The following is a 113,941-nucleotide window of genomic DNA, read 5'->3' on the forward strand; positions in this document are numbered from 1 at the left end:
GGTTATTCGGCGTTGTTGCGTGCGTACCGATCGGGGGCCGGCCGGTGACGCGGGTGCTGGGTATCGAGTTACGCCGTTCCGCGGCGATCGGCACCACCATCATCCTGGTGGTGGCGGGCACGCTGCTGCTCTTCTTCGCCGAAGGGATCGACTTCGCGACCGGGTGGATGCAGCTGGCCATGACCCAGCGCCTCTACCTGGCGGTGCTGTGGCCCCTGGCCATGGCCGCCGGCGCCTGGCAAGCCCGCCGCGAGCACCGCTCGAAGGTGGCAGAACTGTTCGCCAGCACTCCCCGTCCCGCGGCGCACCGCACCGTACCGACGCTCGGCGCCATGGCTGTCGCCGTGGTGTGCGGATACCTGGCGATGGGCGTCGCGGGCGGACTGTGGATCATCGGCACCGCGGAGTACTTCCCGGTGTCCGTCTTGGTCGTCACGGCCGTCGGATGCCTCGCGCTGATCGCGGCGGCCTGGCTCGGCCTGGCGATCGGCCGGCTGCTGCCGTCCCCCGTGACCGCGCCTGCGCTCGCCGTCGCGGGCCTGGCCCTGCTGCTGCTCATCCCCGGTGCGACACGTCCCCGCGGATGGCTGGCACTGGTGTTCTCGCCGATCTACGAGATGAACATGCCGGACGCGTACGCGACCGTACCCGGCCGGGCGAGCGCCGCCCAGGCCACGTGGCTGGCCGCCCTCACCGTCACCGCCGTGATGCTCTTCGTCTCCAGCGGCTGGCGCATCCGCGTGGCGGCACTGCTGCCGGTAGTGCTGGGCGCGACGCTGGCAATCACGGTCATGCCTCACCACAACAGGGTCGTCAACAACGCGATCGACCCGGTCGCCCGGGAACTGGTGTGCGCCGAGGGTGAACCCCGGGTGTGCGTCAGCCGGGTCCATTCCGGACTGCTGCCCGAGATCGCCCCGAAGGCTCGGGAAGCCCTGACGATCCTCGCGAAGCTGCCGGACCCGCCGGCCCAGGTGCACGAGGACACCACCACCTACGGCCCCGACTTCGCCCCGCCGTGGCAGAAGGACGTCGTCCTCTACCGCGTCGAGGCCGGCCAGAACGGGCACCTCGCGAACGAGACCCACGCCCTCGCGGAAATGGTGTCCGGGGCATTCAGCACCCCGCCCGGATGCGAGCACTACGCCGACCCGTCGGAAAGCCTCGCCGCCGCCTACTGGCTCATCGGCCGCGAGCCGGCCGCCGACGACACCTACGACCCGGACGTCATCCCCGAAGCCGTGGGAATGTGGCAGAACCTGAGGAAGCTGCCCGACACCAAGGCGAAAGCCCTGGTGGTCACCCTCCGCCGGGCCGCACAGAACTGCTCGGTCGGCGACGGCGTACTGCCCGGGAGCAAGCGATGAGGTGGCTCACGCTGTACCTGCGCTCCCGCCGCGTCCCGGTGGCCCTGGTCGCGATCACCGCCTGCACGGCGCTGATGTGGTCGCTGTGGTCGCTGTTCTCCGACAGCCGCCAGGTGGGCATGGAAATGGTCGTCCTCACGGTCCTGCTGCTGGTAGCCGGCTTGACGGCCACCCTCGGCGGCCCCGACGACGCCCTGGAGAGCACGGCGGGGATCCCCTGGGCGCCCCGCCGGGTCGCCCACCTGCTGGCAGCGTTCCTCGTCGTAGCGGTGCTGCTGCTGGTCACGCTGGCGACCGGAGCCCGTTTCGGCCCGGCCTGGCTGGTGATCCGCGACGCAGCCGGCCTCCTGGGCGTGACCGCCCTGGGCGCGGTCACGATCGGCACCGCCCGAGCCTGGTTCCTGCCGCTGGGCTGGACCCTGGCCGCGATCCTGTTCCCCCGGTCGGAACCGCTCATCGGACGCATCCTTACGTGGCAGGCGCAGGCTCCGACAACCACCGCTGCCACCGTGACGGCCGGGCTGCTCGCGCTCGGCGGACTGGTCGCCTACGCGGCCGCCGGTCCGGCCCGGCGCGCCCCCGCGGAAGCCGCCCAGTACTGAGCTCACGAATTCGTGCCACTGTGCGCCGCCCCGCAGCGCGACACCCCACCCATCGACGAACATGTGCCGCGCCATCGACTTGGAGGATCCCATGCGGCCCCATCGTTCCACCGTGCTCCTCGGCGTACTCGCCGCCGGCCTGGTGCTGACCCAACAGGCCTGTATCTCCACGGGCCGGGACATGAGGCGCCCGGTCGCATTCACCGCACCGCCTGCCGGCAACCCTGTTCTGTCGGGCCGGCGCCAGATCGTCATCCGCCCGATCCCGCCCGGCGAGTCCAGTGTCACGGGCGTTCTCAACCCGGTGGGGGACAAGTACATGATCAAGGTGGTGGAAGGTTCGTGCCTGGGGGTGGGGAAGAACGGTGCGGTGGCGGGGGAGGCGTGTGATCCGAGCCGTGCCGGGCAGCTGTTCACCATCACGCCGGCAGGTGCTTCGGCGTACGCGATCAGTAACCAGGGGGAGTTCCTGCAGATCTCACCCGGCGGCGACCTGATCGCCAAAGGTCCGCTGATGACGACGTACACCTTCACCGACAACGGCCCGGTGCGCTGATCCCTCCGCCAGGAAATGGCGTTCTCGTCCATCGCCGCTCCTCATTCGCCGCTTCTCCTGTGGGCCTGATCGCCCTCGCGCAGTGATTAGCTCACGGGCATGCCTGGGTAGATCCACTTCTCGCGCCGCGGCACATCCTGATCGGAACCCGGCTGAAGTCGGATCGACCAGGAAGGGGTTGCGGGTGCGTCAGCGTTTGAGGTCAGCCGTGGTTCGTTTGCGCCGGGGCGCGCTCCCGGCGGTGACCGCGGCCACCGCCGCGACGGTCGCCTGGCTGATCGCGGCCTACCTGATCGGCCACCCGGATCCGCTGTTCGCCCCGTCCGCTGCGCTCGTCGTCCTCGGCGAGTCCCGCGGCCGGCGGCTCCGGCAGACCACCGAGATCGTGTTCGGGGTGGCGGCCGGGGTGCTCGTCGCCGAGCTGGTCGTGCTGGCCCTCGGCCCCGGTGTCACCAGCCTCTTCGTCGTTCTGCTACTCACCGTGGGCCCGCTGGCGGCGGCGGGGGCGAGCAACACCCTCATCACTCAGTCGGCGATCTCCGGGCTGTATGTGGTGGCGGTCGCCGCACCTCAGGGTCACCTCATGCCGTTCCGCTTCGTCGACGCGCTGATCGGGGGTGCGGTGGCGATTGCGGCAACCCAGCTCGCCGTCGCCCGCAAGCCGCTCACTCCCCTCGTCGACGCGGCGCAGAAGACCTACGCCGACCTCGCTGACCTGCTCGCCGACCTCAACAAGGCCGTCGGCCACTGCGACGAGCCGGCCGCCCACGCCGTCCTGGACCGCGCGCACCAGCTGAACGACTGCGTGGAGCGGCTGCACTCGGAGGCACTCGCCGCCGGCGAAACGCTGCGGCTTCGGGTGCGCCGCCGCCGGCGCCTGGCCCAGGTCCGCGACGTGGAGCAGACCACCCACCAGCTCGACCACGTGGTCGGCAATATCTGGGTGCTGGCCCGCAACGCAGTGACACTGACCCGGTTGCACGCCAGCACGCCGCCCGACTTGACGCGCGCGCTGGACGCTTTGGCGAGCGCGGTCCGATCCGCGGGCGAGTCCCTCGCCAGCGACCTGGTCGGCCCCGGCGACCCGGACCGACACGCCGGTCAGGCCGACGCGGACGCCCTGGAGGCGGTCCGGATCGCCGCGAAGCTGCTGGAGGACGAGCCGTCCCTGCCACTCAGCATGATCATCGGCCAGATCCGGACCACTGCCGTCGACCTGCTCCGCGGGGTCGGGCAGGACGACGTGATGAGCCGGGTGGATGAGGCGCTCGGCTGGACTCCACGCTGACCGACCCGGGTACTTGGTGTCCGGCTCTCCAGCCATTCCAGGATTCCGGGCCCCGGAGCAGCTCAGGTGCGAGCCCGCCGACGGCGGCCCGAATTGTCGCATGGTCGGGATGGTCCGCCGGTGTGGGCGACCTCTTGTGCCGCAGTCGATCGGGCAAACGCGGCACGACCCTTTGGGCCGTGCCGCATTGAAGGGAGAGTCACTCGACCGTCGCCGAGGCGTCGGCTGAGACGACCGCGTCGATGACCTCGAACAGCACCGGCGGCGTGTTCTCGACGCCGTCCATCGTGACGACGGTCTTGCTGACGCCGCTGTTGTAGACGGCCACGACCCGGTAGGTGAAGCGGTCGCAGCAAGTGTTTTCCGGCAGGTACTCCGGGGCCAGCCGACGGAACTGAGGCTGCGCCGCCAGGTTGAGTGCCTGCTGGGCGCGCTGGTCGTCACTGTTCTGGTCGACCACGAAGTGTTCGGTGCGCCCGGCGAAGCCGCCGCCGCGTGTCACGCTGATCGACTGGGTCGTGGGGACGGTGGCGGCAGCAGCGGGATCGGCAGCGATGAGGGCGACAATGGCGACGGCGAAAAGGGCGAAGGTGCGGAGGATCGCATCGGTCGTGCGGTTCATCGAAATCATCCATTCTGTCTGACGTGGAATTCTGGTGGACCCTGTAAATCGCGGAGGTCGACTCTCAGAAGTCGAACACGTCACCAGTGGCGTTGAGCATGATGCAATGGTTCGAGAACGTCTCGCGATAGTGGACCGGTTCGCCCTGCCAGGTACCGACCGCAATTGCGATGACGGGCTGGTATTCCTTGGTGCAGATGCCGCCGTTGTCGTTGAATGCCGCAAGGTTGCCGTCGACCGCGCGCAGGTCGCTGCAGGCCGCGGCGGCCTCGGGGTGGGTGCCGCCGTCGGGGGCGCACTCCAGGATGGTGATGCGCGGCGGATGGGTGCTCTGCGTGGCCGGAACGACCGCGAGGACGAGGGTGCTGTCGGGTGGCGACGCCGCCGGAGCGGCGGCGGCTGGTGAGCCGGCGCCGAGCAGTGCGGCCGTTGTGGACACCGAGGCGGCCAGCAGGGCGGCGTGATGCATGGGGGTCATGGTTCCTCCTTGTGGAAGGTATGACAATTCTCGGCGGCCCCTTTTGTGGAAGTCCCGCCGGGTCGATGCCGCGAGGGGGCATCGTGCGAAGTGGATTCGACTCCACCGTAATTCGCTGGAGCTCGGGCCGTCAACTCGATCACTCCATTCTCAATTTTCAAATGCGACGTTCAACGCGGTGGGTAAATGCGTCAGGGGCGTGACCGGCGGGAGTTCAAAAGTCCTTAACAGCAGGTCGACGGAGTGCGTTAGGTCGCGTTTGGCGGAATGCTGCGACGGTAAGCGAACGCCGGCGGCCTGCGCTGGGCCGACGGCCCCCTCGCCGGAGGGGCGTTCGCCCTCGAGGGTCGCGGTGACCATGTACTCCGGGCACCGACCTGGTCGGCCGGAGTCCTCGCCTGGGCCGCGAAGCGCTCCTCCACCCGTGCAGAAGACCCTGGTCCGTCGCCTCGCCCCCCCGCGCTGATCCCCGCCGCCTTCATCGCCCGGTGGAGGTCTGCGCCACGGCGTGGGGTGTGCCGGCCCGTCGCGGTCGGCGCGCCGGACGGAGACCAGGCTGTCGGGTGAGGTGCCGGCGGAGTTGCGGCAGCCATGCCGACCCGCGCGGCAAGTCGGGCCGTGCTTGCCTGCTCATGCCGTTGACACACGCGCACGAAGAGGACGGCCGCTCCGGCTGACCCGATGCGGCGCAACGTTCGGATTCGTCGAGGGGCACGGGCCCCAGCAGGCTGGCGGATCCGAGAGGGATCCATGCTCCAGGCCAGTCCGCGGGCAGAACACCCGATCTGGCGGCGGCGAAGAAGTCGACATCCAGTGCTCGGGGACTGCGCCACCTGCTGCCGCAGGTGCCGCGGTGGTCGGCGTCGATTTGCCCTGCCCGCGCGGGATGCGCGTACGATGGGGTCGTCGCCCGGGACCCCGGTGGCTGTCCTCCGCCGCCGTCGAGAGCGCCGAGACTGGCGTCTTCCGAGCCGGCCCCTCCCACAAGCGCGAAGCTCGACGATCGCCCACCTCCCGGGCTCGGACGCAGGCGCCTCCGTTTCCGCGACGCCGAACCTGGCTCACCCCAACGCTCGGGGCTAACCGGTCCAGAGCACGCAGGCGGCCCGGGAGCGCCGTTCCCCTCTCAGCCGGCTAGCTCAGCACCTGGGCGGTCGCCGCAAACAGCAAGGACAATGACATGACTGCACCCGCGTTCGTGGACAAGGCCAAAGTCACAGCGGATCTGCGCTTCCGGCAACTGCACGCCCGAGCGGACTGGGTCGACCGGGAGTTCCCGGAGCTCATCGACACGGACAAGAACGCCTCGCTGCTTCGGATGCTCGGTATCGATCCGGGCACGATGGCTCCCGGCGCAGCGGCGGGCCGGTGCACCGGTCGTGACAGCGCCGGGCCGGTCGCATGAGGGCCGGACCCGTTGGCAGCGGTTGGTACGCCCTGACACGCGTGGGTACTCCCCTGGCAGGTAAGCTGACCACTCGCGCCCTCGTAGCTCAGGGGATAGAGCAACGGTTTCCTAAACCGTGTGTCGTACACCACGATGCCCCAGGACAGCGGCGAGGAAGCGTCTGTGAGCAGGCGAAATAGGTGATCGTTGATGTTCGTCGGTGATCGTCCTGGCGCAAAGATTTCCCTTGCTAGTGGCACGCCCGTGGCACGGGCGACCCACCGGCGGTCGTCGCTTCGCGCCGGAGCGCGCCCCGCTGGTACCCTCCCCACATGGCCCAGTAGCTCAGGGGATAGAGCACCGCTCTCCTAAAGCGGGTGTCGCGCGTTCGATTCGCGCCTGGGCCACCACATGCGCCGTGGCGGTCGAAGTCGACCTCGCCCGCCAGCGGCAGCGGCTTGCCCGGCTTAAGCAACTGCTCGTCGACGCGCCAGCCGCCCTAAGATCAACGGTAGGAAGCGGCACGTCTTGGTCGACATGTTCGGCCTGCCGATCGCGGTGCTGGTCACCCCGGCCGACATCCGAGACGGCGCCGCCGCCCAGGTCCTGCTCGTCGACTGCCGCCAGGACAACCCGCAACTGGCGATGATCTGGGGCGACAGCGCCTACGGCGGCGACCTCATCACCTGGGCCGAGACCGAACTCGCGATCACCGTCAAGACCGTCAGACCCCCACCCGACCAGGTCGGATTCCGGGTCCACCCGAGACGCTGGCGGGTCGAGCGGTCACTGTCCTGGATCACCCAGCGCCGCCGCAACGCCCGCGACTACGAACGCCGCGCCGACTACTCCGCCGCGCACATCCTCTGGGCGTTCGTCCTCGTCATGAGCCGCCGCTCACCCGGTCCCGCCCTCAACCCCGCCGACGCCGACAGGACCCCTGACAACATCAACAGCCGCCGGCTGCGGTTCGAACGCGTACGCATCCGCGTCACCGTGACGCGGAAACGAACGCACCAAGCCGCAACATCAACACTCCGACGCCCTGACCTGCGGAAATCGGTTCAGTAACAAGCTCTCAGTGCACGGGCCTCGCCGGCGATATAGCCAAGCGGGCAGTTTGGGCCCGGCGGTGGAACGCATTAAGGCGTCCCGTGGCGGGACGGTGGCGCAGGGAATGCGGCGGAGTTGACCGTTCGAGTGATCAGTCGATGGACTCGAAGAAGGCGATGAGCGCTTCCGGTGTGCGGGTCTGTTCCGGCAGTGGTACGGGCTCGGGTCCGTCGTCGCGCATGACCATCGTGGGGGTGCCTTCGGGTAGCAGGCTGAGAAACCAGGCGATGGTGTCGGCCCAGTCGGCCGGGGTGCCGTCGGAGAGGGCGAGTTTCCCGCCGGCGACGTACGTGCCGTGGCGTTGTTGGCCGTCGTCGAGGCGGACGTCGAAGTCGAGGACGTCGTTGCCGGTGACCAGGGAGGTGCGTCGGGAGGCAATCATGTCGGGGAACCGCTGCCGCAGGTACGTTTCGACGGTGGGCAGGCTCAGCGGCCAAGGGTGCTCAGGTGGGGCGCCGAGGTAAAGCTTGCCGTGCATGAGGTCCTCCGTACGGCCAGAACTCGTGGGTTATGGCACGTGCCGCACGTCGCTGGGCACGTGATGGGCGGCGGCCAGGTACTGCCAATAGCCGACCGTTGCCTCGTCGTCCGTGTCGATCTCAAGGTACTGGACGTGGTTGGCCGGGTTGGCCACGGCGCCGCCGTAGCGGATGACTTCACTCTCGTCGTCTTCGATGACGAAGCTGGTAGCGATCTTGTTCTCGGTGAGCCCTTCCAGGGTGCGGGGACTGCAGCCGGGGTTGCGCACGTGTTTGGCCTCGACGATCGCGCCGTCGGTGTCGCGGTACCCGTCTGCCCAGATCGGGACGCCGTTGGCGCCGAGCATCTCCCGCTCGGGTTGCCCGGCGACTCGTACCTGATACGCGATGTCGTCGGGCTTGCCGTAGAGCGGGTCGCGGGTGTTCAGGGTGGCGGCCCACGCTGCGGCGGCGGCTTGCTGCGGGGGGCTGTAGGGCGGGAACGTGCCGCTTGGCGGCCCGGGCGGCAGCGGGGGCACGGTGGCGGGGATCGCCGCCGGCATCCCGGCGAGGGCTGGCCCGGGTGCTGCGGATGCGCTGTCGGCGGCGCCGACCACGACCGCGGTGAGGGCGCCGGCGGCGAGGAGTTTCGCCAGGGCGGCTTCGATGACGGCTTCGGCCTCGGCGACCGCCGCGGCGGCGGCGAGCTCGGCTTCGGCCGCTGCGAGGGCTTCGGCGGCGAGTGCGGCGTCGGCGGCGAGTGCGGCGTCGGCGGCACCTGCGGCGGCGTCGGAGCCGCCGAGGGTGAACACGGTGAGCAGAACGCCTGCGGTGGTGATGACGCCGGCGGCGACGGCGAGGGCGATGAGGGTGTGCCGGCAGGTGTCGATGGCGTCGGCGTACTGCTCGCAGATGCGTTGCATCTGCCGGCAGCCGGCCGACAGGTTCTCCATCAGCGGCTGGCCGGCGTCGACGATCGTGTTGCCGGACGGGTTCGCCGCCCACACCTTGCGGATGTACCCCTGGTAGGCGGTGATCGTCGCGCCGGAGCAGTACACCGGGATCGGGCTCGAGTGTTGTTCGGCGTTGCGCTGCGCGTCGTCGATCAGATCGGCGGCGTGCTGCCACACCGCGGCGGCGTCGCGCAGCTTGTCCGGGTTGCCCTGTGGCCAGAACTTGCCGATGACCGGGATCTCGTGGATCTCGGCGCTGCCGGTGATCATGGGTAGGACGGCGGCGACGTTCTGCGGCTCGCAGTCCGGTGCGGGCGGCGCGGCGAAGGAGCTGGTGTTGATGCCGGGCGTGAGTCGGGCGGCGACGCGGTCTTCGGCGGCGAGGTAGTCGACGGCGGTGGCCAGGAGTTTGCTCGCGGTCACGCCGATGGCCTGACCGGCCGAGCTGATCCCCGACACGATCGTGCGCGCGGCCGGCTCGTACTTGCCGGCGAAGGAGTGCGCGACGGTGTCGTCGCCGGCCATGCCCGCGGAGTTGTGCAGGTCACCGACAACGCCGGACGCGATGGCGTATACGTAGTCCTTGGTGCCGACCATCTGTACCGAGGCGCGGAACATCACGTCCGGGACGACCTCGTAGCCGCCTCCTGGGGGATCGAGCATGGCGCCAGGGTATCGAAGACCACAGCGGCTACCGCTGCGCCGCAATTTGCCGCCGGTTCGAACTCCGTGGCCGCCTAGGGCGGCACCCCTCGGTCGGATTCCGGCTCGGCCGTACACAGTTGATCGCTATTCGCCGCTTGCGAAGGAGTTGGGGTGCGGGCTACCGCTGCTCGGCCGGTGCGCAGTTCGAACGAGTCCTTCGTCGGCGTGGTGTTCTTCGGCGCCGAGCCGGACTTCGCATGGCAACGCTCGTGGGAGTTCCGCCGTGCAGGTTCACCGGGCCGGAACCGCGGGTGACGCGGTGGCCGGCCGGCGGAGGATCTCGCCATACCCGCACCTGGTGGTACCGCCTGGTCAACGCGGCCCACGACAACGTGATCGAGGACCTGTCGATCGGTGGCGTCGAACGGCTGCTCACCGAGATGGGCTACGACATAGCCACGCTCGTCGACGTCCCCCGCCCCGGCACTGCCGCCAGCCCGCCGGCCAGCGAAAGCGCCTGAGCTGGCCCACCCGGCGGGGACGGCTCAACGAGCGGCCTGGGCGCGACCCACCGGCACACCCCCAGGGCCATCGGTCAGTCGCTGTCCAACGGCTGCGCGGCCGGATCGGCAGGCGGTGCCGGGGCGGGCGTGACGGGCTGGTGGAGCCAGGCCACCATCCGACTCCACCCACCGGCTCGCCCCAGAAGCACCCCGCCGTACCCGACCATCGCCAAGCCGACGACGGCTCCCGCCACCCCCGCCAGGATGTTTCCGTCGTCCACCACTCCGACGGCGCCTCCGACGATCGCTAACCCGGCGACGAGGTGCGCCATCCCGTGCAGGACTTTTCCGTCGCGCAGCAAACCGACGACGGCCCCGATGATTGACAGCCCGGCAAGGACGACCGCGACCCCGATCAGGATGTCCCCGCCGCGTAGAAGCGGGACTCCGGCCCCCGTGATCGCCAAGCCGGCAAGGATGACCGCCACCCCGATCAGGATGTCCCCGCCGTATAGATATCCGACGCCGGACCCGACCATCGCCAAGCCCGCGGCGACGAACGCCCCGCCCCAGATGTCCCCGCCACGCAGCAACTCCACGCCAACGCCGACCATCGCCAAGCCGAGGACGATGACCGCGATCCCGCACCAGATGTCCGCGCCGCGCAGCCAGCCGAGGCCGAATCCGACCTCTGCCAAGCCGAAGACGAGGATCGCGATCCCGCCCCAGATGTCCCCGACAGGCAGCCAGCCGAGGCCGAACCCGACCGCCGCCACGCCCGTACCGATGAGGCTGGCACTAGCGACCAGGCGGAATGCCGTGTCGGCGCTGGTCACTGTCACGGCGGCGGCCAGAGTAAGGCCCGCGGCTGTGCCGGCGGTCGGTAGTGCCCATGTTCGGGACAGGAATAGGCTGGCGATCGCGATGGTCAAGGCGAAACCGAGCAGCGCGCGTACGCTGTAGCGGACCAGACGGATCTGCGGAGGACGCTGGCGGAGCCAGACGGCTGCTGTTACGACGCCGGCTACGGCGAACAACGCCGCGACGACCAGAAAGCCTTTGTCGTCGGAGAACACGTTGATGCCGACGTTGACGGCAAACGTGGTGAGGCCGCCGGCCACGGCGCTCAATGCGACGGTGACCTGCCCGACCTTGTCCAGCGGTGCCCGGTGCCGACCGCCGCCGGTTGGCTGACCCTGGGTACCCATACCGCTACGATGCCCCATCACCGGTTGGGCCACTGCCTACCGTGGCTGCTCGGCGCGCCGAGCAGGGGCCTGACCAACCCGCCTAAGTGGAACAGGGGGAGAGTCAGCCACTGCCCGGCTGCACTTGGGCTCGCCGCTACCGGCGATCACCGCTCCTTGCGGCGAGCCTGCGATCAGTCGGCCCGGCCGCGGCGTCCTGCTCACCATGACCGCTCCCCGCTGACACGGCGGTGTCGGTGAGTTTCGGCTCCACCGCGCCGAGCGGTTCGAAGCCCGTCGACGGCGGGCCCACGCTGCGCAAAGCGGGCACGCCGTCCAAGACCTGCACACGGCGCCGCTGCTTGATCGAACTACCCGGCTGTAGTTCGACCGCATCCCTTGGCGCGAGGTAAAGGTGCAGGTCACAGTGGGTGAGTGAGTGGGCCAGGTCCGGCCGCGAAGACGGAAGCAATGCGGCAATGGATGTCATCCGCACCCATCTGACCGGGCCGCCCCACCACCACGATTCACATCAGGCCGGCGCACCTGACCGAGCGATCGCGTACGCCGCTGAAAGCTGCACCAACCCGGGCACGGCGAGCATCGCCGAGAACATCCGGATCGTGGGCCGCCGCGACGCGAGGAGCATGGTCGGGCGCCTGCGCAGCTTCGAGGTCAACGTGTTCGGGCGCTTGGAGAGTATCGCCCTCCATGCTTTGCACGGCATGGGTGGCGTCGGCAGAACATGCGCTCCGAGCGGTAAAGAGCCAGCTCAGGGCCACTCCAGCTCCGGCAGCGCGTTGCGCGGCGACAGCGGGTGGCGAGCGGCGCGGCCGCCCAGTGATGTCTGCCATATTCCGACCGAGCCGGTCCTCGGCCGAGCGGTCGGCGCGCCTTTTGCCGGAGAAATATCCGCACGGACGGAACATGATCGAAAGCCTGTTTGACGGGCGGTTGGCGACTAGGGATCTAGCGCTATCGACAACGTCATCGACTTGCTCCTCCAGCAGGCGTCAAGCCCACCTTGACGCATGCCTAGTAGAGGTGCGCTCACGTTCGCGATGTTCTAGGCCGGACATGGCGATAGCCCTCTCCGCTAGGAATCGGAGAGGGCTATCTACGTCCTGTCGTCGCCCAGGTGAGGGAACAACGTGGCAGGCGTTCGTGCAGGTCAGCGACCCCTCAGGGTCGCGACGTGCTCTAACCATCATGCCACAGACGCACCGTCGGTGCGTAGTGCGGCGCAGCTTTCAGTATCACATTCCTGCTCAATTCGAGTGTCATGTCCAATGAGATCGGCCTTGTCGGGGCTTTGTTTAAGTCAGGTGCGTCAAGTTCGACTAGACACGTCATACGTACACTAGAGCTATTGGATTAGAAGTCTCTAAGGCATCTCAAAGGTTCGCCCATTCCGCGAACCTCACTCAGCCCATGTATTACATACTGGTTCAGGAAGTTGGCCATAGGTTATGGCCGACTTCGACTTGCGCCGTTTCGCCGACATGGCACAAGCCGAGCAGGCGGAGCGACCCCGGCCGTGCTGTGCTATAGCGCACGGACGGCGCTTGACCTGCACCGATGCGGTACGTACCGCATAGGTCTCATGCGGGTGCGGCGTAGCGGAAAATCTCCGTCACGGTGACGGGGAATTTGTACTCCCAGGGCACCGCCGGCGCACCCCGAGCTTGATCAAGTTGCATAAGTGGTTGAGCGTCCAACTAGGACGGTCCGGACGCGTTCTGTTTCCGATCATGACTGCGACCATTCGGCACGCGACTCGCGAAACACGCCACCCCGCGCGCCACGGAACTGGTCCGGTTGCGGTTACTATTGTCGACAGTCGGGTCCAACCCGTGCTGGAGCTGATTCAAGGCCTAGGAACCTTGAGTTGAAGTGCGTTCCGGCGTGGCGCGGACCAGATCAACAGCCCAGGTGAGGGCAGGTTCAACTAACAACAAGTAGCAGGGAGTTCGTGATGGAAGAGTTCTCGTTCAGCTTCAAGGCGTCGCACGCGATCATCGGCTGCATCATCGTGGTGGTGCTGGTTGTGACCGGGAACTGGCCGCTGTAGCGGACTGTCCCACCGGGCCCGGGCGCCCTTGGCAGCCTCCGTCCGTGCAGGGCGGAGGCTGCATCCCTCCTGCAGGACCCGGTGATCGGGGAGATCGCGAAGGCGCATGGTAAGAGCCCGGCGCAGGTGATGCTGCGCTGGCACCTGCAGCAGGGCCGTTCGGTGATCCCGAAGTCGACCAAGCCGGCGCGGATCGCGAAGAAGTTCGACGTGTTCGACTTCGAGCTCACCGACCAGCAGCTCGCCGCGATCGACGCCCTGGACACCGGCAAGCGAGGCGGCCCCGAGCCGGAGGCCATCACCCTCGAGGCCGGCCGGCCGATCCCGGAAGCCTGATCCGCCCGACCCCGCTGTCCCACCGGGGGGCGGGGCCCTTTCCTCACCCACGACGACACGGAGGAAACACCATGCGTACCGCCAAGCTCGGTGCACTCGAGGTCGCCCGGATCGGGCTGGGCGCGATGGGGATGTCGCACGGCTACAGCGGCGCCGGCAGCGACGACGCCGAATCGATCCGCACCATCCACCGGGCTATCGACCTGGGTGTCACGCTGATCGACACTGCGGAGATCTACGGCCCGTACGTAAACGAGGAACTGGTCGGTCGGGCGTTACAGGGCCGCCGCGACCGGGTGGTGCTGGCCACCAAGTTCGGGCTCGTCTCGCACGACGGCCGCGTCCCGGGCGGGCTGGACAGCAGCCCGAGCAACATCCGCACCGCGGTGGAAGGGTCGCTCAAGCGCCTCGGCACCGACCGCATCGACCTGTACTACCAGCACCGTGTCGACCCGAGCACCCCGATCGAGGACACCATGGGCGCCCTGGCAGACCTCGTGAAGGACGGCAAGATCCGCTACATCGGTATGTCCGAGGCGTGGATCGACACGATCCGCCGCGCGAGGAGATCCTTCCTATTCTGCGCGAGCTCGGCATCGGGCTGGTGGCGTACTCGCCGCTCGGCCGGGGTTCCTTACCGGCGCGCTGCGGACGCCGGCCGACGTCGACAAGCTGGACGACAGCGACTTCCGCAAGAACCATCCGCGCTTCACCGGCGAGAACTTCCAGCGCAACCTGCGCCTCGCTGATCAGGTACAGGAGGTCGCCGACCAGGTGGGCGCCACCTCGGCCCAGGTCACTCTGGCCTGGCTGCTGGCCCAGGGCGACGACATCGTGCCCATCCCGGGCACCAAGCGGGTAAGCCGGGTCGAGGAGAACGTCGCCGCGGACAGCGTCACGCTCACGCCTGCACAGATCGACACCCTCACCGCGCTGCCGGTGGCGGAGGGCGGTCACCACACCGACGAACAGATGAAGGTGATCGAGCGCTGAACCAGGGCAGGCCGGTCCCTCCGCCGCGGACCGGCCTACGACGATCGTGTCGCCGGGCCGGGCGTACATGAGCAATGCGGTCAGTCCGTCGCGGTCCGGAGGTCGTGTACGCGGCGAGGATGTAGTTGGGGTGCGCGGGCCTGGGCACTGTGGACAACCTAGCCTGGACGGAGCGTGCTGGGCGGCGAGCCAGGCGGCGGCCTCCTCGGGGTGCTCGACCCGCAGGACGTCCAGCTACGCCTCCTCACCGCTTGAGGACAGACAAGTGGTGCGAAACAGCGATGGCTCAGTGCTCACGGGTGTGCCTGTGCTGGGGATTTGGTTGGGGAACCGGCCGGGATTTGCCGTCCGAACCCGGGATGCGCTGGGATACGGCTGAAGCGTTTGGGCAGCTAAGTGGCGCTATCCGGGGCCGGGGGAGACCGGGTAGGGCCGCGCCGGCGAGTGGTACCGGTCAGCCACGGCACCGCAGTAGGGAAACGCTGTTCGGGCCGAAGAAGGACTCGGTGTCCGTGCGGACTGGGCCTCGTCCGCGGGCGTACCAGACTGTGGTCGGCTTGGAGAGCTGGAGGACGGCGTCAGATGCCTGCTTCGCCTCGTCGGCTTGAGCCGGATCACCATTGAGATACGCCATCTTGGTGATGGCGACGGAGAGGCCCACGACGTCGGTGAAGGTTCCGGCGGGCACCCGGATGTCCTGGCGGGGAACCGGCGAGACGTTCACCGAGAGCCGCATCTTCAGGTTCTGCTGGCCCGGCGCGGCGATCGACCGGATGATCGTGCGGCCGGTGGCGTTCCTGGGTTTCAAGGTGAGGTCCATCGTCGTCGTGAGATCCCGCCCGGCGTCCAGGTCGGCGAGCACGGGATAGACGGTGAAGCCACCGAACGTCACGGTCATCGATTCCTGGAAGGGCACGCCGTTGACCGGGGCCAGAAGGCGGCCGTCCTTCGCCAGGACGTACTCGTACGTGTGTGACTCCCTCTGCGGCGAGTCGTCCGCGGGCAGACCGCCGTGGACGACTGTCAGCAGGTCGTTTCGCAGGCTTAGGTGGAGCCCGTCGGCGCGCATGGCCACGGACGTGACGCGCTGCGTGAGGGTGGTCCGGGCCGAGACGTCACCGAAGGTGGCCGTCGACTCGGATGTGCAGGTGCGACCGGCCCGGGCGGTCGTGAAGTAGTCGGCCCAATGGCGCCGGTGGGTGTCGAGGCCGTCGAGCCATGCGGACACCGTCCGCTTGATCGTGTCGACGGCCTTGCCGTTCGACGGCATCAGCCGATGGCTGCACGGCGCTGCAAGGTTCGCCTGGATGATGACCGCTACCTGGCTCCGTGAGGCGCGACCGGCGATCACGTCGTTCATCGTGGCGTTGTCGAGCAGCGCCTGACCCCCGGCGAGCAGCCCGGCCAGGGCGGGGGTGTTCTTCGTCGCCGCGAGTTGCAGCAGGCGGCTGTCGGTGACGGAGCAGGTGATGTCGGCGTGCGAGAGGAGTGTGCCGTCCGCGCCCTCGACGGTCGGTCCCGACCCCGGGTAGCCGACCTGGGAGAGGTGGTCGACGATCGAGTCGCCGGCCAGGTTCACCGTGTACAGGTGGAAGCCGAGGATCGTGCGTTCGATGCTCACGCCGCCGTCGATCTGCAGGACCCGGGCGGTCTTCGGCAGGTAGGGCGGCGCGGATCCGCACTCCTTCGGGAAGGTGGACCCGCCGTGGTGCGGGCCGAGACAGTGGGAGCCGTCCTTTCCCGGGTCCGGCAGCGGGTAGTCGGCGCCGGGCACGAGCCGGCCCACGTCCGCCTTGATCCGGCCGAGAGACGTCCGCGCCAGGAAGGAACCCCGGTGCGGGGTGTCGATCGTGATGAGGCCGGCGACCCGGTCGGCGACCGGCCGCCCGCCGACGCTCTTCGCAGCGGCGTACCGGACGGCCAGCCCGCCCATGGAGTGCCCGATCAGGATGACTTTTCCGTCGCCGTGAACCTTGCGCGATGCCTCGGCGACGGCGTCGATGTAGGTGCCGAGGCATTCCGCGATCTCCGCGTCTCCGGCCCAGTTGTCGGCGTGGGCCGAATAGTCGAAGGAGTAGACAGCGACCCGGGACGGCAGCGACCGCTCCAGCTCCTTCCTGATGGCGGCCATGCTTGCCGGGCCGGCCGTCCAGCCGTGCACCAAGATCACGGGATGCTGGAACGCCGCCGGCGGGGTGACCTTCGTGGACGCCCGTGAGCACTCGGCCGTGGCTGCCCGCGCCCCAGGCGCCGGCGCCGCCGCGCCTGCGACGACCAGGAGGACGGTGAGGAGGGTGCGCATCCACCGGTTCACGACGCCGGCACCGTCTGCGCGATGATCCATCGGCTGCCGGCCTCCACCAGGTAGAACTGCCACTCATGACGGCCGCCCCGCGCGTCGACAACCGTGCCTTCCACCGACGCGGTGCGATCCGTTCCCACGGCGAAGGTGGCCACGTCGAAGGCGACCGACCGCAACCGGTGCAGCTCGGCGGCCGTCGACGGCGGCACCTTCGCGTCGTGGGGCACGACCACCGCGCGTGCGACCTGCTCCGGGCTGCCCGAGAGCAGGTCATCGGCAAGCCGTTGTCCCTCCACCACGGTCAGAGCGGGTGGTAGTGGGCGCTCCGGGGGTGCGGTGGCGGTGTGCGGCGTACGGAACCACCCCAGCGCCACCAGCGGTGCGGCGACGACGACGATGCCCAGCGCCACCCACAACGGCCACCGCCGGCGCAGCGGCTCCCATTTGCCCCACATGTCCTGCGCAACGCGGGGGTCCACGGCCTGTCACTGGTTGTGGCCGAACGTCCGAGCCACTTGTGGATCTTCGGCCACCGTCTCGAGGGAACGCTGTCGTGGTCAAGACGGTATTGTCTCCGCTATGCGCCGCAAATGGGGACTTATTGGCGCGGGCGCCACGGCGCTGACGCTGGTCGCCGGCTTCGTGACCTACAACCGGGGAACCGAGCACGCCGCCCCGCAGGCCGCAGCTGGGGCACCCTCGCGGGCCGGGGGCGTCATCTCCGTCGAGGTTGCGCCGGAACGACCCCTGGCGGTCGACATCCCGGGTGTCGGTGCGATCACCGGGGATAAGGGCACGTTCAGCCGGCCGGGCACCGTCGAGATCCAGCCGCGGAGCGCGGACCTCTCCGCGACGACGGGCGTGACGACGGCTGGGAGCGGCCTCGACGTCAGCTTTCACGGCACCGCCTTGAGACGGCCGCTGAGCCTGACGTTCGATGCCGTACCGGCGCCGTCGCCCGGAGCCGTTCCCGTCGTCGCGCACCAGGGGGAGGACGGCGCCTGGGACTTCATCCCGGCGCGGCGCCTCGGGGCGGGCAGAATCGCCGTCGACACCTCCCGCTTCTCCCTCAACGTGCCAACGTGGATGGATCCCGGGGCCTGGTGGGACGGGCTCACCGCCAAGCTGGCCTCTGCGGTCGGCGGGCGTACCGCACCGCTCACCTGTTCCGGTGCGCCGGACTGGTTCCATCTGGACACCGGTCACAGCGACCTGGTGCACATCTGCGCGAAGACGAACCACACCACGGAGGGCACCGAAGTCGCCGAAGTGCAGATCAAGTCCAACCGCGGCGTGTCGGTCGAGGTCTCCGTCCCCGGCGATCCCGCGTACGTCTGGCAGGAGGGCGCGTCCTGGTCGTGGCGCCAGTGGACGGCCAGGCACCTAAGCTTCGACGCCAACCGGACCGTCATCCTGCCCGCCGGCGCCACCATGACGGTGGGTTATCCGCGGGGCTCCATCGCGGAACACGAGTTCTTCGTGTCAGGGACCACTCCCAAGGCGGTGGGCGACACGCTCGTCCGCGAGGCGGTCGAGTTCCTCATCGGCAAGGTCGACGTCGTCGCGGTCGCGTACACCGAAGCGAAGTGCATGACGGGGCTCTCGATCGGTCCTGCCGGCGTGCTGGTCGAGGTCCAGGATTTCCACGAGTTCCTGACCTGCTGGACCGGCGCACTCGCCGAAGAGCTCAGCAATCGGGTCACCGCCGCCAAGCTGGTGTCCGAGATGGGCGCCGGAGATGTCGACACAGTGGTGTCAGGGGCCAAGGCGGCCGGTGCCCTGGGTTGGCTGGTGGCGCTGTGGCCGGTCTACCAGGTCACCTTCGGCAACATCGTGGACAAGCTCAACGAGTTGTTCAGCGAGGGCCGCAGTGCGAAGGTCACCTTCCGCATCGATCCCCGGACGGCACCGCCGGCCCCCGATGAGCCGCAGCGGACAGGCGGACAGGCGGAGGATCCGCCGTCGGGCGGCGGCGAGCGTCATGAACCGCCCGGCGACAGCGGCGGGCAACCGCCGCCTGTCACCACCGCCCCCGCCCCCGTACGGGCGGAGACGGTGGGCGGCACGACGCACACCTGGACCAACTACCTCAACGCAGGTGGCGACGCGGGACCTGTCATCTCCTCGTTCACGACCGTGGACATCTCGTGCCGCCGCCAGGGGTTCGCCGTGCAGAACGGCAACACGTGGTGGTACCGCATCGCCTCACCCGGCTGGGACGACAGGTACTACGCGTCGGCGGACGCCTTCTACAACAACGGCGCCACCAGCGGGCCCCTGCTCGGCACGCCGTACGTCGACGAAGCCGTGCCGCTCTGCTGACCCGCGCCGCCGCCGGTCAGGTGCCGGTGGCGGCCGCGAGCGGCGGGTGGAACACCTCGATCCGGTTGCGGGCCGCCGTGCTTCGCCTCGTACATGGCCTGGTCTGCGCTGTGGATCAGGCCGGTGGGGTCGGTGGTGGCCGCGTCCGCCACGGCCACGCCGACCACGCTGCCCACCCGGACGGTACGGCCCTGGATCTCGTACGATCCGGGCGATCCGGGCGATCCGGGCGACCAGGCGCCGGGCCACGGCGACGGCCTCGTGCTCGCCGGCCAGGTCCGTGCAGAGCACGAGGAACTCGTCCCCGCCGAAACGGCAGACCACGTCGCTTCCGCGGGCCTCTCCCGCAACCGGCGGGCCACCGCGCAGAGCAGGGCGTCGCCCGTCGCGTGGCCGTGCGCGTCGTTGATCAGCTTGAAGCCGTCGAGGTCGATGAAGAGGACCGCGAGTTCGCCGCCGTGGCGGCACCGTTCGGCCCGGGCCCGCGCGGCCCGCTCGAGGAACAGCGCCCGGTTGGGCAGGCCGGTCAGCGCGTCGTGCAGCCGCTCGTGGGCCAGCCGGGCCGAGCGGGCCAGCGTGGTGGCGCCCAGCGCAGCCATGCAGAGTACGGCCAGCGCGCAGCCGCTGAAGATCTCCCAGGCGAGCCGGCCGGTGGACTGGATCGGCTCCAGCAGCACCTTCTCCGGCGCCACGAACACGACCCGCCAGCCGTTCTCCGGGATCGGCGCCGAGCGGAAGTAGTCGCCGCCCACCGTGCCCGACCCGGCGGCCTGCACCCGGGCGGCGAGCTCCCCACCGGGCAGCGGGCGCCGAGGTCGCCGGCGGCCGAGGACGCGATCAGCAGCCCGTGGGCGTCGACGATGAACGCGTGTCCCGCTCGGGTGCCCAGTGAGCTCTGCAGGAACCCCTTGGCGAAGACGTCCAGGGTTTCGAGGGGGGTGGCGGCGAGCCGCACCCGCCGCTGGCCCGCGGCGGTGAACGGTACGCCGAAGATCAGTCGCTGCGTCTCGCCGTCCTGGACCAGGTCGCCGAAGACCATCGTCGAGCGTTGCTGCGCCCGGGCGCGTACCGGCGCGAACATGGCCGTGCCCGGCGCGCTGCGCAACTTGGCGGGGCGGGCGCCGAGCACGGTCCCGTCGTCCGCCACCACCGCGCTGAACGTCATGCTGGAATCCCTGTCCAGGGCGGCCTGCACGGGCCTCACGTCGCCGCCGAAGGTCTGCTAGGCGTTCGACCGGTTCTGCTCGGCGCTGGCCGTGAAGGCGTCGCTGGTCAGCTGGGCGGCCACCTCCGCGCGGTCGGGACGTCGCGCGCCGCTGGCACCGCGACGTCAGCTGCTGCCGCTGGTCGTTTCGATGTCGGTGCGTCGCCCCGGGCGCTGCAGGTCGGCGATGAGCTCGTCGGCGAGGGTGATTGTGTCGTCACCGGGTTCCGCGTCGATCTCGGCCAAAGCGCGGTCGAGGGCACCCAGAACCTTCCGGCCGCGGCCGCTTCCCGCGTTACTCGGCGGGAAGCTCCGCACGCGTTGGGCGGACACGCGAGCAGTATCTACCGCCTGTGAATGGCGCAACGTGCGACGTCGGCGCTGAGCCAGATGTTGCCTTGGGCCAGTACGGCAACCGGCGCGGGGAAGTCGGCGCCACTGGTGATCTGGTAGACCCGCTGGCGGCTGAGCTTGCCGCCGAGCCGCTTGTGACTCGTGGGCGCCCATGAGCCCGATCGCCTTCTCCGCCATACCCATGACTATAGTCAAGCGACTATGGGGCCGGGGGAGTGGTGCGCCCCTTCGGCACTCCGGGCACTGGCACCGGGCCCACCGGTACGCCGACGTCGTGTTATGCCGGACCGCGGGGTCCCGACTCGTGATCGCACGTGTGGGGAAAAGACCGGGCGCCGGTGGTTGACGACGCGGCCCCGAGCCGAAGCGGCAAAGGCTTAAGCGATCTGTCGTCCCTGGCACCGCAAATCCTTCGGAGAACCTGGACGAACGCCAGTGCGCCCAGGGCTCGCAACGACCGCGAGCGGCCTTTTCGCCCGACATGCGCCCGCTGGCGGACCGGCATTAGTGGATCTTGCAGGAAGCCTTGCGGATAGTGATCTTGGTGATGGCTTAATGCAACAGAGCCGCCGGGGCGACCCGCGGAGGCAGGGGCGTCGTCGGCTCAGCGGAGAGAATCCGGCACACTACGCGGGTGCGACTTTCGGCGAAGCGGATCGCGGTCACCTCAACTCTGGTCGGGATGGCACCCGCGACATGGTGGATGTTCTTCGCGGATGGCCCTGCTGACTCCCTCGTTGATAAGGCGAATGTAGTGGGAGCACTGTTCGGTGGTGCTGGGCTTCTCGTTGCAGCGATTGTGGCCCTATGGCCCCAGGATCAGCAGGACCACCAGTTGATATCAGATGATCAACTGGGCGCTTCCTCGGATCATCTCGCGAGAGTGACCCTGAACTATTGGCGTGACCAGGCGAGGATCAGAGGTATTCTCGCCCCGGTGCCGGCAGCGGTCCGATGGACATGGGCCGCTGGTGACGTTGCAGTGCCAGCCAAGGACCTGCGGCTGTCGAAGGGTCGGCCGTTCACGCAAGGCGAAGTGACGGCTCTACGTGAGCGACTCTATATGAAGCTGCCGGACAGCCGCGCACGTCTAGTCATTTTGGGTGCTCCGGGATCCGGAAAGACCGGCGCAATGCTGCTTCTTCTGATTGATGTGCTTGAGAACCCTGAGATCGATGCAGTCCCGGTTTGGTTGACACTCGGGAGCTGGAATCCCCGGACGCCGCTTCTCAAATGGGCCGAGTCGGTCCTGATCCGAAATTATCCAAGCCTGGTAGCGGCCGAGCGCGGCGGACGCCGAGTCGTCCGCGAATTGTTGAACGCTGGAAAGGTTGCCTTCTTCCTGGACGGTCTCGACGAAATGCCCGAGAGTCACCGTAGCCGCGCTCTCGAGGCTATCGATCGCGAATCAGGCAGTCTGCGGGTCGTCCTGACAAGTCGTCCAGCCGAATATCGGCACGCCTTGCAGGGTGGTCGGATCTTCGGCGCCGCCGTCGTGGAGACCCTCCCGCTGGACCCCGCGCAGGCACGTGAGTTCCTCCTCCGTGAACAATTGAAGGAACGCCGTTCTGCATGGGAAGAGGTAATTGCGCAGCTGAAGCTGCGACCGGACAGTGTTGCTGCTCGAACCATGGTTACGCCGCTGGCGTTGAGTCTCGCACGGGACACCTATAGCGTCGCCGGCGATCCGCGCGACCTCTTGGATGAGAAGCGCTTTTCAACTAGTGAGGATCTTCTTGCTCACCTCTTAGAGAGGTTTCTCTTCCAGGCATATCCTGAAGATCATCGGCGGCGCCATGTGATCCGGTGGCTGGGTTGGCTCGCGCATCGTATGGGCAGTCGCCGCGACCTTGCTTGGTGGCTGATCCCGCCAGCATTGCTGGTGCGTCGGACGCCACGGGCTTTGACTCGGGTTCAGAAGGCTCAGTCGGACGAGGGTGCAGCGCAAGCAAAATCGCTTCCGCCCGACCAATCGCCTTCCGATCCGGCGGCTCGGCGCCTCAACTTGGCCACTGTATTCTCAATTGCCGCCCTTGCGTCGATAGCGGTGCGAGTCGTGTCGTTCCAACAAATCAACGGTATCGCCTTTTCCCAAGGCCCCGTAGGGGCAGCATGTGGCGTAGTTATCGGCGCCCTTGTCGGGAAGATCCTTGACAGTTCCTCGAAAATCTGGACTCAACCGCTCGCGGATTCCCCGGCGGTTACTTCCGAGGAAGCCTATCGGTCTGAACGTCGGTATGAGATTCAGGCGACGTTGTGCTGCGTCGCGATTCTCGCCCTGATGGGACTGTCGTTTGGGTGGTTTTTTGCCCTCCTCTTCGGTTCAAGCTGTCTTCTCGCCTACGCCTACGGCCCTGCTGTCGCTCTATGGATCATGCAGGCGTCAATGTTCCTACGTGGGCATGGCTGGGTCGACTTCATGCGCCTATTGGGTGACGCTCAAGACAAACAGCTACTGCGTCAAGTTGGCCCCGTATACCAGTTTCGCCACGCCGCACTTCAGGACTATTTAAAAGGTGGAGCGCGAGAGGCCGGGAAGTGGGTCCGTTGACGTACTCTTCGGACGCGATCATGTCGATCTGCGAGGTGCGGTGATGGTGAATGGTGAAACGCCAACCGGCGGTCGTCACTTTCTCGCCCGGCAGTCATTGGGTAGACAGATTCTGCCAATTCTGCGCCGCGTGGTGGAGCGACCGCTCACCTCGTACTACCTACTGCTGGCGAGTGCAGGAGTTCTGCTGCTGATCAGTTCAGTTGTAGGTGACACGTCGGGCGACGGTTGGAAATACAAGTTCCTCGCCATCCCGGGCCTGCTTGGCTTCTGGATCGGCCAGCGGCTGTCGGAACGCACGCTGCGCACCATTGGACCGCTTGTATTGGGTGCCGCGTTCGTGTCGCTGGCCTTACTTGACCTCATCCTCGCGCTCGCTGCTCTAGGGATGATCAGTTCGCCCAAGCTCGGACCGTTCGAGGCTAAGTCGGTTGCGCTTTACATTGGGCCAACGGCGATTCAACCTTCTGAGTTGGTTAAGCTCGGCCTTGCGCTTTGGGGCGCCAATGTCGTCGCACAGAAGGGAGCATCGCTGCGTTATTGGCGCGAGTTGTCCATGCCGCTTTTCCCGGTAATCGGCCTTTGCTTCGTGCTGGTTGGGTACAACGATCTCGGCTCGATGGCGGTGTTGCTGGTGCTTGTCGTCGGACTGCTCTGGACCGCCGGCGTTCGGCTGCGGGTCTTCGGTGCGATGGGTGTACTCGGCATGGCCGGCGTCGGTCTGCTGATCGCTGCCGCTTCCCGGGGCACTGCGACCGACTCGGTGCCTGAGTCGAATCCGCAGCTGGAAGAACTGGCTAGCTTCTTCGGTCGGCCTGAAGATTGTACGGCGCAGTCGTGTGGTCAGCTCGCTGCGGCCCGTTCGGCCATGTCCGACGGAGGTTGGTTCGGTCACGCGTTGGACGACAGGAGCGCTGGGGTCATCGACGCCAGTGCGGCGCACTTCGTTTTCGTGAAGGTCGCCGGACACCTTGGCGCGGTTGGTTGCGTGGTGGTGCTGGCCCTGTTTGCGTTGCTCGCGTACACGGGATTCCGGATCGCGCGGCGAGTGGATCACTCGTTCCGTCGGCTCTGTGCAGCAAGTATTACAACCTGGCTACTCACACAGGCTGTGATCAACATAGGGGGAGTGGTCGGCCTGCTACCGTTCGCCGACCAACCGCTGCCGTTCGTCTCCGGCAATGGCAGCGAGCTCGTGGTCACCCTCACCGCGATCGGGATTCTCGCCGCGATTGCCCGCTCCGAGCCAGAGGCAGCCCGTGCTTTGAACGCCCATCCGCCCGCTCCGTGGGTACGGCTGGTGTGGGCACCGCTTCCTCAGCTTTCCCGTCGCGTCAATGGCCGCATTGGTGACGCATCCTAAAGGAGCGGGTCGCAACTACGCGTGGAAAGCTACAGGCCGTCGACCTCGCGCTGACGCTCTTCCATGTCGGCGATGAATTTGTCGACCTGGGAACGCCGGAAGCGGACGTATTTCCCCACTCGGAAGCCCAATGGCCCTTCGCGGTTACTGCGCCACTTGCGCACAGTTGCTGGAGGCACTCTGAAAATTTCAGCGACCTCTTCGAGAGTGAGAAGTTCTTTGTTGGATTGCTTGTCGGCCGCAGATGGCAAGGTAATCACCGTTCACCCATAATGCGAGCTCATTGATGAGCCGGTTGCAGAAGAGGCGCGCTGGACGTGGGTCACGTCGGCAGGTGTGATTCTGTCCCAGGGAGCGTGTCCCCAGAAGCTGTCTAAGGCTAACCCGAGTCTTTCATTAGGAGGAGGTGCATCCTCCACGTCGCTGCCCCTACCTCTGCGCCGGCGTGGGCCGAGACAGCCTCGGACAGCTAGCCAACCGTGCGTGAGTGTGGCGATGCTCAACAGGCGTCACGATAGCTCTGATGTCGTTCGACGCTGAGCACCAATGTCAAGTGCGGACCGGCCGTTCGGCGGCGGCGGGAGAACGGGATGCGTCGCCTGCGGGCGCTGATCAGTGGTCCGTTCGGGATAGGACGGACAAGAACTGCCTCATGGGGATCGTGTGAAGCCGCAACCGAATATGCTACTAGCTGCGTTGGCATGGCATCGCGCCGAATGTGCCGTACTTCCCATTAGAGCCGACGGGAGCAAGGCTCCGCTTGTCTCCTGGCGACGCTATCGAGAATCTCGGGCCGAAGAGGCGCAAGTACGGGCGTGGTTCGCAGGTAAGCCGCCCGGCCTGGCTGTCTTATGCGGAGCGGCGTCGGGCAATCTCGAGATGTTGGAGCTGGAAGGTCGCGCGGTCACGGAAGGGCTTGGGACTCTTATTGTCGACTTGGTGAAAGCAGCGAACCTCGACGACTTATGGCGGCGGCTGACGGTCGAGGGCTATACAGAGCGAACTCCGTCCGGAGGTGTTCACATCCTCTATCGGGTTCACGGCGAACGAGTAGGCCACAACCTCAAGCTTGCTCGTCGACCGGCCACTGATGCTGAACTTGCCGTCGATCCTGACGTGAAGGTGAAGACGCTTGCTGAGACTCGCGGTGAGGGCGGCTACACGATTGTGGCCCCGTCGCACGGCACTGTGCACGAAACGCGTCGGCCTTGGACGGCTATGGCGGGCGCGACACCTGGACGTATCCCGGCCATCTCGGCTGCCGAGCGTGCTGCGTTGTTGCAGGTGGTCCGCTCGCTCGATGCCATGCCGGCCGTGCCCCCGCCGTCTGTTAGGCGTCCAATGTCCGGCACTGGGCACGATGATGCGCCCGGTGACGACTTCGAGCGGCGAACCGACTGGAGCGAAATTCTTGAGCCCGCCGGCTGGGTCCTGGTGCATGCCATCGGTCGTACCCGGTACTGGCGACGGCCAGGTAAGCGGACGGGAGTGTCCGCGACCACGGGACGAGCTGACGACCGTGACCGCCTGTTCGTCTTTAGCAGTAGCACTGCTTTCGCGAGCGAAACACCGCTCACCAAGTTTCATGCGTACGCTGTCTTGCACCATCAAGGTAATCACTCCGAAGCTGCGCGCACACTACGACGGACGGGGTTCGGCGCTGCGGCTATGGAGGGCGGTGTAGAGCGCAACCCAACGGCGAATGGGCCAACACCGCAAGGTAATAGCGCCGCAGGAGTCCTCAAAGAGACGGCACCTTCGCCTGCGGCGTGGGGCCCGACGGAAGATGGCCTTGCGCGCGCCTTGGTTGCTCACCACGGTCATGAGCTTCGGTACTGCCCGCAGCGAGGGCAGTGGCTGCTGTGGCGCGGCCATCGGTGGGTGTGGGATGACGCCGAGCGCCATCGCGAGCTTGTACGCGAGCTGGCTCGCCAGCTGCCCACAGCCGGTGGATGGCGACGGTTTAGGGCGCAGGCGCTTTCGGCTGGCGGAGTGTCCGGGGTCGTGCGGCTGGCACGTTCCGATCCGGCGGTTACTGTGCCGTTTGCGGCGCTGGATGCGCGACCGTACGAGATCAACACACCTGCCGGCGTCGTAGACCTGCGTACGGGTGGGCTGCGAGCCGCTGATCCGGCCCTGCTGCATACCCGCTCGACGGCTGCGGCGCCGGACTTCGAGCGCCGGTCGGAGGTCTTCGACAAGTTCCTGCACGACACCTTCGGCGAGGACGCGGACCTGGCCGGATACGTACAGCGGCTGCTCGGGGTGTCGGCGATCGGCAGTGTGCTGGAGCAGCTGCTGCCGTTCGCCGTCGGGCCGGGAGCGAACGGCAAGTCGACGTTGCTCGAGGCGGCTATGCATGCCCTGGGGCGGGGCGAGGACGGGTACGCGCGGGCTGGAGCGTCGGAGATGTTGATGGTTCGCAAGCACGCTGAGCATCCCGCGGAGTTGGCGCAGCTGTCCGGTGCTCGTCTGGTGGTGTGCGCCGAGCTCGATGAGGGGCAGCGGTTCGCGGAGGCCCGGGTGAAGCAACTAACGGGCCGGGATTCGTTGTCGGCGCGGTTCATGCGCCGGGACTGGTTCACGTTTGAGCCGAGCCACACGTTGTGGCTGCTCGGCAACCACCTGCCGATCGCCCGCGCGGGCGGTCCGGCGTTCTGGAGGCGGGTGCGGGTGCTGCCGTTCAATCGGGTGGTGCCGCCGGAGCAGCAAGACAAGAAGCTGGGTGAGCGCCTGGCCGAGGATGCGCCGGTGGTGCTGGCGTGGATCATCGCGGGCGCCGCCGCGTATCACGAGGGCGGGCTTCGTGAGCCGGCATCGGTGTCCGCGGCGACCGCGGCGTACGCGCGGGATCAGGACACGGTGGGTCGTTTCGTCGAGGAGCGGTGTCGTGTGCAGGCTGGGGCGGCGCATGTCCGCACGGCGGTGGGTGTGCTGCGGGAGTCCTACGAGCAGTGGTGCGAGCAGCTGGGCGAGCGGCCGGTGTCGGCGAAGCGGCTGACGCAAGAGCTGCAGGGCCGTTTCGCTGTCGCTGACGCGCGAGGCAGCAAGGGGCAACGCTTCTACACCGGCGTGGCGCTGCTGAATGGCGAGGACGGGCAGGGTGCTCTGCCGGTCGCGTCGTGATCGTCGACGCCAGGCGGCTGCCCGGTCGGGGTGACGGGTGACAGATGTGCCGCGTTTTCCCGGTTGAGTGCTCTACGCGCGCGGGCGCGCGTGTACGTGGTGCGCGCGCGTTGCTGGTGAACTGGATCCTGGGGTTGATCTGTCACCTGTCACCCCGTGGGCTACTGTCACCTACCCGACATCCGCTCTAGTGATAAACATCGATAAGAGGTGTTGTGCGTGTCGTGGATCTTGCACGAGGATGGCGGTCATGGGGGGTTCGCTCTACACGCGAGGACTGCACGCACTCGACCGGGGCACGTTCGCCTATCTAAGTCCGCCGGGTACGTGGGGTTGGAGCAACTGTGGGCTGGTGGTCTCCGCTGACCGGGCGCTGCTGGTCGACACGCAGTTCACCGTGGCGCTGACCCGGGAGCTGCTGGACGCCATCGAGGCGCAGTGTCCGGGCGTGGTGATCGAGACGGTGGTTACCACGCACGCGAACGGCGATCACTGCTGGGGCAATCAACTGCTCAGTGACGCGGAGGTCATCGGCTCGGCCGCATTGGCGCATGGCCTAGCTGACGAGGTGCAGCCCGAGCAGCTCGCGGCGCTAAGCGGCCAGGGTTCGCCGGACACGCCGCTTGGCGACTACATGCGCCGGCACTTCGGCATCTTCGACTTCACCGGCGTGCGCGTCACTGCGCCGACGCGGACTTTCACCGGTCGGCTGGAGGTGCCGGTGGGGGACCGTGTGGTCGAGCTGATCGAGGTCGGCCCGGCGCACACCGACGGTGACGTGATCGTGCACGTACCCGACGCCGGGGTGCTGTACGCCGGGGACATCCTGTTCATCGACGGGCACCCCATCATGTGGACCGGGCCAATCGACAACTGGATCGCCGCCTGCGACCTCATCCTGGCCACCGGAGCAGACTGCATCGTGCCGGGGCACGGCCCGGTCACCGACCCGGCCGGCGTGCACACCTTCCGGGCCTACTTGGAGTGGGTGGCGCAGCGCGCCGAGCAGGCGTACGCGGCTGGACTGTCGTACTGGGAGGCCGGATCTCCGTCAACGATCCCACCGGCGTATGCCGGGTGGGGGAACCCGGAGCGTTTGGTAATCACCATGGCGGCCGCCTATCGGGCCCTCGGCGACGGTGCGCACGATCTCACGGAAGTTCTGGCGCACGCGGCGGACGCGGAGCCGCGGAAGGTGTCGCGGTAGCTGCCGCGATCAGTCTTCGGACTCGATCGGGATCAGCATCATGACGCGGCTACCGGGTGCGCGCATCGGTGCGAACGCGACCAGCTCAATGGGCTGCACCTTGCGGTGCAGCGGCAAGTGCAAGGAGCGGCAGTCTCCGTCTGGATGCGGGTAGGTCAGCGGCTGCTCCTTGAACCGTCGGGCGTCCGGGTTCAGCTCCAGGATCTCGTCGATGACGGCGGCGAGGCGCTTGTTGTCCGGGGCTCGGGCCTGAGCGAACTGCATCTGGGCGAACATCTGCGGCGCCCAGTCCGTGTCCCAGCGGTGCAGTTGGGTGCGGGCCTCGGGGAACGTGAATACCCACCGCATGATGTTGTTCTCGTGGCCGGCCACCCACGGAAACCACTTGCGCATCTCGCCGTTGTACGCGACCAGGTCCCACGCTTCGTCGCTGACGTAGGCGGGCCAGGGCTGCGCCTCGAGGATGCGCCGGATCGTCGGGGTAGAGCGCATCGTCGACTCGTCCGCGGCGGCAGCGAGCGCATGCCCGGTGGCGAGGAAGAACAAGAGGCTCTTCTCGGCGGGGCTGAGTCTCAGCGTGTACGCGACGCGGTTCAGGAAGTCGTCGCTGTAGTTCTGCGGCAAACCGCGCTCCAGGGCGCTGTACCAGCCCACGCTGCAGCCGGTCAACGTGGCCACCAGTTCCTTACTGGCTTGCCGGCGGCGTCTCGTGCGGTGGTAGTCCAGACCTGGGAAGGCGTCTTCGGGCTTGAGCCGGAGACGCCAAGCCTTGACGTGGCGAGCCAGTTCATTCGGTTCGGACGTGGGCCGACGTGGCGTCGCCGCGCTGCCCCTGTACGCAATGCGAGGTGCCGACGGGTGCGGACCTGAGGTTCCGGTAGTTTCTGGCGCTGTCATGGGCGGTTTTCGTCGGTGACGTGTCGTCGGTTCGAATTCGTGTGACGGTCAACTTCGTATGCCGGTCGCAAGGTGCAAAGCCTCCCCGGATTTACTTCAGCCTTCGCTGTCCGCGCTCTCGCTCCGCTATTGACTCGCTCCTACTGGAAGGTCATGCGTCGCTGGCCGCGGCCCAGGATCCGCAGCGGCAACCTGCTCATCAGTTGAAGCGGCGGATCCTCCTGACGCAGCGCAGTCCACGACCGAGCTTCGCCGTCGTGGGGGTCAGGTACGTCGGGCGGACCACCATCCCACGGTGAAGACCCCGGCGGTGCGAGCGGCGTCCAGCGCTTGCTTACCGTTCCTGATGAGCTCGCCGGATCTGCCTTCGTAGGTCATCCAGGACTCGGGCGCCTCGGTGCTGCCCATGCAGAGTTCACCGGCGAACTCGTCTTCGGCGTGCGTGACGTCGAAGCCTGCGCTGCGCATCATCGCCGTATACGAGTCGAGGGTGCCCATGGGCCGCGCCAGGCGGAAGTGTTCGCAGACGGGCTCGATCAGCGAGGCGATGTCGTCGGTCGTCTGGTGCCGGCCGTAGGGTCGCTGGATCCAGTCGAGACCGACGAGCCTGCCGCCTGGCTTGACGATCCGGTGGGCGGCCTTGAAGAAGGCCTCCTTGTTGGACAGGTGACAGACGGACTCCATGAACAGCACCGCGTCGAAGGACTTGGAAGGCCACGCGGCCAGTTCCTTGTAGTCCTCATCTCCGACCGTCACAAAGGCGGTTAGGTCGCTCACCCCGCGCTCGGCTGCCAGCCGGCGTGCGCGCACGTTGAGGGACTCCGTGTTCGATAGCCCGACGATCGTCGCTCCGGTCATGGCGGCCATCTGCACGGCACCGCCGCCTGCTCCCGCGCCGAACTCCAGCGCGCGGCTGGCCGGGCGCAGTCCTGCGTGCTCGGTGAGTCGGCGAAGCATCGCCGTGGCGGCTTCCTGCGGGGATCCGCCGGCTTTCTGGACGGCCCAATCCCCGTGGAACCAGGTGTCGCCCATCATCGCGATGTAGGCGAGGGCTGCCGCTTCTCCGTCCGGGCCCTCGTCGTAGAAACGCCGTACCAGTGACTCGTGAGTTGCATGGGCCGTGCCGGCCCTGCTAAGCGCATGCATTTCTGTCCAATTCGTTTTACGGCTGGATTGGGAATGCGACCTCGATCACACCAGGTGGTCTTTGGTGCCGACTGCAACGGGGCAACTACGGGCAAACAACGATCCTTGCCGATGCAGCGGCCGGGATGCATCGCCATGACGGGGTAATCAGCGACGCGGTGGTTACCTACTTCGGGGTAATCTCCGTCGATGATCGCCGGGGAGATCAGGGGAAATCTGCCGCTGGACATCGGGCCGTTCGTCGGCCGTGACGCTCTACTCAAGAAGGTCTGTCGTCTGCTGAGTCATGTCCGGTTGCTGACCTTGACCGGCCCTGGCGGTGTGGGCAAGACGCGTCTTGCCCTGCGCGTCCTCAAGCAGGAGTCAGCCGACAGCGCTTGGATGATAGACATCGAATCGGTGGCTGCTCAAGCCGACCGCAGCCCGGCAAGCTTATACGCTCACCTGGCTTTGGAGCTCGGTATTCACCGTAATGGTGTCGCCGGGCTGGACACCATCCTCGACCATCTGCGTGGCCGACGGGTGTTGCTGGCGCTGGACAACTGCGAGTCACTGGTGCCTGAGGTCAGGGCGTTCGTGCGGGCGCTTCTGGTGGCGGCGCCGCACGTGCGGATTCTGGCGACATCGCGGCAGGTGCTCGGCGTGGAAGGCGAGCACACGCTGGTCGTGCCGCCGCTCGATCTGTCCGCTGCGAGTCAGCTGTTCATCGAACACGCCGCCGCTGCCGGCGCGGATCGCAGGGTCTTGGGCGCCGACCCAGGTGTGGAAGAGCTGTGCGCTCGCCTTGATGGCCTGCCCCTGGCTGTCCGGCTGGCCGCGGCACGGATGTCCGTGCTGTCGGTGGGCGACCTGCTCGAGCGCCTCGACGACCGGTTCCACGTACTCAAGGGCATTGAAGGCGTCGTGGCGTGGAGCTACGAGCAGTGCAGCCATGCCGAGCAACGCCTTTGGGCCGTGGCGTCTGTCTTCGCTGATGCCTTCGACTTGGAAGCCCTTACGGCGATCGCCGCCGGCGCAGGCATGGATCCTCTGCAGGTCATGGACAACGTGGCCGGGCTCGTGCAGAAGTCGGTACTGACGGCGGACACCTCCACCGCCACGACCCGCTACGCGATGCTCAACACGGTGCGTGAGTATGGCGAGCGCAGACTCGCGGATGCCGGTGACGTCGAACGGCTGCGCAACCTGCATTGCGACTACTACCGCGATCTGGTCGCTCGCGCTGCCGCGTCGTGGCTCGGGCCGGCCGAGCTCGACGTCATGGCGGCTGTCCACCGGCAGCTTCCCGATATCCTGGCTGCCATCGAGCACGCCTACGTTGGAGGCGACCTCGCGGCGGCCAGGGCGATCTGCCGCGATCTCGTGCGGTGCCGGGCCCCGTTCTTCTTTGGCTTTCTGGAGCTGGTGAGCCAGCACCTGCACCGCGTGATCGACGCTTCCGCGGCCGCGATCTCCAACCCGGTAGAGGCCGCTGACGTGGCAGCGGTCGCCGCCATGGCCGGCTGGATCGCGGTGACTGTAGGACGCGCTGATGACGCCGACAAGCTGATAGCCGCCGCCAACGACATCCTGGAGCAGTGGCAAGTGGGCGCGATTCCCCCGCTGCTGTTCGCCGAAGGCGGCCGCAAGGCGCTCGGCCTCGGTGTGCGAGAGGGCTTCGGCATGCTCGCCGCGGTCAGAGCGCTGTTCAGTGGGCAGGAGGACGCGGGGGACCGGCATATGGCCACAATGACGTGGGCCATGGGCTTCGCCTTCGCAGGTGAGCCGGACGCCGCCGTCGAAGCCACTGCCGAATATCTGCGGCAGGCCGAGGCGGCGCAGGCTCCCTGGGCGACCTCCTGGGCGCTGTGGACCTCCGCCCTGTCAGCCTTGCAAGCCGGCGATCTCCGTCAGGCCTCGACGTATCTTGATCGATGCCTGATCTTGCAGAGCGACATGGATGATCATTGGGGCCAGACTTGGTCTATCGAGCTGGCAGCCTGGGTCGCCGCCGCCGGGCTCGAGCGGGCCGCGAAGCCGCGCGATCGCGCGCGGCGTGCCGCGTGGCTACTCGGCGCCGCTCAGGCTCGTCAGGACAAGATCGGCGTGCTGATGGCAGGCCTCAAACCCTTCGCGGACCGGCGCGCTCTCGCCCACGAGCAGATCGCACGCGTCCTGGATGAGGTCGCCACCGCTGCGGCGTCGGCTGATGGCAGACGTGCCCATGCCCATGCGATCCGAGTGGCGCTCGGCGACCCGATGCCGCGCGGCCCCCGAGCGGTCATGCGTGACGGATTGACTAGACGCGAACTGGAAATCGCCGAGCTGGTAGCCCAAGGCCACACCAGCATCGCGATCGGTAAAGAACTCCACATCGCCTCGGCGACCGTGGACGCCCACGTGAAGCGGATCCTCGCCAAGCTCGGACTGCGCAGCCGCAAAGCGCTAGCGGCCTGGGTGGCGTCTCGCCAGACGTAGACCCGTGCGGTCTCGGTGAGCCACGCGATTGGACCACAGCTCGTGGTTCATGGGGCGGCGTGCGCCTTGGCCGCCGCTGCATGAAAAGCGTCGCAATGCACGCAAAGCACTGCCTTAACTCGACAGTGACAATGCCGCAATCGCAGTGTGTAGTCAAAGATCGTCAGCGCGTGCACGATGTTGACTTCGTCGACGCGAAGCCGTCCTCCCAGGACGGCATGAGCCGCGAACCAACGGCTCTCACCCACCGCGTCCTGTGGAGAGGAAGTCATGACTCGAACGGCGCTGGTCATCGGAGGAAGCCGCGGCATCGGGCATGCCACCGCACTGCTGCTTGCACAGCAGGGACATCGCGTGGCGATCACTTACCGCGACGCTGCACCGTCGTCGAGCCTGATGTCGGTCCGCTGCGACGTCAATGACCCGGAGACGGTGGAAGCGGCATTCGCGGCGGTCGAAGAGGAGCTGGGCCCGGCCGAGGTGGTCGTGATGAATGCGGGCATCACTCGGGATCTGCTTCTGGTGCGGATGGCCGAGGAGGAATTCGCGTCCGTTGTCGACACCAACCTGACGGGAGCCTTCCGTATCGCCAAGCGCGCCACCCGGGCGATGCTGAAGGCCAGGTGGGGACGGCTGATCTTCATCTCGTCGGCGGTGGCGCTGCGCGGTGAAAAGGGACAGGCGAACTATGCGGCCTCCAAAGCAGGATTGGTCGGCTTCGCGCGTTCACTGACGCGCGAGCTCGGCAGCCGCAACATCACCGCGAACGTTGTCGCTCCCGGCTACACCGAGACGGACATGACCGCGTCCCTGACCGACGCGCAACGTGAGCACATGCGATCACAGATCCCGCTCGGCCGCGCAGCTCAGCCTGAGGAGGTCGCGGCGGCGGTCGCTTTCCTCGCCAGCGACCAGGCCGGCTACATCTCCGGGGCGGTGTTGCCCGTCGACGGCGGCGCCGGCATGGGTCACTAGCAATCCCAGCAGGGCGCTAGCCAAGACACATCACCATGGGGGAGAAGGGCGTGCTGAACACCCGCGACCAATCCACATATGTGACGGGCGCCGACCGAACGGAGCGCCCGCGAGCCGGAAGGACGAGATTCCGCACGGAAGGGGGCGAAGCGATGGAGCCGGCCCAAGCGCAAGCGCACGACGGGTCGGAGGCAGCCTTCACCTTCGGTCGATGCCTACGCCGTGCCCGCATGGCCAAGCAATGGTCGCAGCTACAACTGGCGCACCGGATGCGTGAGGTCGGGGCCGGGCACCATGGCGCTGCCACCATCGCCTCCCTGCTGATCATGCTCAGCAAGTGGGAGAACGACCGGAAGCATCCCAACCAGTACAACCTGCATCTGCTGGCTGCAGCGCTGGACATCCCGGTGGAAGGCCTGCACCTGCCGGTCGATCCCGACTTCGTCTTTTAACAGCACGCGCGCCGGTGCAGCAGCCTGCGACATTCTGCGGCGGCCCGTGCAACCTCAGCGGCCCCCAGCAGTGCCAGCGTGCTCAGGATGCACTCCGCTGAAGACGCCGAGCGCCCATACCAGAACACCGGCATAGACGTGCAGGGCATCGGCGAACTCGACCAGTCGATTGACGCCACCGACATCGCTCACGGTCACGGTCGCGATGTCGTCGTATGCCGACGCTGGATCGCCCTGCATGCGATCGGTGATCAATTCGCTGAGTGTGCGCCGGGCATGAGCCACGGTCTCGTTCTGCTCCGACGCCACCCGGTCGTCACCATCGCTGCTAAAACGCACCTCCGGCAGGTAGTGGCCCCACGCGGCAATCACATCGGACGGAAGAATGACACTGGAGCCCGGTGGCGGCGGCATCTCATCGGTCACTACAGCCTGGGCGACCTGAGTGGCATAGACCGCGTAGACCGTCGCGGCCCGGGCAAGCACCACGATGGCCTGTTCGAAATGCTGATCGGTGAGGCGCTGTAGATCGGTGAACGCTTGCGGTGCCGGCGTGCCCGCGCAGTCGGCGGCGCGTTGGGCCTCCAGGATTGCTTCGATTTGCATCCCCTGGGCCGATACGGCTTGCAGGTAGACAGCGGACTGGTTGCACGCTGTTCCCATCGCGATGAGCGACCGGCGTACGTCCGCTGGCAAGCGCACCCCCATATGCCGCTGCAACAGCTGCTGCGTGGTCACACCCATGCGCGCCCGTCTCCTGTCAGTCGGCTGCCCGATTCGCACGCCCCGTGGCGGCATCCCGTTCGGTTGCAAGCTGCATATCGGGCGGCGCGCCGCGCGTCAAGGCGGCGCAGCAGACAGCCCCGGACAGCCCCAGACAGCTACCTCGGCGAGGCAATCTCGCGGAGGGTCGAATCCGTGGTCGACGTTTCCCAGACTGAAGGCGCTGAGCAATCCGGCGCCCTTTCCCAACCTGGATCGCGGGCCGAGTCTCACGCACCGCTAGCCCGCCCGGCTCACCTGCCAATCCCGGCCTCGAGCCTGGCCAGACTGCCCCGGCACCGCCGCAAGACACTCGCCCGGCTCCTTCTCGTCCTGGCATGCCGACGTGCCGAGGCGACAGCGCCCGACGCAGCTACCTGACCACTGCGCTCCATCTCCGCGTCGCTATCCCGCGGCGCTGTCTCTGCGAGAGGTTGCTTGCTCATGCACCTGCGTTACCTCACGGCGTGCCGGCTGGCCGCGGCCCCGATCGCCGCGGCAACAGCTGCCCCGGCCTCGGCCTCGCCGACGCGGCCTGACATCGCAGCACCCACCTCCGGCTCCGCAACCATCGGCATGTCGGCTAACCGCATCACCGCCGGTCGCAGCGGCATCGCTGCGGCGGCCGCGCTGGCGGCTGGACTCGGCACTTTGCTGATGTTCACCGGCCGGCGCGGCGCCGAAGCTCAGCCCGTACGCCCCGCGCGGCGACGTCCGGCGCCGGTCCCATTCCTCACCGCCGCATCCGCCAACGACCTCCCGTACGCCGACGGGCAGCAGGTGCTGCCCGATGCACCGATCGACGAGCACCGCCACCACAAAGGGACCGGTGTGGTGGTTCACCCACGCGCCCCACTGCCGCTGTTCGACAGCTCAGGCCGCCCCTTCGCTCTAATCCGGCCCGCACACCCGGGCGGTGAGACCTGGCTGCCCGTCATCGAGCAGCAACCCGGGTGGCTTCGCGTGCTGCTGCCGGCGCGCCCCCACGGCGTATCCGGCAGGCTCGACGCCACCCGCGTCACGAGCGCAGCAAGCCGTCACGAAATCCTGGTCCACCTGGATACGGCGCGACTTCAGCTGCTGCATGACGGCCGCCCGATCGGCACCTGGCCTACCGCCACCACCCCCAGCACCGGGCTTCCCACGGGACGCACCTTCCTGCTCGCCATTGTGCGCCGCACACCCCACACGGCCCCGATACTGCTGCGCCTGGCCACCCACGGTCGAGCGGACCAGCCGGGGCTGGCCACCATCTGCCCCCAGCCCACGACAGGCGCGGAGCTCCACAACGATGCCTGCATCGGTGTGCCCGCCGCTGCGATGACCGTCCTCGACGCCGTCGCACCCGGCTGCCTCGTGCGCATCTGCGTCCGCTGACCTGCCCCGAGGGGCCCAGCCCACTCCACGATCACTCAAGGAACGCCCATGCGACTCGATCCGTTCAGCGAGCCCTACAGCCGCGATCCCGCCGCGACCTGGCGGCGCATGCTGGCCACCTCAGCATCCGTCAGCTACGACCCGGAGCTCGGCATGTGGCTGATCGCCGGGCATGACAACGTCCGCGATGTTCTGTCCGACACCATCCATTTCAGCAATGCGAGGACTCTGGTCCCCATCACGCAGGTCAGCGCACCGGCCGGCGCGATCCTCGCTGCACTCGATGCCCCGGCCGTGGCCGTCACTGCCGACCCGCCGCAGCACCTGCGCACCCGCGCGATCCTGCGCGCGCTGTTTCCCACCACGGCCGTGCGAGCGCAGCAGCAATGGGGAGCGCTCATCCAGGCCCGCGTCGACCGCCTGGTCACCGACCTGGAGCAGCAGAGCACCGCGGACCTGATGCATTTCGCCGTGCACCTGCCGCTGTACGTCATCCTCGACGTCCTCGGCCTGCCCCTCACCGACGCCGCCGACGTGCGCGCCTGGACCGACGACTTCTCCCAGCTCGCCTGGGGCAACCCCACCCCCGACGCCCAGCTCGCGTACGCCCAGTCGACTGTCGCGCTGTGGCGGTACTGCGCCGACGCGGTCACCGCTCGCGCCGACAGCGGTAACTACGGCAGCGGGCTGATCGGTGACCTGCTGCGCTACCGCCACAACGACGACGCCCACCTCACCGTCGCCGAGATCGCCGCGCTGGCGCTCAACATCGTCGGCGCCGGCTGGGAAACCACCGCCGGCGCCCTCGGCCACGCCCTGGACCACGCCCTCACCGAACCCGACCGATGGGCTCGGCTGGCCAACGACGAGCACTCCCTGAGCCTGCACGTCGAGGAAACGCTGCGGCACAGCCCTGCCATCGACGGCTGGCTGCGCTACACCACCACCGAAGTCACCCTCGACGGCGTCACCATCCCGGCCGGGAGCCGTTGCCTCGTGCTCATCGGCGCCGCCAACCATGACCCCGCTGTCTACGACGAGCCCTACGCCTTCGACCCGCTGCGGGTCCGCGCCGGTCAGCACCTGGCCTTCGGCGCCGGCCCGCACTACTGCATCGGCGCCGCCCTGGCCCGTCTCGAACTGACCACCGCGCTGCGGACCCTGGCCCGCCGGCTGCCCGACCTCACACTTGATGGCGGCTTCCAGCGACAGTTCACACCCAGCGCAGCGTTGCGCCAGCACACAGCTCTACCGGTGCAGCAGCGACCGGCGCGATGCCCCGTGGCCCGCCACAGCTCTTGAGGCACGGCCACGCCGCGGCGAATGTCCGATCGACGACATCTGATCATGCAGTCGTCAGGGCCGAAGCGATGTCGACGGATGCGCTGGACGCTGCGGCGGAGGAAAGCAGACTTGCCGTTGTGCTATGTGCTTCGACACCGACCACTGCACCAGGCCTAGCTCGCGGAGATCGGCCAGCAGCGGAGCGACATGCCGGTCGTAGATCATCGGCGCACCCTCAACCGGACGGCCCGCTACCCCTTCGGCCTTCGGGGCGCGCGCGACCGCATCCCCGCGTCTGAGGCCGTCCCGGCTCGTTCAAGGAGCGGAGGTGACAGCCCAACCCCTTTCCGCCTTTACGGCCCGCGCAACATCAGGTACGAATGACAGCGCAGCGCAGTCATTGCGTGACCGTGCGCTGACTGGTGTTCGCTGTGCGGGGGAGGGCCAGCTTGAACGATCAGCAAGGCGCGCTACCACTCATTCTCGAGATCGTGGACAGCCCCGAGGACGATGGCGCCGAGGCCCAAGCAAACTTCCGCTTCCAGTGTGAGGTCATCGCCAGGTGGTGCTACGGCCTGCTCGACCCCAACGGCCCCACCGCTGTGGTTTGTGAACACCACGAGGACTTCATCGTCATGTTCGGCGACGGCAGTCTCGACCTCGCCTCCGTCAAGCACCGCGGCCGCAACCGCGGTACCTGGTCAATCGCTGACCTCTGCGGCGAAGGGGGCCTGACCCACCTGTTCGACCGCTGGCTCGCCGTCAGCGCCTCCGGCCGGACCATCCGCGTTCTGCACGTCAGCAACGCCGGCCTGACACAAGGCGACGGCCAATCCGCTGAGCTGTCGAAGCTCTGCGATAGCCCCCAGCGCGATCCCGCTGACCTGCTCGGATGGGCCAAGAAGCTAACCCGGCAGTTCCTCATGGTCGCCCGCCACAAACGCACTCCCTCCATACCCCAGCGCGAACCACCAGCACGCGCGGATCTTCTCGATGATTGCGACTCGCTCGTGTCCGCGGTCAGCCGCTTCATCGCCATCCTGACGTTCATCGCCGTGCCCCACCGCGACGACATCGCCGCCAGCACCATCGTCGACAAGCTGCTACCCCTGCGCCAAGACCGGGGATGGGGGACCCACGAAGGTCAGCGGTACCACGAAGGCGTCGTCGCGCTCGTCGAGAAGACCGCCCGCTCGTTCGGCAAACGCCGCCTCGACCTGGCGCAGCAGCTTATCGACCTGGCGATGTGGCCAGCCGCCGCCGAACGCGAAGAACGGCTCGCCAGCCGGTTACTCGATCAGAGCATCCTCGAGACAATCACCATCAACGAGCTCGACGTCCCTCTCGTCCCGCCAGGAGAAGCCTTGCTACCGGCACCGGGGGGCGCCGACCTGCGCCGCAAGATGAACGACGGCCGACTCCCCGTCACCGCCCACCGCCTCGCCGAGCGATGGCGCTCCGCCTGGTACACCACCCACCGCTCCCGCCTGCCCGACCTGCCAGGAGACGCCTCCGTCATCTTCCAGATTGAGACCGAAGTCCTCGAGCAAGTCCTCGACGCCCAAGACGCCGTCACCCGATCCGGCGCCACACCGTACGGGCCGGCGCTCTTTCACCACCTACGCGACAACATCCGCGTCTCCGCGTTCCGTGACCCACCCCCGCTACGCATGAACGACCAGCACGCACTGGGGGTCGCCTTCGAGCTCAGCGAGCAATGCGAGTTCGACTTCCTGGCACCCAACGAAGCCGGACCCGACAACCCAGTAGGAACCACGGAAACCAGCCATGCCTGAACGCGACCGCCGCACCCGCGCGCAGCTACGCGCGCGCCGCCAGCGAGCCGCAGCCCACGCCATCGCCGCAGAAGCAGCCTTCCACCAAGCTCGCGTCCTGCTGCTCGTCGCCGCCTTCTCCGGCCGCACCCGCGGCCTGCGCGCCCTGGCGCGGCTTTCCCGACTGGACTTCCTGCTCCGCTTCCCGCCCGTACTCGAGTTCATGAACCTCGACGGCCACCCCACCTGGCCAACAACAGCGGCCACCGTCCCCGCCGAACGCCACGCCACCGACATTGCCTTCGCCAGCTCACGCTACGGGCTCTGGACCGACCGATACACACTCATCATCGGAGCGCTGCTCAGCAAACAACTCCTCAGGGAAGTCCCCGGCCGCACCCTCGAAGTCATCGCCACACCGGCAGGCCGCACCGCAGCAAGCGAACTGGCCGCCACCACGGAATGGGCAAGAACCAAACACCGCGCCGACTTCCTGCATCAGCGACTTGACCTACCCGCCGCCCGTCTCGATCAACTCCTGCGACCGGCCATCGCCCGCATGGAGACCGCCCTGCTCAAGGTCGGCACATGAGTAAACGCCTGCGAATCCGATCCATCGAGATCCACACAACCAGCACCAGCCGCCGGTTCACCTTCGACCGGCCGCTGACCGCCTTGATCGGCCCCGTCGGCTCCGGCAAGTCCAGCCTGCTGATGCTCATCAAACACGCCACCGGCGGGCGCGCAGCTCTTACCCCCGCCGTACGCCGCCACGTCACCCGCGTAGTCCTCGACATGCAAATCGATGACACCCGCCTCACCCTGGCACGCAACATCCCGGACCCGGGCGGGAACATCGAGCTCGTCGACCCGACCACCCACGACACGGAAGAGACCCTGCCCGTCCGAAGCCGCGACGGCGCAGAGACCATCTCCGACCGCCTCCTTCACCTGCTCGGCATCCCTCACGAACGCATCCCCACCCGCCGACGCGGCGCCACCTCCGACACAGTCGCCATCACCTTCCAGAACCTGATGGCGTACCTGTACGTCGAAGCCGTCGACATCGACCGCTCCATCGCCGGGCACACCGAGACCTACACCGACCGCGCCCGCCGCGCCCTGTTCGAGTTCATGTTCGGCCTCAACGATGCCGAGCTGGTAGCCCTACAACGACGCGAAGGGCAGCTCAACACCGACATCACCAACTACAAGGCCGAGGTCGCCGCCGTCGGTGCGTTCCTCGAGCAGACTCAAACACCGGAACAAGACGGCATCGACGAAGACCGCCGCAACACCCTGGTCCGCCTTACCGAACTCCGGACAGCGCTCGACAACATCACCTCCCAGTCCGCCGCCACCGGCGCCACAGCCGACACGCTCTACGCCGACATCGACCGCGCCGCTACCGAAGAACGCAACCTGCACCTCGAAGCAGCCCGCCGAGCCGATACCGTTATCGCTCGCCAAGCAGTGCTCGCCCAGCTCGAACTCGACCACCTACGCGCGCAGCAATCCAACGTGGCCGCTCGTATCCTCGGCACCCTCGAGTTCGCGGTGTGCCCCCGCTGCCTGCAAGACCTCGACCATCGCCCCATCCCCGAAGACCATTGCCGCGTTTGCCTGCAACCCGACCCGCCGGGCCTGGCCGCCACCGAGGTCGACGACGAAACCCGAAACCGACTGCAGATCCAGATCGACGAAACCCGAGCCTTGCTCGCCGCAGACCGAACAGCAGCCGAACGGGCAGCCGACCTTGCCCGGACCGCCCGACTGCATCTGAGCGCCGTCCGGCAACGCGTCGATGCCATCACCCGCGACCGCGCGGCCCCCTTGCTCAACCAGACCGCCGAACTCAGCGCGAGACATGCCACCCTTCTCGCCCGCCTCGGCCGCCTCGACGAGATGACCAACGCGCGGGAACGATTCGCCGACCGCGAACGACGACTTCGCACCGCAGAAGCTGAACGCAAGACTGTCCGAGCCGACATCAAGCAGCGCAAGCAAGCCATGAGTGACGCGCACGCCCGCGTCGGCAAGTTCAATGAAGCCTTCAAACGCGAAATCACCATGATCGGCGTCCCCGGCGTCCAGGAAGCCTTCGTCAGCACCGACGACTACCTGCCCCGCGTCAACGGATCCGTCTTCCATGAGATGCAGGCTTCCGGCGGAGGCATCGCCACCGCCGTACACGTCGCCTACAGCCTCGCCCTGATCACCGTGGCGCTCGACGACAACGAGATCCTCGTACCGTCATTCCTCATGATCGACTCTCCACAGAACGCCATCGGGCAAAGCCCAAGCGACGTCGAACTCAGTCAGCACATCTACGAACGCCTCATCAACATCACCGACGCTGCAGGCTCCCGCATCCAGCTGATCATCGCCGACAACAGCCTCCCCGCCCCCTCGAACCGAGCGAACTGGAACAGCATCCACACCATCAGTTTCGGCTACGGAAACGACGCCATGATCCCCGGCGTGTGGCACGCCGGGCCGTCAGCGGCCACCAGAAGAGTCGAGGACTCGGCTGACGACGAATAGCTCACGACCTCTCCAGGGTTAGGTGCAACCGGTGGGATGTCCGGAGCGCACGCTGGGGAGAAGCTGCCCCTCGACGTTGAGCAGGCGGCAGACCGCGCTATCCCGATTCGTGCTCGTCGATCATCAAATGTGGTTTTCGACTGCCATCATGACGTGATGGCCTCTCAGGGAGACGGCCCTTCGCCGAGGCGGCGTAGCTAGGCGTTGACGCTGCAGGTTGTGACCGTTGCGCTCGGCGTGGTCGTCAGCGCGGCCACCAACATAGGAACCGGCTTACCGTTACCGACTTGGCTGAGAAGGGCCACCGTAAAACTCATTGCTCGTACCAGCATGTCGCCCCCGGCCGACTCGGGATCGCACCCGATCGTCACATACCGTGACCGCGATGCGCCGTGTTGCGGCGATGGCGTCGAGGTGAAAGGCCATCTCGATTCCAAATAGCTGCACTCTGCAGAACGGAACCGATCCGGCGCGCCCCCTCGACGCCATATAGCCACGCACCGGCAACTGGGTGGAAACCCACAGCGGCGGCGTCCTTCTGTTCCGGCGGCGACGGCGCAACTCCCTATCGCGGGGACAGCGGTAGACAGGGCCGGTCAGCTTCCGGCCTCCTGCACGCCACGGCATTGTCGAATACGTAATCGACAGGCAGCCCCCGTCATGCGATTCGCGTGTGAGAGGGACATGACGGCCGACGGATGTGCGTCCGAAGGGGCGCCGGTCGTACCGAGAAGTGTGAGCTCATCCGCCTGGAACGGCGTCATGGTGCATGCCCTTTTCTGAGCTGTCGATTGCCGGCCGGACCCCGCTGGCTGATGCCGAGCTGACCACGGCGGCTGCCCCCATCAGCCGCCGTGGTCGGCCGTGCAGACCGACACGTCCTACGTCCGGGAGATGCATGGTGCTGTCCTTGTCCGCCCCGGCTGCGCCGGACACCCCGATGAATGCGCCGGGTGTAGCTGCTCGCCATTCGCTGCCTCTGGAACACGGCGGCGAGGGGCCCGACTCGCATGCGGCGGCGTACGACTTGCGCGGCCGGGAACCCGTGGCGGCGATCTCTGTGCGAGCGCGTCCGGTGCCGCACGAGTTCGGCCCGCCGGACGTCGCGGAACGGGTGTGGTTGGGCGCCGCCGCCCTGAAACCGGCAGCGGTGGTCGCGGTGTCGTCGGCTGACGGAGGCGTCGGCCGTTCCACGCTGGTCGCCGCGCTCGGCGGCCTCCTCGCCCTCGCCGTGCCAGGTCCGGTCATCGCCGTGGACATGCACCCGGTGCCATGGGGTGGCCTCGTCGAACGGGTCGGCCGTTCGAGCGCGGGAACGATGTGGGACGCCGTCCGCGACCTGCACACCCTGGCCAGCCGCCGTGAGGTCGCGCGGTGGACCCAGCGGAGCCCGTCCGGATTGCTCGCACTGGTCGGCGAGGCCGAAGGGCAAGGCCGTCGCCCGCCGCGCCACGACGAGGCGGCAGCGGTCGTCGACGCCCTGCGCCGGCTCTATCCGCTGACCGTCTGCGACGTTATGCCCGCCCTGATCGCCGGGGTGTGGCGCACCCTCGCGGCCGCGCACGCACCGGTGCTGGTCGCTCGGGCCACCACCGACAGCCTGCACCACACGATGCGGCTGGTCGCCCATCTGCGCGCCGCCGGGTATGGCCGGGTCGCCGACCGCGGCGTGCTCGCGGTCGTGGCGAGCTCACCGGCCACCGACCGCGGCGTGCGCGCCGTCATTCAGCAGGCCGCCACATCGGTTCCGGCGGTGGTGCCGATTCCCTTCGATCCGCAGCTGGCCCGCCCGGAACCGATCGACGTGCGCCGCCTGCGCAAGCCGACCCGCCGCGCCTTGGTTCAGCTGGCGGACGCGGTAATCCAGCGATGCGCCGATCCCCGGGCCGAGTTGCCCGTCGGTGCAGGCAAGGAGCGTTCGTGATGCTGACAGCTGCGACAGCGTGGCTCGCCGTGCGGCTACCTGCCGCAGTTCAGGAGGTCCTGGCAGCGCCTGCGCCGACTCCGGCGCCGTCGAACGGCCCCGGCGGCTTCGACTGGAAGCGCGTGCATCCCGACGGCTCCGCAATTCCGAAGTCCGGCCTCTTCTACACGATCATGAACGCTGTCATGTGGCTCGGCATCGTGGCCGCGTTCTGCGGCCTGGTCGCCGGGGCTATCGCCTTCGGCGTCGGCCCCATTTTCGGTGCCCACATCGTGTCCGACCGCGGCAAGAGCATGATGTGGCGCAACGGCCTCGTGGCGATCATCGTCGGCTCTGCCACCGCCATCATCGCCGGGCTGCTGGTGCTGTGACCACGGCCAGGTGCATGACCCGGGCGGCCCAAGCCGGTACCGATCCCCGCGTTTCCCGCCGGACGGCCATCGCGCGCGGGCTACTCCTTCTTGCGCTGACGGTCCTGATGCTGGTCGGCGGGGCGGTCCGCGCCCATGCGGCTCCCAGCCCGAGCCCTGCACCGTCGAGCCCGGTCGTCGACGCCGCGTGCGCGGCGAAAGCACCCGGTTCGGTCGTGTGGTGCATGCCGTGGGCCGTGCACGTCAACAAACCGACCGAGCAGGGCCGCTCGCACTGGGTCACCCAGTGCAGTAAAGCGACCAGCGACGCCGACAAACAGTCATGCGCCGCAGCGTCGATCACCTTGAGCGGCAACCCACGCGACGGGACCGCCTCAGTGCTGATGGACGGCCCCAGCACTGGCGCCGGCCCTACCGGATTGATCAATTGTGCCGCGCAGCTCCCTGCCGGCTACAGCCCTGAGTCCCACACGCAGCCGACGGTCGACCTCAAGTACAGCTTTTGCCAGCAGCAGGTTTCAACGTGGGCCGCGCAGCTGTACGACCCGGACCCGAAACAACCGGACTGCCCGATCACCGACGTCAACTGCAAGGTGCAGCATGGCGCCCAGGAAGCGCTGGCGACCGGGGTGCGCACCGGCATTCAAGGGCTCGTGGACGCGGCGGTGCAAGGCGTGGTGTTTCTGCTGTCCAAGCTGGCCAGCTGGGTCTTCACAGTCACCGCGATCTCGTCGCCGGACGCTGCGTTCTACTCCACCTACAACTCCCTCGCTGGCGTCATGGTAGGGCTGATCTTCATCTTTTTCGTGGTCTCCACGATCATCAACGGGCTGCGCACCACCGCGGGGCCCAGCCCGGTCGCGTCGCTGGGTGGCCTCGTGCGGGCGGTGGTCGGGGTCACCTTCGCCGGCGGACTGGCCTACTCCATCGTCGCGGCCTGGGACCAGGCCACCAACGCGGTCATCGAGGCGAACGCGCGTAGCCCGTACGACCCGTCGCTGCTGGTGACCAGCTTCAGCAACCTCACCGGCGGCGCCGGGACCGTGTTCATCGCCCTGCTGCTGGCCGTGCTGGCGACCATCGGCTTGCTGCTGCTGTTCGTGATCATGCTGTTCCGGGGGCTGCTGGCTACCGGCGCCGCGCTGTTCGGCGCGGTCGCGATGTCCGGGCAGGCCATGCACGAGACCCGGCACTGGGGGCGCCGCTGGTTCTGGACGGTGAACGCCCTGGGCAGCAGCAAGTTCTTCATCGCTGAGCTGTGGATCTACGGTTCCCGGTCGGCGTACGGGTCGGACGACCTGATGAACGCGCTACGCGGGGTGCTGCTGATCTGGCTGATGGTGGTGGCGCCCTGGATCCTGCTGCGGCTGACGACGCTGTGGGACGGATACCTGTCCGACGTCAACGCCCACGGCATCCTGTCGAGCGCCGGGGGCCCGCTGCAGCTCGGCGCTGATTTCGTCGACGGAGTCCGCGGCGGCGCCGCCGACGCCAGCGGCGGTGGAAGTCCGGCGTCCGGTGCCGCCGGGGTCATGGACGAGAACGCCGCGAGCGTGCCGACCAGCCCGGTCGAGACAGCTGAAGACGCTGCCGGAGTTGGTGAGGGCACCGGCCGGCAGATGGGCGACGCCGCGTCGACCGGTGCCGACGGCGGGAAAGTCGGGGAAACCGCCACGGACGCCGGCAGTGAGCAAGGGCAGGACGGGGCCGGTGAGACCCGGAACGGCGAGGAAGCCCATGGCATTCAGTCGGGTGCGCACAGCGCGCAGCATGACGTGGCGTCCGGACGGCTCACCGCTCCCGGCGATGCCACCGGCTCTCAAGGGTCGCTGCCGGTAACCCCAGGCGGGGCGCAGACCGCCGACCCGACTGGTGGCATCACCGGCGATCTCACTGGCGTCGGCACCGGCGGCGCGGGCGACAGCAGTGCCAGCACTGGTGCGGATCCCAGTGGAGCAGACGCCGCTAGCTCCCCAATGCCTGACGTGGCCGGCACGCCGTCACCTGCTGCGGCAGGCGCCTCCTCGGCGGGTGAGCCATCAGCGGCCGCACCGGCAGTGGGACCGGAGACCCCACCGCAGAAGAACTCGTCAGCTGACGGCGAGCAGTCCGGCGGTCGCTCGGGCGCTCAAGCGGGCGGCGGCGAGGGCGCTGCTGCCGTTGCCGCCGAAGTGCCCATCGTGCCGATCTAGACCAATCGTGACGGAGAGAAGAACCGATGAAGTTCCAGTTCCCGCCGCGCTCGACGCGCGGAGCGGTCCTCGGGTTCGCCTGGTCCCAGATCGCGCTGGTTATGGCCGGTGTCATCGCCGCCGTCGTGGCCCTCAACCTGCTGGTGGCCGGGCACCGCGGGCTCGCAATTGGAGCGCTGGCGTGCTGCGTACTGCTGGTGACGGTGGGCCTGCTGCGGTTCAAGGGCCGCCGGGTGACTGAGTGGGCTCCCGTCGTCATCGGAGCGCTGCTGCAACGCCGTGCCGGGCAGAGCGAATACCGCGGCGGCCCTTACGCGCCAAACAGCGTCGAGCAGTGGATGGACCTGCCCGGCCCGGCCGCCGCCTACGTATGGCTCACCGCGACCGCGTCGGATGGCACCACACAGATCGGGCTGCTGCACCACCGCCGCGAGAAGACGATGACGGCGGCCCTCGCGTGCTACGGCACCAACCTCATCCTGGCCGACCGCGACGTCCAGGCGCAGCGGCTCACCGACTGGGCGCAGCTGCTCAACATTCTCGGCAGTGAGTACGCCGACGCCGGCCTGATCCGATGGTCGGTGACCTCCCGCGCGGTGCCGGACACCGGCAACGCGGCCCAGCGGTTCCTGGTGAACCGGGCCGTCGACTCCAGCAGCGACGCCTACCGGTCGCTGGCGCAGCTGACCGCGGCGGCGGCGCCGGCGGCGCAGCGCCATGAGATCTACCTGTCGGTGGTGTTCGACGTCGCCCGGCTGTCCGGGGAGATCGCCCAGGCTGGCGGGACGGACGCGGCGATCGCTGCGGTGGTGCTGGACCGGCTGACCGGTATCGAGTCCGCCGTGATGGAAGCCGGGATCACCACCGGGGGCTGGCTGTCACCGCGCGCGTACGCCGCCGTCATCCGTACGCAGTTCGAGCCCGATGATCAGGAGGTCGTCGACCTGCGCGCCGGCACCGCCCCGACCGGCGGTCCGACCGCGGCGGGAGTCGAGCCACGATTGGCGGGGCCGGTCGCCGCCCGCACGGTGGGCTGGAACACCTACCAGCACGACTCGGCGTACTCCCGCACCCTGTGGGTGGCGCAGATGCCCCGGCAACTGGTCGCCGCTACGTGGTTGAGCCCGCTCTACATGCGCACCACCTGCCGCCGCACGGTCACCCTGGTCGCCCAGCCGGTCCCTGCCGCGGTGGCGCAGCTGGCCACCCGCCGGGAGAAGGTGTCGCGGGCTGGTGACGAGGTCACCAAACGCAAACTGCGGCTGGTCCGGACTGCGCGGGAGGATGACGAGGCCCGCGCGGTCGAGCAGATCGACCGGGAGCAGGCCGCCGGGCACGTGCGGTACCGGTACGCGCTGCTGATCACCGTCACCGCGCCCACCATGCCGGACCTCGACCGGGACGTGCGCTCAGTGAAACGGATCCTGTCGCGCGTCGGATGCGAGGCCATCGTCCTGGCCGGGGAGCAGGACCAGGCGTTCGCCGCCGGGGCGCTGCCGTTGGCGCGCGGGCTGAAGCCCGCCCGGGGGTGGTCCGCGTGAGCCGCCGGGTCCTGCGCCGCCAAGGCTCCCTGGCCGACCGTATCGAGCAGCGGGCCGCCGCCCGCGACCTCGCCCGTGAGCAGGCCGCACTGGAGCGCGAACAGCGCACGCTGGCGCGGCAGGAGGACCGGCTGCTCGGTCCAGTGCCGGTCGACCGGCGGGGCGCCTATGGCCGCACTGCCGGGCGGGTGTTCTGGCAGATGCAACTACCGCCGCTGACCACCACCTCCGCCCAGCTGTGCAGCGTGTACCCGTTCGTGTCCGACCCGGGCCTGCCCGTCGACGGGCCGCTGATCGGCCTGGAGGTCTACTCCCGCAGCGCGTTCACCTTCAGCCTGCACGAGCTGTACCGGGCGAAAGTCATCACCGCCCCGAACATGGTCGTCACCGGCGAAATCGGCTCCGCGAAATCATCGCTGCTCAAGACCCTGGCATTCCGGGGTATCCCGTTCGGCACTCGCTTCTACGGCACCGACTACAAGGGTGAATACGAACAGCTCGCCGCCGCTGCCGGCATCGCCCCGGTGCGTATCGGCCCCGGCCTGGGCGTCATCATGAACCCCCTGGCAGGGATCCGGCGGCATCCGCAGCAGACCGAGGCCCAATGGCGGCAGTTGCAGCGCTCACGCCGGCTGCTGCTGCTCGAAGGACTCTTGGAGATCCAGCTCGGCGGACCCTTGCATGAAGCCGAACGCTCGCTGGTGGAATATGCCGTCGACGCCGTCACCCGCGAACACGACGCCTCCGCCGATCGAATGGCCACCCCCACACTGAGCGTGGTCCTCGCCGCCATGGGAAAGCCTGAGTTGTGGGCGCACCGCCTCGACGGGCTCCATTACCCCATCACCGTATTCATCGATGATTCCCGGCGCGTGCGTCTGGCCATGGAAAGGCTCATCTCCGGAGCACTCGGCGGGGTGTTCGACGGCCCGGTCGCATCCAATGCCCGCCTGGACTTCACCCAGCCCGGGGCAATCCTGGACCTGCGCACCATCCGCGCCAGCGACCAGCTGACCGCGATGGCGATGACCTGCGCCCAGTCCTGGCTGGAGACCGAACTATCGGCGCCGGACGCCCCGGCGCGGGTGTGCTTCTACGATGAGTTCGCGCTCATCGCCCGCCACCTGCCGCTGATCCGGCGCATGCGCGAACAGCTGAAGCTGGCCCGGGCGCTGGGCATCGCCAACGTCCTGGCCTTCCACCGCTTCAGTGATCTGGCGGCGTCCGGATCGGCCGACTCCGAACAGGTCCGCATCGCCCGCGGCCTGATCGAGGACTCCGGCGTGCGCGTCTCCTACCGTCAGGCCGCCGGCAGCCTGGAACAGGCCCGCGAGTTCCTCGGCACCTCCGACGTCGAGACCGACCTGATGCGCTTCCTGCGCCAAGGCGTCGGCCTGTGGAAGATCGGCACCCGCTCCTTCGTCGTCAAACACCAGCTGTCCCGGCTGGAGACGGCGATGGTGCACACCGACAGCCGCATGGAAACCGACGAGCCGGCCGCACCGGTCGACGGCGCCGACTACGACGCCCGCCTGGCCGCCGCCACCGACGGAACGGCCGCGTGATGGCCCGCCCGCCGCTGTCCTCACCCGGGTACCGCCCACCTCGGCAAGGCCGGGCCCGCGCCGACATCCTCGGCCGGCTCATCCTGCTCGTGCTGTTCGCGGTCGTCGCCGTGGTCGGGGTGGTGTCACTATGGGCGGCCGGTCAGCTGTCCGCCCTGCTAGCTCACCATCGGTGGGCGGACAGCACGATCGGGCAGGCCCCCGGGATCGTGGTGCGCCTGACCGCGCACCTGAGCCACCCCGGCGATGCGTGGCCGGCCACCGCCCACGCGGTCATCGGCGGGCCGTGGCTGCTGTATCCGCTGTGGGCACTCACGTTCTTCGGCATCCTCGCCGGGATCGGCGCACCGGCGCTGCACCTGGCCAAGACCCGGATGCGCCGCAGCGGCTTCGCCACCCACGCTGACCTGCACCGGACGCTGACCGCCGACGCGGTCCGCAAGCGCGTCGGCGTCGTGCGTCCCGGCCTGGCCATCCTCGACTCCGACGACGAGCTCACCCGGGCGACCAAGACCGCCCGCCGCCAAGACCCGCTCGAGGTCGCCCGGTTCCTCGGCACCGACGCCACCAGCGGCCAGCCGCTCTACCTGGCCAACGAATACACCCTGCTCGCCGCCGCGGTGCCGCGCTTCGGCAACAAGACCACCCGCTACGTGATCCCCGCGGTCGCTGACGCCCGTGGCGCGGTCATCACCACCTCGACCCGGCTGGACGTCGCCGAGATCACCTACGACCGCCGGGCCGCGATCGGCCCCACCTACATCTTCGAGCCCCAAGGCGAGATCCGCGGTGTACCGCGCATGGCATGGTCGCCGATCGAAGGCGCCGATGACCAGATCGTCGCGATGCTCCGGGCCAATGGTTTCGCCGCGGGCTCCGGCATCGGCGACGAGAGCGTGGAGAACGGCAAGTGGTTCCGCGACCAAGCCGCCACCATCCTGCGGGGCCTGCTGCACGCCGCCGCCCTGGACGAGCACGCCACCATGCTCGATGTCCTCGCCTGGTCGCAGAACCCGGCCAATTCACGCCCCGAGCGGATCCTGCGCGCGCACGGCGTCGACGCGTGGGCCGACCGGCTCGCCCGGCACCGCGAAACCAGCGGCCGGGCCCGCGACACCATCCAAACCGTCGTCTCGGGCGCCCTCGACGCGTTCAACGACCCCCGCGTGCTGACCGCCTGCTCACCGCCGCGCGGCACGCAGTTCAAGCCCATCGATTGGCTGCGCGAGTCCGGCACCATCTACCTGGTTGGCACCCGCGACGCCCAAGCGTTGATCGCGCCGCTGCTCGCCGCCTTGAGCGAGGACATCCTCTACCAGGCCAAACGCCTCGCCCTGACCGCACCGGGTGGACGGATCGAACCGACGCTGTACTTCATCGGCGACGAGATCACCAACATCGCGCCGCTGCCGTCATTGCCGTCGCTGATGAATGAGGGCGGCGGCTCCGGCATCGCCGTCAGCGTCTTCGCCCAGAACCTGCATCAGCTCCGCGAACGGTGGGGCGATAAGGGCGGCCGGGCTATCGCCGACTCCGCCAGCGCCCGGCTGCTCATCGGCGGCAGCAGCGACGTCACCGGCATGCGCGACGCCCAAGCCCTGGCCGGACAGGTCACCGACATCACCTCTAGCCACTCCTGGGGAAGCGGCCGTGCCTCGATCAACGAAAGCACCCGCCGCGAAAACCTCCTGGATCTGGCCGACCTGCGCACCCTGCCCGAAGGCCGCGCGCTCGCCCTGGTCGGCAACCTGCCCCCGGTCGAGCTCGCCGTACCGGCGTGGTGGGAACGCCCCGACGCCGGCGAGCTGACCGCCGGCCGCGACGCCTTCCGCCGACGACTCGCCGAGGCCGCCTGATGGACGCCTTGGACTTCCAGCTGCCCGACGACCCACCGGCGGACATGGTCGCGGTCGCGCAGCTCGCCGCGACCGTGGCCCGGCTCGCCGAGGCCGTCGACACGCTGCACCAGCAACACCTCGCCCTAGCCGACACCGTCGGCCGCAGCGCCAGCGCCGGACCACGCAAGGCCCCGCAGAGCATGCCGTGGCCGCTGCGCTGGGCCGAGCTCGACCGCGACGCCGCCGCGCAGGCGTGGGCGTGGCTGATCGACTGGGTCGACTGGGCCGTCGACCGCTACCAACTCGTCGAAGAAATCCCAGCCTGCTGGTACCAGCACCCGCCACTGATCGAGGAACTGTCCGCGCTCGCCGCCGCCTGGCACACCGCGTACGACGACACGGCGTCGGCGGACGGGCCGCTGCTGTGGCACGAACGCTTCGCCCGCGCCCGGATACGGCTGCGCGACTTCGACGACTACACCCGCTGCCGCAACGGCACCCACAACGACCGGCACCTCGACCTCAACTGGCCCGACGCCTGGCGTGAGGCCGCCCTGCTGGTCGCTGACGCCGACCTCGCCGGCCGCCCGGGCGCTGCGCCGGCCGGTAGTCCGCAGGAGGTGACGTCATGACCATGCCCGCCGAAGTGACCTCGGACGCCGCCTGGGACCGCCTCAACACCGTCCTGCGGGCCATGTACCGCGACGTCGACGACCTCTACCAGCGCATCACCGACCCCGAAGCCGATGAGCGAACACCGCAGCCAGAGGAGACCGAACCCGTGAGCGACTTGGACGCCGAATACGACGCCGAAGACCACTACCGCGCCGCCGAATACGCCGACGAGGAACGCGAGCGCCTCGACGGGGAGACCGACGGCCGACTCGACGGGGACTACGACCCCGACATCTACGACGACCCCGGCCTGGAGCACTGATGCCCGGCCACATCCTCGCCCACGGCGGCGACGTCACGCATGATGCGGCCACCAGCCGCATGGCCGGCGGCGACTACCTGAGCTACCTCGACATCCTTCGGGCGCTTGACGGTCAAGGCGCCGCCGTAAACAGCGCGTTGCTCGAGGCACACACCGCCTACACCAGCGAGCAGCGCCAGACCGCGCTGACCACTCTGCACGGCCAGCTGCGTGACATGGCGGCCACCGCCAACGACGCCCTCGGCAAATTGGCCTGTGAAGGGTGAGGAACCGGCATGATCCGCCAGCGAGTGGCCCTCGTCTGCGGATTCGCCGTCGCCGTAACGGCGGGCTGCAGCCGATGCTGACGCCGCCCTACGCCCAGCTGCTCGCGGACACCGATCCGGCGCACGTCTCGGCTCACGTCATGATCGGCAGCCCACGTCTGGTCTCGGCGGACCCGGCCGTCATGGTCGCCGACGTGCCCACCGACGCTGGGCCCACGCGCGTGACTGTCGCCAGCAGCGGCGGTCGGTGGCTGATCGAGAACGCCCGCCCGGCGCCGGTGCCATGACGAAGCCCACCCGACTGGCCGACCCTGCTGACCCTGGGGTCGCGTCGTCAGGATCCGCTGCCTGCACACCCGGCGGCGGCCATGAGTAGCCGCGTTGTCGCCCTGGTGGCGGGCGCCTTCCTGCTCGTCGGCTGCTGCCTCGCCGGGCCCTTGCTGGTGCTGACCACCGTCAACGACGAGTGCGTCCCCGCGCCCGCTGCGCCGGCAGTCAGCAGCCAGTCCAATGGGCAATGGGACGCCGAGCAACTGGCCAACGCACGCACGATCGTCAGCGTCGGCGCCGAACGGCGCATCCCGGCCCGCGGCCAAGTCATCGCGCTCGCAACCGCCATGCAAGAGTCCGGGCTGCGCAACCTCTCCGGCGGGGACCGCGACTCCATCGGCCTGTTCCAGCAACGGCCCAGCCAAGGCTGGGGCACCCCGGCCCAGATCGGCGACCCCGTCTACGCCGCCGGCAAGTTCTACGACAAACTCGCCACGATCCGCGGGTGGCAGACCATGCCGCTCACCGAGGCCGCGCAAGCCGTCCAAGGCTCCGCCTACCCTGACGCCTACGCGAAGTGGGAAGACGACGCCACCACACTTAGCCAGCAGCTCGGCGTCACGGTCGGCAGCGCAACCGACTGCTCAGCCACCAGCGCGGCGATAGCGCAGCCGGTCACCCGCAACCCCGACGGCTCCTGGCCGGACGAAGGCTGCACCATCCGACCCGACCCGACCACCGGCTCCGGCTGCCTGACACCACGCACCTTGCACCTCGTACAACAGGCCGAAGCGGCCGGGTTCCCCAAGCCGGGCTGCTACCGCGTCGACGATCACGGCGAACATCCCAAGGGCCGCGCCTGCGACTTCATGATGACCTCCGGCGGCGAAGCGTCCGGAGCCCAGAAAGCCCGCGGCGACGCGATGGCCGCATGGGCGGTCGCCAACGCCGATCGCCTCGCCATCAAATACGTCATCTGGTTCCGCCGGATCTGGACCCGCTCCGAAGGCTGGCGCGCCTACAACAACCCCTTCGGCGGCGACGACCCGAGCGGATGGCACACCAACCACGTCCACATCAGCGTCGAGTGACCGCCGGCATCGGCCGTCTACAGGCAACCCTACGGAAAGGATCACGACCATGCACCTTCCCACAGCGAGCCATCGACCCGCCCGGCACACCCGGCGCCTGCCCAGCACGGTGGGTGGGCTTGACGACGCGCACCAGTTCTGGCCCACGCGCAGGCTGGCGGACTGGATCAGTGGTGACCACCACCGCCACACCAAGACCCAGCCCCAGCCCCAGCCCCAGCCCTACCCGCCACCGGTGCTCGGGCCGGGAATCGGAGTTTCGACATGAGCCAAAAGCTGTCGGGTATCGCCGACCTCACCGCCGCCGCGGCGGCCGCGCCGCCGGGCACCGGAGGCAACGACGACGGACCGGGACGACTGGATCGCATCGCCGCGCTGTGCCGCACCGCGAACTTCGCCCGCCACCACCTCGAGGTCACCGTCCTCTACGACGCTCACCTGACCTGGACCAGCTACGACGTGTTGCACCTGGCCGTTATGCACCGCCCGGTCGACACCGGCGTCGTCGCCGCCTTGGCCCACGTCTCCAAAGGTTCTGTCACCCGCTCCGCGGCCGCCCTCATCAAACGCGGACTGCTGCGCCGCAGCATCCCCACAACGGACCGCCGCCGGTCCCTACTGGCACCCACCGCGGCGGGCTGGGCGCTCAACCAGCAACTACGCGCTCAGCTCATCGCCGAGCTGAACATCTTGCTCGACACCGACACCGACACCGGCGCCGACCGCCACGACATCACCGTCCTACGGCACCTCATCAGCGCACACCACCGATGACCCTCACCTGGCAGGAGCCCTCGCATGATCATGTACAACACCCTCATCGGCGTCGCCGCCGCAGCGGCGCTGATCCTCGTCCCGCGCTACTGGGCCTGGCTGCGCAACGAACGCATGCCCATGCCCCTGGTGCGCGCACCGGCCGACCACAGCGGCTGGGCCGCCGCGTTCGGCGTCCTCGGCGTCCTCCTGACCGGGCTCGGCGGCGCCATGACCATCACCCACCCGCTCGCCGAAGCCAAGCCGTACATCGACACCGTCTTCGGTGAGCCAGCTCTGTTGCTCGGCGTGCTTCTGCTGGCCGCCGCGTGGCGGATCAGCCGGACCGCGTCGTCCTTCGCCCCCGACCGGCTTCCGGACGCGTTAGGGCCCGTCGGCATCATCGTTTTCCTCCTCGGGCTCGTCATGACCTGGTGCACCCTGGCCATCCTGCGCTTCGACGTCATCAGCGCCGCACCCGCCGAAGAACCTGTCACCGGGCTGCTGCACCAGCACCCGGCCATCGAGAACACCTTCTTCGCCGTCCTCTACGGCGCTGCCGCGCTGGGCTGCCTGCTGTTCCCCTTCGCGGCCCGGCCCGGCAGCCACCGAAGCTGGCAGGTCCTGTACTGGGCCTGGACGGTCGCCGGCATCGGCCTCGCGCTGTTCTCCGCGATGAACTTCTACACCCACACCGGCATGGTCGTGAACCTCACCGACGGCAGTGGTTACCGGTGGTAGGGCCCGTGACTTCTGCGCATCCACCCGGACGGCGGCGACTCATGGCGACCTCATCTTTCACCGCGGCTACCCGCGCGGCCGCGGCCGTGCTCCTGGCGTTTGCAACTGGCGCGTGCCGTGACACAGGTAGCACCACCCAGCCCACGACTAGCGCATCGACGTCTGTGGTGCATTCCGACGGGCCGGCACCGAGCGCCACCATCGCAGCTCACTACGTCAACCGGCGTGACGTATGCAGCGCGCTGGACCACACACGTCTCACCCGCCAACTGGGCGTTGACGCTGGCAGCCTGGGACAACCCCGATTCAGCGACACCAGCTCCTCTTCGATCGCAACCTGCAATCACCAATACGGGGGCGCTGGGATGCGTAGTTTGATCTCTCTGGAGGTCATGATCAGCAAGGCCAGGTCGGCGCAGGCGTTCTACGAAGGGATGCGAGGCGCCCAGCAGAGGTCGACCGCGGTCACCAATGTGCCTGGGCTCGGCCAGCAGGCCGCCGTCTACACCGACCCCACCATCGGCCCACATCTGCTGGCGTACGACGGCAACCTCTATCTGAACATCGCGCTCATTCCGGTGAACAGCGCTGTCACCGAACAGGTGGACACTCAACGCCTGCTCGTTGCCTGTGCGCGAGATGTCCTCACCACACTGCGCCAGCCATGAGAGCAGCCTCGGCCGTTCCGACGCACCTCGCCGGAGCGGCCGAGGCATGTAGGTTCGGCCGCTCGGTCCGCCCCGCCGAAAAGGTGACGCAGTCTGTCCCGGTCGTTGCGATGATGCCGTGTTGTGATGGGCGTCCTCTCGGCGCTCGCCCGCACGGTCCTTCGCGGCGTGCTGCCCTACTCTGATCTCCCGCGACGCATCCGCGTTAGATGCAGCGCGCACAGCCTGCGAGGGCAGGGTCCGCCGCGACGTCGCCTGATCCCGCGGACCTGACCTCATGGAGCATGTGCGAAACGGCGGAGGACCATGCTGGCCCGCGGTCAAGCCGACGGTCGTCCACCAGCTCGGGGATCATTCAACGGCCCGAGCGCCGGCCCAGAAATGGACGAGTTGTCAGCCGGGCTCGGGCTCGTTCGACTCTCGGTGCGTGGCGGGACCCTCGTCCCGGTTCCCTGCATCGAGACTCCCAGCGTCTGCGTCGTCCGGGTGAGAACGGCCCGGTAGTGCACGGTCCTGGGCGGTCGCGGAAATCCCGGTGGTTAGTCGGTCGACATTCACCGAGAGGGCGGCGATGCTGGCGTGAAGCGCTTCCATCGCCTGGGTGAGCAGGGTGTTGTAGAGGTAGCCGGGCCCTTGTGCGCGGTTCGTGGTGCCGCCGTTGAGCGTATAGAATGAGGTCGACGACAACGAGTTCTGAGCACTTGGGCTCTGGATTTGGGGACCGCGTTCGCCTGTGGGTGGAGCGGTCCTGTCGTGTGTCAGGGAGAGTTCTCTGCCGGTCGCGGCGTCGTGGATGGTGGCGACGCTCGCGACCCGGCTCCACCATTGCGGTTCGTCGAAGACCAGGGCGCGCTGGAATGCCCAGGCGGTGACGTCGGGTAGCCACAGGGCGGGTTGGTGCCGGTCGTCGACGTGGTGCAGGCGCATGCGGGCGTTGATGTGCTGGCCGCGGACGAGTCGCCGGTAGGTGGTGATGTCGGGCAGATCGCTCGGGTTGATCTTTCGGCCTTTTAGCTGGGTGTCGAGTTGCTCGCGGGGGCTGGCGCGGGTGTCGAACACGACGTCGCGGACCTTCTGGTCGTTGAGCTGGCGCAGTAGTTGGGTGAGGGCTGCTTGGCGGGCGGCTTCCTGGTGATCGCCGAGGGGCGCTTGGGCGATCATGAGGGTCCAGCCGGCGTGGGCTTCGGTGGTGTCGAGCATGTCTTCGATGGGTTGGATGTGGCCGCGTCGGTAGAGGTCGCTGGCGTGGAATTCTGCGTGGGGGCCGGCGGCTTGGCGGGCGGCGTCGATGACGTCGGGCAGTTCGTCGGCGTCGACGAGGACGGCGGCGAACAGGTATGCCCCGGGATGCTGGTGCAGCCGGATGAAAGCTTCGTCGACGAACGCGACGGGGTGCGTGCTCATGCCCGCATCCGGCTACGCCGGCTGGCCGGCGCCCATGTCGAGCGGGTCATGCGGTCGAGTCTGGGCGTTTCAGGCATGGTCTGCCTCCGGCTCGGAGCGGTCGGGGGGTGCGCCGAGGTCGGGGTCTTCGAAAACGCGCTGGCGTGTGGTTTCGGCGTGTGCGGTGAGGTGCTCGGGCACGGGCCGGGCGTGGGGTTGCGGGCGGGTGGCGTCGACGGCGTGCACGCGCGCCGCGGTGACGCGCACAGTGTCCGCGAGGCTGCTGGCACCCTCGGCGAGGTTCTGCGCACGGCGGGCGGCCTCGGCGGCGGCGGCAAGCCCGGCGTAGCGGGTGGGTAGCGCCTCGTCGTACCAGCGGGCCCAGCTCTGGTGCCGGTCCTCGAGGTCGTGTACCCGGTCGCGGACGGCCTCGATGCGTCCGCGGGCGGAGGTGAGCCGGTCTCGTAGTTGGTCTACGGTGATGCTGGCGCGCAGCGCATCGGCGCGGGCCTCCTGGTGGCGGATCGCGGCCCCGGTCTGCAGGGGACCTGCGTGCCACCACCGCGGCTTCAATGCGTCGGCGTGCCGGCTCGCGGACGCAGCAGCGGTCTGCGCGGTAGCCAGGTCGACGCGAGCGTCGCGCAGGTGATTCTCGGCGCCGACGAGCTGAGTGTGAGCCGCGCGGAGCTGCCCGGCGACGTAGGCGGGAGCGTTCTGGTCGGCGTCGCGTTGCGCGGCGATGAGCGCGCGGAGCTGCCCGTCGGTGGCAGAGTGGATCTGCCCGGCGAGCGTGGCAACGCCGAGGACGGTCTGCGTGCGCTGCCATGCACCCCATCTACCGACGTCGCGGGTCGAGGGTTCGGGACCGCTCGGGTCGTCGCCGGTGATGCTGTAGCGATCACGGTAGGCAGCGACGACGGCGGCGCGACTGGTCCACTGGCGGCGCCGGGCCTGATCGTCGGGCCACGCTCCCAACGCGGTGGCCCAGGTGGGTTGTTCGGCGGCAGCCTGCTGGGCGAGGGCGTCGATTCGGGCGTCGCAGATGGCCGCGACCTGGCGCAGGGCATCACCGATGTCGGCGTCGACGGCGGGTACGCGCTGGGCGTAGGTGCCGGCCTGGGCGGGACTGAGCGCGACAGCCGGGTCGGGCTGCAAATCCTGGTATGCCTGATCAATGCGCCAGGCAAGCACCGCGGCGGTATCGCGCGCGCTGGCAAGTTCGCGTTCGGACACGACGGCCGCGAGCACCTGCGCGGGGTCGTAGCCGGCGGCGGCCAGGGCGTGCAGGCGGCCAGCAAGGGCGGGCATGGCGGGATCTGCGGCGAGGTTGTCAGCGACTCTTCGTCCGGCCACACCGCGCACGACAGCGGTGTACTGGTCGATGCTGGCGCGGGCGGTGAGGTCGTCGTAGATGGGCCCCCAGTGCCGCAGAGCGTCGGCGTCGGCCCACAGAGTTTGTTCCGTTTCGGTGGCGGAGCGGTCGATGCCGTCGTCGCGCAGGATCCCGGTGAGCACGGTGATCCCGGCGGTGGCCGGCGCCAGTGGGTGGGCTTCGGGGGGTTCGTCGGCAGTGACGACCGCAAGCTGGTTGAGGAGCCGGCCGCGGGTGGCCATGACGTAGAGCCGGGCGCGGGTGGTGGCCTGGTCGACGATGGCGCGGGCGACGTCGACGGTACGGCCCTGAGCGGAGTCGACTGTGGCGGCGTAGGCCAGCTGGACGTGCTCCGCGACGTACTCGGCAGGCAGCGCGGTCGTGGCGTGGCTGGTCGGGTTCTCGACGAGCAGGGCGCCGTCCGGGCCGAGTTCGAGGATGCGCCATTGGGTGCGGTTGGCGACGAACGCGTCGCCCGCTTGCAGGGTGCGGTTGTTGCGGCGGGTGACGATCAGGTCCCCGACACCGGCGTGGTTGCCGTCGCCGAGGGTGACAGTGGGCCCGGCCTGAACGATGCCGGCCCGGATGAGCAGGCGCCGGGCTTGGGTGGCGATGTCGGCGGCTTCGGCCTGGGTTTCGACGAGGATCAGGCTGCTGCGGCCTTGCAGCACGTCGGCCGACCAGCCGTCGAGGACGTGGTTGATGAGGTCGGCGCGGTGTCCAGCGATGATGCGGCCGCGGCGGTCGTACTCGGCGAGCACGGTGGTGTCGCCCGCGCGCAAGCGCAGGGAGGCCGGCCCTTCCCACGCGTCGGTAAACCGGCGAACCTCGCGCAGCTGCGTGGTGGTTCCGAGGGAGGCGAGGTAGCGGAACATGCCGCCGGGCCCGATCGCGGAGATCTGCGCGGGGTCACCGACCAGGATCAGCTTCCCCTTAACGGGTTCGAGGAGCTGGCTGAGGCGGACCAGGTCCAGCGTTGAGGCTTGCGACGCCTCGTCGATGATGACCCACTGACCTGGCTGGAAACCCCAGTCGGTTGGTGTGGTGCCTTCGGGCGGCATCGTCTGGGCGTGCAGCCACATCGCGATGTTCTCGGTCCGGATGCCGGGCTGGTCCCCGTCGCGGGTGGCAGCAGCGAGGACGAACGCGGCGTTCTGCCCGACCGTGAGGCCGAGCACCGGCACGCCGGCCTCGCGCGCGGCAACCCCAATGGCTCGCTGCAGATAGGTCTTTCCGGTGCCGGCCGGCCCGACGATGCCGGTGACCCGGCGGGTATCGCCGACGGCGAAGTGCAGCGCGGCGCGCTTCTCATCCGACAGGTCAAGCCGGTCAGCAACCGCATCAAGCAACCCCCGAGGTGCAGCCGTGGCGCCGCGGCCGGCGGCGAAGGCGACGAGCTCCTTCTCCGCGGCCAAGACCGGCTCGGTGGACAACTTCAGGTCGCGGTGCCGGCTGTAGATGCTCTGCCGATCGGAGCCGCGCACCAGCGTTTCGCCCCACTCCAGTAGCGCGGGCGGGGTCAGTACCCGGAGCCCGACGGCCCGGGTGCGGACGGCGTGGGCGGCGTAGCGCTGCACCTGCCGCCAATCGGAGCGGCGGTCCGAAGTCGGGCTGACGTGCAGCTGCCGGCCAATGGCCAGCTCGAGATGGTCGATGCTGAACACGGCGCGTTCGGCGCTGAGCTCGTCGACGGCGCGTTCGACGGCCAGGTGCGGCAGCCGGCGGATCGCGGCCGTGACGACCGGTTGCCGTTGTTCGTCGTGGTCCAGCGCGAGCCGGACGGCTGCAGCGTCCAAGTCCTCGACGCGGAGGCGCGCGCCGGCGCGGTGCCGTTGCGCGAGCCGGATGACCTGCCGGGACTGCTGGTCGATAGGGTCGAGCGTGCGGCCTGCGGCGATTCGGCGGACGTCGGCGGTGGTGTCGAATCCGGCCCGCTGGTCTTCGCGCCGCCACCGAGCGACGGCTTCGTCGGTCGATTCCGGGCCGGCCTTGGGGCGGCGGGTGCGTAGGGTGGCTTCTTGCGCGGAGCGCCGCCACCGTCCGATGGGGATCCGTTCGCGGCCGGTGCTGGTGTCGCTGTGGCGTTCGTCGAGCTCGTTCTCTACGGCGGTGCGTCGCTTGGAGTAATGCAGGATCGTGCGGGGGTCGAACCCGACGATTTCGCGTATCGGGGAGCCGGCGCGGGCGGCGAACCGTACGCCGAGGCGTCGGCCCAGTTGGTGTTCGACGGCGCGTTCGTAGGCGATGCGGGCGCTGATGGTGGCCTGGTAGAACGCTCTGCTGTCCAGTGCGAGCCACGTTGCGCGGCCGTCCCGGACGACGCGGACCTTGGAGCTGACGACGATGTGGGAGTGCAGCTGCGGGTCTTTCTCCCGCGACATGCGGTGGTCGAAGACCGCGGCGGCGAGGCCGTCGGTGTCGACCTGCGCGATGCCATTGGTGCCCAGCCGGGTGAACGCGCCGTGCGCTCGCAGGTGTTCCAGGGCGGCGCGGACGCCGTCGTGATGTGACGCCATCACCTCGCGCTTGACCTGCTTGTCGCCGAAGGCCCAAAGCAGGCTGACGCTTTTGACGGGCGAAACTGTGACGTCGAATCCGGCGACAGGGTGTCGTTCCGGGGCTGTCCAGATCCGTAGCCAGACCTGGGCGATCTGCTCGTAGGTGGCGTCGGCGGGTAGTGCTTTCCACGCATTCTCGACGGCTGCTTGGCGGGCGTCGTCGTCGAGTGCCTGGAATTTGCGCCAGAGGCGGCCAAGCTGTTCGCCGGTGTCCGGGTGCCGACCTTCGCCGATGAGGTTTTGCAGCTGCTTCTCGGCGACCTGTCCGTGGACGCCGAACAGGAATTGGCTTTGGCCGGCCCACCAGCCGGGCGCCTCACCGTGCGCGTTCGGATCGGCGTGGTAGGCCACCACTGCGCTGGGCGCGGCGGGCCGGAAGTCATGCCGGCCGGTGGCCACCTGCTGCGTCAAGTAGGCGATCCCGGCCCCTGGGGAGATGCGGGTTACCGAGAGCATGCCGCCGAGCGTAGGCACCCGCGCAGCGCCTTTTCGACATTGGAATGCCAGGGGGTGTGCTAGTTCTGAGAAGGGGTTAGGGGGGTGACCTGATATCTGTGCTGATGAGAGATGGTGTGAGCAATGTTGAACGATTGGGTGACCATTTACAACTAACATTCAACGATTGCTAGGTGTGGAGGTCTGGCCTTTGAAATAGGTAACGTGGTTGCTATGGCTAGCAAGGGAACGAACAAAGCTATTGAGGCGCTGCAGCGGCGGCATGAGGCGGAACGTGCCGCGTTGAAAGCGGCGACGGATGCGGGGGCGGCTGTCCGCTTGGCGCAGGAGCGGCGCGCGGCGGAGCTCGCGCGACTCGATGAGGTGGTGGCGGATGCGGAGCGCGGCGTGGATGTGGCGTTGGCGGTGCTGGCGTCGCTGATGGCACCGGATATTGCTGCGGTCCTGACGGAGGAGACACCGGCGCGGGTGCGGCTGGGTCAGCAGCGAGCATCGGTTGACGACGTCAGTGCGCGGGTGGGCGAGCTGACCGACGGTGCTCCGGTGGTGCGGCGCCGGGGCCGTCCCCGTGGGAGCGGGCGGCCCGCGTCAGGTGCTGATTCGGCCGGGGTGACTAGGTCGGTTGGCGGCGAGGGCGCGTCAGGGGCGGTGACGGTGGCGGCGAGTCCGGCAGTGTCGGCAGGTGCGCCGCCTAGCGATGGAAGATGAGGGCGAGTATGAGCAGGGCGGCGGTGAGGGCGAGCCCGGCTCCCACGACGGCGACGATGGGGCCGATCCGGGCGACGCGGCGTCTCCACTTGTCGTCATTGATCAGCGGCATTGCGTCTCCTGTGTGGATGCGTCAGTGAAGACTAGGCCGTAGCGTCCGCAGATCGCTTCGATCCGCTGGGCCGTGGCGGGGTGGTCGCGTTGGTCCGGGCCGGTGAATGGTTCGATGTCGGCAGCGAGTGCAGCGAACTCGTCGATGCCGAGAGTTGTCATGAGAGCGGGATCGCTGGGCATGGTGGGCTCCGTCTCGGCGGTGGTCGTGGTGTTGAGGCGACGCGCGGAGAGGGTTAGGCTTGTCGCGGCCTTTCTACCGGCGTTATGCGTCGGTGTGTTGGTCAGCGTTGGCCGGCGGACTTGCCCGTACACCTCTTCGGAGGTGTCCCCGAGAGGGGCCGTCGGCCTCTCAATTTTCGGCTCGCTGCGGTGGTGGTACGGCCGTGGGCGGGCGGCGCGGCAGGCCGTGTCGGCGGGCTCGATGCGCGTCGGCGCGGTATACGCGTAGCGACGTTGCCTGCGCGGGCAGGTGTTCGCTTAATGCGGTGATGCCCGGGGACCGTGGCGGTCCCCGGGCATCGGTGCGTTTAGAACGGGCAGGGGAACGCGTCAGTGTTGGCCGCTGGGGTTGCCGCTGCGTACAGGATGCCGAGAACGGCGGGGGCCTCGCAGATCCCCTCCCGCTTCGCGTCGGCGGTGAGGGTGGCGCTCATGTCGTCGGGCACCTTGGCGTACATGCTTGCCAGGTCGATCGCGGCGGCCGGGTCGGTGACTGCACGGAAGTCCGTGCCGATCTCGAAGGTGGGCGCGTCGAACTCGTTGTCGTCGGCGGTGAGGTAGACGTGCGTGAAGAATGATCCGAGCGGGCGGTCCCATCCAACGATGACGCAGGAGACGGTGTCCGCGTCGAGCGGGGTGAGGTCGTGACGGCTCACGATGTGGCTTCCTTCTGTTGTTGTGTTGATCAGCGTCGCCAGGGTTTGCCCTCCCTGGCTAAGTTCCATCTTACACCATTTATCGACTTATATCGATAAACGACAAGTGGTTCTCGAACCTTTTGACACTTTCTTTTGGCGCGCCGAAAAAGTGTTGTTGCAGCTAGCGGCGATGGTTTCGCTCTTCGGCATTTTTTCGGCCGCAGGCGGCGAGCTTGCTCGCCCGGTTGTGGCCGACGGGAGCCAAATTCGGTGCGGGGGTTTCGAGTAAAAGATTGTGCGGGGTTTGCATAATGTTTTAGGAGCCCGTAGCGGATTTGGTGGACGGCGGGCGCAACCTACACTCGTGGCGCAGCCAGTGGCCGAAAGGATGCTTTCAAAAGCAGCGCGGCCGCAGGCCGCTTCCGGTCTACCGGGCCGTCAAGGCCCGGCCGGGTTGAGCGCAGCCGCGGCAGCCAGTTCGAGCGTGCGCCCGGTTGCCGGCCGGCACGGGGGAGGAGCCGAAGCTCCTGCCCCCACCGTCGATCAGCGGTGACCGTAGTTCACAACCGTGCGGTACTCGCGGGCGTCGCTCGGGCTGGCCGGGTCGAAGACCTCCTTCTCGCCGGCCAGGACGAAGCGGCGGTGGTGACGGGTGACACGGGCGTCGCGGCGCTGACGGCGGTCGGCGTAGGGCAGGTCCTGGTACATGGCGTCGCCTCCTGGCGGGCAGATCGAGGTGGGGCGGCTGACGGCGAGGAGCCGGGCTGTCGCGCTGACGAGCCGGGGTGGGATCGGCGCGGCCTGCCGGTGGCAAGCCGGTCGTCGGTCAAGAGATCTTGGAAGCGCAGCGTCCACAGCGTTGGTGGGTATGGTCCGCTGCGCTTCCAGGATGTTTTGCCGGGCTTGCCGCCGCCGGATGAGTCGGTCATCGCTTCGGGCTGGCAGACGCGGCCCGGTTCCACACCGGCTGACCGCATCGAGATCCCGTCAGGTGGCAGCCATGATCAGGGCGGTCCTTCGCCTGCCGGCAGTGTCGCGTCCGCGTCACCCCCACCACCGGTGCTCGGGGGGCCAGAAGGAGCCGGCTGACGTGTCCGGCAGACCGGGCGACCGGCGACATATTGCACGGCCGGGCTGGCATATGGCGGAGAGCTGGCTTCTCACCTGCCGGTGCGCGGGTCTTAGCTCGGCGGGCGGCCGTGCGGTGCTGGCCGTGCCGCAGGGTCAGCCGATGTGGCCGCGTTGGTTTGCTCGGCGGCGCAGCTCGCGTAGCGGTAGCGGATAGCTGATACCAGCGCACCGCTCCCGGAGGATGGCGACGTCGCCGAGCTGTTGTCGGCGTACGGCTAAGAGTGCAGAGCCGCGTACGCCATCGAGTACACAGCGGCATCGACGCCAGCAAGTTCAGTTGCGATGAGCTGGCGGTCGGGCGACCGCCAGCGCACGGGATCACCAACTACAGATCGTGACGTTCGCCGGTGCAGGGCCGCATCCGGATCTGCCGATGGGAACGCATGTGATCATGGCGGACCGACCGAGCGTCATTGGGTGGCGAAGCCGGCCAGGATGACCTCGACGGCACGATCGATTACGGCTGCCGGGACTGGCGTCGCTGGGGTGGTGTGGGCTAGGCCGCGAATCAGCAGGTAGAGCTCTTCGACACCGACGTCCGGACCGACGCTGCCGGTGGGCCTGGGCGCGGTGCAGTGCCCCGCTGTGTGCCAGCCGGCCCGCACGGCGCCGCCGCCCGGCCGGTGAAGCGACGGACGGCGGCGCGGTGGCCCTTGGGGTGGCCCGGCCGGTGGAAGAAGCGGCGGGGTGGCGATGGTTAGCCCGGCCGGTCGTCTCCGTGGGGCGGCGGAGCGGGATTACGGACGGATCTTGGCCAGCACCGCCCGGGCGTAGGCGTCCTGGCCCTGGGCGTTGGGGTGGAAACTGACCTGCTTGGCCCGCGGTGGGACGGTGAAGGTGAGCTCGGCGCCGTTGAACCAACGGGAGCCGCTGCACAGGCGGTGATCGGTGAACTGGGCGCTGGAGTCGGCGTAGTCGATAGTGACGGTGGAGCGGGCGCGCTTGAGGGCGGCGTTGGCGTCGCGGATGCTGGAGCGGATGTAGGCGTCGGCGGCGTCGGCGAGGTCGTTGAGCCATTGGGCGTCTGCGTAGCTGATGTAGACGCCGACGCCGCCGAGGCCGGTGCCGACCTTGCAGTTGACGCCGAAGGTGCGGTAGCCGAGGCGGGACGTTGCGAACATGCGGGGATAGCTGGCAACGACGAGCTGGCCGCCGGCGGCCATCTTGTTGGCGACGTCGAAGTAGACCTGGGCGAGCTGCTTCGTGGCGCCCGCGCCGAGGCTAGGCACCGGGATGCCGGTCCGGAAGCGGTCCATGCCCTCCTGCGCCAGGCGGTAGCCGGCGCTGCCCTTGTGGCGACAGCCGTGGTCGGACTGGTTGTTGGCGACGTCAATGACGCAGGCCCGGATAATCTTGGCGTAGTTGCCGTCGTTGCCGCCAATGGAGAGCGTGGCGCGGTAGGTGTGGCGGTCGACGTAGGACAGCTGAGCCGGCTCGGCCGTGCCGGTCACGGCGCTGTAAGTCTTGTTCAGGCCGTACAGGTTGTCGACCACCGCGCCCGAGCAGGCCACAAAGTCCCAGCTGTCGACGGTCGGGCCGACCAGCTTGGCCGCGACGTCGTGGGCCCACGACGTGCTGGAGCGGTGGCAGCCGGTGGTAGAGCCGGGGACCTTCGGGTCGGGGTAGGTGGTGCCGCCGAACTCGGACTCCTCGGCGCCCTCACCGGAGGCGAAAGAGTCGCCGAGCGCGACGTAGGTGCGCGGGGCGGGGCCAGTAGGTGTCTCGCCCGGTGTCGGTGTTGGTGTAGGCGTTGCCGTCGGAGTGGGGTTCGTGCTGGGCGTGGGCGTCGTCTCGCCGGCCGTGAACGTCAGCTTGACCGTGTACGTGAAATGCGACGGGTTCGCCGCCCGGGTGAAGACCCAGGTGGTGCCACTAGGACGCTGCAAGGCGAAGTAGCTGTCCCCGGAGAGCTGGACCGCCCCGTCGTTCTCGCCGAGTGTGAAGTCGAAGACCGACCCGGCGTTGCGCACCGGGGTCGTGTAGGTCTGCGCGGCGCAGTATCCGGTATCGCACAAGTAAAGCGAGTCGTCGGACCCGCTCGTGAACATGATCCACCGCGGGTCGTAGTCCCCCGCCGGCGTGGTCGTCACCTCGACAGTGAGCGTCCCGGTTCCTGGCATCGTCATGGTGTCGACGTTGGCCGCCGAGGCCGGCGCGGCCAGAGCCACCCCAGCCAGGATCGTGGCAGCCGCCACGACCACCGCCAACAGATATCGAACGCGCTTCGAGGACGGCGCCACGGCAGCTCTCCTGTCCGGTAATCGTCAGATGCCACCCCTAGTCGATAACAACACCGCGGATCTTCGCCATCGGACGACGGCCCGGCCCGGCCGCCCAGCCGGCCGAGCGCAGGACATCGAATCACCCGACGCGGACATCACCCGCCGCCGTCGCCGCAACGATCGGCCGACCCCGAAGGCGTTACGCGGTCCGACCGGCGGCTGCCGTGCAGCCGCCGGCAATCAACCGAACCAGCTCTGACTAGGCGTGCTCTTCGGGCCGTCTTCGTTGTTCCGCCATGCGTCGGACCTGTATGCGCTCGGTGGCAGCCACCAGAGAGCAACCTGACGGCCCACGAGGATCATGGCTCGTATGACGGCTAAGGGTCTCGAACAACCCTTCAACGCACCACGTGGCTCGCTCATCATCATCTGTGGGCTACTGGGCCGTCGAGCTGCTAACGCTCGCTCATGCCGCACCGCGTTCGGAGGTCTCTTGGCGGCCGTCTCGCTAGGTACGGCCGGTGGCCGCGGCGGACGCGCGGTTATAGCCGCGATCCGCGCGACAGCCCACGTCCATCGACTACTCAGCGTGAGTAGCGGACGTGGGTCGTTGGGCCGTCCGCCGTAGAGGCGTGCCGAGTGCTCCCCTCCCGGGCCTCTGCAAATTTGGCGTACCTGGCTCTGCAACGGAACCCGTACGCCGACAGCTGTTGACGCAGCTTCTCCTCCTCGGCCTCGGCGCGGGCATATCGCTGGGGCGCCACGTGCAGGAGGTGAAGCCATTGGCGCTGCCCGGCGCGCACGCAGCCACCGAAGCAGTTGAGCCGTTCTCCAGAATCCGGCTGTCTCATGAGCCATTGGGGTGGAGCCGTTGCAGCGATTGATGTAGCCCATCAGAGTCCTGGCTGGTGACCTCGGGGATCCGGCCGCTCGGTTTGGCTCAACGAGCGGTGTGCGAATGCCGGATGAGGCACGATTTGGTCATGACAGGAACACCTCAGCCGGCACCGGCACCCACACCGGCGGAAGTCATGCGGACGATCCTTGCAGCAGAACCGCCGCCTCCCGAGCGGTTGATCTACCTGCAGACGATCGCTGCTGGGGCGCCGGAGTGGGTGTTGAGCAGCGTGATCGAGGCCGCTATTCCCTGTAGTGGAGATGAACTCGGAGGCTTCAGCACACAGGCCGTTAGGTGGGCGGATAGGAATAGCGGTGGCGAGCCTTGTCCGTGGGGAATTGACCCGACACCTGGTGGTCCAACGCGAGCAAGGTATCGCATGACCAGCGACGTTGCTGCCGAGGTTCCGTAGGGTCCGGAGCGTTGTGGGCTCGCCCGTCGAATCGTCAGAAGGGCTGTTCGCTCGGCCTAGAGTCGACGTCGTTCGTGAACGGTTCCCAACGGCGTGCTCGTCGAGGTACGCCGTGATGCGGGCGGTTGCCTGCTCGCGGAGGTGCGTGGTCCACCGGCATGCGGTGCTGGACGTCCCGCCAGGTTTTCGCAGGATTGGTAGGCCAGAGAGACCGTGGCTGCGGCGACGACCTCCGGGTCGACCTGGCCGGGGTAGGGCTGGAAGTGGTAGGTGTCGACGTGCCCGTCGCGGAAGTCGATCGGGCCGGGCCGGTCGCCGTCGCGATCGTGCGGATAGCGGTAGGCGACGCTGGCGAGGTCCTCCTTCCACAGCATCTGGCCGGTCCTATCGGCCTCGCCTGGTGGGGTTATCTCCCACGCGATGGCGGCGGTCAGTAGCAGGTCGAGGTGGTCACGACTGACGATCCAGGCGCTCATCGGCGATCCTTTCGTTCTGGGTGAGGCGCAGCTCGATGACCGCGAGATCTGTCTTCGCGCGGCGCACGAGACGTGGTGGGCTGCGATTTCGGCGTCCTGGTGGTGGAATGCATCGGGGCGTTGCCCGGCCGGGTGTGAACCGGCCGGGCAACCGGCGATCACTACGGCCGCAGGGTGGGGGTGGCCAGCTCGGTGGTGTCGGTTGCGACGGTGAAGCCGGTCGTGATCCCGGCGCGCAGGGCATAGGCCATGCCGGCTTCGTCAGCGGTCTGGTCCTTCAGCTGCTCGTCGGTAACGGTGAAGGTGACCGTGTACGTGGTTACCGGAAGTGGGACCTCGTCCAGCGCGTAGGTGTCGATGAGCTCGCGGTACAGGCGGCGGTACTCGTCCCAGTCATAGCCGAGCTCGCAGGCTTTCTTGATCGCCCTCTTTAGGCGGGCCTTCGTGACGAACGGGTCGACGCCCTCGGCCGCGGTGAACCGCTCGGCGACGGCATCCTGGGGGCTACAGAGTTCGCAGGACGGGTCGCCGCATCCGCCGTCGGACGTGGAGCGGACCGGCTTAAGTGACAGCCCGTCGTTCAAGGCCTGCTTGGTGATGTTCTCGGCGGTCGAGCACCAGCCGTTGTCGCGGGCGTGTCGGCGGATACTGGCCAGGACATCGGACAGGTAGACCGACCCCTCCGGGGCGGCCGGCCGCCCCTGACCGGCGGGGGTCTGCTCGGCCGGGGTGGCGGCCACCGTCTGGTCGATGACGTTCTCAGTCATGCTGAGTGCCTCCATCAGGCTAAATCTGATGCGGCCCGCCCTGCGGATCGAGTGCTCCCGGCGCCGGGGGCCGCGCTGACGGGACCGGTCAGAGCCCGCACATGGGCCGAGGGGTGCAAGCCCCGATCGAGTCAGAAGATCTTGGCGTCGAGCAACGCGAGACGGTGTGGGCCAAGATGTTCTGCCGGGGCTTGCGGCCCTGGCCTGGGTGGGCTGACCTCGGGTCCCCCAGCGAGCGGCTCCAGACGCCCCCGGAGGTTCGCTTGCTGGGTGTGCGCGATGTGCAGCCCTCGAGGCTGCTGCTGCCTGGACGACGGGGCAGAGGGTCGGGCAGCCGATATTGCCCGCCCGCCGGTGTCAAGGCTCCTCCGGCAAGCGACGTGGTGTCGTGGGACAGTGAGCGCGGTCATCGCGTTGTCCGCCTGTGGCCCGGGCAGTCACGGCTGAAGCGCCGCGGGCAGGCGCGCCGCGGGCGGGGGCGCTCCGTTGGCCCGGTGGGGTGCGCCAGCGCACCCCACCGGAACTGTGGGAGATCAGTGCAGCGAGAGCAGGGCGAGCAGCGGCGTCTTCTCGAGCACGGCCAGCGCGGCGACGTGCGCGGCCAGGAGACCGGAGATGTGCACCACCGGGTGGCTCAAGCGGCGGGCCGCGGTACGCAGCGGACCGCTGGCGGTTGCAGTCTGCTCGGTGGTGGTGACGTCGGTGTTGTCGTTCATGGCGCTGCCTTCCGGAGTGCGGATGGGCGGCGTCGCCGGTTCGCACCGGGGCTGCCGCGCTGACAGGACCTGGGGGACCGGCGCGGCGGCGGCTGGCAAGCCAGCTGTTGGGCGAAAGATCTTGGAAGCGCAGCATGGGAGGCGTGCCGGGAAGATCAGTGCTGCGCTTCCAAGATGTTTTGACGGCTTGTCTGACCGCTGATCGGGTCGGTCATCACTGAGGACTGGCGAACGCGGTGGCCCGGGGTTGCCACCGCGTTCGCCGGCCAGTAAGTCCGGAGTCAGGGGGTCGGCGGCACGCCGGTGACCAGCTGAGCAGTGCTTCGGCGCTGCGCCGGGCGCGCCTTTCGCGGCCGTCGCCTGTCCTGAGGTTGAACCGAGGGATAAGCGGCTGTGTGCTGCCGCATGAGCCTCGCCACGGTGACGTCGGCATAGGTGGACGGTCGCACCTACGCCGGGCTGGCCGGGCAGCTCCCGGAGTCAATGGGAACGGTCGGCCGTGTCGCGAGGGCCCATCAGGTGCCGTCGGTGGGCACCGGGTCGTCGATGGGATGTCCTGGCCATCGGGCGGCGTCGGGCAACGTCGCTGATTCGAGGTCACTGTCGGACTCGTCGTCGAACCAGGAACAGGACGGGTAGATGTGTTCGGTGCCCAGCTCGGCGTAGACGGCGCCCTCGGTCGGCGTTGCGGGACGGCTGCTCGCCGCCATCCCGGACTGCAAGCAGCCTGACCCCTATCGCAGTGCGATCGTCACGTAATGCGTCTCGCCGTCGTCCAAACGCACACCGAGCCGCCAGTAGAACCCTGCCTGTTCCTTGTCGGTCCTCCAGTTGTACTGCCACCGTCCGTCGGTGGACCGGTAACTCGTACCCGAGTCGGTCGGAACGCTGTAGATCGTTTCGTCCACCGGCAGGGTCATGGCGGAGCCCCTGACGGGAGTCAGCCAGATCGGAGGGGTGACCGGCTGCACAACCGCCCCTGCGACATCGGTCAGGGAGAACTTCGCCGGCACCACGGAACCCGCTCGGAAGACGCTGACGCCGGCTCCGGCATCCCCCTCGGGGTCGTCGATCGGTTGCAGGTAGCCGCTCCACGGGTAGACGACCTTGTAGCGAACCGTCATGGTGCTCTGGTTGCCGAGCCGGTCCGTGGCCGTGGCGGTGACGACGAACGTACCGACACCGTTGGCATTGCCGCCGTTCACGCTGACCCGGCAGTCGCCTGCGGTTCCCACGCCGGCATCTGTAGCGGAACACGTCGGAACGGGCGGGGCTTCACCGAGGAGGTACTTGTGACCATCCTCGACTCCGAGCACGGCGATCTCCGGGCCCACGGTGTCGATGCCCACCTCGACAGAGGCGGTCGAACAGTTCCCGGCGATGTCGCAGACGGAGCCGGATGAGATCGAACGCGACGAGGAAACAGTGGTCGGCGGGGGCACGTTCGCCTCAGACACTCCTGATCCGCCCTCGTTATCCTTCACGTTCCACGTCACCGTCACCGGCGCGGCGAACCAGTCAGTGTTCCCAACGTGGAGAGGTTCGGCGGTGAAGGAGGCAGTCACCGTCGGCGGAGTCTCATCTTTCGGCAGGTCCACCGGGTCGGACGGCGGGGACGATCCGATGCCGTTGATTGCGACGACGGTGAAGGAGTAGTCGACCGTCGCGGTGAGTCCCGTGATGGTGCAGGAGAGAGCGCCCTCGGTGGTGCAGAAACGGCCACCGGGTTCGGCAGTGGCTCGGTAGCCGACGATCGGCAGATCCGACGCCGCCGCCAACCAGTGCAGCGTCACCGAGGTGCCATCCGACGCGTCACGCTCGACCTCGAGGTCGGTGACCGGAGCGGGCGGCGTACCAGGAGTCACCGGACCCGTCACACCGCCGGAGCCGCTCTGCCCGCCCGGCGTCGGCGTAGGACTCACACCAACGGCATTTCGAGCCGTCACCGTGAACGTGTAGTGGACGCCGTTGGTGAGACCGGTGACGGTGCAGGACAGCGCATCGGCGCTGTCGGTCGAGCAGGATTGCCCGCCGGGATCGGCCGTGACGGTGTAGCCGAGAATGGGGCTGCCCCCGTCGGCCGGCTTGAGCCAGGTGAGTGTGGCGCTGTGGTTTCCCGGTGTCACAGAGGTGACTGTCGGCGCGGCCGGCACATCAGCGGCTGGTGTCGGCGGCGCTCCGAAGCGGAAATTGTGCACGGCCCCGTCGGCCATGGCGAAGGAGAAGTAGCCGGGCTCCTCGCCGGAGTTCATATTGACGCCAGGGGGATAGATGCACACCGACATTCCCCCGTCCTCCACCCCTCGAACGGTCAGGTCACCCTTGTCATCCGTGTAACGGCCGAAACTGATCGTCCTGAGAATCCACCGGTAGGCGCCTGAGTCGCGGTAAACACCCGAACCGTAGAAGCCCGGCTCGCATCCGACGAAAGCGCCATACATCGGTTTGCCGTCGACGTCCGTGACATGAAGCGTGCCGGTGACCGTGCGCGGGAGCGTGACATCGATCGTGGGATTCTCCGTGCCGAATCCCGGATAGCCGCCGACCTGAGCCGTGAGGTACGTGGCGCCGGGGCCTGGCAACGGGGCGAGCGCCCGAAGGGCACACGCGGTGCAATCGCGGGTGATGGAGAACGAGCCGTCCTCCCCGGTCACTTCGTAGTCGGTGTACTCCCAGGGGAAGAACGGGAGCCGCGTGATCTCCTGGAGAATGACCTGGGCGCCTGCCACCGGATCCCCGTCGGCGTTCCGCACGGTACCGCTGATCGTCACCGAGACGGCGGCTGTCGACGCCTTCGCGGGCATGCAAAACGTCGCCAGCAAGGCAGCGATGGCAAGCAGGATGAACCGAAATCGACGAAACAGAAGCCGGCGACTGCCCGACGGTGATCTCATGGCTTCCCCTTCGGTGCGCGCGCTGCTGTTATGGTTCAGAACGGTACGTCTCTACCGCCTACTATTGCGACGAAACACCCGCGCAGAGCGGATTCCCCGAGAGAACCAGACAGTTTTCAGCGGGCAGCGGCATTCGGCCGACCCTGAATGGATTACCGTGCCCCCGTAAGAACCCACTCGGTCCTCCGGATCAGGGCTTGAAGCGGACGGCACCCGGAGCGCAGAACATTGATCCTGCCAGCACCGGTTCGCCTTTGAGGGACAGGCCGTCAAGGAGCGCCCTACCGCGCAACGGCTCACCAAGGTCAACCTGGCCAGCGACCTGATCGTTGCCTTGGCAATGTCCGTACTCGTTCGGCTTGGCAGCGACCGTGAACGTCACGATCACTTCGGCCGGAGCTAGTGCAATCCGCCTGGTGTGGCGGCAAGGTCACCGTGGCGGTCAGCGGCCGGGCAGCGCGCCCCTTCCCCGCCGCCTGCACGGTGAGGCACTGACGTTTCAGCCGGCCTCGTCCGACGCCGAGGCCGGCGAACTGGTGACCGCGCACGGTGCGGGCCAGGGCGGACACGTGCTGCAGCACCTCGTCGGGCGGTAGGTCCAGGGCGGCGTAGGGGCGCACGGCGGTGCGGATCTGCCCCATGACGGCCGCGCAGCCACGCCGCGGCCCATGACGTCGCCCATCACGAACGCGGTACGACGCCCGGGCAAGCCGATGACATCGAGTCAGTCCCCGCCGGCTTCGGAACGTATCGTGTTGGCAAAGGTGCCGGCGAAAGGGAAGCTGCGTGGGAGAATGGGTGCTATGCCACCTACCGCGGCCGATTACGAATGGTTCACGCAGAGCGAAGATCGTGAAATAGTAGAAAACTACTGCTTCACATTCATGAAAGGATTATCGGCAGAGGAGCTAGTAGATCGCATCGGCGGGACAATCGAGCAGGAACTGCGAGGATTCGAGCAGATCTGGGAAGCATCAATGGAGGCAGAGGCGCCCGTCCTTGCGATCACCTCTATCGGTGAATGGGTCATGATGGTGGAGTGGCACACGCTGATTGGCGGCTCCAAGTCCACCGCAGTACCCCTATCCGCAAATGCAGTGCTCATCTCACACTTCAAGAGTGTGGATCTTGACACCTCCTTTTCTTATATCGTAGATCGAGACCTGCAACTCTCATTTTCCCCGACAAACCCGACGATGAGAAATGGCAGTCGGGTAGACGACTTGACCAGTGCAATGGACTCAGCCGGCTTCAGCCTAAGCGACGAGTCCGAGGCCGCAATGGCGGTTTACTCTGAAGGCGCCGCCTTCGCGCTGGCCGAATTGCTGTCTGGAGTTCACCTATCCGCCGAGCTACTCGACAATTCAACTTTTAAGTATGTACTCGTTCCGGATGCATGAGACGGCCCTGGTGATTCGGGTCGCGGGTTCAGTGAACTCAACCCGCGACCCGAAGCACGGTAAATCTGAGCTAGGGCGTGTTTACGAAGTACGGATCCCAGTCCAGGATGCGCTGACCACCCAGGGAGCGCGCATTCGAGAGGAAGCGGGCCAGTTCAACAAAGCCTCCCTTTTCGTTGTCTTGTGCGTTGATGAAGCATCGGCTCCACCCGGTGTACCCAATTTGCCTCTTACTCCCCATCTGGCAGCCGGCCTGGGTGCGCCAGTAGCTGTCGTTCGGAGCGGACATTGCTCCATTCCAGGTAGATGCCATCGGGTACTCGTCGCAAGATTTCCCCGCAGGCGCGAGCTTCGCGATGGAATCAGGGCAAGCCCGGTCGCGATTCAGCTTCTTACGAGCCTGGTCGTACATCCTGAACAAGGCATTGTAAGAAGAACACGAACCGTTTTGAACCTTGCCACACGTCGGCTTACCAGGCAATCCGCTGCGCTGCGCCTCCCTGATGTGCCACGCGAGACTCGGTCGTGACCCGTTGAGCGGGTAGTCGAGCGTGGGAATGTAATTCGGAACTACGCATCCTCGGGACGTACCCGTGCGGGTCGCGTTATCACACCGCACCCAGTTCGAGCCAAAGGTGTGGATCCCGAATTGCACGTTGGGCACCACGGGGGAGATGAAGACGAACGTCATGTTCGCATGCATGGTATATCTCGGCCGGCCCACATTGCTTTCGAGGTGGAGCGCGTCGACGTCCACGTTCAAGCGAGCCTTCGCGCCCTTATAGAAGACGGAACCGCTTTGCGGATAGAAATGCGTCCTGCAGGAGTTGTCGCACCAAGTGCCGGTGAGTGAGGTGATCGCTGCGAGAGTGTTCCCCCACGCCGCAGTGGTCTCGAAGTACATGCGATATTCCCACTGGGCCTTGACGGGATTCAGTGCAGCGTAGCGGTAGACCGAAACCGTGAAGCCGCCCACGAGCGTTTTGCCCAGCCAAGTATTCACCGGGATGATGTTCTTGTAGCAGGCCTCATAGCGATTGATCCGCCATACCCCGCCGCTGCCCCAGCAGATTCGCGGGGAGGTATTGTACGAGGACTGAATCGATACCTCGCCATCCTGCGTGGCCGCTAGCCGTTCGGTATCAATCGCATCCGATTCCGCAATGTCCTGTGCGGTGGGAAGGGTGGCACAGGCCCACGCGGAGCCGTCAGCCGGGGGCGTCTTTTGGGCGCATTCATCGACTCCGTCGACGGGTGTCGTCGTCTCGGGCTGCACGATGATGGCCGGATCGTCGTCCACGGCGGAGATGCTGGCGACTGGCTCTTCCGGCTCGTCCAGGTCGACCTCATCGCCTTCGTCGTTCGTCAATGAGTCGTTGACGGCCGTCGGGAGGACATCTCCGTCCTGGGACACCGGCTCGGCGCCTGGCACGTCGGCAACGTCGGACGGCTCCACGAACTTGATGTCCCCGAGAGTCGGCGCACTGTCGTCGCTCGTGACCGGCATGTCAACGCTCGCCATGTTCGCGCGAACCGTGAATTCGCACCAGGATGACCAGACCGTCTCCCCGGCCGCCTTAACGCGCCATTTGTAGGAATCCCCGGAGGTCAACGTGTCCTGGGGAATCACCACTGCTGCCCGAAGACCTGCAACGTCACCGCTGCTCTCCATGCCAAGCGGCAGGCCGTCGACCGTCGCGTACTCGAAGCTGGCGTTGATCGTAGAGATCGTAGGGTGCGAATACGTCGCGAACAGTAGCGGGGTCAAAGTGTTCACCACGGGCCGGCTGGCTCCGCTGACACAGCTCGAGTTCGGTTGCGTGCCGTCGGCCTTGACGTACACGCCCCGGCTGGCCAACGTCGGAATTAGCCCCACGGCCGTGAAGCTGTACGCGTTGACCGGAGACAAGTTCCCAACCCTGTCCCGCGAGCGCACATACAAGGTATGCAGGCCCCCCGTGGGCGGGGTCAACGCAACCGACGCAGCACCACCGATACTGCTGGCGTTGACGACAGTGGCGGGCGGGTTAGTGTCCAGCCCGTACTGGTATGCGGCGACGTCGCTGACGCCGTTCGCGCCGAAGCTGAACGTTCCGGCCGTTCCCGCAGTGGCGCCGACGGCGCCCTGCGGGTAGGCGGTTGACGAAACGGTGGGTGCTTTGTCGGGGGCGAGTGTGTCGACGGTGAATTCGCACCAACTGCTCGGGGCGGCCGAGACGCCACCGTCTGCGGCCAGCCCATATGCACGCCACGAGTAGGTCTTGCCGTCAACAAGCTGCCCGGCTGGAACTGTGCTGGAAATGGTAGAGCCCGAGACGCTGACCAGGTTCGTGGATGTCTCGCCGGCCTTGACACCGCCGGTCCACCATTCAAACCGCGCACCGACGTAGCTGTCATCGTCGGATACCACCGCCTTGAGTGTCGGCGTGGTGGTGGCGATGTACGGTCGGGCCGTGCCGGTAGTGCATGCCATGGCGGGGTTCGTGGACACGGCGCCAACGGTCGGCTTGTTGTTGTAGGTGACCGTCACCTGGGGCAGCTTGGTGGTGTCGGTGTAGTCGGTCGAGTAGAAGTTCTTCGCCGCCGCTGGGTCGGCCTCGTTGCTCGCGCGAAGCCCCATGTGGCTGACGTCGTAGCCGGCGTCAGCAGATCGTTGGAAGAAGCCAGCCAAGTCGTTCATGTAGACCCGGCCGCCGGCGATGCAACCGTTGAGTCCGCTCTTCGTTGCCGAGGAGGCGTCGTCCTTGTACCGCCACTCCGGCTGGTTGGTCCACCGAGTGGAGGTGTTCGCTCCACCGATGACGGTCCATGCCTCCCAGATCTTGCTTGTGCACGAATTGGAGGCCGAGTTCCACAGGCTCAGCGAGGCTGAGGTGATGTACTTGCCCTTGAAGGCTGAGGTGTTCCAGTTGAGGTACGCCCGGGCGACCTTTCCACTCCAGGCACCGATTTGCAGGTAGGGCGTGGTGGTTTGGTCCGCGGTGAGTCCGTCACGGACCCAGGTGTCGTAGGTGTCGCCATTGGTGGCGGAAAGGGCGGGGTCGATCGTAACGGGGTAGACGGTGTTCGGGTCGGTCAGGAAGTTGGTGTCCGGGGTGAGCGCGAGGTCGACGCCGGAACTCTCGATCGGCGTGGGCCTACCCGTCGTGCGGGAAGCGTTGCGGTGCCGGGCGCTGATGCCGACCCGTCGCTTGACAGCGGGCTCTCCGGTTACCTTGTCGGTCCGGGCATCCCACATCAACGGCTGTGGCGATGCGGCTACGACCTGCTCATTGGAGTCGAGCAGCGCGAGCCCACCGTCTTTGTCCAGCTCGTGCGAGACAGCGTCTTCCGCGGTGATCGGCATCGTCAGCTTGGCGACCTGCGATGCAGCGGAACGCTTCTTGACGATGTAGAAGCTCTCGACGCCCTTAGGCGTGGCTTCCACGACCAGATCAATGTTGGGCTTGATGTTGCGGTAGGTTGCCTTAGACCCACTCAACTCCGGCTCTGGCAACTCTCCTTCGAACCCCATCGCAACATCAGAGCCTTCGGACTCCAGCGTGGCGAGGGCGTGCAGTCCAACGTCCTCGGTAGCACCGGACAGCCTGAGCTCATTGGGGTGAGCGACGGGCGCGACGGAGCCGTCCGGCTGACGCACGAGGGTCAGGTCGATCGGCACCCACTTGTTGTTCTTGCGAGCCCGGACGGGGGCGCTGCTCAACTCGACACGGATCTGTCCGTTCGGCAGCGCCCAAGATTGCGACGTTTCCGAGGTCTCAGCGGCGATCAGAACCGGGCTGCCACACCGCGCAGCCATGGCAGTGGCTGCACTCTCGACGTCCTGCTCGTTCGTGCAACTGGGCGCTGGCGCTGGCGTTGCCGTGTCGGCGGCTGATGCCTCCACCGGCGGCACCGCCAGGACCCCGGCGATCACCGACATTACCGTCGCCCCGGTCAATGACCGTGACCTTACGGCTCTCATTGAGATCAGGCCCGGCAGAAGCTGCCTACGTCCTAACACGTTGGTCCCGTTCTGTAGATGACTAGAACGGCACGCGTCACCAGCTCAAGAAGTCGGCCGCGCGCCGGTGTAGCCATCGGCGCGGGCTCATCCGACATCAGACTCTTTACAAGAACTTGAAGGTCGGCGGGTAGGACGGCATTCCAACCGCTACGGCCGACGGTGACCCGCCCGACCGCAGACGGAAGTGGCAGATGTGATGGATGGGAACGGAGGAAGGATGATGTCCCCGAAACCTGCTCCAGATCCGGCTGCGTGCCGGGATACCACCGAGGAGGATAACCGTCTGCGAACGTAGCTCGACTGTCCCGTGGAAGCGACTCCAGAGCCATCTCATCGGCTTAGGGCATCACCTTCGTCCCACGTGGGACCTGAGACCAGCGGATCAGCATTCAGCTATCGTTCTCATCCTGCACCACCCTGTCACCGGACCATCGGTCCGGTCGCGGACGCGAGGGTTCTACTGAACGAAACGCTTAAGTCCCTGCGATGCAGCCCGATGGAGAGTCGTGTTCTTACGCCAGGAAGTGCGTCTGTGCGCCGCATCGATAGCGGTTGTACTGCTCGCTGGCTGCGACCCCAATGCGGCGAGTGTCCCAGCACCGTCGCCGTCTCAGCATTCCGTGCCTGTCAGCAGCCCGGCATCGTCAAGTCCTGTGCCGGGACAATCTGTGACCGACGGAACCTGCGAAGGATCCCCGACGAATTCTGCAAGTCCGAGTCCCTGCCCCGATGGGGTTCTGCCACCAGACAACATAGTTGTTGACGAGCAGTTCTCGGCTTCTCGCCGTCCCTCGAGCTAATCCCGGGGCCCTGGCTGCGGGTCACCACCCAAAGTCCGTACCGTCATTGCCTAGGTCGATCAACATGCCGGTGTGCGCGGCACATCGGGAGTACCGCATCCGGAGCTGTGCTCGAAATACCAGCCGCGGCGACAGGTCTCCACCCGTACCCGGACCGGCGTTCCTCAGGCGGCGGATCCCGGGACTGACGGCCACGCCTCAAACGGACGCTGTATCGGCGTAGGAAATTGCACGTGGACCCAGGCAGGTGGATGAAGCCTCCTTCACGACGGCAAGGCCGGTCCGCGTGCGCGGACCGGCCTTGCGAAGTGGGTTGGTTCAGCGGTGATGCGCGAGCTGCGGGTCGGTGACGACGTCGGGCCAGGCGTCGGCGGCGATCTTTTCGCCGTGCGGGCTGACGACCAGGTCGCCGCTGCGCTGCGGGCGCGGTGCGCTCGGGGCGGGCGTGCTGCTCGGCAGGGCCACGATGTCGGCCGGCGTGATGTTGATGACCGGCTCGTCGCTCTGGTCCAGGTACGGGAAGAACTTCTTGACCATGACGAGGACCTCGGTGCCGGGTCGCAGGGAGCGGGCGAGCAGCATCTGCTGTTCGTCCCAGCAGGTCACCTCGAACTCCATAGGCGCGGTGGAGACCCACCGGCCGTCCTTGCGGTAGCCGGTGCGGTGCAGGATGCGGAACTTGACGAAGGCCCGCCCGCCGCTGTTGGTGTGGCCCTGCTGGCAGCGGCCGCGAACGGTGCCCTGGATGAGACTGGTGAAGATCTGCTTCGACGGTTCCTGGCTCATGACGAGAACTCCCCGGGATGATCGACTGGTCGGTAAGAGACCCCGGGGCCGGCTGTGTGACCGGCCCCGGGGAGGCGGTCAGGCGGCCTGCAACTCGCGCTCGGCCTCGGGCTCGGCGGTGGCGGGATCCCACGCGTCGCCGGCCGGGTGGTCGCTGGGTACCGGCAGGGCTCCGGTGAAGCGCATGGACACCGACACGTTCTCGGCGGTGACTTCCAGGACGCCGCCGGGTGTGCCGTCCTGGCGGGTGAAGGGCCACACGTTCAGGTCGTCGCGGGCCTTGACGACCACGGTGTCGCCCTTGCTCAACTCGGCGCATCGTTCGGCGAGCTCGCCCCAGACGGTGACCTGGGCCCACATGGGGGTCGTGTCGACCCACTGCCCCTCGGTGGTGCGGCGGCGGCGGTTGTGGGCGACCCGCAGCCGGCACAGCGTCTGTCCGCTGCCGGTGATGTCGAGCTCGGGCTTAGCGGCGAGGTTGCCCTCGAAGGAGAGGGTGAATTCCGACATGTGCTTGGCTCCCGTTCAGATGGTGCGGTGCGGCCCGTGACGCGGCTCGGATTGGGTGATCCGGGCGCCGTGGTGCCGCGCTGACGGGGCCGGTCAGAGCCCGCACGTGGGCCGAGGGGTGCAAGCCCTGTTCGAGTCAGAAGATCTTGGCGTCGAGCAACGCGAGACGGTGTGGGCCAAGATGTTCTGCCGGGGCTTGCACCCCTGGCCTGGGTGGGCTGACCTTCGGGTCCCTCAGCAGCGGGACCAGCGGACGTCCACGCACCGCCTCAGCCGGGATGCCGGGACCGCCACGCGTGCACCTGGCGGAGCAGCTGTCGTTGCCCTCCCGTGTGGGCGGCCGGCCTGCGCTGGCTCGGGCCACGCACTGCAGGCTCGGCACGTCGGTCGAGTGGCGGGTCGTCTCGCCGCCCGCCTCGAGAGCGGGCGGCGTCCTACCGTTGTCCAGGTCGAGGTGAGTACTTCCGATGGGTGACGGCCGCGCTGGCGTCAGCTGTGCGGTCCCGGCCAGGTGTGAACCGGTGCTTTCCTGACACGACGTGCGGCGGCACTCTGCCGGTCACCGAGACGCCGAGGATGACGCAGCCCGGCTCGCCACCCGGACGACAGCGTGCGCTGGACCTCGGCGCGACCCAGTCCTGTGCTCAGGGCGGCTTCGGTCAGTTCGCGTCGTACGGCCGCCTCGTCCATGGGCGTGTTCGCTGCCAGTTGCCCGAGCCGGAACGCGGCCCGGTTCAGCGCGTCGTTGCGGCCGCCGCCGCTGATACGCCGACCGCCGCTGATCATCGGCCGTGGCGCCCGGCGCACACGTTCGGCTTCTCCGTCGAGCGCCGCCCGCAGGTAGCGGTCCAGGTCTGCGATCGGGGTCGACGGCGGACCGGCGGGTGCCGGCGGTGCAGGTAGCACCAGGGCGCGCAGCTGCGGTGGACACTCGGGCAGGTCGCCGTTCTGCCAGGGCTGCTGAAACGTGTACCGGGTGCCGGTGTGATGTAGCGACGGTGGAGCGACGACGAGACCGCCTCGGCCGCGCCAGTCCACGCCGGGCAGGACCGCGACCCGGCTGGGCAGCTCGTCGGCGGCGTACCACAGGTGCCACCCGGAACCCGTACGGATCAGCGGCCCGGGTGGGCGAACAACGTCGAGCAGGTCGAGCACGACGCGTAGCCCGGTGTTGGTGTCGATGTCGCAGACGTCCAAGGCGGTCCCGGTGACCAGGCCGATGTTCGCGTGCGGCCACCGTGACCACCACGACCGGATGACCTGCGGCTGCCGGGAGGCGTCGTGCAGGCCGCGACGCACGCGGGGATGCTTGCCCGGCGAACCGCAGGCCGCGCCGGCTCGGCAGCTGCAGACACCGCCGGCGTCGGGAGTGTGCAGGGGCAGCACGGCGATACCCGCTGCGGCGTAGCCGATCGCCGTGGCCACGAGGTCTGCCGTCGTGACCGGCGGTCGTGCGGTTCCGCCGTCAACCGGTTCGGCCGGTCGGAACGCGTTCACCGTTCACCTGCGCAACGCTGGCTCGCTCGCAGCTCGGGATACACAAGCCGGTCCCGGCCAGCAGTGATGTGGCGGTCGGGTGGGCGGCGACCGGCGAGCAGCTGACGTGGTGTCGAGCGTGCAGCACGCGGGGGTGGGCCGGCGAGGCGCACGTGGGACACGACGGTGCCGTAGGGCGCGGCGGCGCAACGGTGACCCGACCGCGGCGCTGGCGCCGAAGGCGGATCACAGATGCCAGGTCTGCGTGCGAGACGAAGAGGGTGAGACACAACGGCTCCTCGGGGGTGACGGCGGTGCTGGAGGACCGCGGAGGTCCGCAGGTCGAGGATCGATTCGCCTGCTGGCCCGCCTGGAGGACAGAGGGTGGTGAGTGGTGGAGGCCGGGTTGGTCACGGTGACCGGCCGCGGTCACCGTGACGCGCGGGCGTGCGGTGGCAGCACGCGCGCGGTGCTGCTGCGGCGGCTGCAGCGCGGGCGTGCCGCTTCCGCTGGTCGGCCGACGGCGGCTGGCCTGCGGCTGGAGTGCGTAGCGCGGCGGTCGTCGCGAGCTTCTTCCCAGTGGGCGGTTAGGGCCGGGTTATCCAACGACCGGGCTGCGGGCCGTCGGCCGGGTGGCTGGGCTGGTGGTCGTGCTCGATCACCGTGGCGTGGGGATGGCTCGGCTGCCACTGGCCGTCTGCCGCGCTCACGGCGTGGCAGCCCTCGACGGTGCAGTGCCGCGTGAGGGGGTCGAAGACGATGCCGTAGTGGCCGGCGTCGTCGGTGCTGACATACAGCGAGAGCGGTCCGTCGGGGTGCAGCACCCGGTGGGTGCCGGGCGGTGCGCTGATGAGGGCGGTGAGTTGCAGCGACCAACTGGCTGCGGCGTCGCGGTAGAGGTCGCTGTTGGTGCCGTACGCGTCGGCGAGCTTGACCAGGTGGTGCTGGCAGGAGGCGACGGTGGCGGTGGCGTCGCGGCTGATGTCGAGGCGCACCAGGTGGGGTTGGGTGTCGATGGGGTTGAGCAGCGGGGTGGGTACGGCCGGGTCGTCGTAGCTGGCAGGCAGCAGTGCGGCGAGGTTCATGCCGGTGGAGGTCGCGGCGCCCCACGTGTAGGCCCGATCGGTGACGGTGGTGACGATCGCGGTCCATTGACTGACCGGAATCGCGTAGTTGCTGCGGTCGAACCGCGCGTTGTTGTGGTGGTCGCGGTACGTGAGCCCCTGGCCGGTCAGCAGGGCGTCGAACACCGCAGTGACGACGGCGTCGACCAACTCGTGCGGGCCGGACGCATCGCCGTGGATCCGCTCGCGAACGGTGGCCAGCTCGCTGTCTGAGAGAGGACGCCGGACGGCGGTGAACGCCGGCGGTGAGGTGGGTGTGAACCAAGGGTTCATGGCGCAACTCCGAGGAAAGAAGACCGTCCGGCACGTCAACGGGGACGCAGCAGACGGTGGGTGGCAGACCTTGGTGGGCGGGACAATGGGATGCGGCCCGTCGCGGTACAGGCATCGCAGGAGGCCGCCGTCGAACAGGTCGGCGGTGCATCGGCTCTCGGCGTCAATGCGCAGGAGATCCGAAGCAGAGGTGTTAGCGCACAGCGCTCGCCAGGCACCCCGGGCAGACACGGCCCGGCGGTGCGGTGCTCGCGCGCACAAGGTCCGGGCCGGGTTCTCGGATGGACGGCGGAGAATCGCCGGGTGGCGGCCGGGGGCCTGTGCGTCTGACGGTGCTCAGGCAGTGGCCGCAGGCGGGGCCGCGCTGCATCTCCCGCGAGAGATGCAGCGCGGCGTCTGTGTCAGGCGGCGGCGGAGATTGCGCCGAGCTCGTACGGCTCTCCGGCGCCGTCGGAGGTCTGGGCCTCGTTGCGGTCGAGCAGCACCTCGATCACCACGGCATCCGCCTCCTCGTCCGCCACCTGCTCGTCGGCCGCGAGGACGTCGACGATCTCGTCCTGCTCGCTGGCGTCGGGCATCTGCGTCACGTCGGTGACCGGCGGGGTGTCAGGGATCTCGGCTTCCTCATCGTTGAGATCCTTGATCTCGCGGTCGCCCTCGTCGTCTTCGTCGGCGACTGTCGCTGTCCACCCCCGGCAGAGCTCCTGCTCGTCGTCGGTCAGGGGGTACTTGCGCTGACGCAGCTCGTCGTACCAGGCGACCGCCGCCTCCTTGTCGATCCACATCCGGTGCGGCTGGGTGGTGCCGTTCAGGTTCCACTCCAGCGCGCAGATGTACTTGGCGACCAGGCTGCGGCGCAGCCTGTCCTCCCCGGCGCCGGCAAGGGTGTCGTTGTCGGAGCCGCCGAGAGCCCGGTACAGCTCGTCTAGGTCGGCGGAGCGACCCATCGCCTTGCCGAGGGTGGCCGTCCGCAGAGCCGGCACGAACAGCGCGCGGGCGCCCTTGGCGGTGCCGAACTTCTCGACGATGAACTCGCGGCGTACCGTCGCGGCTAGCGTGAGGCGCTCGAGTCGCTCCTTCTCCTGCTGCTCGGCGAGTTCCTTGGCAGCGATCTGTTCCGGGCTCAGACCGCGGTGCGCCGCCGAAATTTCCTTGCGGCGGCTGTAGCCACGTTGTGCCGGGTCGTCGCAGTACACGACGGCGCGCGCCTGCCCGCCGTCTTTCTCCACGAAGGCGTGGAAGCCGGGCTGGGCCTTGACCGCGTCGACGTCGACCGGCTGGCCGTCGGCGTCCAGGAGCAGGTCCGCGCGTACGGCGGTGCCGTCGTAGCCGAAGCCGCGTGGTTTGGGTGTCACGTCGACGCTCTCGAGGACCAGGTGGGCCTTGGCCACGTCGCGGTTGCGGGCGTAGGCGCGCTTGTCCCGCAGCCGTGACAGCTCGTGCTTGAAGTCGTACTGGTCACCCAGCTTGTCCAGCAGCTTGCGCTGGGCGTCCGGGTCGTCGGCGAACTCCTCCAGCGCGAGCGCCTGGTCCAGGGTGAGAGTCCCGGCGTTGAGCGCGCGCTGCGCGGTGGACGGCAACGTGCGGGCCTTGATCGCGGTGCGGACTTGACTAACATCGGTGCGGCGGGCGTCGGCGATCTGCTGGTCGCTGAGGCCGAAGTCGAGCAGCATCTGGTAGGCCTCAGCCTGCTCGATGCCCTCCAGGTCCTTGTGGTGGTCGTTGACCTCCAGCATCTGCAGGATGAGATGGATGTCGTCGTCGGTGTCGGCGATGAAGCACGGCAGGTCGAAGCGTTCGGCCGCGATCGCCGCGTTGCGGCGGCGGAGCCCGTCGACGACGGCGAAATGCTCGACGGGTTCGGCGTCCTCGACCGGCTTTCCGTTGGCGTCGACGGGCGGGAAGAACCCGATCGAGCGGACGACCAGCGGGGCGCGGACGCCGAACAGGCGCACGGAGGCGATCAGGTCGTTCAGGTCACCCATCTGCGTGCGCTTGAAGCCCTGCGGCTCGTGCACGTGGCGGGCGTCGAGCAGCCCGGCGCGGAACGGCAGTTGCTGGCCGTCCTGGCCCGTGTTGAGGTGCACCGGCCCGTCGACGACCTCGCCGATCAGCGCGGGCGCAGCCGCGACCAGCTCGGTGCTGGCGACGGTAGCGGGCTCGCCGGGGGCGGCGACGTCGTTGTCCGCAGCAGTCTCGGCGGCCGTGGTGGTGTCGTTGATGACGGTGGCCACGATGGAATTACCTCCACAGATAGAGCTGTGATGAGCTGCGCTCGGGCGGGCGCCCGAGCGGTGCTGGCCTGATCCGCCCCGGGCCGGCCGATCGACGTGAACCCGCAAAGGCCCACCCCGGCAGTCACATCGGCGGAGTAATGGCTGGTAGGGGTGGGCTTGCGGGGCGCGGCGCGGGCGGCCAGGATCAATGGCCAGCCCCGTCGGCACCCGCTCCGGTGCCAAGCTGACGAGACAACCGGCCCTCGAAAAGTCGTAGTTGGGGTTGGCGCCGCCGGTGACGGCAGCGGCCCAGGCGATGCGCGCGTTCAGCGATGACAGGCGTCAGCGAGCCGCGGGGCGGCGCAGACGGTGCGCGGGCACACGGGTCCGTACGACGCTGGTCACCAGCCTGGTCAACCGGTGACCCGGTCCTTCGCGGACGGCGCGCTTGCAGGCCACGGTGGCCAGCGCGTGTTCGTCGCGCCGCCACGCGCACCAGGCGGCCAGGGTCGCCGGGCCGCAGGCGTAGCGGTCCGGGACGCGGCGGGTTACATCCAGCCACAGATCGCGTTGCCACATGCACCCGCACACGGCGTCCCACGCCGTTTCGAGGATGTCGCGGTGGGTCAGGGCGAGCGCCAGCGGCGCCAGCTGCCCGGCCGTGAGGCGCTGACCGCGCTTGGCGGCGGTCAGAACGTCGTCAAGCAGCCCGGGTGCGGCGGCATCCGGCGCCAGGGCCGCCACCGCAGTCTCCGTCTCTGCCTGCGCTACCAGGTCGGGGGCGACCAGAGTGTCCAGGTCCTGCCGCGACGGTAAGGCCACCATGCCGGCGTATGTCAGCTGCGTGGCGACCGCGCTGGTGGCCGGATCGATGTCCATACCGCGGCTGGCCTGGCACGAACAGCTGTCGAGCAGACACACGCACCGAGACCCGGTGACCCACAGCAGCGTGTGCAGCGGCCAGAACAGACCAAGGATCCGGCCGATCGTGGTCAAGACGGGCCGTATCGGCGGTGGGCCGTAGCCGATGAGTGCGACTTCGGCGAACGGCTCGGCCGGTGCCTGCAGCATCAGGTGCTCGCTCAGCGCCTCGGCCGAAAACCGCAACGGTTCGGCGGCCACCCCAAGGATGCGCCGATCCGCGGCGAGGTACACCGCGACGATCTCGTCGCCTGGGTGGTAGCCCAGCAGGTACGGCACGGCACCCAGCAGGTCCTGCGGGCTGCGGGCGGTGGTGTCAGGTGACGGATCGGTCATGATCGTAGGCGCCTTTCAAACAAGAGAGCTCGGGCGTGCGCTGCGGTGCTGACACCGGTCACCGGCGTGGGAGGCGACCGGCTAGTGGAGGGCTTGGCGTCACGAGAAGCGGCGTCGGCATCGACGTGTGGCCGTGTGGCCGGGTGGCCGGGTGGCCGCGGGCATGCTGGTGCCGCGTGGCGCTGCTGGCGCGGCCGGGCGCGCACACATGCCAGCCGGTTACGGCCCGTCGATAGGGGCCGGCTCAGCGGTGTCCGGCCTCGGCGGTAGCGCGCCGAGCACCCGCACGGTGGTAGTGGCCCTGATCGGCTTGTCCTGCGGGCCCCGCAGATGCGGCCGCACGACGATCCAGTCCCGCAGCTTCCGGCCCGGCCCGTATGGCTGGTGACGCCAGTGCGGCGCCACCCACCAGCGGTAATCTCGCTCGGACTGGCCGCTGACGCCGGTGTGCTGCGCGGGCGCAGAGCTTGATCGCGTACCGCGGATCCGCACCAGCGCCACGTCGGGTTCCGGCCGCTGCGCACGCCGGTAGGCCCGGCGAATCGACGTGTCGACCTTCGCCGGAGTGGTTTCGGCGAGCCGCTGGCGAATCAGCCGCCACGTCGTCAGCAGCGGGGCCGCCGGGTGGGTGGCGGTGACGGGCTGCCCGGGGCGCAGCGTGACCGCGAACGCGGGGATCAGCCAGCCCACCTCACCGCGCAGCTGTTGCACGGCTGCGGGTGCGAGCCCGTCGCCGATGCTGCGGTAACCGACGAGCTGCATCGCCTCGCCGTGGCTGCTCCATGACGCGGCCACGCAGCGGCGGCGGACGTCGACCGCTTGCGCCCATGCGACGAAGCCGTGCGCGGCCGGCAGATCACCCGGGCGAATCCCAGCCGCGGCAAGACCTGGGCGGCGTTGCGGGTCAGGACGGTGAATTCCTCGTCGATCCAGTACAGGCGGGCGATCGCGAGACTGGCCGCCAGCAGTGCGCGCGCCGCGTTGTGGTCGAGCCCGAAGGGCAATCCGACATCACCGGCGGTCAGTTCGGCCAGTCGGTCACGGACTTTCGGCAACGTGGTTGCCGGCAGCGGGACGGCGTCCCATTGCCCGTCGGCGGTGAGAGCACGGCCGGGCCGCAGCGTGGCGAGGACCTGTCGCAGCATGGCGGCCAGGTGCGCCACCACCTCGGCGGCGAAGGTCATGCCGTGCGTCAGGATCCGGTCCAGCAGGCCGGCAAGGTTGCGGGCCTCGACCAGGGCGGCGCACTCGACACAGGCCGACCAGCGGGTGCCGTAATCCCGTATGACGCGGCCGTGCGCAGTGTCGACTTGGACCAGGACCCGCTGAGTCGTCGCGTATACGAAAAGGATCTTGGGATCGGTGCAGAAGTCGCAGACGTAGGCGGTCTCGACGGTGTCGGCGGTCACCGGCACGGGCGGGTGGTCTGCGTCCTTCCAGATCGGATGCTGGTAGGACACGATGCCGGAGGCCAGCTCGGCGTAGCGGTCGAGCGGGTTGCCGCAGGTGCCGCACACGAACCGCGGCGCCTGCACGTCGGCGGTCAGGTCTGAGCCGGGTGCATCACTACCGGAAGTGCTTGGCGTGGCGGTGGACGTCGGGGGAACGATGCGCCGTCGAGCCGGCATGGACTACCTCCAGAACGCACGACAGGGCGCCCACCGATGCGGTGGGCGCCCTGCAATGGCCAGCGGTGAAAGCGGTGAGGGGCAGCTACCTCAGGCTGCTGCGGCGGCCAGGCGCAGCGCTTTGGACGCGGTGGTCTCCATCCGGTAGGCAGCGTCGGCGTCGTCGATGCTGCGGGCGACGGAGGTGACGGCCTGCATGATGCCGCCGGCGCTCAGGTCGGCGCCGGCGATGAAGTGCGCGAGGATGGCGTCCTGCTGGTCCTGGGTGTAGTGCAGCTGCCGCGAGACAATATTGATCGTGGTCTCCGGCTTGCGGATCGTGACTCCGGCGGCGCGTTCCAGGTCGGCGACCGCGCGGGCGACGAAGTCGACGTTGAGGTAGTTGCGGATCGTGTCGACGGTCTGTGACGTGATCAGTGCCAGCAGGGCCTTCATCGTCTCCGCTGACGGGTCGACGATGCCGTCGTCGTCAGTGATGCGGGCACCGACGTGGGTACGTCCGACGGTGCCGCGTTCGACGGTCTGCCCGTTGGTGCACACCTCGATGCGCAGCCACGGCGCCAGCGAGTAGCGGCCGTAGCCGGTCTCGGAGTTCTTCAGCAGGAACCCGCCGGAGATGATCGGCAGGTCGCTGCCACGGCGCCCGTCGAACGGGCTGCGATAGTTGCGCAGCAGCTCCGGGGCCATGACCTGCACTTCGGGTGACACGAACCGCACGTACATGCGACGGTCGGTCAGGTCGCAGGACGCGATGTTCACCGCAACGCCGGCCTTCTCGATGCCCTTGATCGCGGCCATCAGGACGTCGAGGTTGTCGATGCGCAGGTACCGGTCGGACAAGAAGGCCCGGGCGGTGCCCTCACCGCTGCCGATGCTACGGCGCAGGCAGCGCACCAGGAACCGGCGGTCGTCGCGCTCCAGCCAGCTGTTGATGTTGTCGTCCATTAACGGCACGTTCTCGCGCGCCATCCGGCGTAGGTAGTCGACAGGGATGGAGAGCTTCGCGCCGACTCCACCCAAGGCCACGTCGGAGAGCCCGAATGTGCCCGTGGCTAGATCTACGCCTGTCGAGGTGAGTAGCGGTGCGGTGCGCGGGATGATCAGGTTGCCGTTGTCCGCGTGTAAGGTCGCGGCGCCGGCGATGACGTCGACCGACCGGTCGTGCTGATCGCGGAGCCTGGTGATCAGAGTGTTCATGCCGATGTGGCGATTGGGTGCTACGGCGAGCGTCGGTTGAGCCATCTGGATGGGCCTTCCGTGCAAGGCCGCCACCGGCAACGGTGACGGCCGGCGGGTACGCCCGCCGCAGGCCGTGGTCGGCGGGGGCGGGCGCGTGCTGGCCCGCGGTGCCGGGGCCGTGCCCGGCCGGCCGGAGCGGCAAGGCGGCCAGGACGAGGAGATCTCTGGCCGAAGGCCAAGATGTTCTCGGACCGCCTTGCGCCCGGTGCCGGGTCGGCCATCGTGCCCCGGCCAGCACCGCCGCCCCTGCCGGCAATCGGACCGGGAATCGTGGACTGCCGAGGAAGCGGTGATCAACTCGAAGGTCGAGGGGTTTGCGGACAGGGGGCGTGTTCGTTCTGCCGTGGAGTGGTGAGCCAGCTGGTGGTATCGCCTGCGTTACATCGCCCGCCTTGCAGTTCGCTCTCGGGTGCCGCCGCCTCAGGACGGGCGTGGCGCTGATTCGCCGAGACTCCAGGTAGCGCCGACACGGGCCGGGTATCGACCGGTGCTCGCGCGGTGGCCCGGAAACCACGGTGGTGACTGTTCGTCGGTCCGCGCGCGGCGGCGCAGCACGCGGCTCGGGCGACGTGCGGTACCTGCCGGACAGTCGATGTAGCGCTCCGACAACAGGCGGACGAAGTCGACGTCCGAAGCGAAGGCGACGTACTCCCCGTTCACGACGGTGCCGCCGAGCCGGTCGCAGCACGACACGGACACCGGGTACCAGCCGGTCACGGCGTAGGTGACGACGTGGCCGCAGGACAGGTCAAGCTCGAATACGCAGCGCCGGTGCTGCTCGCGGGGGCCAGCCGGCGGTGGGGTGTTAGCCGTCGCGTGGTCGGCGTCGTGGCAGGGCCGGCAGATCGGCCCGAGGTTGGTGTCGTAGCCGGCGTCGCAGGTCTCGCACACGATCCGCAGGCAGCTGCGGCATTCGCCGGAAGCGGTGGTGCCCAGGTCAGCGTTGCAGAATCCGCATGAGCCGGTCAGGCAGGTCGTGGTGTGCTGCCCCAAACGGTGGCGGTGGCACGGATGCTCAGTCATGGCGGCCTGTGCCGGCAACGGCGGAACCGTGGTCGTCTCGAGGCGGTAGCGCGTGGTTCGCGGCGGGTACCGGGCGCGGCCGGGCATGGCGGAGAACGCGGGGGCCGGTCATGATGCGTTCCCGGTGAGGTCGGCTGCGGTGCGCAGGAACTCGCGGTACGCGTGGTCGGCGATGTCGACGACCACGGCGAGCACCTTGCGTGGCAGATCGTCGGCGTCACGGAATGCTTTTGGGATCAGCTGACCGGAGGCCACGGTGATCTGGTCATTGATGGTGACCATGACCAAGAAACCGCCGTCGCGGCAGTCACCGCTGACGGTCGCCTCGATATCGACAGCGGTGACCGGTGCCGCGACGAGCAAGATCTGCTGTTCGCAGCAGTGGTCGATGAAGGTCGCGACGTCCGTGCCGAAGTCACGACCGGCGGGGTTCATCAGCGTGAACAGCGCCGGCATCTCATCAGGGTCAGCGGCGTTGGCCACGAGCTGATCCAGCCGGGCCAGATCAGCCCAGACGGCAAGTCCAGCATTATCCGAGCGCACCGTCCGGTTTCCGGCGCGCCGCCGTGCAAGCGCTGCGCGGACAAGGTCTCTGAGGAACATGCGTTGCTCCTAAGCATCAGTTAGGGCGCCCACCGCATAGATGAGCGCCCCGACGGGCGGATAGAAGGGTGGAGCCGTCGGCTTCACCAGGGCGGAGGAAATGTGGGCTCAGTTCGTGTGTCGCCGCGGGTTGTAGAGCTCGATGGCGGTGTCGACGGCATCCGGGTCGGGGAGGCCGGCATCGCGCAGGTCATTGACCGTCCACGCGAGCCGCAGCACCCGGCCGTAGGCCTGCACGCTCAGTTGGCCGGCATCGAGCAGCCGCCGCAGAGTCTCCGTGGCCGGCGAGGGGGTACGGAACGCCGGTCGTCTCAAGACGTCCTTCGTGACTTCCGCATTGTGGAGAAGCTCGTCCGGCCCGAAAACGGCCACGTGCGGCACGCTTCCGGCGATACGGCAGCTAGTTCGTCGCGCGTACGTCACGGGCTTGCCGACGAGGTGCCGGCGGCTGGGGGTAGGTCATGCCCGGCTCGAACAACGTGACCATGCCGCGCTGCTTGGCCTGGTAGAGCGCGATGTCGGCGTCGGTCAAAGCGTCCGACCACGAGGTGGTCGTTGCCGCGTAGGCGATCCCCCCGCTGCCGCGAACCTGCACCGACCCGGTGCGACTGTCGGCGATGATGGCGGCCACCGCTTGCGTCGCGATCTGCAGCGCCTTCGATGCGGTGCAGTCGGCCAGGATCAGCGCGAATTCGTCCCCACCGAGCCGGCCCGCCCACCCGTGGTGCCGTGACGCGAGTTCGGCCAGGCGCGCGCCGAGCGCGCTGAGCACCCGGTCACCAGTGGGATGTCCATGTTCGTCATTCACGGCCTTGAAGGTGTCGAGATCCACGACGATCACGAAACGTCCATGGTCGTTGCTCGCGGCGTACGCCTGCTCGAGCCCGTCTCGGCTCAATACGCCCGTGAGCCGGTCGTTCCAGACACGCTCGGCGAGCGCGTCGTTCTGTCGGCGAAGGTGGCGGATGGTGGGCGTCGCGCCGAGCCGGCCGGCGAGCGCGCCGCCCACCGCCGCTGCGGCAAGGCCGGCAACCAGGGTCTTACGCATGAAGAAAGGTCCCTTCATGGTTGAGCCGTCTACGTGGAGCCGACCAAGGGGCCGAGCACGTTGGATGGCAGAGACACAGGCGCCAAGCGGTGATTGCCTTAGCCTGACTGCTTGCGGGCAACGGCGATCACGCCCGCGGAGGCGGATATGACCGCCGCCCGCGTCACTGCGGCTGCACCTCGAGGTCGACGAGGCGACGAGCGCGTGCTGGCGCCGCAGGCCGAGGCACGGCCCGGAGCAGGCGGCCAGGCATCAGGAACGAGAAGATCTCTGGCCGAAGGCCAAGATGTTCTCGGACCGCCTTGCGCCCGCTCCGGGCCGTGCCATCGTGCCTGGCCAGCGCCGCCGTCCGCCTCCAGCGGCCCCGGCCGCCACGGTGCGCGCTGCTGTCACGGCGGCGCTCACCGGTCATCGATAATTGCTTCGCGCCGCGCAGCCTAGGCTGCGGTCTCCGTGGCCTGCCACGCGCTGAACCGACGGCCGGCAAGTCGCTTCAGGAACGTCGGCGGGATACCGGTGATGTCCCGCGCAGGCCCGCGACCGGCTGCTGGTTTGAGGGGCGCCGACGATGCTTCACGAGATCTTCCCAGGGGTCAACCGGTCGCGGCACGGCATGCAATGTGACAGCGGATGCCTCCGGCGGGTCGGCAGCCGCCGGCTCTGGTGTACCGACCGGATCGGATGGCGGGGATATCCGTAGGTCGGGTGGGGGTCCGCTGATCGACGCTGGAGGTAGGAGCGTCTCGATGGTGCGGGGCCGCCCGGCGCGGCCTCGTCCCTGGGCTCGCAGGGTGACGGTGTGCTGGCGCAGCCGGCCTCGTCCCTGGCCGAGCCCGCTCCAGCGTCCGTCCAGCCGTTCGATGGCGAGGTCGCAGCCGTTCCACGCGGTGGTGGGCAGCAGCACGCATCCCTTCTGCCGGGCCCTGCTCATCAGGGCCCGGGTGACAGTGTCCGATGTTTGAGCCGGTGCGGCGACGACGACCAGGTCCACGCCGTCGATGAGGGCGCTGACGACGGTTGGCCAGTCGGGGCCCGGCTCGGGTATTAACGCCAACCGCTGCAGCGGGATGGTGAAGTCCTGCCCGGCGGCCAAGGCGCCGAAAGCAGGCAGGCCCACGACGGCCGCCCAGGCGCCCTGCGTCATTCCTGCCATCAGCAAGGTCATCACCAGCGATGTCGAGCCGACCGCGGCCACGGTGGCGCCTCGGCGAATCCCGGACGGCCAAGGAAGCAGCGGGGCGAGTTCGGGAACAATCGGCAGGATGCGCGTGGCGTCCAGTGCGGTGAGTGCCGCATCGTCGGCAGTGCGTACGAGGTCGCGGGCCAATGCCGTGTTCTCGCGGTGCAGCCCGGTGGCGTTGATCTCGTTCAGGACACGCCGGACGTCGTCGACGCCGTCGATGCGGCCGGACTCACGCCACCCGGAGCGGTCGGTAGAGACATGATGACCGGTCACGGCTGTTCCCCTCCAGGCTGTTCGCGCCGCGAGGGGAAGGACGCGGCTGGCTTGACACGAGGCTGACTTCGCAGGATCAACGACGTTCGAACGCATGTTCTAGTGCATCAGCTTAGCGGGACCTGCGCACCGGTCGCGCCGAAACCATGCCGCGGGGGGTCGAGACGTTTGAGCCCCTGTCGTGCCAACTGGGCCCGCCTGAGTTGCTTGGGCGTCTTCTCGTCGTCGGCGAAATCGACTTTTCCGCAGGTCAACGCCCCGTTGGGCTCGTTACCGTCGGAGGTCGTCGGGTGGGAGGATCGTGATGCTGCGCTGGCCGGTGGAGCCGATGCGAGCGGCCGGCGTCGCCGAGCTGCCTGCCTCAGCTGCGGCGCTGGCCCGGTTCGAACCGAAGTGGGATGGCTTCCGCGGACTCGCCTGGATCGGTCAGGACGGCGTGCGATTGCAGTCGCGTCACGGCCGCGATTTGAGCCGATTCTTCCCCGAATTGTGCGCTGTGCTGGCTGATGAGCTGTCACCGGGGGTGATCCTCGACGGTGAACTGGTCATCTGGGATCACGCTCGAGGGCGAACCTCGTTCTCGCTGTTGCAGCAGCGCTTCACCGCCGGGCGCCGTATCGGGGCCGTGGTGGCGCAGCATCCGGCCCATTTCGTGGCTTTCGACGTGCTGCGCGACGGGCGCGGCCGGGAATTGCTCGATCAACCGTTGGAGGCACGGCGGCGTCGGCTGCAGCGTTTGCTGGCCTCGGCGTGCCCGCAGCTGACCTTATGCCCGCAGACCGGCGAGGAGAAGATCGCACGGTCTTGGCTGGCGGACTGGTCGTCCTCCGGTATCGAGGGGCTGTTGGTCAAGCCCTCGCACAGCGGATATGACGTCGGCAAGGCCGGCTGGATCAAGATCAAGGCGCGGCACACCGAGGAATACGTGGTCGCCGGAGTGACCGGCAGCATCGAGCAACCGCACTCGCTGCTGCTTGGCCGATTCGACGAATGCGGGGTGCTGCGCTTCCTCGGCCAGACACACCGCGCGCGTGCCGACCAGCGGCGCGAGCTGGCCGGACTGCGGCCGATGTCGTTTCGCGGCGACGGCTCCGGGCACCCATGGCCCTGCCCGCTGCCGGCAGGCTGGACAGTTGACCTGGCCGCGCGTCAAGCGCTGCCGTACCTGCCAGTCGAGCCGATGCTGGTCGTCGAGGTCGAGGCTGACATCGCCCGCGACGGCCCGTTTGCTCGCCTGCGGCACCGCTGCCGGTTCCTGCGCAGTCGGCCAGACCTGCGCGCCGACGACGTCGCCCGAATCCGGTACGAGGCGCCCGTCGCGGTATGAGGTGGGTGGCAAGGCGTGGCCGGCTGTGGCGGCCGTCAATAGCCCAGCTAGGGCCCGATAGCTCGGCTGATCGCGGTGATGCACCTAGAGCGTGTTTGAGAATGGCGGCGTTACGGGAGGGAATGCGGTGCGTACCGAGTGGTGCGGCTTAACGGGGAGCGCTGTGCGTTACTCCGGCCTGTCCACCGTCAAGGTCGATCACGGTCTGCCGATGCTGGTCAGTCCACGTAAAACCGAACGGATCCATGCTGACCCGGGCTGACCCATCCCAGCGGAGCCCCTTGCACCCCCGTACCAGGTCATCACCCTGGTAGGCGGCATCGAAGTGTTCGCTGCGAACAATCAGCTCGCCAGCAGCGGTGACAACCTCCACGTGGACGTGGCCGAGTCCGTCGTCGGAGATGCTGGCCACGGCGCGAGCCCGGTGTCGCCGATCCGGCGCCGACTTCCACGGGCCTTCCGACCAGTAGCGAAGACCCCTCGCCTCGACGTGGTGTAAAGCGCCGGTGAGCACGACCGGATCCCAGCCAAGCGCCTGGGCCAGCTCCAAGACCCCGTAGTGCACGATGCGCAAGCTCAGCCGGCGCGCTTGGTCGGTGGGCAGCTCAGCGAAACCGACCGGCACTTTGACCCATCCATTCTCCTGAGAGCCGGAAAACCGGGCGCTGACTTCCACCATGTCCGCGAGCGGAGCGTCCAGCGCCGGCCGCGGACGAGGCGCCGCGTACGGGTCGGCGTTCAGTCGCATGATTGACGCCCTTGCGACCAGCGCCAGGCCCGGCAGCGCTTGGCTGTACGCCTCGCAGATGCCCCTACTGATCCGGGCGAAGGCGTCCACGTCGGGGTCGTCGTCCCAGGGCCGATCCGCAAAGCCGGTGTCCGGCCACACATGTACCTGGCGGAACTTCGGCATGCATGCACTTTAAGGGGCAATTCGCCTGGCTTGAACCACCCTCGTCGGCGGGTCATCCAGCGCCTAGTCGTCCCAAACACGCCCTTACATCGGGGCGGTGCCCCCGTCGGCGAGCCACGAGACACCCGCGATGACGAGGACCCTACGGACCTGTCCGTGTGCACCGGTCACCGAAAACGCGGTGTTGGTGGCCGCGGCGGCCTTGTAGCCGGTGATCAGTGCGCCAATGGCGGAGGAGTCGATAAAGTGCACGCCGCTGAGATCGACGTGGATGGCGCTGGTGCCGGCCGGATCGGCTTCGGCGAGTACGAGGCTGGTCAGCTCGTTGACGCAGCTGAGGTCCAGCTCGCCGCGCAGCGACATGGTGCAGGTGCCGCCGCTGCGATACTCGACGTGCTGCCAGATCGGTGTGATGGTCTCTCGCCTCTTTCATGCTGACGGGAGTCACGATGCGCCTGCAGCGGTGCCGGCAGGTGGCACGCCGGTCAGGAGAGCTGTTTCTATCGGTAAGGCGGCGGGGCCCTGGCTGCGCTGTTCCGACGTTGCGGGCCATTGGAATCCTCGGGTGGTCCAGCGGTCGATAGCTCGACCTAGCAGGGATTCAGTTGACGTCTTGCCTTCTTTCCTCCTTCGCAGCGTGGCCTGATGCGGGGTGCGTGGGCAGGCACGAGGGAGTGAAGTGTCGTGTCAGCAAGCGGCGCGGATGAGGTGGGCGGCGTCGAGGACGTCGTCAACGACGGCGTCTCGAGGTGTGGGTCGCACTGAGCCCAGCGACCGTAGCCGGTGCGTACCAGGATGGCGCGGGCGTCGCGGCGTTCCCGAGAGTTGCCCACCCCGGCCTCTGCACATTTGGTGTCCCTGGATCTGCACCGGAGCCCGTACGCCGACAGCTGTCAGCGACGTCGGCGGTGGTGCTGTCGATGACGTGCTTCGGTTCCACGATCGGTGTCGCGTTCAGTCTGGGTGTTCCGCTCCCTGGATCGGCGATCCACTTCGCTGGGCGGATCTGACCACGTTGGTCAGCGCGTCGAGATGCGAGCAGTGTTCGATTACTTGCCTATCGATGTCATCGAGGGGTCCGTATCCCATGAGGAATGCATGTTCGAGGTCGGGGCGGCGGATCCAGGTGCGGGTGGCGAGGCGGACGAGGTCGCGGGCGGCGAGGTCGTACCGGGCGTGTTCGAAGTCGATTGCGCCGATGCTGATGCTCGTCGGGTTGCCTCCGCCCATGCGGTGCTGTTGAGTTCCGGCACACGCTGTTGGTGTATCTGGCGTCGCGCAGAGCAAATTGCGTGGCGTGTAGTCGAGGTGGCAGGGAACGGCCGGGATCGGGCCGAGGTTGGCGAGGGCGTGCAGGTGGGCACGGATCTCGGCTCGCCGTGTGGCTGGAAGCAGGGTCTCCGCGAGGGCGAGCCAGTATTCGCCGCGCTCAGCCAGCCAACATGGCAGATTGGGCTCCGTGCTGGGAGGGCCCGCGGTGTGTAGACGCTGCAACAGTTCCCCGCTTTGCCGGTACGCCTCAGCTTCCAACCCGGGCGTGAGGTGCGAAACTGCGAGCGGTCGACCGGCTAGCGCGCTGATCACGATCGCCGGCGGGTCGTCACTGTATGCAAGGAGCCGCGGTACCAGGTCGCTCAATGCTGGAGCCCAATGGCGGTAGGCGTGGACCTCTTGGCGGTGGCGGTCGGAGCCGCGGTGCACTTTGACGATCACTTCGCCGACGGCGGTTACGGCGCGAAGGACGACGGTGCCGTTGTGGCCAGCGTGGAGGGAGCGCGGCTTGGCGTCTGGGTCGAGCAGGCGCCGGCAGAGGTCGAGCAGCACGGCGGCCTGGTTCATGGCTGTGGGCTGGTGAGGTGACGGGTGTCATTGTGGGCGGCGAGCATCCAGACTCGCCGGTCGAACCGGTTGACGTGCTGTTGCCAGCGCGTGATGCCGGTGTGGTCGGTGACGAACCCGAGTCCGAGTCGGACCTCGGCCGGCAGGCGGTGGATGAGGACGTAAGCGGCCTCGATGGTCTCGCCGTGCGCGGCGATGAGGATGCGCTGTCCAGCGTGCCGGTCGACGATCTGCTGCAAGGCCCCGGTTGCCCGCTGAAGGTATTGGTTCCAGGTCTCGGATCCGGGGGCGTAGGGCTGGTCCGGATTGTGCTGGGGTGGCCCCCCGAACGCTGTCTTGACCTCGTGCCAGGTCCGGCCGTCCGCGTCGCCGTGGTCGGGGCCGCGAAGTGCGTCGAGGATTGTGGCCGTCAGGGATAGGGCTCGGCTGATCATGTCGGCTGTTTCGCGGACGCGGCGGCGTGGTGTGCCGTAGAACGCGTCGAAACATCGTGCAGCGTGTTCGTCGGCGAGGCGCAGAGCAAGTCGTTGCACCTGGTCGCGGCCGCGCGGGCTGAGACCGGTGCAGCCGCGTTCACCGCCAACAATGCCAGTGGCATTGTTGTTGGCTTCGCCGTGCCGCGCGAGGACGAGTTCCGTGGTGACGGCCACGGCGACCTCCTTCAGGGGCGGGCTGTTGGGGTGGGCCAGGGGCGTACGGCGGGCCAGGCGTGCCGGTAGCCGTTGCGGTGCAGGTACCGGGCGGTGAGCACGTGGTGGACCTCTGCGTAGCCGGTGAGCTGCCGGGATGTGCACGAGTCGGCGGGGCCGCCGGTGGTTTCGACGCCGTGGGTGTAGGCGGTCAGCACCGGGTCGATGTGCTGGTGAGGTAGAGCGCCGTAAGTCATGGCGGTAGAGACGACGAGTTTGGCCAGGTCATAGCCGAACGGAGCGAGAGTGAGGTCGTCGAAGTCCACCAGCGCCGGCCCGGACGTGGTGAGCAGGAAGTTGCGCAGGTTGGCGTCCTTGTAGAAGGCCGCCGGCAGGCGACCGGGGGTCACGTCCAGATGCCCGAGAACATGGCGGCGGCCGGTGCAGAAATCCGGGATCATAGTGCCGACTTCGGTGTCGAAGGGCCGGTCTAAGCGTGCGGCGTGCAATTCGCGGGCGAAAGCAGTGCCGTGCAGCCGCCCGAGGGCGGCGGCCAGCTCAGGCAAGTCGGCTGGTTCGGGTAGCCGACCCTCGAGCCGTTCGATCATCAGGTGGGTGGCGGTGCCGGAGTACAGGTGAGGCAGCCGCACGCCGCTGTCGAGTTGCTGCAGCCACCGCAAGTTCGCTTGGGCGGCGGCGCCGCGGGACGGGTCGGTGTAGCGCTTGACGAACACCGCCGGCGTCATGGGCGGGCCGCCACGAGGTAGGTCACCGTGGAGGTTGCCGTGACTGCCGTGTCCGGGAGCTGGTCACCCAGGGCTTTGGCCAGCGCAGCCGGGTCGGCGGTCAATTCAGGGGCGAGCTGGTACTTGGGGCAGGTGGTGACGTACTCGGCGAGGTGGTCAGCGCCGGTGAATCGGAAGCTGTGGTGTTGGTCGATCCGGCGATGCAGCACCAGCCCGGCTTTCGACAGGACGTTCTCCGCGTTGCCGCTGTGGAAGCTTTGGTAGAGGCTCGGTCGCCGGGTTGCCTCGTGGTCCAGGCCGCTGGCGGCAAGGGCGGCATCGATCTCGTGGTAACTGTCGGCCGACTTGGTGGTGACGATGACGGAGCCGCCCGGCGTAAGGATGTCGGCGATCTCGGTGAGCGCTCGCTTAGGGTGCGGTGAGTGGTAGAGGCAGAACGCTGCCACGGCGAGGTCGATGTCGGACATGATCCCGTAGAGCCGGTGGAAATCGGCGGGGATCAGCGTGACCTCGCGCTTCTGGGCGTGTAGCCGGTCGGCGACGACCGCCAGGAGGGCCGGGGACTGATCCACGGCGATGATCGCCGCTGCGGGGTACTGGCGAGCTAGTCGCACGGTGGTAGTGCCTCGTCCGCAGCCGATGTCCGCTACCCGGTTCGGGGATGGGTGGGCGGCTAGCGCCAGCGCCGTGATGGTGGCGGCAGCATCCGCGCCGGTGATCTTCGCTCGGTGCAGGGCGCTGGTGCGCTGAGCGAGCCGGTCAGCAACGGCGTAGAGGGCGCCATGGATGAGGGCCGGATCGGTGAAGGGGGCGCTCGGGGTGGACAAGGTCGCCTCCACAAGTCGTAGGGGTCAGGTCACGCTGGTGGTGTCGATCTGCTTGAGGAACTGGTTGGCGCGCCGGCGGCTGGTGAAGCGCAGGTAGCGCACGTGTTGGCCGTGCTCGGTCAGCAGGGCATTGACTCGTGGTCGCATGCTGCGGCGGTAGCCGAGGATGTATTTGACAAAGGACCAGGTGATGCGGTCGTAGACGCCGTCGGCGTGCTGGCCACCTCGGTATCGCCAGCGACGTTGGGCGATGCCCCAGAGACAGGTGCGGGCGGGCAGGTCGAGGAAGATCACCGTATCGGCGCGAGATAGCCGGATCGGCAGGGTGGAGGCGTAGTTGCCTTCGATGATCCACCGGTCGGCCGCGACCAGTTCGTGCTGTAGAGCGGCGAACTTGTCCTGCGGTAAGGCATTCCAGCCTTCGTCGTAATACAGGGCGTCGAGGTTGGTGACGCTCAGCCCGAGCCGGTCGGCGAGGCTGCGGGCGAGGACGGTCTTTCCGGAGCCGCCGCAGCCGATGATGGCGATTCTGTCCATGGGCGGCGACGGTAGTCCGCGCGCAACGCGGGTGGGTGGAGGCAAGCCGGGCATCAGCTGACCGGGCGACCGGATAGGCGGGACAGCTGCCAATCGATGACCTCGAGTTGCCGGGACAGCCGGAACAGGTCCAACCGTCGCAGGCAGGCACTCAGTAGTTCGACGTGCCGGCTCGTGCCCACGATGGCAGACAGCTCGGTGATCTTTCGGGCGGCGTCGGCGCCACCGCTGACGTGCAGCTCGGATGGCGTGAATCGGCCCGCATCACGAATCGTGTCGGGGGTCAGCGGCAGGCAGCCGGCCAGGACCGCTTCGAACAGGCGTTGCGTCATGTGCCCTACCTGCGCGTATCGGTCAGGTAGAAGCAGGATCGTGGTCACCGAACCGCGGTACAGGGATTCCACCTCAGCGAACCGGATCCGGCCGCGGAAAGTGACCGCGGGCCATCGGCTTGTATGGGTCCATTTGCCGGCGACCAGGTGCTGGTGCACGGCAGCGGCGGGGACGAGGTACCGGTCGAAGGCGGCGTCGCGGTCGTACTGATTACCGATGTAGATCAACGGTAGGTCCCGAGACCGGGCAGCCAGCGCGCGAGGGTCGGCACGGTCGAGGACGGTGTCGCTGACGGGGAACAGCAGTGTCGTGGCGCGGGGCGTGGGGTGCAGCGCCGGTTCACACACCGACACGTGCGCGGTATGGCGCAGTGGATCGTGGGCCGGCACTTGTCGGTCTTTGTCCCACAGCAGCGTCGGGACGCCGGTGTCGGTGTAGTGGCGGAGGATTTGTTGTTGGCGGTGCAGGTCGCAGGTGTGCCCTAGCGTGCCGCATTCGGTGGTGTTACGGCCCGGGATGGGCCATCGCCACTCCAGGAACAGGACATCGATCTCAGGCAGTCCGTGATCCCACCGGTAGGTGCCGGTCAGGTCGACTCCGGCCTCGTCGAGGTCGCGGTTGGCCTGAAGGAACACCACCTCGTGGCCGCGTTCGCGCAGGCCGTCGATGAGGACGCGGCGGTGACTGCGTCCTCCGTCGGGGGTGTCGGTAATGCCGTCGCCGAGAAAGCCCCAGAAGCTATAGCCGATCAGCATTTGGCCACCCACCAGTCTTCCAGCAGCAGCGCGTCCAGTCCGCTGTGGGTCAGGCAGTCCAAGGCCATGTCGGGGGTGCCGCAGATCGGTTTGCCCTTGACGTTGAGCGAGGTGTTGATCAGGACGGGGTGACCGGTGATGGCGGCGAACTCGGTCAGTACCTCGGCCAGGAACGGATTCGCCTCGGGCGTGACGGTCTGGACTCGGGCGGTGCCGTTGACGTGCACGATCGCCGGCATCCCTTGACGGGTCAAGTCGGTCACGCCCGAGGCGATGGACATGTACGGGGCCGGCTGAGGCAGCGTGAAGTAGTCCGCTGCCGCCGCACCGAGGACGACCGGCGCGAATGGGCGGAACGGCTCGCGGAACTTCACCGTGGCGTTGAGGCGTTCCACTACGTCGGGTAGCAGGGGCGAGGCGAGAATCGATCGGTTGCCGAGCGCGCGGGGCCCTGCTTCCAGGCTGCCGTGGAACAGGCCCACCGTGAGCCCTTCAGCGAGCTGGATTGCCAGGTGCTTCGCCGATCCGGAGAGCCGGTGGGCGCTCAGCCCCGGGCGGGGATGTTCGGGCAGCCTGAGGTGGGGATAGTCGGGGCCGAGGTAGCAGCGGCCGGCGACTTCGCTGGCAAGGTGGCGGGTGGTGTCGAGGCTGGCCGACAGTGCGGCGCCGATCGCGGTGCCGGAGTCTCCAGGGGCCGGCGGCACGTGCACCTCGTCGAAGATCCCGGCTTCGACGATCTTGCCGACGGCGACGCAGTTCGCGGCGACCCCGCCGCCGAGGCACAGCAGCCGCAGGCCGGTCACGTCGCGGGCGCGGCGGGCGAGGTGCACCATGACCTGCTCGGTGCGTTCCTGCAGCGCGGCGGCCAAGTCCGCGTGCACCTGGTCCACAGCGGCGGCCGGGTCCCGGGGAAAGCAGGTGGCGGCGGTGAAGTCGGCGCTGACGCGGGCGTACCCGGAAGTGAGCACTCGCAGCGGGAACCAGCGCGGGTCGAGGCCGAATCCGCGATCGGTGAGCGGGATGGCCTCACGCATCAGGCTTCGGAAACGGGCTGGGTCGCCCAGCGCCGCGAGCGCCATGACGGTGCCTTCTTCATCGCCGCGGCGCCAGCCGAGGTGTTCGGTGACCGCCCCGTAGGCATAGCCGAGCGAGGCAGGATCCAGGATGTCTTCGGCAAAGGTGACCCGGCAGCCCCCGCCGCCGAGCCGCAAACCGCTGCCGATGGTCGTGGTCTGCACCTCGCCGAGACTGTCGACCACCAGCAGCGCGGCGGCGTCGTAGCCGCTGGAGGCGAAGGCGTACAGACCATGGCCGCGGTGGTGCAGCACCGGCGCCACCCGGGCGCGCGGGAACCGCGTCCGCAGCTGGGCTGTGCGCGTGAGGAACCGGTCATGGACCTTGCGGAAGCTGTCCGCCCGCGGCTGCGCCCGGTCCCGCGTCACAGCCGTGTGCGCGTAGGTGCCGGTGGCGGAAAGGGCGTCGAGGTAGCGGCGGCCGTCGAAGTTGTACGCCACCACGTTGACCGCCGTGGAGTCCAAACCGGCGCTGTCGAGCAGCCATGCCACAGCTTGTTCTGGGAAGGCGGCGGTGTGCTTGTCGCCGGTGAGGCGTTCCTCCTCGGCGAAACCGACCAGCTGGTTGTCGACCAGCAGTGCCGCGGCGGAGTCGTGCGTGAACGAGCACAGGCCGAGCACCACCTTGGCGCCGGTCATCGTGCACCTCCCGCCGCCGCGGCGGCCAGCTCGGCCGGACGCGCGAGGTGGACGTACCAGCCGCGCAGTGCCGCTCCTAGGTCACCGGCGATCTCGGCTGCCAGGGCTCTCGCGGTGGGCCGGTCCCCGGCGACCCACCGGCGGTAGCTGGCCAGGACGACCGCCATGTCATGCCATGGAGAATCGGCGCCCGGGCGCAGGCTGCCGGTCACCACCGCCGTCAGGAAGTCGGTGAACTCGTCGGGCGGCGCGGCCAGTGCCGCCATCGTCGGGGATGGTGTGACCACGGTGGCGGCTACGTCGGCGGCGGCCTGGAAGTGTTGCGCGTACAGGTGCAGCGAGTCGACATGATGGTGATAGGTACCGAGCTCTACACCGAGCCACCCAGCCATGAGCTCCTGCAGCATGGTGGCGGTGAACAGGTCATAGGGCAGGCCGAGCCACACGTCGTTACTGCGCATGGTGGTGTGCATGTCCAGCCGGCCGCGCCGGACGAAGAACCGGTAGTTCAGCGTGCAGGGCACATCGCGGTGCCCGAGGGTGTCGCGTTGCGGGTCGTAGAGCTGGATGACGGCCTGACGGCTGTCCGGGTCTGCTGCCAGGAGCCGGCGGACGTGGTCGAGCTGGTCGACCGTGCCCTGCCACCGCCGCATCCGCGGCCCGTACGCCCCTTGCAGCCGCCCGTGGTCGGTGTATCGATGCAGCGACCGGTTGTAGGTGAAGATCCACGGGTCGTCGGAGCCGGACAGGATCCACAACGCCTCGGCCACTGCGAACGCCGGGTTCAGCACCCGTGCCGCCGGCACGGCGATGAATCGGCGTCGCGGTTCGGTCAGCGTGAGATGCGCACCGAGCACCTCTGTGGTCGCCATGCCCCGCGGCGCTGCACGATGACCTTGCGCGAGTACTTCACGGCACACCGCCGCATACAGGTCGTTCGCCGAGTCGGCTGTCAGGACGAGCATGCCGGCGCCTCTTGGTCCTCGTTGGTCGCTAGCGGTGGCGCATAGGCGCGTAGCAACTCAGGGGGAAGCTGACGCAGCCACTGCGCTTGTCGCGTCATCCCGGCACGCAGGTCGGTGCGCGGCCGATAGTCGAGGAGGATGCGGGCGAGCGTGGGATCGGCGGCGGTCGCCGGTACGTCGCCGGCCTGTGCGGGGACGGCGGTCAACGGGACCGGATTGCCCGTGACTTCCCGCGCCATGCCGATGACCTCGATCATGGAGACGCTGGAGCCACCACCGACGTTGACCACCGCGGCTGGTACGTCGACGCGGGCCGCTGCCAGGGTGGCCTTAACGACGTCATCGACGTAGGTGAACTCTCGCCGCTGGGTGCCGTCGCCGAAGATCGTGTACTGCTGCCCGGTCAGGGCCGCCGTCAGAATCCGACCGATCGCCATGTCCGGTCTCTGCCTGGGCCCGTACACGGTGAAGTACCGAAGGGCTGTCACCGACAGCCCGCTGTCCGGTCGTTTCGCGTAGGCCAGGCAAAGTTGTTCCCCGGCGAGTTTGGTTACTCCATACGGTGACATCGGCTGCGTCGGGTCGTTTTCACCGCTCGCCGCGTTGACCTGGCCGTACACGCTGGAGGAGGAGGCGTAGACAAGCTTGGGTACGTCCGCCTTGGTACACGCGCTGAGCAGTCGCTGGGTGGCGACGACGTTGGCTGCGACGTAGCGCTCGAACCCAGTCCATGAGGACCGTACGCCAGGAACCGCCGCTAGGTGAAACACGCATTCGGCGCCGCTCACCAATGTGTCCAGATCTGTGCGGCATAGATCGCCCTCCACCCACGAGAAGCGTGGGTGAGCGCGCACGTCGTGCAGATTGACTCGGGCGACCGTATCTGTCGCTGGGCTACGGCGATCAACGCCAACGACTTCGAAATCGTGGTCAAGAAGGCTCTGAACCAGGTGGGAGCCGATGAAACCTGCCGCACCGGTTACCACAACCCTTGATCCTTGGGCGGAGATGCTGGTCATGGATTCGGCTGCCTTTCCCTGCAAATAAATCGGTGGTCGGGGTCAGGGGCGGTCATGGCTGGGGAGCCTTTCTGGAGGTGGAGTCCACGGGCGCACTCGAGCGCGCCCACCGGTTCGTCGTCGTCGCCGAAGGCGCGTTCGGCGGGTTGCACGATCCCCCGCCCGCGTCTGGGTGTCGGTGTGGCTGGGCATCGCGGTCATGGCGCGGTGCCGGGTTTGCGGCCGACACCGGCGTACGCCGCTACGTGCCATTTGAGAGGCGGTGTGCTGCTTGGATCGGGTCGCCATTGGCTAGCGACAACAAGGCCTGGTGCGACGAGGTCGAGGCCGTCGAAGAAGCGTTCCACCTGCTGGTGAGTGCGGCTGGTGAAGTCGCCGCGGCCAGGAATGTCACCACTGATGAGAGCTTCGGCGGTGTCCGGTGGCAGGAGTTCGAGGCTGGCGTGTGAGAGCACGAGGTAGCTGCCCGGAGGGAGCCGGTCCAGCAGGGTCGTCACGACGCGGTAGGGGTCGTCGTGTTCGGTGAGGAAGTGCAGGACGGCGACGAGCAGCAACGCGACCGGTTCAGTGAGGTCCAGGGAGGTCTTCAGGACGGGGTCGTCGAGGATGCTTCCCGGATGTCTGAGATCGGCATCGATGTACTCGGTGCGGCCCAGCGGTTGGCTGGTGAGCAGCGCGCGGGCGTGCGTGAGGACGATGGGGTCGTTGTCGACGTAGACGACACGCGAGTCGGGGGCGTGGTGTTGGGCGACTTCGTGGGTGTTGTCGGCGGTTGGTATACCGGTGCCGATGTCGAGGAACTGGCGGATGCCGGCCTCGGTGACCAGCCAGCGCACCGCGCGTTGCAGGAAACGGCGGTTCTCGATCGCGGCAGTGCGGATCTGCGGGAAGATTCTTTCGATGGCGTCGGCGGAGCAACGGTCGGCTTCGAAGTTGTCCTTGCCGCCGAGCCAGTAGTTATAGCGGCGCGCGGAATGCGCGACATCGATGTTGAGACCGCGTGCTGGCGACTCGGGGGACATGGAGACGACCTTTCCGGATTAAGGGATGGGTGGTGTGCCGCTCACTCGCGCCTCGCTCACCGCCGGGCGAGCGGCACACCGTTGGCGGGGCCGTCCGCACGGGGGTTGCGGACCGGACCCGGAATGGTCGGCGCCAGGGATCAGCGCCGAGGCGCGGGCGCGGGCGGATCGGCCACCGGACTCTTCTTACTTATGCGCTACACGGGGTCAGATCCGCTGATGTCGGTCAGAATGCTGCGGTGGCGAGTTCGCCGATGGTGTGGCGGACGGTGCGGGCCAGGTACGGCATGACCGTCAATGCCGAGCGCTTCCCAGCACGTTTCGGCACATGGTCGGTGATGGTCAGCAGGATGGGGCCAGCTTCGGTGGCGTTGAACGGCATGAGCAGTTTGTGGTGCAGGTTCAGCGCCCAGGTCAGGGCGCAGAGAATGTCGGTGTTCAGGTCGTCGGCGGGGCCGTCGGAGTAGACCAGCCGGCGGTTGAACTGCCCCCGAGTCCACGAGGCCAGGCTCGGGTCGACGAGTTCGTAGCGGGCCGAGCGGAAGGTGCGGCGTTGCGCCACGAGGATGTCCGCGGCGACCATCGCGGCGACGGTGCGTTCGTGCAGCCGCTGGAAGGGGTTGCGCGGGTCCTCGGGTAGGTCCGGGCGGGCGGCGTGCAGTACGTCTTGCAGGCTCGCGGCCGGGGTGACGTCCAGCGCGGCGAGGATGTCGGCGGTGATCGGATCGTCGGCGGCCTCAGTTCCACCTTCGACGTAGATCTTGCCGTCCTGGATGGTGAGCCAGCGGTGCAGCATCAGGTCGGTCAAGACAGCTGCGGCCAGCCCGATGGCCAGGGCGCGTACCTCGATCAGGGGGCGTAGGTCGCGGTGGTCGTGGGCGAGCAGCCACAGTTGTTCGCGCATGCTGGTCAGCTGCCGGACCGTCATCATGACGCCTCCGTGATCGCGCGGAGCCGCTGGTGGGTGCCTCGGTAGGGTTGCGCCCCGTCGAGGAGGCGCTTGTCGATGGCGGCGGCAATGGTGTAGTCGGTGTCGACGACGTTGCCGATATGCGCCCGCCCGGCCTGCGACAGCAGTTGGTAGGCGTCCAGCTGGTCAAGGCCGGTCAGGTCGGTGACCAGGCCGATCAGGTCGGCGTGGGCCGCCCGGTAGGCGTCCTCGAGGGGCCTCGCGACCCCAATCGACATCACCTGCGTGTCGGTCTCCAGGCGCGGCCATGCTGTGCTGACACTCGAGATCACGTCGACCACGAGTACGACGTCCATCGGGATCTCCACCGCGACCCCGCACAGTTCCCCGTCGCCTTGGCGGGCGTGGCCGTCACCGATCGCCAGGTGGGCGCCGTCGGCGTTGACCGGCAGGTAGAGCGTCGTGCCGGCCTGCAGCAGCGGGGAGTCGAGGTTGCCGCCGTGCGGCCCGCAGACGATCGACGCCCGAACTTCGCCGGCTGCTGGGGCGACACCGACGGTGCCGAGCATCGGCGTCAGCGGCAGGTCCACGCTGTAGTCGCTGCTGCGGGCGGCGTATCGCACCGTGCGCCGGTCATGGTCAACGGTGTACTGCCACACCCGCTCCTCCAGCGGCGGGTGCAGCATCGCCGTGGTGTGTGTGCCGGTCAGCGCCCCGAAGTGCGGGAACGTGGAAGAGAAGCCGATCGTGCTGGCCGGGGTGAGGCTGATCAGGTGCAGGGCGAGGGTGTCGCCGGGCCTAGCGCCGTCGACGTGAAACGGGCCGGTGACCGGGTTCAGGTATGGGAACTCGCAGACCTGGCTGGGCAGGTCGTCGACGGTGCGGACCTTGCCCGCGAAGCAGTCCCACGTGCGCACCCGCACCGGGACACCCGGTGTCAGGGTGGCGATGGGTTCGCGGCCACCGAAGGTGTAACCGACCGTGTCGGCGGTCGCGTCGATAAACACCCGCTCAGACATGGCGGGTCACCAGACCAGTCCTGGTGCTGTCATCCTCGCTGGAGGTGTCGCCGTCGAGACCGGACAAGTGCGGGCGACGCCCGGTCGCGATCAGCATGAGCAGGATCAGCACGCCGAGCGTGAGCCAGGCCAGGCCGACGCGCTGGGCAAGGATGTTCGCGTGGACGATGATCCCGACCAGGATCGTCACACCCAGTACGGGCAGGATCCACTGGCGTAGCGCCGGCCCGGCGGCGGGGCCGAGCTTGCGGCGGCGGGCCAGTACGGACAGGTGGACCACGATGAACGACAGCAGGGCGCCGAAGTTGACCAGGCTGGCCAGCAGCGTGATCCCGTCCGAGCGCGACGCCATATAGAGGCCCAGGGCGAGGGACACGGCGGCGGTGAGCAGGATGCCGTTGGTCGGCACCGACCGGGTCACGGACACCTTCGTCAGAAACGCCGGCAGTTGCCGGTCCCGGGCCATCGCGTACAGCAGCCGGCTGGTGGCGACCTGGGCGACCATGTTGTTCGCCAACCCCCAAGCCAGCGCTGTAGCGAGGGCGGTGAGGGTGGCCAGCCACGGCCCGGCCGCGACGCGTGCGGTGTCGAAGAACGCCGTACCAGCCGGATCGCCGTCCGCGATCAGGGTGGCCGGGTCCTCAACCAATAGGGCGGCGAGGAAGGTCTGCGCGATGAACACCAGACCGGTGACCCCCAGCGCAGCGATCATCGCGCGGCTGACCTGCTTCGCGCCGCCCTTCGCGTCTTCAACGAGGGTGGACAGGGCGTCAAAGCCGAGGAACGACAGGGTCGCCACCGATGCGGGAGTCGCCAGGACACCGAGCTGGAACTGGCCGCTGGTGTAGATCGGCTCCCACGAGAATCCCCGTCCGCGGCCCATCGCCAGCGCGACGACCGCCGCGACGACATAGATGGCGAGGATGATCAGCTGCCCGGCAAGGAAGATGTTGTTCGACAACCGGGTGGACTTGATGCCGAGCAGGTTCACGCCGGCGTTGACGCAGACGAAGATGACAATCCACGCCCAGACCGGCACCGCGGTCAGGATCGAGTTCATCGCCATCGCCGCGATCAGCGACAACAGTCCCGGAACGAGGACGTAGTCGAGCAGGATCGTCCAGCCCGCGAGGAACCCTACCCAAGGTGCGATGGCCCGCCCCGCGTAGGTGTAGACCGAACCGGCCATCGGGTAGGCCTGCGCCATCACCCCGTACGACGACGCCGTGACCATCATCGCGACCATCCCGATGAGATACGCCAGGGCGACCATGCCGGCGGAGGCTTGGAACACCGAGCCGAAGATGCCCATCGGGGCAATCACGACCATGTAGATCAGCCCGTACACCACCAGATGGCCGAACCGCAGCGTGCGTCTGAGCTCCTGGCGATATCCGAACCGTTCCAGGCTCGCCGTGCCGTCCAGGGTCTGCGCAGCCATCAGCGTGGGGCCTTTCTCTGCGAGGGGGAGAAGATTGGGGTGGGAATGAAATAGGGATTGGCATCGCGTGCCAGCGGGCGAGCCACGGTGCCAATCGGTCAGTTAGCTACGTGAGCCTGATCCTGCACAGAGACTTTCAACTCGGGCGTGTGCGCGACCCGACCGCAGCCGAGACACCAGGTACTCGCTCTCTTCGCCAAAACGAATCCACCGACGACGCCGGCCAAGAAGGCGGCAAAGACAACGGCGATGATCATCGGAACTCCTCCCGTCCCTGTCCTGGGGCGACTCAACGACAGTCAGGCGGCGTGATCCGATGTCCTCGGGGCCTGCCTTCAGTGAATGACAATGCTGATGTGCGGGCCGACGAGGAACCCGATCGGCCGATCAGCTTGACCCGTCGGCCCCTGATCGGCTGGACCGATCAGTTCCGCCGATGAAGTGCAATCTCGAGGGTCCCTCTGCGGACATCCAGCGCTATCCTCCGGATTACTCACAGCGGAGAGCGGGGGTGTTCATGAACGTCCAGCCAGGCTTCGAGGGCCCTGTCGACCCGACGGTATGGCGGGAGCGCCCCATGCGGCTAGCGTTGGCTCGCCGTGATCTTGGCGCTGTCTTTCGCCTTCTGAGCCGACGTGGCGTCACGCAACGTCAGATGGCAGCCCTGACGGGGCAGGCCCAGTCTGAGATCAGCGAGATTCTCGGCGGACGACAGGTCATGGCCTACGAGCTTCTCACTCGCATCGCAGACGGACTTGGCATTCCGCACGGCTACCTCGGGCTCAGCTATGACCCCGAGACGTCTGCAATCCTTGCCGCAGCAGCCGGCGGGTGCCCCGAGAGCGATGACGTCGACACAACACGCGAACTGATCGCCCACGCCGCGCAGGTCACGATGGGCGCTGCTCGGTTCGACGTAGAGCACTGGTCGTCTCTTGTGCCGCAGGAACAGACCCCAGGGCGGCGGCGAATTGACACCGTAGACGTGGAGCAGCTGGAGGGCATCACGGAGGTCCTGCGGGCGTTGGATGCCCGCAACGGCGGCGGATCATGCCGAGATGCGGTGCTTGCGCAGGTAGCCTGGGCCCAACGGGGACTTCTCGGGGCGGAGTGCGCTGACGACGTTGACCGCCGCCGCCATCTTGCGATTGCTGACCTTCACAATCTCGCCGGCTGGGTCAGTTTCGACATCGGTCTCTACTCTTCAGCAAATCGCCACTACCAGCGCGCGCTGGAACAGGCGAGCCATGCGAAAGACGCTTCGCTGGTCGCCAACATCCTGTATCGCATGGGACGGCTTCACCTGCACCTGGTCGATACGGTGCCGTCGGCAGTGCGGGCAACGCAGGCACGGCTAGCGCTAAAGCTGTTTCAGCTCGGGCAGATCGCCGCCCAGGAGTCCGGCTGTGAAGTAACGGTCGCCATGCTCTGCACCAATGAAGCTGCTGCGTACGCCGCGCTGGGCGACGAGCGGCAGACGCTGCGGTCCCTTGGCCGCGCCCAGGACGAGTTCGCCCGCGGCGACCTTGCGACCGCAGCGAAGTGGGTGCGCTTCTTCGGCGTTGCGGATCTCAACGCCACTACTGGCGTCGCTCATGCCGCCTTGGCCGATCACCTGCCGGACCGCCGTCGAGACGCCATCGAAGCCCTGACCAGAAGTCTCGCTAGCCGGGGCGCGGACGCCGCAAGAAGCCAGGCCTTCGAGCTCACGGCCTTGTCGAGCGTGCACCTTCTCGATGGAAACTTCGGCCACGGCGCGGCGCTGGGTGATCAAGCTGTGGCACTCGCCGAGCGTATTCGATCGACGCGAGTCGTGGACCGGCTGCTGCCGCTGCAACGCTTGGCGCGACGCTACGCAGGCAACTCCGACTGCCGGGAGCTCAGCACTCGGATCGCGGGACTGCGCGCCGCATGACTACCGTCAGTCGCATGGCCGATGGCACCCTCAGTCCAGCCCGACTCAGCACCGTGCTTGCGGAGGTCTGCGCCGCAACAGGCATCGACCCCAACGACGCTGAATTGATCAAATTCACCAACAACGCAGTCTTCCGGCTGCCCCGCGCGGGGGCAGTGGTGCGGATAGCGGGGTCGGCGGCGGTCGAGAACCGCGTACCGAAGGTCATCCAAGTGGCGACGTGGCTCGCCGAACACGACGTTCCCGCAGTAAGGCTCCTCCCCGGTGCCACGCAGCCGGTGACAGTAGCCGGGCAGCTGGCGACAGTGTGGGAACTTGTGCCGTCAGTGGGGCCTGCACCCACTGGAACCGACATGGCGCGACTCTTGAAGCTTTGGCACGGACTACCGGAGCCGAAGTTCACTCTTCCGACGTGGAAGCCACTCGACTCGATCAGGGCCCGGCTCGCCGATCCAGATCTACTACCGGCCAACGAGCATTCATTCTTGACTCGGCGCGCTGAGGAGATCGAAGCGGAACTCGCTCACGTGCAATTCGTCCTTCCTCAAGGCCCGATCTGGGGCGATGCCTTCCTCGGCAACCTGATTCCAGGGCTGTCCGGTCCAGTCTTGTGTGACTTTGACGGCTCCGCGTACGGTCCGCGGGAGTGGGACCTGACGCCAATCGCCGTTGGAGCAGTTCGCTTCAGCTATCCCAAGGATGATCATGCTTTGCTCGCCAAAGCGTACGACTTCGACGTCATGACCTGGAACGGCTTCCCGGTTCTCCGCCGTCTTCGAGAGCTTCAGCTGGTCACAAGCGTTATTCCGGTACTCCGGAGCAACCCTGGCCTGCATGAACAGTGGCGGCACAGGTTCGAGTCGCTTAGGAGCGGCGACCGATCCCGCTGGACTCCGTACGCGTAGCCGCGCCGCTGGAGAATCGAGCCGACTCTTCGTCCGTGGTGCTGTTCCTGATCGCCGTTGCGGAATTCGTCGGGAGGTTTGCCGGACACCGCAGGACGGGTGAAAGGCCGGCGGCGTGATGCCGCCGGCGTCACCCGGCATCTCCGCTGCGGTCGATGCAACTCCGGGCAGCGGCCTGGTGCTCGGCCAAACCGTTCCTCGGAGACCTCGTACAATGCCGCTGCGGCCGCCGGCGTGAGTCGCGTTCAGTCCAGTGATTCGGCTGGCTCGCCGGTGTCCGTGAGGCCGAACGCCCGGATTAGTTCTGCGCCGCTCGGGTCGCCGACCCGCTCCCGCAGAGGGATGAGGAGCGACACGGCTAAGGGGTTACCGTGTTCGGCGGCTTGCCGGTACAGCTGTTCGGCGCCGCTCGGGTCGCCGGCCTGCTCCCGCATCTCGGCGAGCCTGACGAGGGCGTTGGTGTTGCCGTGTTCGGCGGCTTGCCGGTACAGCTGTTCGGCGCTG

Annotated in this window: 101 protein-coding genes, 1 tRNA gene and 1 pseudogene; 46 read left to right on the plus strand and 57 right to left on the minus strand. The window is 68.0% G+C overall.

All coding sequences use genetic code 11. The annotated features are described in order from the left end of the window. The 4 genes from ACIBO8_RS09860 to ACIBO8_RS09875 all read left to right on the plus strand — a co-directional run. The coding region (locus ACIBO8_RS09860) for a hypothetical protein (protein WP_396114768.1) at positions 1–1,367 on the plus strand (1,367 nt) is incomplete at its 5' end. Then, positions 1,364–1,969 (plus strand): hypothetical protein, encoded by a 606-nt coding sequence (locus ACIBO8_RS09865; protein WP_396114769.1) that lies wholly within the window; start codon positions 1,364–1,366, stop codon positions 1,967–1,969. The genes ACIBO8_RS09860 and ACIBO8_RS09865, both read left to right, overlap by 4 nt. A gap of 61 nt (positions 1,970–2,030) precedes the next feature. Continuing rightward, entirely contained in the window at positions 2,031–2,525 is a 495-nt protein-coding gene (locus tag ACIBO8_RS09870) for a hypothetical protein (RefSeq protein WP_396114770.1), read from the plus strand. Between the two features lie 208 nt (positions 2,526–2,733). Then, a complete protein-coding gene (locus ACIBO8_RS09875) occupies positions 2,734–3,813 on the plus strand; it encodes an aromatic acid exporter family protein (RefSeq protein ID WP_396114771.1) in 1,080 nt (359 codons plus the stop codon). A gap of 199 nt (positions 3,814–4,012) precedes the next feature. Here the strand turns inward: ACIBO8_RS09875 and ACIBO8_RS09880 are convergent, their stop codons facing one another. After that, positions 4,013–4,435 carry a protealysin inhibitor emfourin gene (locus ACIBO8_RS09880; RefSeq protein WP_396114773.1) on the minus strand — a complete coding sequence of 141 codons (423 nt, stop codon included), beginning with the start codon at positions 4,433–4,435 and terminating at the stop codon, positions 4,013–4,015. 64 nt (positions 4,436–4,499) lie between these two features. Further along, positions 4,500–4,913: an SSI family serine proteinase inhibitor gene (locus tag ACIBO8_RS09885; protein WP_396114774.1), complete on the minus strand. Its 414-nt coding sequence runs from the start codon at positions 4,911–4,913 to the stop codon at positions 4,500–4,502. Between the two features lie 1,180 nt (positions 4,914–6,093). On the opposite strand from ACIBO8_RS09885, the gene ACIBO8_RS09890 reads away from it, so the two are divergent. The 3 genes from ACIBO8_RS09890 (at position 6,094) to ACIBO8_RS09900 (ending at position 7,371) form a co-directional block, all read left to right on the plus strand. Further along, positions 6,094–6,318, plus strand: a complete 225-nt coding sequence (locus ACIBO8_RS09890; RefSeq protein ID WP_396114775.1) for a hypothetical protein — start codon at positions 6,094–6,096, stop codon at positions 6,316–6,318. Positions 6,319–6,634: 316 nt separating this feature from the next. After that, positions 6,635–6,710 (plus strand) — tRNA-Arg (locus ACIBO8_RS09895). Positions 6,711–6,804: 94 nt separating this feature from the next. Next, a complete protein-coding gene (locus tag ACIBO8_RS09900) occupies positions 6,805–7,371 on the plus strand; it encodes a transposase (protein WP_396115598.1) in 567 nt (188 codons plus the stop codon). A gap of 133 nt (positions 7,372–7,504) precedes the next feature. On the opposite strand, the gene ACIBO8_RS09905 is transcribed toward ACIBO8_RS09900, so the two are convergent. Both ACIBO8_RS09905 and ACIBO8_RS09910 read right to left on the minus strand, forming a co-directional pair. Then, positions 7,505–7,891, minus strand: a complete 387-nt coding sequence (locus tag ACIBO8_RS09905) for a hypothetical protein (RefSeq protein WP_396114776.1) — start codon at positions 7,889–7,891, stop codon at positions 7,505–7,507. A gap of 30 nt (positions 7,892–7,921) precedes the next feature. After that, a complete protein-coding gene (locus tag ACIBO8_RS09910; protein ID WP_396114777.1) occupies positions 7,922–9,487 on the minus strand; it encodes a restriction endonuclease fold toxin-2 domain-containing protein in 1,566 nt (521 codons plus the stop codon). A gap of 293 nt (positions 9,488–9,780) precedes the next feature. Here ACIBO8_RS09910 and ACIBO8_RS09915 point away from each other — a divergent pair, with 293 nt between their 5' ends. Next, positions 9,781–9,990 (plus strand): hypothetical protein, encoded by a 210-nt coding sequence (locus ACIBO8_RS09915; protein WP_396114778.1) that lies wholly within the window; start codon positions 9,781–9,783, stop codon positions 9,988–9,990. A 74-nt stretch (positions 9,991–10,064) separates the two neighbouring features. On the opposite strand, the gene ACIBO8_RS09920 is transcribed toward ACIBO8_RS09915, so the two are convergent. Beyond that, on the minus strand, positions 10,065–11,213 hold the full coding sequence (locus ACIBO8_RS09920) for a hypothetical protein (RefSeq protein ID WP_396114779.1): 1,149 nt from the start codon (positions 11,211–11,213) through the stop codon (positions 10,065–10,067). Between the two features lie 425 nt (positions 11,214–11,638). Here ACIBO8_RS09920 and ACIBO8_RS09925 point away from each other — a divergent pair, with 425 nt between their 5' ends. The 4 genes from ACIBO8_RS09925 to ACIBO8_RS09940 all read left to right on the plus strand — a co-directional run bounded on the left by ACIBO8_RS09925 (position 11,639) and on the right by ACIBO8_RS09940 (position 14,559). Further along, the gene (locus ACIBO8_RS09925; protein WP_396114780.1) at positions 11,639–12,106 is read left to right on the plus strand and encodes a hypothetical protein; all 468 of its coding nucleotides are present in this window, start codon (positions 11,639–11,641) and stop codon (positions 12,104–12,106) included. Between the two features lie 1,205 nt (positions 12,107–13,311). Next, the gene (locus tag ACIBO8_RS09930) at positions 13,312–13,566 is read left to right on the plus strand and encodes an aldo/keto reductase (RefSeq protein WP_396114781.1); all 255 of its coding nucleotides are present in this window, start codon (positions 13,312–13,314) and stop codon (positions 13,564–13,566) included. A gap of 71 nt (positions 13,567–13,637) precedes the next feature. Further along, positions 13,638–14,315 (plus strand): aldo/keto reductase, encoded by a 678-nt coding sequence (locus ACIBO8_RS09935; RefSeq protein ID WP_396114782.1) that lies wholly within the window; start codon positions 13,638–13,640, stop codon positions 14,313–14,315. Then, positions 14,239–14,559 (plus strand): aldo/keto reductase, encoded by a 321-nt coding sequence (locus ACIBO8_RS09940; RefSeq protein ID WP_396115599.1) that lies wholly within the window; start codon positions 14,239–14,241, stop codon positions 14,557–14,559. Before ACIBO8_RS09935 ends, ACIBO8_RS09940 begins: the two co-directional genes overlap by 77 nt. A 454-nt stretch (positions 14,560–15,013) precedes the next feature. Here ACIBO8_RS09940 and ACIBO8_RS09945 read toward each other — a convergent pair whose 3' ends face one another. Then, positions 15,014–16,903 (minus strand): esterase/lipase family protein, encoded by a 1,890-nt coding sequence (locus ACIBO8_RS09945; RefSeq protein ID WP_396114783.1) that lies wholly within the window; start codon positions 16,901–16,903, stop codon positions 15,014–15,016. Continuing rightward, positions 16,870–17,340 (minus strand): hypothetical protein, encoded by a 471-nt coding sequence (locus tag ACIBO8_RS09950; protein ID WP_396114784.1) that lies wholly within the window; start codon positions 17,338–17,340, stop codon positions 16,870–16,872. Before ACIBO8_RS09950 ends, ACIBO8_RS09945 begins: the two co-directional genes overlap by 34 nt. Positions 17,341–17,440: 100 nt before the next feature. Here ACIBO8_RS09950 and ACIBO8_RS09955 point away from each other — a divergent pair, with 100 nt between their 5' ends. Continuing rightward, positions 17,441–19,183 (plus strand): hypothetical protein, encoded by a 1,743-nt coding sequence (locus ACIBO8_RS09955; RefSeq protein WP_396114786.1) that lies wholly within the window; start codon positions 17,441–17,443, stop codon positions 19,181–19,183. Here the strand turns inward: ACIBO8_RS09955 and ACIBO8_RS09960 are convergent. Next, a complete protein-coding gene (locus ACIBO8_RS09960) occupies positions 19,111–19,959 on the minus strand; it encodes a diguanylate cyclase domain-containing protein (protein WP_396114787.1) in 849 nt (282 codons plus the stop codon). The genes ACIBO8_RS09955 and ACIBO8_RS09960 overlap by 73 nt on opposite strands. A 162-nt stretch (positions 19,960–20,121) precedes the next feature. Here ACIBO8_RS09960 and ACIBO8_RS09965 point away from each other — a divergent pair, with 162 nt between their 5' ends. Next, positions 20,122–20,409, plus strand: coding sequence for a hypothetical protein (locus ACIBO8_RS09965; RefSeq protein WP_396114788.1), 288 nt, complete (start codon positions 20,122–20,124; stop codon positions 20,407–20,409). Between the two features lie 104 nt (positions 20,410–20,513). Here the strand turns inward: ACIBO8_RS09965 and ACIBO8_RS09970 are convergent, their stop codons facing one another. Both ACIBO8_RS09970 and ACIBO8_RS09975 read right to left on the minus strand, forming a co-directional pair. Beyond that, on the minus strand, positions 20,514–20,720 hold the full coding sequence (locus tag ACIBO8_RS09970; protein ID WP_396114789.1) for a hypothetical protein: 207 nt from the start codon (positions 20,718–20,720) through the stop codon (positions 20,514–20,516). Between the two features lie 11 nt (positions 20,721–20,731). After that, positions 20,732–20,918 (minus strand): annotated as a pseudogene (locus ACIBO8_RS09975) (DNA-binding protein). A 457-nt stretch (positions 20,919–21,375) separates the two neighbouring features. Between ACIBO8_RS09975 and ACIBO8_RS09980 the strand changes: the two are divergent. Together ACIBO8_RS09980 and ACIBO8_RS09985 are read left to right on the plus strand one after the other, a co-directional pair. Further along, positions 21,376–23,292: an NACHT domain-containing protein gene (locus ACIBO8_RS09980; RefSeq protein WP_396114790.1), complete on the plus strand. Its 1,917-nt coding sequence runs from the start codon at positions 21,376–21,378 to the stop codon at positions 23,290–23,292. Between the two features lie 43 nt (positions 23,293–23,335). Beyond that, on the plus strand, positions 23,336–24,655 hold the full coding sequence (locus ACIBO8_RS09985; RefSeq protein WP_396114791.1) for an FtsW/RodA/SpoVE family cell cycle protein: 1,320 nt from the start codon (positions 23,336–23,338) through the stop codon (positions 24,653–24,655). Positions 24,656–24,684: 29 nt separating this feature from the next. Here the strand turns inward: ACIBO8_RS09985 and ACIBO8_RS09990 are convergent, their stop codons facing one another. Continuing rightward, positions 24,685–24,915 (minus strand): helix-turn-helix domain-containing protein, encoded by a 231-nt coding sequence (locus tag ACIBO8_RS09990; RefSeq protein ID WP_396114792.1) that lies wholly within the window; start codon positions 24,913–24,915, stop codon positions 24,685–24,687. A gap of 421 nt (positions 24,916–25,336) precedes the next feature. On the opposite strand from ACIBO8_RS09990, the gene ACIBO8_RS09995 reads away from it, so the two are divergent. Beyond that, positions 25,337–27,781, plus strand: a complete 2,445-nt coding sequence (locus ACIBO8_RS09995) for a phage/plasmid primase, P4 family (RefSeq protein ID WP_396115601.1) — start codon at positions 25,337–25,339, stop codon at positions 27,779–27,781. A gap of 250 nt (positions 27,782–28,031) precedes the next feature. Then, positions 28,032–28,988 carry an MBL fold metallo-hydrolase gene (locus ACIBO8_RS10000; RefSeq protein ID WP_396114793.1) on the plus strand — a complete coding sequence of 319 codons (957 nt, stop codon included), beginning with the start codon at positions 28,032–28,034 and terminating at the stop codon, positions 28,986–28,988. Positions 28,989–28,997: 9 nt separating this feature from the next. Here ACIBO8_RS10000 and ACIBO8_RS10005 read toward each other — a convergent pair whose 3' ends face one another. Both ACIBO8_RS10005 and ACIBO8_RS10010 read right to left on the minus strand, forming a co-directional pair. Then, positions 28,998–29,885, minus strand: a complete 888-nt coding sequence (locus tag ACIBO8_RS10005; RefSeq protein ID WP_396114794.1) for a helix-turn-helix transcriptional regulator — start codon at positions 29,883–29,885, stop codon at positions 28,998–29,000. Positions 29,886–30,149: 264 nt separating this feature from the next. After that, complete coding sequence (locus tag ACIBO8_RS10010; protein WP_396114795.1) at positions 30,150–30,917, minus strand: class I SAM-dependent methyltransferase; 768 nt, start codon at positions 30,915–30,917, stop codon at positions 30,150–30,152. A gap of 303 nt (positions 30,918–31,220) precedes the next feature. On the opposite strand from ACIBO8_RS10010, the gene ACIBO8_RS10015 reads away from it, so the two are divergent. The 3 genes from ACIBO8_RS10015 (at position 31,221) to ACIBO8_RS10025 (ending at position 34,915) form a co-directional block, all read left to right on the plus strand. Then, positions 31,221–33,488 (plus strand): ATP-binding protein, encoded by a 2,268-nt coding sequence (locus ACIBO8_RS10015; RefSeq protein ID WP_396114796.1) that lies wholly within the window; start codon positions 31,221–31,223, stop codon positions 33,486–33,488. A gap of 270 nt (positions 33,489–33,758) precedes the next feature. Then, complete coding sequence (fabG, locus tag ACIBO8_RS10020) at positions 33,759–34,463, plus strand: 3-oxoacyl-ACP reductase FabG (protein ID WP_396114797.1); 705 nt, start codon at positions 33,759–33,761, stop codon at positions 34,461–34,463. A 230-nt stretch (positions 34,464–34,693) separates the two neighbouring features. Continuing rightward, positions 34,694–34,915, plus strand: a complete 222-nt coding sequence (locus ACIBO8_RS10025) for a helix-turn-helix transcriptional regulator (protein WP_366157953.1) — start codon at positions 34,694–34,696, stop codon at positions 34,913–34,915. A 54-nt stretch (positions 34,916–34,969) separates the two neighbouring features. Here ACIBO8_RS10025 and ACIBO8_RS10030 read toward each other — a convergent pair whose 3' ends face one another. Further along, on the minus strand, positions 34,970–35,659 hold the full coding sequence (locus ACIBO8_RS10030) for a hypothetical protein (RefSeq protein WP_396114798.1): 690 nt from the start codon (positions 35,657–35,659) through the stop codon (positions 34,970–34,972). Between the two features lie 462 nt (positions 35,660–36,121). On the opposite strand from ACIBO8_RS10030, the gene ACIBO8_RS10035 reads away from it, so the two are divergent. The 19 genes from ACIBO8_RS10035 (at position 36,122) to ACIBO8_RS10125 (ending at position 56,814) form a co-directional block, all read left to right on the plus strand. Beyond that, positions 36,122–37,054, plus strand: coding sequence for a hypothetical protein (locus ACIBO8_RS10035; RefSeq protein ID WP_396114799.1), 933 nt, complete (start codon positions 36,122–36,124; stop codon positions 37,052–37,054). A gap of 48 nt (positions 37,055–37,102) precedes the next feature. Next, the gene (locus ACIBO8_RS10040; protein ID WP_396114800.1) at positions 37,103–38,356 is read left to right on the plus strand and encodes a cytochrome P450; all 1,254 of its coding nucleotides are present in this window, start codon (positions 37,103–37,105) and stop codon (positions 38,354–38,356) included. Positions 38,357–38,787: 431 nt separating this feature from the next. Then, a complete protein-coding gene (locus ACIBO8_RS10045) occupies positions 38,788–40,134 on the plus strand; it encodes a dsDNA nuclease domain-containing protein (RefSeq protein ID WP_396114801.1) in 1,347 nt (448 codons plus the stop codon). After that, positions 40,127–40,705 carry a hypothetical protein gene (locus ACIBO8_RS10050; RefSeq protein WP_396114802.1) on the plus strand — a complete coding sequence of 193 codons (579 nt, stop codon included), beginning with the start codon at positions 40,127–40,129 and terminating at the stop codon, positions 40,703–40,705. The genes ACIBO8_RS10045 and ACIBO8_RS10050 overlap by 8 nt, the downstream gene beginning before the upstream one ends. Then, entirely contained in the window at positions 40,702–42,657 is a 1,956-nt protein-coding gene (locus tag ACIBO8_RS10055; protein WP_396114803.1) for an AAA family ATPase, read from the plus strand. Before ACIBO8_RS10050 ends, ACIBO8_RS10055 begins: the two co-directional genes overlap by 4 nt. Positions 42,658–43,717: 1,060 nt before the next feature. Beyond that, positions 43,718–44,581 (plus strand): MinD/ParA family protein, encoded by an 864-nt coding sequence (locus tag ACIBO8_RS10060; protein ID WP_396114804.1) that lies wholly within the window; start codon positions 43,718–43,720, stop codon positions 44,579–44,581. Continuing rightward, positions 44,581–44,952, plus strand: coding sequence for a hypothetical protein (locus ACIBO8_RS10065; RefSeq protein ID WP_396115602.1), 372 nt, complete (start codon positions 44,581–44,583; stop codon positions 44,950–44,952). Before ACIBO8_RS10060 ends, ACIBO8_RS10065 begins: the two co-directional genes overlap by 1 nt. 14 nt (positions 44,953–44,966) lie before the next feature. Then, entirely contained in the window at positions 44,967–47,144 is a 2,178-nt protein-coding gene (locus tag ACIBO8_RS10070) for a hypothetical protein (RefSeq protein ID WP_396114805.1), read from the plus strand. A gap of 26 nt (positions 47,145–47,170) precedes the next feature. Further along, positions 47,171–48,685 (plus strand): SCO6880 family protein, encoded by a 1,515-nt coding sequence (locus ACIBO8_RS10075; protein WP_396114806.1) that lies wholly within the window; start codon positions 47,171–47,173, stop codon positions 48,683–48,685. Then, positions 48,682–50,250 carry a hypothetical protein gene (locus ACIBO8_RS10080; protein ID WP_396114807.1) on the plus strand — a complete coding sequence of 523 codons (1,569 nt, stop codon included), beginning with the start codon at positions 48,682–48,684 and terminating at the stop codon, positions 50,248–50,250. The genes ACIBO8_RS10075 and ACIBO8_RS10080 overlap by 4 nt, the downstream gene beginning before the upstream one ends. Further along, positions 50,250–52,106 carry a type IV secretory system conjugative DNA transfer family protein gene (locus ACIBO8_RS10085; protein WP_396115603.1) on the plus strand — a complete coding sequence of 619 codons (1,857 nt, stop codon included), beginning with the start codon at positions 50,250–50,252 and terminating at the stop codon, positions 52,104–52,106. Before ACIBO8_RS10080 ends, ACIBO8_RS10085 begins: the two co-directional genes overlap by 1 nt. After that, the gene (locus ACIBO8_RS10090) at positions 52,106–52,720 is read left to right on the plus strand and encodes a hypothetical protein (RefSeq protein WP_396114808.1); all 615 of its coding nucleotides are present in this window, start codon (positions 52,106–52,108) and stop codon (positions 52,718–52,720) included. The genes ACIBO8_RS10085 and ACIBO8_RS10090 overlap by 1 nt, the downstream gene beginning before the upstream one ends. Next, positions 52,717–53,025: a hypothetical protein gene (locus tag ACIBO8_RS10095; protein ID WP_396114809.1), complete on the plus strand. Its 309-nt coding sequence runs from the start codon at positions 52,717–52,719 to the stop codon at positions 53,023–53,025. Before ACIBO8_RS10090 ends, ACIBO8_RS10095 begins: the two co-directional genes overlap by 4 nt. Next, entirely contained in the window at positions 53,025–53,291 is a 267-nt protein-coding gene (locus tag ACIBO8_RS10100; protein WP_396114810.1) for a hypothetical protein, read from the plus strand. The genes ACIBO8_RS10095 and ACIBO8_RS10100 overlap by 1 nt, the downstream gene beginning before the upstream one ends. Positions 53,292–53,365: 74 nt before the next feature. Next, positions 53,366–53,578 carry a hypothetical protein gene (locus tag ACIBO8_RS10105; RefSeq protein WP_396114811.1) on the plus strand — a complete coding sequence of 71 codons (213 nt, stop codon included), beginning with the start codon at positions 53,366–53,368 and terminating at the stop codon, positions 53,576–53,578. An 81-nt stretch (positions 53,579–53,659) separates the two neighbouring features. Further along, on the plus strand, positions 53,660–54,652 hold the full coding sequence (locus ACIBO8_RS10110) for a hypothetical protein (RefSeq protein ID WP_396114812.1): 993 nt from the start codon (positions 53,660–53,662) through the stop codon (positions 54,650–54,652). Between the two features lie 264 nt (positions 54,653–54,916). Beyond that, a complete protein-coding gene (locus ACIBO8_RS10115; protein WP_396114813.1) occupies positions 54,917–55,426 on the plus strand; it encodes a MarR family winged helix-turn-helix transcriptional regulator in 510 nt (169 codons plus the stop codon). Between the two features lie 24 nt (positions 55,427–55,450). After that, a complete protein-coding gene (locus ACIBO8_RS10120) occupies positions 55,451–56,146 on the plus strand; it encodes a DUF981 family protein (RefSeq protein ID WP_396114814.1) in 696 nt (231 codons plus the stop codon). A 374-nt stretch (positions 56,147–56,520) separates the two neighbouring features. After that, entirely contained in the window at positions 56,521–56,814 is a 294-nt protein-coding gene (locus tag ACIBO8_RS10125) for a hypothetical protein (protein WP_396114815.1), read from the plus strand. A 393-nt stretch (positions 56,815–57,207) separates the two neighbouring features. On the opposite strand, the gene ACIBO8_RS10130 is transcribed toward ACIBO8_RS10125, so the two are convergent. Together ACIBO8_RS10130 and mobF are read right to left on the minus strand one after the other, a co-directional pair. Beyond that, positions 57,208–58,218, minus strand: a complete 1,011-nt coding sequence (locus ACIBO8_RS10130; protein WP_396114816.1) for a hypothetical protein — start codon at positions 58,216–58,218, stop codon at positions 57,208–57,210. 69 nt (positions 58,219–58,287) lie between these two features. After that, entirely contained in the window at positions 58,288–62,583 is a 4,296-nt protein-coding gene (gene mobF, locus ACIBO8_RS10135) for a MobF family relaxase (RefSeq protein WP_396114817.1), read from the minus strand. 213 nt (positions 62,584–62,796) lie between these two features. On the opposite strand from mobF, the gene ACIBO8_RS10140 reads away from it, so the two are divergent. Then, positions 62,797–63,291 carry a hypothetical protein gene (locus ACIBO8_RS10140; protein ID WP_396114818.1) on the plus strand — a complete coding sequence of 165 codons (495 nt, stop codon included), beginning with the start codon at positions 62,797–62,799 and terminating at the stop codon, positions 63,289–63,291. Here the strand turns inward: ACIBO8_RS10140 and ACIBO8_RS10145 are convergent. The 10 genes from ACIBO8_RS10145 to ACIBO8_RS10190 form a co-directional block, all read right to left on the minus strand. Continuing rightward, positions 63,275–63,403 (minus strand): hypothetical protein, encoded by a 129-nt coding sequence (locus ACIBO8_RS10145; protein ID WP_396114819.1) that lies wholly within the window; start codon positions 63,401–63,403, stop codon positions 63,275–63,277. The genes ACIBO8_RS10140 and ACIBO8_RS10145 overlap by 17 nt on opposite strands. Continuing rightward, a complete protein-coding gene (locus ACIBO8_RS10150) occupies positions 63,394–63,585 on the minus strand; it encodes a hypothetical protein (protein ID WP_396114820.1) in 192 nt (63 codons plus the stop codon). Before ACIBO8_RS10150 ends, ACIBO8_RS10145 begins: the two co-directional genes overlap by 10 nt. Positions 63,586–63,932: 347 nt before the next feature. Next, complete coding sequence (locus ACIBO8_RS10155) at positions 63,933–64,280, minus strand: hypothetical protein (protein WP_396114821.1); 348 nt, start codon at positions 64,278–64,280, stop codon at positions 63,933–63,935. Between the two features lie 525 nt (positions 64,281–64,805). Then, positions 64,806–64,970 carry a hypothetical protein gene (locus tag ACIBO8_RS10160; protein WP_396114822.1) on the minus strand — a complete coding sequence of 55 codons (165 nt, stop codon included), beginning with the start codon at positions 64,968–64,970 and terminating at the stop codon, positions 64,806–64,808. 1,160 nt (positions 64,971–66,130) lie between these two features. Beyond that, the gene (locus ACIBO8_RS10165; RefSeq protein ID WP_396114823.1) at positions 66,131–67,633 is read right to left on the minus strand and encodes an SGNH/GDSL hydrolase family protein; all 1,503 of its coding nucleotides are present in this window, start codon (positions 67,631–67,633) and stop codon (positions 66,131–66,133) included. 1,348 nt (positions 67,634–68,981) lie between these two features. Beyond that, a complete protein-coding gene (locus tag ACIBO8_RS10170; RefSeq protein ID WP_396114824.1) occupies positions 68,982–69,401 on the minus strand; it encodes a hypothetical protein in 420 nt (139 codons plus the stop codon). Positions 69,402–69,562: 161 nt separating this feature from the next. Then, a complete protein-coding gene (locus tag ACIBO8_RS10175; RefSeq protein ID WP_396114825.1) occupies positions 69,563–70,168 on the minus strand; it encodes a hypothetical protein in 606 nt (201 codons plus the stop codon). 533 nt (positions 70,169–70,701) lie between these two features. Further along, positions 70,702–70,884: a hypothetical protein gene (locus ACIBO8_RS10180; RefSeq protein ID WP_396114826.1), complete on the minus strand. Its 183-nt coding sequence runs from the start codon at positions 70,882–70,884 to the stop codon at positions 70,702–70,704. Between the two features lie 515 nt (positions 70,885–71,399). Further along, entirely contained in the window at positions 71,400–71,594 is a 195-nt protein-coding gene (locus ACIBO8_RS10185; RefSeq protein ID WP_396114827.1) for a hypothetical protein, read from the minus strand. 24 nt (positions 71,595–71,618) lie between these two features. Further along, positions 71,619–73,778, minus strand: a complete 2,160-nt coding sequence (locus ACIBO8_RS10190) for a PxKF domain-containing protein (protein ID WP_396114828.1) — start codon at positions 73,776–73,778, stop codon at positions 71,619–71,621. A 371-nt stretch (positions 73,779–74,149) separates the two neighbouring features. Here ACIBO8_RS10190 and ACIBO8_RS10195 point away from each other — a divergent pair, with 371 nt between their 5' ends. Together ACIBO8_RS10195 and ACIBO8_RS10200 are read left to right on the plus strand one after the other, a co-directional pair. Then, the gene (locus ACIBO8_RS10195; RefSeq protein ID WP_396114829.1) at positions 74,150–74,374 is read left to right on the plus strand and encodes a hypothetical protein; all 225 of its coding nucleotides are present in this window, start codon (positions 74,150–74,152) and stop codon (positions 74,372–74,374) included. Between the two features lie 156 nt (positions 74,375–74,530). Next, positions 74,531–75,178 (plus strand): DUF6461 domain-containing protein, encoded by a 648-nt coding sequence (locus ACIBO8_RS10200; RefSeq protein ID WP_396114830.1) that lies wholly within the window; start codon positions 74,531–74,533, stop codon positions 75,176–75,178. A gap of 70 nt (positions 75,179–75,248) precedes the next feature. Here ACIBO8_RS10200 and ACIBO8_RS10205 read toward each other — a convergent pair whose 3' ends face one another. The 15 genes from ACIBO8_RS10205 to ACIBO8_RS10275 form a co-directional block, all read right to left on the minus strand. Further along, positions 75,249–79,094, minus strand: coding sequence for a hypothetical protein (locus ACIBO8_RS10205; protein ID WP_396114831.1), 3,846 nt, complete (start codon positions 79,092–79,094; stop codon positions 75,249–75,251). 1,208 nt (positions 79,095–80,302) lie between these two features. Next, positions 80,303–80,770, minus strand: coding sequence for a hypothetical protein (locus ACIBO8_RS10210; protein ID WP_396114832.1), 468 nt, complete (start codon positions 80,768–80,770; stop codon positions 80,303–80,305). Between the two features lie 78 nt (positions 80,771–80,848). Next, the gene (locus ACIBO8_RS10215; RefSeq protein WP_396114833.1) at positions 80,849–81,280 is read right to left on the minus strand and encodes a single-stranded DNA-binding protein; all 432 of its coding nucleotides are present in this window, start codon (positions 81,278–81,280) and stop codon (positions 80,849–80,851) included. Between the two features lie 489 nt (positions 81,281–81,769). After that, a complete protein-coding gene (locus ACIBO8_RS10220; protein ID WP_396114834.1) occupies positions 81,770–82,705 on the minus strand; it encodes a bifunctional DNA primase/polymerase in 936 nt (311 codons plus the stop codon). 638 nt (positions 82,706–83,343) lie between these two features. Beyond that, a complete protein-coding gene (locus ACIBO8_RS10225; RefSeq protein WP_396114835.1) occupies positions 83,344–84,153 on the minus strand; it encodes a hypothetical protein in 810 nt (269 codons plus the stop codon). 401 nt (positions 84,154–84,554) lie between these two features. Next, positions 84,555–86,387, minus strand: coding sequence for a ParB/RepB/Spo0J family partition protein (locus tag ACIBO8_RS10230; RefSeq protein WP_396114836.1), 1,833 nt, complete (start codon positions 86,385–86,387; stop codon positions 84,555–84,557). A 324-nt stretch (positions 86,388–86,711) separates the two neighbouring features. Further along, positions 86,712–87,626 carry a DUF4192 domain-containing protein gene (locus tag ACIBO8_RS10235; protein WP_396114837.1) on the minus strand — a complete coding sequence of 305 codons (915 nt, stop codon included), beginning with the start codon at positions 87,624–87,626 and terminating at the stop codon, positions 86,712–86,714. 219 nt (positions 87,627–87,845) lie between these two features. Beyond that, positions 87,846–88,316 carry a hypothetical protein gene (locus tag ACIBO8_RS10240; RefSeq protein WP_396114838.1) on the minus strand — a complete coding sequence of 157 codons (471 nt, stop codon included), beginning with the start codon at positions 88,314–88,316 and terminating at the stop codon, positions 87,846–87,848. Next, on the minus strand, positions 88,304–89,254 hold the full coding sequence (locus ACIBO8_RS10245) for a hypothetical protein (protein WP_396114839.1): 951 nt from the start codon (positions 89,252–89,254) through the stop codon (positions 88,304–88,306). Before ACIBO8_RS10245 ends, ACIBO8_RS10240 begins: the two co-directional genes overlap by 13 nt. A 90-nt stretch (positions 89,255–89,344) precedes the next feature. Continuing rightward, a complete protein-coding gene (locus tag ACIBO8_RS10250) occupies positions 89,345–90,451 on the minus strand; it encodes a DUF932 domain-containing protein (RefSeq protein ID WP_396114840.1) in 1,107 nt (368 codons plus the stop codon). Between the two features lie 462 nt (positions 90,452–90,913). Continuing rightward, positions 90,914–91,516: a hypothetical protein gene (locus ACIBO8_RS10255; protein ID WP_396114841.1), complete on the minus strand. Its 603-nt coding sequence runs from the start codon at positions 91,514–91,516 to the stop codon at positions 90,914–90,916. Positions 91,517–91,624: 108 nt separating this feature from the next. Then, positions 91,625–92,119, minus strand: coding sequence for a hypothetical protein (locus ACIBO8_RS10260; RefSeq protein WP_396114842.1), 495 nt, complete (start codon positions 92,117–92,119; stop codon positions 91,625–91,627). Positions 92,120–92,227: 108 nt separating this feature from the next. Then, the gene (locus ACIBO8_RS10265; protein ID WP_396114843.1) at positions 92,228–92,500 is read right to left on the minus strand and encodes a hypothetical protein; all 273 of its coding nucleotides are present in this window, start codon (positions 92,498–92,500) and stop codon (positions 92,228–92,230) included. Positions 92,501–92,519: 19 nt separating this feature from the next. Further along, positions 92,520–93,167, minus strand: a complete 648-nt coding sequence (locus ACIBO8_RS10270; RefSeq protein WP_396114844.1) for a GGDEF domain-containing protein — start codon at positions 93,165–93,167, stop codon at positions 92,520–92,522. 493 nt (positions 93,168–93,660) lie between these two features. Then, positions 93,661–94,719: a hypothetical protein gene (locus ACIBO8_RS10275; RefSeq protein ID WP_396114845.1), complete on the minus strand. Its 1,059-nt coding sequence runs from the start codon at positions 94,717–94,719 to the stop codon at positions 93,661–93,663. A 208-nt stretch (positions 94,720–94,927) separates the two neighbouring features. On the opposite strand from ACIBO8_RS10275, the gene ACIBO8_RS10280 reads away from it, so the two are divergent. Then, positions 94,928–95,950, plus strand: coding sequence for an ATP-dependent DNA ligase (locus tag ACIBO8_RS10280; RefSeq protein ID WP_396115604.1), 1,023 nt, complete (start codon positions 94,928–94,930; stop codon positions 95,948–95,950). A gap of 148 nt (positions 95,951–96,098) precedes the next feature. On the opposite strand, the gene ACIBO8_RS10285 is transcribed toward ACIBO8_RS10280, so the two are convergent. The 15 genes from ACIBO8_RS10285 to ACIBO8_RS10355 form a co-directional block, all read right to left on the minus strand. After that, positions 96,099–96,863: a hypothetical protein gene (locus ACIBO8_RS10285; RefSeq protein ID WP_396114846.1), complete on the minus strand. Its 765-nt coding sequence runs from the start codon at positions 96,861–96,863 to the stop codon at positions 96,099–96,101. 84 nt (positions 96,864–96,947) lie between these two features. Beyond that, positions 96,948–97,277: an STAS domain-containing protein gene (locus tag ACIBO8_RS10290; protein WP_396115605.1), complete on the minus strand. Its 330-nt coding sequence runs from the start codon at positions 97,275–97,277 to the stop codon at positions 96,948–96,950. A gap of 540 nt (positions 97,278–97,817) precedes the next feature. Then, positions 97,818–98,702, minus strand: coding sequence for an aminoglycoside phosphotransferase family protein (locus ACIBO8_RS10295; RefSeq protein ID WP_396114847.1), 885 nt, complete (start codon positions 98,700–98,702; stop codon positions 97,818–97,820). Next, the gene (locus tag ACIBO8_RS10300) at positions 98,699–99,352 is read right to left on the minus strand and encodes a histidine phosphatase family protein (protein ID WP_396114848.1); all 654 of its coding nucleotides are present in this window, start codon (positions 99,350–99,352) and stop codon (positions 98,699–98,701) included. Before ACIBO8_RS10300 ends, ACIBO8_RS10295 begins: the two co-directional genes overlap by 4 nt. 11 nt (positions 99,353–99,363) lie before the next feature. Next, positions 99,364–100,077, minus strand: coding sequence for a phosphotransferase (locus tag ACIBO8_RS10305; RefSeq protein WP_396114849.1), 714 nt, complete (start codon positions 100,075–100,077; stop codon positions 99,364–99,366). Then, positions 100,074–100,904 (minus strand): class I SAM-dependent methyltransferase, encoded by an 831-nt coding sequence (locus tag ACIBO8_RS10310; protein ID WP_396114850.1) that lies wholly within the window; start codon positions 100,902–100,904, stop codon positions 100,074–100,076. The genes ACIBO8_RS10305 and ACIBO8_RS10310 overlap by 4 nt, the downstream gene beginning before the upstream one ends. A gap of 24 nt (positions 100,905–100,928) precedes the next feature. After that, on the minus strand, positions 100,929–101,441 hold the full coding sequence (locus ACIBO8_RS10315) for a topology modulation protein (RefSeq protein WP_396114851.1): 513 nt from the start codon (positions 101,439–101,441) through the stop codon (positions 100,929–100,931). Positions 101,442–101,494: 53 nt separating this feature from the next. Next, positions 101,495–102,529, minus strand: coding sequence for a hypothetical protein (locus ACIBO8_RS10320; RefSeq protein ID WP_396114852.1), 1,035 nt, complete (start codon positions 102,527–102,529; stop codon positions 101,495–101,497). After that, on the minus strand, positions 102,523–104,241 hold the full coding sequence (locus tag ACIBO8_RS10325; RefSeq protein WP_396114853.1) for a carbamoyltransferase: 1,719 nt from the start codon (positions 104,239–104,241) through the stop codon (positions 102,523–102,525). The genes ACIBO8_RS10320 and ACIBO8_RS10325 overlap by 7 nt, the downstream gene beginning before the upstream one ends. Then, positions 104,238–105,113: a thymidylate synthase gene (locus ACIBO8_RS10330; RefSeq protein WP_396114854.1), complete on the minus strand. Its 876-nt coding sequence runs from the start codon at positions 105,111–105,113 to the stop codon at positions 104,238–104,240. The genes ACIBO8_RS10325 and ACIBO8_RS10330 overlap by 4 nt, the downstream gene beginning before the upstream one ends. 80 nt (positions 105,114–105,193) lie before the next feature. Continuing rightward, positions 105,194–106,225, minus strand: a complete 1,032-nt coding sequence (locus ACIBO8_RS10335; protein WP_396114855.1) for an NAD-dependent epimerase/dehydratase family protein — start codon at positions 106,223–106,225, stop codon at positions 105,194–105,196. Between the two features lie 197 nt (positions 106,226–106,422). Then, on the minus strand, positions 106,423–107,247 hold the full coding sequence (locus tag ACIBO8_RS10340; RefSeq protein WP_396114856.1) for an SAM-dependent methyltransferase: 825 nt from the start codon (positions 107,245–107,247) through the stop codon (positions 106,423–106,425). Positions 107,248–107,473: 226 nt separating this feature from the next. Then, a complete protein-coding gene (locus ACIBO8_RS10345) occupies positions 107,474–108,178 on the minus strand; it encodes a GPP34 family phosphoprotein (RefSeq protein WP_396114857.1) in 705 nt (234 codons plus the stop codon). Continuing rightward, positions 108,175–109,176 (minus strand): acetamidase/formamidase family protein, encoded by a 1,002-nt coding sequence (locus tag ACIBO8_RS10350; RefSeq protein WP_396114858.1) that lies wholly within the window; start codon positions 109,174–109,176, stop codon positions 108,175–108,177. Before ACIBO8_RS10350 ends, ACIBO8_RS10345 begins: the two co-directional genes overlap by 4 nt. Continuing rightward, the gene (locus ACIBO8_RS10355) at positions 109,169–110,617 is read right to left on the minus strand and encodes an APC family permease (RefSeq protein WP_396114859.1); all 1,449 of its coding nucleotides are present in this window, start codon (positions 110,615–110,617) and stop codon (positions 109,169–109,171) included. Before ACIBO8_RS10355 ends, ACIBO8_RS10350 begins: the two co-directional genes overlap by 8 nt. A gap of 577 nt (positions 110,618–111,194) precedes the next feature. Between ACIBO8_RS10355 and ACIBO8_RS10360 the strand changes: the two genes are divergently transcribed. After that, complete coding sequence (locus tag ACIBO8_RS10360) at positions 111,195–112,532, plus strand: helix-turn-helix domain-containing protein (protein ID WP_396115606.1); 1,338 nt, start codon at positions 111,195–111,197, stop codon at positions 112,530–112,532. Positions 112,533–112,546: 14 nt separating this feature from the next. Next, positions 112,547–113,437 (plus strand): phosphotransferase enzyme family protein, encoded by an 891-nt coding sequence (locus tag ACIBO8_RS10365; protein WP_396114860.1) that lies wholly within the window; start codon positions 112,547–112,549, stop codon positions 113,435–113,437. Positions 113,438–113,682: 245 nt separating this feature from the next. On the opposite strand, the gene ACIBO8_RS10370 is transcribed toward ACIBO8_RS10365, so the two are convergent. Further along, positions 113,683–113,941, minus strand: a 259-nt coding sequence (locus ACIBO8_RS10370) for a hypothetical protein (RefSeq protein WP_396114861.1), incomplete at its 5' end; no start/stop codon positions are given.

This window comes from Actinoplanes sp. NPDC049681 (assembly GCF_044465265.1).
Classification (GTDB): domain Bacteria; phylum Actinomycetota; class Actinomycetes; order Mycobacteriales; family Micromonosporaceae; genus Actinoplanes.

Coding starts and splice junctions, on each gene's coding strand:
- ACIBO8_RS09865 (WP_396114769.1), top strand. CDS start 1,364: ATGAGGTGGCTCACGCTGTACCTGCGCTCCCGCCGCGTCCCGGTGGCC.
- ACIBO8_RS09870 (WP_396114770.1), top strand. CDS start 2,031: ATGTGCCGCGCCATCGACTTGGAGGATCCCATGCGGCCCCATCGTTCC.
- ACIBO8_RS09880 (WP_396114773.1), bottom strand. CDS start 4,435: ATGAACCGCACGACCGATGCGATCCTCCGCACCTTCGCCCTTTTCGCC.
- ACIBO8_RS09885 (WP_396114774.1), bottom strand. CDS start 4,913: ATGACCCCCATGCATCACGCCGCCCTGCTGGCCGCCTCGGTGTCCACA.
- ACIBO8_RS09890 (WP_396114775.1), top strand. CDS start 6,094: ATGACTGCACCCGCGTTCGTGGACAAGGCCAAAGTCACAGCGGATCTG.
- ACIBO8_RS09905 (WP_396114776.1), bottom strand. CDS start 7,891: ATGCACGGCAAGCTTTACCTCGGCGCCCCACCTGAGCACCCTTGGCCG.
- ACIBO8_RS09910 (WP_396114777.1), bottom strand. CDS start 9,487: ATGCTCGATCCCCCAGGAGGCGGCTACGAGGTCGTCCCGGACGTGATG.
- ACIBO8_RS09925 (WP_396114780.1), top strand. CDS start 11,639: ATGGATGTCATCCGCACCCATCTGACCGGGCCGCCCCACCACCACGAT.
- ACIBO8_RS09935 (WP_396114782.1), top strand. CDS start 13,638: ATGCGTACCGCCAAGCTCGGTGCACTCGAGGTCGCCCGGATCGGGCTG.
- ACIBO8_RS09945 (WP_396114783.1), bottom strand. CDS start 16,903: ATGGATCATCGCGCAGACGGTGCCGGCGTCGTGAACCGGTGGATGCGC.
- ACIBO8_RS09955 (WP_396114786.1), top strand. CDS start 17,441: ATGCGCCGCAAATGGGGACTTATTGGCGCGGGCGCCACGGCGCTGACG.
- ACIBO8_RS09985 (WP_396114791.1), top strand. CDS start 23,336: ATGGTGAATGGTGAAACGCCAACCGGCGGTCGTCACTTTCTCGCCCGG.
- ACIBO8_RS09995 (WP_396115601.1), top strand. CDS start 25,337: ATGCTACTAGCTGCGTTGGCATGGCATCGCGCCGAATGTGCCGTACTT.
- ACIBO8_RS10000 (WP_396114793.1), top strand. CDS start 28,032: ATGGGGGGTTCGCTCTACACGCGAGGACTGCACGCACTCGACCGGGGC.
- ACIBO8_RS10005 (WP_396114794.1), bottom strand. CDS start 29,885: ATGACAGCGCCAGAAACTACCGGAACCTCAGGTCCGCACCCGTCGGCA.
- ACIBO8_RS10010 (WP_396114795.1), bottom strand. CDS start 30,917: ATGGGCGACACCTGGTTCCACGGGGATTGGGCCGTCCAGAAAGCCGGC.
- ACIBO8_RS10015 (WP_396114796.1), top strand. CDS start 31,221: ATGATCGCCGGGGAGATCAGGGGAAATCTGCCGCTGGACATCGGGCCG.
- fabG (WP_396114797.1), top strand. CDS start 33,759: ATGACTCGAACGGCGCTGGTCATCGGAGGAAGCCGCGGCATCGGGCAT.
- ACIBO8_RS10025 (WP_366157953.1), top strand. CDS start 34,694: ATGGCCAAGCAATGGTCGCAGCTACAACTGGCGCACCGGATGCGTGAG.
- ACIBO8_RS10030 (WP_396114798.1), bottom strand. CDS start 35,659: ATGGGTGTGACCACGCAGCAGCTGTTGCAGCGGCATATGGGGGTGCGC.
- ACIBO8_RS10035 (WP_396114799.1), top strand. CDS start 36,122: ATGCACCTGCGTTACCTCACGGCGTGCCGGCTGGCCGCGGCCCCGATC.
- ACIBO8_RS10040 (WP_396114800.1), top strand. CDS start 37,103: ATGCGACTCGATCCGTTCAGCGAGCCCTACAGCCGCGATCCCGCCGCG.
- ACIBO8_RS10050 (WP_396114802.1), top strand. CDS start 40,127: ATGCCTGAACGCGACCGCCGCACCCGCGCGCAGCTACGCGCGCGCCGC.
- ACIBO8_RS10055 (WP_396114803.1), top strand. CDS start 40,702: ATGAGTAAACGCCTGCGAATCCGATCCATCGAGATCCACACAACCAGC.
- ACIBO8_RS10065 (WP_396115602.1), top strand. CDS start 44,581: ATGCTGACAGCTGCGACAGCGTGGCTCGCCGTGCGGCTACCTGCCGCA.
- ACIBO8_RS10070 (WP_396114805.1), top strand. CDS start 44,967: ATGACCCGGGCGGCCCAAGCCGGTACCGATCCCCGCGTTTCCCGCCGG.
- ACIBO8_RS10075 (WP_396114806.1), top strand. CDS start 47,171: ATGAAGTTCCAGTTCCCGCCGCGCTCGACGCGCGGAGCGGTCCTCGGG.
- ACIBO8_RS10085 (WP_396115603.1), top strand. CDS start 50,250: ATGGCCCGCCCGCCGCTGTCCTCACCCGGGTACCGCCCACCTCGGCAA.
- ACIBO8_RS10090 (WP_396114808.1), top strand. CDS start 52,106: ATGGACGCCTTGGACTTCCAGCTGCCCGACGACCCACCGGCGGACATG.
- ACIBO8_RS10095 (WP_396114809.1), top strand. CDS start 52,717: ATGACCATGCCCGCCGAAGTGACCTCGGACGCCGCCTGGGACCGCCTC.
- ACIBO8_RS10100 (WP_396114810.1), top strand. CDS start 53,025: ATGCCCGGCCACATCCTCGCCCACGGCGGCGACGTCACGCATGATGCG.
- ACIBO8_RS10105 (WP_396114811.1), top strand. CDS start 53,366: ATGCTGACGCCGCCCTACGCCCAGCTGCTCGCGGACACCGATCCGGCG.
- ACIBO8_RS10110 (WP_396114812.1), top strand. CDS start 53,660: ATGAGTAGCCGCGTTGTCGCCCTGGTGGCGGGCGCCTTCCTGCTCGTC.
- ACIBO8_RS10115 (WP_396114813.1), top strand. CDS start 54,917: ATGAGCCAAAAGCTGTCGGGTATCGCCGACCTCACCGCCGCCGCGGCG.
- ACIBO8_RS10120 (WP_396114814.1), top strand. CDS start 55,451: ATGATCATGTACAACACCCTCATCGGCGTCGCCGCCGCAGCGGCGCTG.
- ACIBO8_RS10130 (WP_396114816.1), bottom strand. CDS start 58,218: ATGAGCACGCACCCCGTCGCGTTCGTCGACGAAGCTTTCATCCGGCTG.
- mobF (WP_396114817.1), bottom strand. CDS start 62,583: ATGCTCTCGGTAACCCGCATCTCCCCAGGGGCCGGGATCGCCTACTTG.
- ACIBO8_RS10140 (WP_396114818.1), top strand. CDS start 62,797: ATGGCTAGCAAGGGAACGAACAAAGCTATTGAGGCGCTGCAGCGGCGG.
- ACIBO8_RS10145 (WP_396114819.1), bottom strand. CDS start 63,403: ATGCCGCTGATCAATGACGACAAGTGGAGACGCCGCGTCGCCCGGATC.
- ACIBO8_RS10150 (WP_396114820.1), bottom strand. CDS start 63,585: ATGCCCAGCGATCCCGCTCTCATGACAACTCTCGGCATCGACGAGTTC.
- ACIBO8_RS10160 (WP_396114822.1), bottom strand. CDS start 64,970: ATGTACCAGGACCTGCCCTACGCCGACCGCCGTCAGCGCCGCGACGCC.
- ACIBO8_RS10170 (WP_396114824.1), bottom strand. CDS start 69,401: ATGAGCGCCTGGATCGTCAGTCGTGACCACCTCGACCTGCTACTGACC.
- ACIBO8_RS10175 (WP_396114825.1), bottom strand. CDS start 70,168: ATGACTGAGAACGTCATCGACCAGACGGTGGCCGCCACCCCGGCCGAG.
- ACIBO8_RS10180 (WP_396114826.1), bottom strand. CDS start 70,884: ATGAACGACAACACCGACGTCACCACCACCGAGCAGACTGCAACCGCC.
- ACIBO8_RS10185 (WP_396114827.1), bottom strand. CDS start 71,594: ATGGCGGCGAGCAGCCGTCCCGCAACGCCGACCGAGGGCGCCGTCTAC.
- ACIBO8_RS10190 (WP_396114828.1), bottom strand. CDS start 73,778: ATGAGATCACCGTCGGGCAGTCGCCGGCTTCTGTTTCGTCGATTTCGG.
- ACIBO8_RS10210 (WP_396114832.1), bottom strand. CDS start 80,770: ATGAGCCAGGAACCGTCGAAGCAGATCTTCACCAGTCTCATCCAGGGC.
- ACIBO8_RS10215 (WP_396114833.1), bottom strand. CDS start 81,280: ATGTCGGAATTCACCCTCTCCTTCGAGGGCAACCTCGCCGCTAAGCCC.
- ACIBO8_RS10225 (WP_396114835.1), bottom strand. CDS start 84,153: ATGAACCCTTGGTTCACACCCACCTCACCGCCGGCGTTCACCGCCGTC.
- ACIBO8_RS10235 (WP_396114837.1), bottom strand. CDS start 87,626: ATGACCGATCCGTCACCTGACACCACCGCCCGCAGCCCGCAGGACCTG.
- ACIBO8_RS10245 (WP_396114839.1), bottom strand. CDS start 89,254: ATGCCGGCTCGACGGCGCATCGTTCCCCCGACGTCCACCGCCACGCCA.
- ACIBO8_RS10250 (WP_396114840.1), bottom strand. CDS start 90,451: ATGAACACTCTGATCACCAGGCTCCGCGATCAGCACGACCGGTCGGTC.
- ACIBO8_RS10255 (WP_396114841.1), bottom strand. CDS start 91,516: ATGACTGAGCATCCGTGCCACCGCCACCGTTTGGGGCAGCACACCACG.
- ACIBO8_RS10260 (WP_396114842.1), bottom strand. CDS start 92,119: ATGTTCCTCAGAGACCTTGTCCGCGCAGCGCTTGCACGGCGGCGCGCC.
- ACIBO8_RS10270 (WP_396114844.1), bottom strand. CDS start 93,167: ATGCGTAAGACCCTGGTTGCCGGCCTTGCCGCAGCGGCGGTGGGCGGC.
- ACIBO8_RS10275 (WP_396114845.1), bottom strand. CDS start 94,719: ATGCGTTCGAACGTCGTTGATCCTGCGAAGTCAGCCTCGTGTCAAGCC.
- ACIBO8_RS10280 (WP_396115604.1), top strand. CDS start 94,928: ATGCTGCGCTGGCCGGTGGAGCCGATGCGAGCGGCCGGCGTCGCCGAG.
- ACIBO8_RS10285 (WP_396114846.1), bottom strand. CDS start 96,863: ATGCCGAAGTTCCGCCAGGTACATGTGTGGCCGGACACCGGCTTTGCG.
- ACIBO8_RS10295 (WP_396114847.1), bottom strand. CDS start 98,702: ATGAACCAGGCCGCCGTGCTGCTCGACCTCTGCCGGCGCCTGCTCGAC.
- ACIBO8_RS10305 (WP_396114849.1), bottom strand. CDS start 100,077: ATGACGCCGGCGGTGTTCGTCAAGCGCTACACCGACCCGTCCCGCGGC.
- ACIBO8_RS10315 (WP_396114851.1), bottom strand. CDS start 101,441: ATGGACAGAATCGCCATCATCGGCTGCGGCGGCTCCGGAAAGACCGTC.
- ACIBO8_RS10320 (WP_396114852.1), bottom strand. CDS start 102,529: ATGCTGATCGGCTATAGCTTCTGGGGCTTTCTCGGCGACGGCATTACC.
- ACIBO8_RS10325 (WP_396114853.1), bottom strand. CDS start 104,241: ATGACCGGCGCCAAGGTGGTGCTCGGCCTGTGCTCGTTCACGCACGAC.
- ACIBO8_RS10330 (WP_396114854.1), bottom strand. CDS start 105,113: ATGGCGACCACAGAGGTGCTCGGTGCGCATCTCACGCTGACCGAACCG.
- ACIBO8_RS10335 (WP_396114855.1), bottom strand. CDS start 106,225: ATGACCAGCATCTCCGCCCAAGGATCAAGGGTTGTGGTAACCGGTGCG.
- ACIBO8_RS10340 (WP_396114856.1), bottom strand. CDS start 107,247: ATGTCCCCCGAGTCGCCAGCACGCGGTCTCAACATCGATGTCGCGCAT.
- ACIBO8_RS10345 (WP_396114857.1), bottom strand. CDS start 108,178: ATGATGACGGTCCGGCAGCTGACCAGCATGCGCGAACAACTGTGGCTG.
- ACIBO8_RS10350 (WP_396114858.1), bottom strand. CDS start 109,176: ATGTCTGAGCGGGTGTTTATCGACGCGACCGCCGACACGGTCGGTTAC.
- ACIBO8_RS10355 (WP_396114859.1), bottom strand. CDS start 110,617: ATGGCTGCGCAGACCCTGGACGGCACGGCGAGCCTGGAACGGTTCGGA.
- ACIBO8_RS10360 (WP_396115606.1), top strand. CDS start 111,195: ATGCGGCTAGCGTTGGCTCGCCGTGATCTTGGCGCTGTCTTTCGCCTT.
- ACIBO8_RS10365 (WP_396114860.1), top strand. CDS start 112,547: ATGGCCGATGGCACCCTCAGTCCAGCCCGACTCAGCACCGTGCTTGCG.